76 protein-coding genes and 1 riboswitch are annotated in these 89,590 nt (G+C 60.8%); of the genes, 41 read left to right on the top strand and 35 right to left on the bottom strand.

Annotated features, from left to right (window positions below; translation table 11 throughout):
• The 4 genes from GBM95_RS01475 to ppsA all read right to left on the bottom strand — a co-directional run.
• Nucleotides 1–395: helix-turn-helix domain-containing protein (locus GBM95_RS01475; RefSeq protein WP_152157469.1), on the bottom strand; the 395-nt coding region annotated here is incomplete at its 3' end.
• A gap of 341 nt (nt 396–736) precedes the next feature.
• Entirely contained in the window at nt 737–1,702 is a 966-nt protein-coding gene (locus tag GBM95_RS01470; RefSeq protein WP_193222535.1) for an SPFH domain-containing protein, read from the bottom strand.
• Nucleotides 1,703–1,770: 68 nt separating this feature from the next.
• A complete protein-coding gene (locus GBM95_RS01465) occupies nt 1,771–2,211 on the bottom strand; it encodes an NfeD family protein (protein ID WP_152157468.1) in 441 nt (146 codons plus the stop codon).
• Between the two features lie 259 nt (nt 2,212–2,470).
• Entirely contained in the window at nt 2,471–4,846 is a 2,376-nt protein-coding gene (ppsA, locus tag GBM95_RS01460) for a phosphoenolpyruvate synthase (RefSeq protein ID WP_152157467.1), read from the bottom strand.
• 274 nt (nt 4,847–5,120) lie between these two features.
• Between ppsA and ppsR the strand changes: the two genes are divergently transcribed.
• Nucleotides 5,121–5,981 (top strand): posphoenolpyruvate synthetase regulatory kinase/phosphorylase PpsR, encoded by an 861-nt coding sequence (gene ppsR, locus GBM95_RS01455; RefSeq protein ID WP_152157466.1) that lies wholly within the window; start codon nt 5,121–5,123, stop codon nt 5,979–5,981.
• Nucleotides 5,982–6,075: 94 nt separating this feature from the next.
• Here ppsR and GBM95_RS01450 read toward each other — a convergent pair whose 3' ends face one another.
• Both GBM95_RS01450 and slmA read right to left on the bottom strand, forming a co-directional pair.
• Nucleotides 6,076–6,696, bottom strand: coding sequence for a LysE family translocator (locus GBM95_RS01450; protein WP_152157465.1), 621 nt, complete (start codon nt 6,694–6,696; stop codon nt 6,076–6,078).
• 24 nt (nt 6,697–6,720) lie between these two features.
• On the bottom strand, nt 6,721–7,374 hold the full coding sequence (slmA, locus tag GBM95_RS01445; protein ID WP_152157464.1) for a nucleoid occlusion factor SlmA: 654 nt from the start codon (nt 7,372–7,374) through the stop codon (nt 6,721–6,723).
• Between the two features lie 292 nt (nt 7,375–7,666).
• Between slmA and GBM95_RS01440 the strand changes: the two genes are divergently transcribed.
• Together GBM95_RS01440 and GBM95_RS01435 are read left to right on the top strand one after the other, a co-directional pair.
• Nucleotides 7,667–8,749 carry an MFS transporter gene (locus tag GBM95_RS01440; RefSeq protein ID WP_226963107.1) on the top strand — a complete coding sequence of 361 codons (1,083 nt, stop codon included), beginning with the start codon at nt 7,667–7,669 and terminating at the stop codon, nt 8,747–8,749.
• A gap of 75 nt (nt 8,750–8,824) precedes the next feature.
• Nucleotides 8,825–9,790: an AEC family transporter gene (locus GBM95_RS01435; protein WP_152157463.1), complete on the top strand. Its 966-nt coding sequence runs from the start codon at nt 8,825–8,827 to the stop codon at nt 9,788–9,790.
• Here GBM95_RS01435 and GBM95_RS01430 read toward each other — a convergent pair.
• Nucleotides 9,774–10,391, bottom strand: coding sequence for a hypothetical protein (locus GBM95_RS01430; protein WP_152157462.1), 618 nt, complete (start codon nt 10,389–10,391; stop codon nt 9,774–9,776). The two genes, GBM95_RS01435 and GBM95_RS01430, sit on opposite strands and share 17 nt — an antisense overlap.
• Before the next feature lie 98 nt (nt 10,392–10,489).
• Between GBM95_RS01430 and GBM95_RS01425 the strand changes: the two genes are divergently transcribed.
• Nucleotides 10,490–10,693: a hypothetical protein gene (locus GBM95_RS01425; protein WP_152157461.1), complete on the top strand. Its 204-nt coding sequence runs from the start codon at nt 10,490–10,492 to the stop codon at nt 10,691–10,693.
• 76 nt (nt 10,694–10,769) lie between these two features.
• Here the strand turns inward: GBM95_RS01425 and GBM95_RS01420 are convergent, their stop codons facing one another.
• Nucleotides 10,770–14,252: a DEAD/DEAH box helicase gene (locus GBM95_RS01420; RefSeq protein WP_152157460.1), complete on the bottom strand. Its 3,483-nt coding sequence runs from the start codon at nt 14,250–14,252 to the stop codon at nt 10,770–10,772.
• 6 nt (nt 14,253–14,258) lie between these two features.
• Nucleotides 14,259–16,217: a tRNA lysidine(34) synthetase TilS gene (gene tilS / locus GBM95_RS01415; RefSeq protein ID WP_152157459.1), complete on the bottom strand. Its 1,959-nt coding sequence runs from the start codon at nt 16,215–16,217 to the stop codon at nt 14,259–14,261.
• Between the two features lie 228 nt (nt 16,218–16,445).
• On the opposite strand from tilS, the gene GBM95_RS01410 reads away from it, so the two are divergent.
• From GBM95_RS01410 to GBM95_RS01390, 5 genes are all read left to right on the top strand, one after another.
• Nucleotides 16,446–17,327 (top strand): inositol monophosphatase family protein, encoded by an 882-nt coding sequence (locus tag GBM95_RS01410; protein ID WP_152157458.1) that lies wholly within the window; start codon nt 16,446–16,448, stop codon nt 17,325–17,327.
• A gap of 123 nt (nt 17,328–17,450) precedes the next feature.
• Complete coding sequence (gene mutS / locus GBM95_RS01405; protein WP_152157457.1) at nt 17,451–20,129, top strand: DNA mismatch repair protein MutS; 2,679 nt, start codon at nt 17,451–17,453, stop codon at nt 20,127–20,129.
• 150 nt (nt 20,130–20,279) lie between these two features.
• Nucleotides 20,280–20,969: a FadR/GntR family transcriptional regulator gene (locus GBM95_RS01400; RefSeq protein ID WP_152157456.1), complete on the top strand. Its 690-nt coding sequence runs from the start codon at nt 20,280–20,282 to the stop codon at nt 20,967–20,969.
• A gap of 15 nt (nt 20,970–20,984) precedes the next feature.
• Complete coding sequence (locus GBM95_RS01395) at nt 20,985–21,452, top strand: 4'-phosphopantetheinyl transferase family protein (RefSeq protein ID WP_152157455.1); 468 nt, start codon at nt 20,985–20,987, stop codon at nt 21,450–21,452.
• 49 nt (nt 21,453–21,501) lie between these two features.
• Nucleotides 21,502–21,717 carry a hypothetical protein gene (locus GBM95_RS01390; protein ID WP_152157454.1) on the top strand — a complete coding sequence of 72 codons (216 nt, stop codon included), beginning with the start codon at nt 21,502–21,504 and terminating at the stop codon, nt 21,715–21,717.
• Here GBM95_RS01390 and GBM95_RS12245 read toward each other — a convergent pair.
• Nucleotides 21,708–21,869 carry a hypothetical protein gene (locus GBM95_RS12245; RefSeq protein WP_193222534.1) on the bottom strand — a complete coding sequence of 54 codons (162 nt, stop codon included), beginning with the start codon at nt 21,867–21,869 and terminating at the stop codon, nt 21,708–21,710. The genes GBM95_RS01390 and GBM95_RS12245 overlap by 10 nt on opposite strands.
• A 94-nt stretch (nt 21,870–21,963) precedes the next feature.
• Between GBM95_RS12245 and GBM95_RS01385 the strand changes: the two genes are divergently transcribed.
• The 7 genes from GBM95_RS01385 (at nt 21,964) to GBM95_RS01360 (ending at nt 27,213) form a co-directional block, all read left to right on the top strand.
• A complete protein-coding gene (locus GBM95_RS01385) occupies nt 21,964–22,563 on the top strand; it encodes an ISAs1 family transposase (protein ID WP_152157453.1) in 600 nt (199 codons plus the stop codon).
• A 106-nt stretch (nt 22,564–22,669) separates the two neighbouring features.
• The gene (locus tag GBM95_RS01380) at nt 22,670–22,921 is read left to right on the top strand and encodes a hypothetical protein (protein WP_152157452.1); all 252 of its coding nucleotides are present in this window, start codon (nt 22,670–22,672) and stop codon (nt 22,919–22,921) included.
• 80 nt (nt 22,922–23,001) lie between these two features.
• Nucleotides 23,002–23,136: a hypothetical protein gene (locus GBM95_RS12905; RefSeq protein ID WP_264298058.1), complete on the top strand. Its 135-nt coding sequence runs from the start codon at nt 23,002–23,004 to the stop codon at nt 23,134–23,136.
• Entirely contained in the window at nt 23,136–23,666 is a 531-nt protein-coding gene (locus tag GBM95_RS01375) for a hypothetical protein (protein ID WP_152157451.1), read from the top strand. Before GBM95_RS12905 ends, GBM95_RS01375 begins: the two co-directional genes overlap by 1 nt.
• Before the next feature lie 225 nt (nt 23,667–23,891).
• The gene (locus GBM95_RS01370) at nt 23,892–25,442 is read left to right on the top strand and encodes an FAD-dependent oxidoreductase (protein ID WP_152157450.1); all 1,551 of its coding nucleotides are present in this window, start codon (nt 23,892–23,894) and stop codon (nt 25,440–25,442) included.
• A 262-nt stretch (nt 25,443–25,704) separates the two neighbouring features.
• Entirely contained in the window at nt 25,705–26,055 is a 351-nt protein-coding gene (locus tag GBM95_RS01365) for a cytochrome c3 family protein (protein WP_152157449.1), read from the top strand.
• A gap of 222 nt (nt 26,056–26,277) precedes the next feature.
• Nucleotides 26,278–27,213 (top strand): DMT family transporter, encoded by a 936-nt coding sequence (locus tag GBM95_RS01360; RefSeq protein ID WP_152157448.1) that lies wholly within the window; start codon nt 26,278–26,280, stop codon nt 27,211–27,213.
• Between the two features lie 2 nt (nt 27,214–27,215).
• Here the strand turns inward: GBM95_RS01360 and GBM95_RS01355 are convergent, their stop codons facing one another.
• Nucleotides 27,216–28,052 (bottom strand): DNA-processing protein DprA, encoded by an 837-nt coding sequence (locus tag GBM95_RS01355; RefSeq protein WP_152157447.1) that lies wholly within the window; start codon nt 28,050–28,052, stop codon nt 27,216–27,218.
• A gap of 330 nt (nt 28,053–28,382) precedes the next feature.
• Here GBM95_RS01355 and GBM95_RS01350 point away from each other — a divergent pair, with 330 nt between their 5' ends.
• Together GBM95_RS01350 and serB are read left to right on the top strand one after the other, a co-directional pair.
• Nucleotides 28,383–29,801 (top strand): flavocytochrome c, encoded by a 1,419-nt coding sequence (locus GBM95_RS01350; RefSeq protein ID WP_152157446.1) that lies wholly within the window; start codon nt 28,383–28,385, stop codon nt 29,799–29,801.
• A gap of 229 nt (nt 29,802–30,030) precedes the next feature.
• Nucleotides 30,031–30,915, top strand: coding sequence for a phosphoserine phosphatase SerB (serB, locus tag GBM95_RS01345; RefSeq protein ID WP_152157445.1), 885 nt, complete (start codon nt 30,031–30,033; stop codon nt 30,913–30,915).
• Nucleotides 30,916–30,997: 82 nt separating this feature from the next.
• Here serB and GBM95_RS01340 read toward each other — a convergent pair whose 3' ends face one another.
• The 4 genes from GBM95_RS01340 to GBM95_RS01325 form a co-directional block, all read right to left on the bottom strand.
• Complete coding sequence (locus GBM95_RS01340) at nt 30,998–32,698, bottom strand: restriction endonuclease subunit S domain-containing protein (protein WP_152157444.1); 1,701 nt, start codon at nt 32,696–32,698, stop codon at nt 30,998–31,000.
• A gap of 192 nt (nt 32,699–32,890) precedes the next feature.
• On the bottom strand, nt 32,891–33,316 hold the full coding sequence (locus GBM95_RS01335) for a GNAT family N-acetyltransferase (RefSeq protein ID WP_152157443.1): 426 nt from the start codon (nt 33,314–33,316) through the stop codon (nt 32,891–32,893).
• A gap of 85 nt (nt 33,317–33,401) precedes the next feature.
• Nucleotides 33,402–33,962, bottom strand: coding sequence for an NAD(P)H-dependent oxidoreductase (locus tag GBM95_RS01330; RefSeq protein ID WP_152157442.1), 561 nt, complete (start codon nt 33,960–33,962; stop codon nt 33,402–33,404).
• A gap of 126 nt (nt 33,963–34,088) precedes the next feature.
• Nucleotides 34,089–36,845 (bottom strand): M16 family metallopeptidase, encoded by a 2,757-nt coding sequence (locus tag GBM95_RS01325; protein WP_152157441.1) that lies wholly within the window; start codon nt 36,843–36,845, stop codon nt 34,089–34,091.
• Nucleotides 36,846–37,085: 240 nt separating this feature from the next.
• Here GBM95_RS01325 and GBM95_RS01320 point away from each other — a divergent pair, with 240 nt between their 5' ends.
• The 3 genes from GBM95_RS01320 (at nt 37,086) to GBM95_RS12495 (ending at nt 38,565) form a co-directional block, all read left to right on the top strand.
• Nucleotides 37,086–37,691: a septation protein A gene (locus tag GBM95_RS01320; protein ID WP_152157440.1), complete on the top strand. Its 606-nt coding sequence runs from the start codon at nt 37,086–37,088 to the stop codon at nt 37,689–37,691.
• Nucleotides 37,692–37,783: 92 nt separating this feature from the next.
• Nucleotides 37,784–38,200 carry a SurA N-terminal domain-containing protein gene (locus GBM95_RS12500; RefSeq protein ID WP_226963106.1) on the top strand — a complete coding sequence of 139 codons (417 nt, stop codon included), beginning with the start codon at nt 37,784–37,786 and terminating at the stop codon, nt 38,198–38,200.
• The gene (locus tag GBM95_RS12495) at nt 38,197–38,565 is read left to right on the top strand and encodes a peptidylprolyl isomerase (protein WP_264298057.1); all 369 of its coding nucleotides are present in this window, start codon (nt 38,197–38,199) and stop codon (nt 38,563–38,565) included. The genes GBM95_RS12500 and GBM95_RS12495 overlap by 4 nt, the downstream gene beginning before the upstream one ends.
• A gap of 183 nt (nt 38,566–38,748) precedes the next feature.
• On the opposite strand, the gene GBM95_RS01310 is transcribed toward GBM95_RS12495, so the two are convergent.
• The 7 genes from GBM95_RS01310 to GBM95_RS01280 all read right to left on the bottom strand — a co-directional run bounded on the left by GBM95_RS01310 (nt 38,749) and on the right by GBM95_RS01280 (nt 45,429).
• Nucleotides 38,749–39,513, bottom strand: a complete 765-nt coding sequence (locus tag GBM95_RS01310) for a tetratricopeptide repeat protein (RefSeq protein ID WP_226963105.1) — start codon at nt 39,511–39,513, stop codon at nt 38,749–38,751.
• 112 nt (nt 39,514–39,625) lie between these two features.
• Nucleotides 39,626–40,918, bottom strand: coding sequence for a YihY family inner membrane protein (locus tag GBM95_RS01305; protein WP_152157439.1), 1,293 nt, complete (start codon nt 40,916–40,918; stop codon nt 39,626–39,628).
• A gap of 149 nt (nt 40,919–41,067) precedes the next feature.
• On the bottom strand, nt 41,068–42,603 hold the full coding sequence (gene dsbI, locus GBM95_RS01300; protein ID WP_152157438.1) for a disulfide bond formation protein DsbI: 1,536 nt from the start codon (nt 42,601–42,603) through the stop codon (nt 41,068–41,070).
• 15 nt (nt 42,604–42,618) lie between these two features.
• Nucleotides 42,619–42,786, bottom strand: coding sequence for a disulfide bond formation protein Dba (gene dba, locus GBM95_RS01295; protein ID WP_152157437.1), 168 nt, complete (start codon nt 42,784–42,786; stop codon nt 42,619–42,621).
• A 277-nt stretch (nt 42,787–43,063) separates the two neighbouring features.
• Nucleotides 43,064–44,212, bottom strand: coding sequence for a beta-aspartyl-peptidase (gene iadA / locus GBM95_RS01290; RefSeq protein WP_152157436.1), 1,149 nt, complete (start codon nt 44,210–44,212; stop codon nt 43,064–43,066).
• A 129-nt stretch (nt 44,213–44,341) separates the two neighbouring features.
• A complete protein-coding gene (locus tag GBM95_RS01285) occupies nt 44,342–44,911 on the bottom strand; it encodes a hypothetical protein (RefSeq protein WP_193222533.1) in 570 nt (189 codons plus the stop codon).
• 8 nt (nt 44,912–44,919) lie between these two features.
• Nucleotides 44,920–45,429, bottom strand: coding sequence for a MerR family transcriptional regulator (locus tag GBM95_RS01280; RefSeq protein WP_152157435.1), 510 nt, complete (start codon nt 45,427–45,429; stop codon nt 44,920–44,922).
• 242 nt (nt 45,430–45,671) lie between these two features.
• Here GBM95_RS01280 and GBM95_RS01275 point away from each other — a divergent pair, with 242 nt between their 5' ends.
• From GBM95_RS01275 to GBM95_RS01260, 4 genes are all read left to right on the top strand, one after another.
• Nucleotides 45,672–48,479, top strand: a complete 2,808-nt coding sequence (locus GBM95_RS01275) for a heavy metal translocating P-type ATPase (protein ID WP_152157434.1) — start codon at nt 45,672–45,674, stop codon at nt 48,477–48,479.
• Nucleotides 48,480–48,642: 163 nt separating this feature from the next.
• Entirely contained in the window at nt 48,643–49,140 is a 498-nt protein-coding gene (locus GBM95_RS01270; protein WP_152157433.1) for a hypothetical protein, read from the top strand.
• Nucleotides 49,141–49,258: 118 nt separating this feature from the next.
• Nucleotides 49,259–49,440, top strand: a riboswitch (Lysine riboswitch).
• A gap of 284 nt (nt 49,441–49,724) precedes the next feature.
• Nucleotides 49,725–51,122: an APC family permease gene (locus GBM95_RS01265; protein ID WP_152157432.1), complete on the top strand. Its 1,398-nt coding sequence runs from the start codon at nt 49,725–49,727 to the stop codon at nt 51,120–51,122.
• A 103-nt stretch (nt 51,123–51,225) separates the two neighbouring features.
• Nucleotides 51,226–52,842, top strand: a complete 1,617-nt coding sequence (locus GBM95_RS01260; RefSeq protein WP_152157431.1) for an amidohydrolase — start codon at nt 51,226–51,228, stop codon at nt 52,840–52,842.
• 80 nt (nt 52,843–52,922) lie between these two features.
• On the opposite strand, the gene GBM95_RS01255 is transcribed toward GBM95_RS01260, so the two are convergent.
• Nucleotides 52,923–54,089 carry a hypothetical protein gene (locus GBM95_RS01255; RefSeq protein ID WP_152157430.1) on the bottom strand — a complete coding sequence of 389 codons (1,167 nt, stop codon included), beginning with the start codon at nt 54,087–54,089 and terminating at the stop codon, nt 52,923–52,925.
• A 264-nt stretch (nt 54,090–54,353) separates the two neighbouring features.
• Between GBM95_RS01255 and GBM95_RS01250 the strand changes: the two genes are divergently transcribed.
• Nucleotides 54,354–55,229 carry an aldo/keto reductase gene (locus tag GBM95_RS01250; protein ID WP_226963104.1) on the top strand — a complete coding sequence of 292 codons (876 nt, stop codon included), beginning with the start codon at nt 54,354–54,356 and terminating at the stop codon, nt 55,227–55,229.
• Nucleotides 55,230–55,371: 142 nt separating this feature from the next.
• Here the strand turns inward: GBM95_RS01250 and GBM95_RS01245 are convergent, their stop codons facing one another.
• The 4 genes from GBM95_RS01245 to GBM95_RS01230 form a co-directional block, all read right to left on the bottom strand.
• Nucleotides 55,372–56,208 carry a MetQ/NlpA family ABC transporter substrate-binding protein gene (locus tag GBM95_RS01245; RefSeq protein ID WP_152157429.1) on the bottom strand — a complete coding sequence of 279 codons (837 nt, stop codon included), beginning with the start codon at nt 56,206–56,208 and terminating at the stop codon, nt 55,372–55,374.
• 294 nt (nt 56,209–56,502) lie between these two features.
• Nucleotides 56,503–58,149 (bottom strand): phosphomethylpyrimidine synthase ThiC, encoded by a 1,647-nt coding sequence (gene thiC / locus GBM95_RS01240; protein ID WP_152157428.1) that lies wholly within the window; start codon nt 58,147–58,149, stop codon nt 56,503–56,505.
• Between the two features lie 236 nt (nt 58,150–58,385).
• On the bottom strand, nt 58,386–58,922 hold the full coding sequence (locus GBM95_RS01235; RefSeq protein ID WP_193222532.1) for a hypothetical protein: 537 nt from the start codon (nt 58,920–58,922) through the stop codon (nt 58,386–58,388).
• Between the two features lie 92 nt (nt 58,923–59,014).
• Entirely contained in the window at nt 59,015–59,569 is a 555-nt protein-coding gene (locus tag GBM95_RS01230) for a pyridoxamine 5'-phosphate oxidase family protein (RefSeq protein WP_152157427.1), read from the bottom strand.
• A 194-nt stretch (nt 59,570–59,763) separates the two neighbouring features.
• On the opposite strand from GBM95_RS01230, the gene GBM95_RS01225 reads away from it, so the two are divergent.
• Together GBM95_RS01225 and GBM95_RS01220 are read left to right on the top strand one after the other, a co-directional pair.
• Nucleotides 59,764–60,390 (top strand): response regulator transcription factor, encoded by a 627-nt coding sequence (locus GBM95_RS01225; protein WP_226960285.1) that lies wholly within the window; start codon nt 59,764–59,766, stop codon nt 60,388–60,390.
• Between the two features lie 224 nt (nt 60,391–60,614).
• Nucleotides 60,615–62,258, top strand: coding sequence for a formate--tetrahydrofolate ligase (locus tag GBM95_RS01220; RefSeq protein WP_152157426.1), 1,644 nt, complete (start codon nt 60,615–60,617; stop codon nt 62,256–62,258).
• Between the two features lie 104 nt (nt 62,259–62,362).
• Here the strand turns inward: GBM95_RS01220 and GBM95_RS01215 are convergent, their stop codons facing one another.
• Nucleotides 62,363–62,827: a hypothetical protein gene (locus GBM95_RS01215; RefSeq protein ID WP_152157425.1), complete on the bottom strand. Its 465-nt coding sequence runs from the start codon at nt 62,825–62,827 to the stop codon at nt 62,363–62,365.
• An 848-nt stretch (nt 62,828–63,675) separates the two neighbouring features.
• Between GBM95_RS01215 and hmpA the strand changes: the two genes are divergently transcribed.
• Complete coding sequence (gene hmpA, locus GBM95_RS01210; protein WP_152157424.1) at nt 63,676–64,881, top strand: NO-inducible flavohemoprotein; 1,206 nt, start codon at nt 63,676–63,678, stop codon at nt 64,879–64,881.
• Nucleotides 64,882–65,029: 148 nt separating this feature from the next.
• On the opposite strand, the gene GBM95_RS01205 is transcribed toward hmpA, so the two are convergent.
• The gene (locus GBM95_RS01205; RefSeq protein ID WP_152157423.1) at nt 65,030–65,398 is read right to left on the bottom strand and encodes a helix-turn-helix domain-containing protein; all 369 of its coding nucleotides are present in this window, start codon (nt 65,396–65,398) and stop codon (nt 65,030–65,032) included.
• An 89-nt stretch (nt 65,399–65,487) separates the two neighbouring features.
• Between GBM95_RS01205 and GBM95_RS01200 the strand changes: the two genes are divergently transcribed.
• Complete coding sequence (locus tag GBM95_RS01200; protein WP_152157422.1) at nt 65,488–66,270, top strand: nitroreductase family protein; 783 nt, start codon at nt 65,488–65,490, stop codon at nt 66,268–66,270.
• Between the two features lie 93 nt (nt 66,271–66,363).
• Here GBM95_RS01200 and GBM95_RS01195 read toward each other — a convergent pair whose 3' ends face one another.
• Entirely contained in the window at nt 66,364–66,789 is a 426-nt protein-coding gene (locus GBM95_RS01195; RefSeq protein ID WP_152157421.1) for a hypothetical protein, read from the bottom strand.
• 182 nt (nt 66,790–66,971) lie between these two features.
• Between GBM95_RS01195 and GBM95_RS01190 the strand changes: the two genes are divergently transcribed.
• The gene (locus tag GBM95_RS01190) at nt 66,972–68,219 is read left to right on the top strand and encodes a sugar transporter (RefSeq protein ID WP_152157420.1); all 1,248 of its coding nucleotides are present in this window, start codon (nt 66,972–66,974) and stop codon (nt 68,217–68,219) included.
• A gap of 100 nt (nt 68,220–68,319) precedes the next feature.
• Here GBM95_RS01190 and GBM95_RS01185 read toward each other — a convergent pair whose 3' ends face one another.
• From GBM95_RS01185 to GBM95_RS01170, 4 genes are all read right to left on the bottom strand, one after another.
• Nucleotides 68,320–69,729 (bottom strand): dihydroorotase, encoded by a 1,410-nt coding sequence (locus tag GBM95_RS01185; RefSeq protein ID WP_152157419.1) that lies wholly within the window; start codon nt 69,727–69,729, stop codon nt 68,320–68,322.
• Nucleotides 69,730–69,825: 96 nt separating this feature from the next.
• Nucleotides 69,826–72,216: a DEAD/DEAH box helicase gene (locus GBM95_RS01180; protein ID WP_152157418.1), complete on the bottom strand. Its 2,391-nt coding sequence runs from the start codon at nt 72,214–72,216 to the stop codon at nt 69,826–69,828.
• Between the two features lie 16 nt (nt 72,217–72,232).
• Complete coding sequence (locus tag GBM95_RS01175; protein ID WP_152157417.1) at nt 72,233–73,558, bottom strand: ATP-binding protein; 1,326 nt, start codon at nt 73,556–73,558, stop codon at nt 72,233–72,235.
• A 53-nt stretch (nt 73,559–73,611) separates the two neighbouring features.
• The gene (locus GBM95_RS01170) at nt 73,612–75,189 is read right to left on the bottom strand and encodes a TerB N-terminal domain-containing protein (RefSeq protein ID WP_152157416.1); all 1,578 of its coding nucleotides are present in this window, start codon (nt 75,187–75,189) and stop codon (nt 73,612–73,614) included.
• A gap of 125 nt (nt 75,190–75,314) precedes the next feature.
• Between GBM95_RS01170 and GBM95_RS01165 the strand changes: the two genes are divergently transcribed.
• The 4 genes from GBM95_RS01165 (at nt 75,315) to GBM95_RS01150 (ending at nt 80,217) form a co-directional block, all read left to right on the top strand.
• Nucleotides 75,315–76,271, top strand: a complete 957-nt coding sequence (locus GBM95_RS01165; protein WP_152157415.1) for a LysR family transcriptional regulator — start codon at nt 75,315–75,317, stop codon at nt 76,269–76,271.
• A 110-nt stretch (nt 76,272–76,381) separates the two neighbouring features.
• A complete protein-coding gene (locus tag GBM95_RS01160; RefSeq protein WP_152157414.1) occupies nt 76,382–76,840 on the top strand; it encodes a hypothetical protein in 459 nt (152 codons plus the stop codon).
• A gap of 503 nt (nt 76,841–77,343) precedes the next feature.
• Nucleotides 77,344–78,732: a C4-dicarboxylate transporter DcuC gene (gene dcuC / locus GBM95_RS01155; RefSeq protein ID WP_152157413.1), complete on the top strand. Its 1,389-nt coding sequence runs from the start codon at nt 77,344–77,346 to the stop codon at nt 78,730–78,732.
• 171 nt (nt 78,733–78,903) lie between these two features.
• On the top strand, nt 78,904–80,217 hold the full coding sequence (locus tag GBM95_RS01150; protein WP_152157412.1) for a CapA family protein: 1,314 nt from the start codon (nt 78,904–78,906) through the stop codon (nt 80,215–80,217).
• A gap of 113 nt (nt 80,218–80,330) precedes the next feature.
• Here the strand turns inward: GBM95_RS01150 and GBM95_RS01145 are convergent, their stop codons facing one another.
• The gene (locus GBM95_RS01145) at nt 80,331–82,124 is read right to left on the bottom strand and encodes an AAA family ATPase (RefSeq protein WP_152157411.1); all 1,794 of its coding nucleotides are present in this window, start codon (nt 82,122–82,124) and stop codon (nt 80,331–80,333) included.
• A 552-nt stretch (nt 82,125–82,676) separates the two neighbouring features.
• Here GBM95_RS01145 and GBM95_RS01140 point away from each other — a divergent pair.
• The 6 genes from GBM95_RS01140 to GBM95_RS01115 form a co-directional block, all read left to right on the top strand.
• The gene (locus tag GBM95_RS01140) at nt 82,677–85,352 is read left to right on the top strand and encodes a molybdopterin-containing oxidoreductase family protein (RefSeq protein WP_152157410.1); all 2,676 of its coding nucleotides are present in this window, start codon (nt 82,677–82,679) and stop codon (nt 85,350–85,352) included.
• Nucleotides 85,353–85,366: 14 nt separating this feature from the next.
• A complete protein-coding gene (locus tag GBM95_RS01135; RefSeq protein WP_139688890.1) occupies nt 85,367–85,960 on the top strand; it encodes a 4Fe-4S dicluster domain-containing protein in 594 nt (197 codons plus the stop codon).
• A gap of 15 nt (nt 85,961–85,975) precedes the next feature.
• Complete coding sequence (locus tag GBM95_RS01130) at nt 85,976–86,860, top strand: polysulfide reductase NrfD family protein (protein ID WP_152157409.1); 885 nt, start codon at nt 85,976–85,978, stop codon at nt 86,858–86,860.
• Nucleotides 86,845–87,579 (top strand): TorD/DmsD family molecular chaperone, encoded by a 735-nt coding sequence (locus tag GBM95_RS01125; protein ID WP_226963103.1) that lies wholly within the window; start codon nt 86,845–86,847, stop codon nt 87,577–87,579. The genes GBM95_RS01130 and GBM95_RS01125 overlap by 16 nt, the downstream gene beginning before the upstream one ends.
• Before the next feature lie 26 nt (nt 87,580–87,605).
• Nucleotides 87,606–88,238 carry a 4Fe-4S dicluster domain-containing protein gene (locus tag GBM95_RS01120; RefSeq protein WP_152157408.1) on the top strand — a complete coding sequence of 211 codons (633 nt, stop codon included), beginning with the start codon at nt 87,606–87,608 and terminating at the stop codon, nt 88,236–88,238.
• Nucleotides 88,235–89,590, top strand: a 1,356-nt coding sequence (locus tag GBM95_RS01115; RefSeq protein ID WP_152157407.1) for a 4Fe-4S binding protein, incomplete at its 3' end; no start/stop codon positions are given. The genes GBM95_RS01120 and GBM95_RS01115, both read left to right, overlap by 4 nt.

Here is an 89,590-nt window from a genome sequence, read left to right as displayed (position 1 = left end):
AGGTCGAGCTGTCTGCCGAACTCTCTGTAGATGAGCTGACGCACTGCCTTGGCCGTCCACAAGGCAAAGTCGAACTTCAGCTGCGCGGGATTCTTATCGCCAATCCAGTTGGCGACCTTCTTTTCTTCTTCCCGGCTGAGCCGACGCTTTTCTGATGCCGCGGCCTCATTCAGGCCGCGCTTCTTGCCGGCAACGGCGCTGTCAAAGCCTTCAGTCTGGTATATCTTGATGATCTTGGTAACCCATTGACGGCTCAATCCGAGTCTGCGTGCAATTTCGGCGCGCTTTACTCCATCACGGAAGTAAACAATGCAGCGGCGGCGAAGCTCGAGCTGGGCTTCAGGAGTGGCCTTGCGGCCGTCGAGGGTTGTGGTGGTTTTATCTTCATAACTCATTTATCAATTATAACATAACCGTAGCCGCTTGTCAACTATTTTGTGCCTATGTTAATAAAAGACACCGCCGCTTTCGAAAGCACGGGAACCGGCGGAAGTTTTTCCATGGAGGCTTTCTCCCGACTGCCTGGCCTTCGTGAGGCCCTCAACGGCGCCCGAGCGCTCTCGGCCTGGCCTCAAGGGCGAACGCAGCTTCCGCTTCGGATTTTCTTTCCGGGCTCCCCAGGCCTGATGCCGAATGCCCTGAATGAGCCCTGAATCAGCGCTGCGCATTAAAAGACACCGCCGGTTGCGGAAGCCCGAAACCGGCGGCGTCTTTTATCCTGCAGAGCGCCTCCCGGCTACTTTGCCTTCGTGATCGCCTGAGCGGCGCCGCGGGAGCTGTCGACGATCTTCATGGCGGACGCGATGAGCGTGCTCATGTCGGACATGTTCCCCGGCACGATGAGCGTGTTGTTCGTGCGGGCAAGTTCGCTGAAGGCCGCAACGTACTTTTCAGCCACCTGAAGGTTGACTGCCGTGAGGCCGCCCTCTTTCTGGGTCGCTGCGGCAATGCGTTCGAGCGCCTCGGCCGTAGCGTTGGCAAGCGCAATCGTGGCGGCAGCCTGGCCTTCGGCCTTGTTGATCTCGGCCTGCTTTTCGCCCTCGGACTGCGCAATGGCCGCTTCTCTTGCGCCCGTTGCCAGATTGATCTGTTCGAGCTTGCGGCCTTCGGAAGCCGCGACCACGGCGCGCTTTTCGCGCTCAGCCGTGATCTGCTGCTGCATGGCCTGAAGGATTACCGCGGGCGGCGTCAGATCCTTGATTTCATAACGGAGCACCTTAACGCCCCAGTTGAGGGCCGCCTCATCGATGGAGGAGACAACGGACTTGTTGATGAGGTCGCGCTCCTCAAAAGTCTTGTCGAGCTCCATCTTGCCGATCACGCTGCGAAGCGTCGTCTGCGCAAGCTGCGTGATGGCGATGATGTAGTTGGAGGTGCCGTAGCTCGCGCGCTGGGGATCCGTCACCTGAAAGAAGAGCACGCCGTCGACCGTGAGCTGAGTGTTGTCGCGCGTAATGCAGACCTGACTCGGCGTATCGAGCGGGATTTCCTTGAGGGAGTGGCGGTATGCGACCCGATCGACGAACGGGATGATGAAGTTGAGGCCGGGCGAGAGCACGGCGTGGAACTTGCCTAGACGCTCGACCACCCAGGCGGTCTGCTGAGGCACAACCTTGATGCCCTGACTGGCAAAGAGAATGGCAAGAATGACGAGGACCAGCGTAAAGATGAAGAAGCCGCTCACAGGAAAGTCGATCAGCATGGTGGCAAACGTGGAAGTAAGGAAGCTGGGAATAGAAAGGGTTCTGACAAAGCATCAGCCGGCGCCGGTCAGCTGCCGCGCCGTTCTCCGAGAACGAGCTGCGTGCCGTCGACGCTCTCGATCGTCCAGACGCCGGGCGTCAGATTGGAAGCCGACCCGGGACGGGCAATCCACGTGGCGCCCCGATAGGTAACGACGGCGAGCCCGTCGGAGCCGACGGAGTCGACCCGCACGAGCCGACCCTCATCGAGGTTCTGCAGCCGCATGGAATCATCCTTTCTGCCGGAGAATTTCTTTTTGTAGATGAGAACAGCCACGCAGCCGAGCGCTACGGCTGCGGCGCAGGCGAGAATCTGTCCGGAAAAGCCGAATCCTGCCCAAGCGGCTATTGCGCCTGCGGCAAGTCCAAAGCTCACGGCGAGCAGATACGCCGTCGTGAGAAAGAGCTCCAGAGCGAGCACCAGCGCTGCCGCGATGAACCAGGCAATCGTTGGAGAAATCGTAATCAATGAGGACTCCTTGATTCCGCTTCGGGAGGAAGAAAAAGATCTCCCGGGAACCTTCAATTTGATTCAGTCTATCACGCGCCGGAGCGCTCCTCCCCCTAAGCCGCGGCCGAAGCACCGGGTTAAGTTGCAAGCAAATTTAAGAGGCCCGCGCGCACGCGGAGCGCAAAAAAACCTCCCCGGACAAAGCGCCCGAAGAGGTTTTTTCAGAGTGCCGGAGCCCCGGAGCTTCTACTTTAAGGAGAAGCTCCGGAAAGCTTCATCAGCAGCGGCCGGAAGCGAGACGGCGCCAGGTGTCGACGACCGTATCGGGGTTGAGCGAAATCGACTCAATGCCCTCATCCATCAGCCACTTGGCGAGGTCGGCGTGGTCGGAAGGACCCTGACCGCAGATGCCGACGTACTTGCCCTTGGCGCGGCAGGCGCGGATCGCCATCGAGAGGAGCGCCTTCACGGCGTCGTTGCGTTCATCGAACGTGGCGGCAACGAGACCGGAGTCGCGGTCGAGGCCGAGCGCGAGCTGCGTCATGTCGTTCGAACCGATCGAGAAGCCGTCGAAGTATTCGAGGAACTGGTCGGCAAGAAGCGCATTGCTCGGGATTTCGCACATCATGTTGAGGCGAAGGCCGTTCACGCCGCGCTTGAGGCCGTGGCTTTCCATGATTTCCGTCACGCGGCGGGCTTCATCAACCGTACGCACGAAAGGAATCATGAGTTCGACGTTCGTGAGGCCCATTTCATCGCGCACGAACTTCATCGCGCGGCATTCCATCGCGAAGCATTCGGCAAACTGGTTGGCGATGTAGCGCGAGGCGCCGCGGAAGCCGAGCATCGGATTTTCTTCCACGGGTTCGTAGTTGACGCCGCCGATGAGCTTGCGGTATTCGTTGCTCTTGAAGTCGGAGAGACGAACGATGACCTTCTTCGGATAGAAGGCGGCGGCAATGGTCGCCACGCCTTCGGCGATCTTGCGTTCGTAGAAGGCCTTGGCGGAGGGATAGCCCGCGGAGAGGCGTTCAACGGCGTCGCGGAGTTCGCCCGGAACGTTCGGGTACTCGAGCACGACCTTCGGATGGATGCCGATGTTGTTGTTGATGATGAACTCAAGACGGGCAAGACCCACGCCCTTGTTCGGGATCGACTGGAAGTCGAAGGCGAGCTGCGGGTTGCCGACATTCATCATGATCTTGACGGGGATCTCGGGGAGCGCGCCGCGGGTGACTTCCTCGGTATTGATCTGGAGAAGTCCCTCGTAGATGTTGCCGGTGTCGCCTTCAGCGCAGGAGACCGTGACCTTGTCGCCTTCCATGATGCGTTCGGTCGCGTCGCCGCAGCCGACAACAGCCGGAATGCCGAGTTCGCGCGCAATGATGGCGGCGTGGCAGGTGCGGCCGCCGCGGTTCGTGACGATGGCGCTCGCGCGCTTCATCACCGGCTCCCAGTTGGGGTCGGTCATGTCGGTGACGAGCACGTCGCCCGGCTGCACGCGGTCCATTTCAGCAGCGCTCTGAACGACGCGGACTTCGCCCTGGCCGATCTTCTGGCCGATGGCGCGGCCCTGCGCAAGGAGGCGGCCCTTGGAGCCGAGCGAGTACTTGACCTGGACCTCAACGCTCTTCTGCTGCGACTTCACCGTTTCAGGACGGGCCTGAAGGATGTAGATCTTGCCGTCGGTGCCGTCCTTGCCCCATTCGATGTCCATCGGGCGGCCGTAGTGCTTCTCGATGATGCGGGCGAACTTAGCGAGCTCGATCACGTCGTCGTCGGTGATCGCGAACTTGCGGCGGTCTTCCGGAGAAACATCGACCGTACGGACCGTGCGGCCCGTCGAGGCGTCGGTTTCGAATTCCATGCGGATCAGCTTCGAGCCGAGCGACTTGCGGATGATCGGGAACTTGCCTTCGTCGAGGGTGGGCTTGAAGACGTAGAACTCGTCGGGGTTCACCGCGCCCTGCACGACCGTCTCGCCGAGGCCGTAGGAAGCGGTGATGAAGACCACCTTGTCGAAGCCCGATTCCGTATCGAGCGTGAACATCACGCCGGCAGCGCCCTTGTCGGAGCGGCACATGCGCTGAACGCCCGCGGAAAGCGCGACCTCAGCGTGCGTGAAGCCCTTGTGGACGCGGTACGAAATGGCACGGTCGTTGTAGAGGGAAGCAAAGACTTCCTTCATGTGGCTGAGAACGGCGTCGATGCCGTTCACGTTGAGCACGGTTTCCTGCTGACCGGCGAAGGATGCATCCGGAAGGTCCTCGGCGGTAGCCGAAGAACGCACGGCGACGGAAATGTCGCGGCCGTCGCGAAGCCATTCGTAGAACTCGCGGATTTCCTTTTCGAGCTCAGCCGGGAAAGGCGCCTTTTCGATCCAGCCGCGGATTTCCGCACCGGCAGCGGCAAGCGCCTTCACATCATCAACATTGAGCGTCTTGAGGCGTTCATGAATGCGGTCCTCAAGTCCGCCTTCGCGCAGGAAGAGACGGAAGGCCTCAGCCGTCGTGGCGAAGCCGTCGGGAACACGGATGCCGGCGCTCGTAAGCTGGCTGAGCAGCTCGCCGAGCGAGGCGTTCTTGCCGCCGACGCGATCAACGTCCGTCATGCGAAGCTGGCTGAAGGGGAAAACGTAGCGACCCTGTACCATTTTTATCCTCTGGATGGTCCCGCCCATGGGCTTCAGGGCGGGGTCGAGTTTGGAAAAACAGGCGCATTCTAACCGCTTTAAGTGCTTTTCCATACCCGGAATTCCCTATAGACGTACAGAGAGGCGCGTAAAGGCAGATTTTCTGACGCCTCTGCAACAAAAACAGCCCCCGGCGGAAGCGTCTAAAATTCTCTTTTTTCCAATTCACCAACGCTGCGCCGCCTCAATCCTTCGGGCGGCCGCGCCTTTTCCTAAAGTGCCAGGAGCTTTCCACATGACAGATCAGGAACTCGATCCGCAGAAAGCCGAGAAGACCCGTCAGGTATTCATCGTGAGCGACGGAACGGCCATTACCGCCGAAACGCTTGCGCATTCGATCCTCACGCAGTTCCCTGATCTGCACTATCACCAGACGCGCATTCCCTTCGTCGACACGATGGAGAAAGCCATTGATACGGCGCGCCGCATCAATGCCGTTGAGAAAGAGGACGGTCTGAGGCCCATCATCTTCACGACCTTCGTTGAGCCCGAAATCATGAGAAGCTTCAACGAAATAGTTTCCGGCCACATCATCGACCTCTTCCGCAAGTTCGTGGGTCCCCTTGAAACCGAGCTCGGCATGAAGAGCGCCCACAGCATCGGCCTGACCCACCGCATCCGCGACGACGAAAAGTATCAGCGCCGAATTGCCGCCATCGACTACACCCTGCAGCACGACGACGGCCAGACGAACCGCGGACTCGACGATGCCGACGTGATTTTGGTCGGCGTGTCGCGTTCCGGCAAAACTCCGACCTCGCTATTCCTCGCGATGCAGTTCGGCATCAAGGTCGCCAACTATCCGCTTATTCCGGAAGACTTCGACCGCGGGTCGCTCCCCGAAGCGCTGCTTCCGCTCAGAAACAAGCTCTTCGGCCTCTCCATCGCTCCTGAAAGGCTCTCGGAAATCCGCAACGAACGCCGCCCGGGAAGCCGCTACGCGAGCATCGAAAACTGCCGCATGGAAATCCGCGATGCCGAGGAGCTGATGCACCGCGAAGGCATCCGCTGGCTCAACTCCACGACGAAGTCGATTGAGGAAATTTCCGCGACGATCATGTCCGAGCTCGGACTCGACCGACAGCGGAAGGCCTGATCCGCTTTCACCGCATTCCAAAAGAACAAAGCCCGCCTGGATTCAGACGGGCTTTGTTCTTTTGAGAGCATCCGGACTGCCGGCGCCGAAGCGGTCAGGGAATCAGGGTGAAGACCGCAAGACCAAGGAAGATCACCGCAGAAATGCGGTTGAGCGCCTCCTGAAACCGGGGGCTTCTCAGCCGGTCGGCAAGCGTTCCCGCACCCCAGGCGATGCCGCAGAAAACGATGAGGGTTGCTGCAATGAAGGTGGCGCCCTGAATCACCATCTGAATGACGAGCGGCATGCCCGTTACGCCTGCCGGCACGAACTGCGGGAAGAAGGCGAGGAAGAAGATGAGCACCTTCGGGTTCGTGATGTTCATGATGACGCCGCGGCGCCAGAGGGCGAAGGGCGAGAGGGAAACCGCACCCCGTCCTTCAGCGCCGTCCTTTGCGTGCGTCCAGGCCATGAAGGCAAGGTAGAGAAGATACGCGGCGCCGAGGCACTTGATGGCCCAGAAAAGAGCCGGAGCGGCCGCCACCACCGCGGCGAGGCCGAGCGCCGCGGCAATCGTCTGCAGAATCAGCCCCGTGCAGAGTCCGAGCACGACGATGACGCCCGCGCGCACGCCGTGAACGGCCGACTGCGTGAGCACGAAGAGGTTGTCCGGTCCCGGAGCAATCGCGAGCAGGAAGCTCGCGCCCGTAAAGGCAAGCCAGATCGAAAAAGGCATCTTCTGCGGCTCCCGGAGAAAACGTCAGATGAAGAAGGGCGCCATGGCGACCGGACTCACGCCGTTGGGGCGAACCTTAAAGCCCGTCATCACGAACCTCAGCCACCGTCCGAGCACCCAGTTGATGACGAGATTTGCGTGCGCATCAGCGTTGAAGTCTGCCGGGAGCTCGCGCGCCATCACGGCGTCGCGGTAGGTCTGCCTCAGGCCCATTTCAAGCTTGTCGACGAGGTGCGTCATGCGCTCGATGAGCTTCGGGTCCTCCTTCATGAGCACCTGTCCGGTCATGACGCGCGCGAGTCCGCGGTTCGCGTCCGCGAAGTCGAGGAGCACCGTCACCATCACCTGGATGCGGCCGGTAGCCTTGAGCGACTGGTCTTCGCGAATGCGCCCGAAGAGTTCGAGAAGGCTCGTCTCGCAGAATTCAATGAGCGCATCAAACATGGCGCCCTTCGAGGGAAAGCTGCGGTAGAGCGCGGCTTCGGAAAGGTCGAGCTTCTTTGCAATCTGAGCCGTGGTGATGCGGTCGCAGTGCGGGTCCTCAAGAAGCTGCGCGAGCGTCTGCAGAATGTCGGCGCGGCGGTTCTTCTTCGCGCGTCCGGATCTCGGCACGCGCACCGTCGGACGGTCGGCATTGCCGGGGGGCGGATTGGAAGCAGCATCAAAGATCGTGGTCATTGTTTGTAAGCGGTAACTATCAGAGGAACTGAACTCTAATCCAAGAATCCGTTTGCGGCAAACTTTCAGATGCCGGAAAGCAAAGAGAAAAACTTTTTAGAATCCCGTTTTCCCGTTTTGGGAATCCATTTCCAGCCGCTCAGTGCCGTCTTCGATGCCAGAACAACAGAACAGCCGCATTTTTCTCCTCATTTTCCTTGCTGCCCTCGCAGCTTTCGGTCCTTTCGTCACCGATTTCTATCTCCCGACATTCCCGGAGCAGACGCGCGACTTCGGCGCCTAGCCCTCTGCCGTGCAGCTCGGCCTCTCGACAACCATGTGGGGGCTTGCCGTCGGGCAGCTTCTCGTGGGACCGCTTTCCGACCAGTCCGGGAGAAAGAAGCCGCTAGCCGGGTGCCTTCTCATTTTTGCCGTCTCCACGGCCTTCGCTGCTGCGGCGCCCTCGATTGAGCTCTTTCTCGTCATGCGCTTTCTCGAAGGGCTCGGCGCTTCGGGCGCCATCGTCATGTCGCGATCCATTGCCGCGGACCGCTACACGGGACGCGAGCTCGGAAGCTTCATGGGCGTCATGGGCTCGATCCAGGGCATTGCGCCCGTGACGGCGCCGCTCCTCGGCGCACTCATTGCGGACTTCGCAGGCTGGCGCGGCATTTTCTGGCTCATGTTCGCGGCGGGCATCGTGCTTCTTGCGCTTACGGTCTTTGCGCTCAGGGAAACGCTCCCGCGCGCGCAAAGCCGCAAAACGAAAGCCCGTACGCCGGAAACCGTCCGCAAAAGCGCATCGATTCTCTTTTCCGATCCGATCTTCATCGCGATCGTCCTGCAGCAGTTTCTTGCCTCCTGCGTCCTCTTCGGCCACATTTCCTCCTCGCCCTTCATTTTCCGGGGACATTTCGGCCTCTCCTCCGAACTTTACGGCCTCACCTTCGGCGGCATGGCGCTTGCCATTACGCTGGGCGCCGCAGTCTCGGGCCGTCTCGCAAGTCCTCTGAAGGCGATTCATCTGGGCGCGGCCGGGATGCTTGCCTCAAGTCTCCTTCTCGCGCTCGTCTTTGCGTTCGACGTTTCCCTCTTCCTGACACTCATCTGCTACGTTCTTGTCCTCACCTCGCTCGGCCTCACGCTTCCGGCGGCCATGACCGCCGCGCTCACGCTTCATCGCGCCCGCGCCGGCTTTGCCGCTGCGATTCTCGGCTCCGTCACCTTCATCGGCGGGGGCGTCATTGCGCCCTTTACCGCCATGGGCGACGCGAGGCTATGCGTCTCCATCATCTTTCTTGCATCGAGCTTCCTTCTCGTTCTCGTCTCTTTCTGGCTCAGCCGCCGCATGAAGCTTGAGGATGCTCAAGGGACCGCCATCCCGCTTAAGGATTAGCTTCGCGCTCCCTTTTCCGAGGCCCGGCGGAGCATAAAATTTAAAGATTCTTCCTTGTTTATTAAGTGCCCGCTCATGCTTGAAGCATTTCTCAAATCCATCAACTGCGTCATCATCATGGGACTCCTCGCAGGAGCGGGGTACTGGACGGCCTCAAAGGGCTGGTACGACCAGACGGCGACGCAGCTGATTGCCCGGCTCGTCACGTTTCTGTCGCTGCCCTGCTACCTTTTTGCAAGCGTCTCCGAGCGGCTCACGCACGACGAGCTGATCGCGCTCGCGGGCCCCATGGTGATTCCCTTCATCTCGATGTGGCTCGTCTTCTTCACGAGCCGCATCATCATCCGGCTCGGGCATGTAACGACCACGCACTCCGGGATCTTTTCCTCGGCCTATACCGCCTCGAACAACATGTTCATCGGGCTCCCGGTCTCGATCGCGCTCTTCGGCGAGGAAGCCGTCATTCCGACGCTTCTCTACTTCTTCGCCAACACGACGTTCTTCTGGACCATGGGGAACTATCTCGAAGCCATGGACGGCGTGAAGAGCGAACACCGGGAAGCGCCGAAGGTGCTCTCGCTCACGACCGTGAAGCGCGTCTTTTCGCCGCCCCTCTGCGGATTCCTGCTCGCCATCATTCTGCTCCTCCTCGACCTCAAGTTCCCCGAGCCCGTGATGGCAGCGGCGAAGTACATGGGCGGAATCACGACGCCTCTCGCGCTCATCTTCATCGGCCTCATGATCCATACGATCGGGATCCGCAACATCAAATTCTCGAAGGATCTGATGCTCGTCCTCTTCGGGCGCTTCCTCGTGAGCCCTCTGGTATGCCTCGGCCTCACGATGGTTCTGCCCGTGCCGGAGCTTTTCGCCAAGGTGTACGTGATCCAGGCGGCGCTCCCCTGCATCACGCAGATCGCCGTGCTTGCGCGCTACCACCACGCGGACGTGGAATTCGCGACGACGTCGGTTGCCTCAACGACGCTTCTCGCCTCGATTGCGCTTCCCATCTGGATGATCATCCTTACGGCGATTCATTAATGCCGCGCTCTTCGTCGAGCCGCTTCTGAAGCTTCCGCCAGGCGTCGAAGCGCTTCGAAACCCGGGCGAAGCGCTCGTCGAGCGCCTGCTTGTGCGCCCGGAGCTCGGCAACATCCTCCGGGTCGGCTTCGATCTCCTCGAGAAACTCCGCTTCGCGCGCCGCATCGTCGCGCGCCCGGACAAGACTTTCCAGCGTCTTCTCGAATTCGCGTTCGGTGAGCGACTCGAGCGGGGCATCGAGCACCCTCAGCGCGGGCCCGGCGTCCTTCCCGCCGCTCTTTTCAGGCACGAGGTTCTCAGCGGGAGAGAGAAAGGGCAGCTCCGTCTCCGGACCGCTCCCGGGCGCAGGCCGGCGGAAGCGCTCGAGTGCTTCTGCTATTTCATCGTGCACGCCCTCCGGCAGGACGCCAGAGTTCTGCGCCGGCGCCTCCGGCTCCCGACGCTCTTTCCCATCAAAAGGCTTCAGGTCGAGCGAAAAGGAGAAGTTGGCGCTCCCGAGACAGAGCGGGCCGTTCGCGGCGGAAAGCCGGAGCTCAGCTCCGGTAGCGCGGTCGCGCAGAATGACATGACCTTCAGGGAGAATGACGTCGTAGGTGGGCATAACGAAAGCAGTAAGACGGGGTTAATTGGGAAAGACTAACATTCTCCGAAACAACCCGAAATTTCCCGCCAGCTCTTTTCAAGTCAGGTGAATTCAGAATGTTTACCTTCATTACGATTGTTCTCGCCCTGATCTGGGCGATTGCGTCCTTCATTCTTCTCTTCAAGGTCTGGGACAACATCGGACCCGCCGTTCTCTCCATGTCGGGCGGCAGCCATGCCGTTCAGCTCCTTGCCATGGCGATCGTCTTTCTCGCCATCTGGGGCATCCCGGGCTGGATCTACATGAAGATTTTCGGGTGATTCTTCACATTGCCCGAAGAAGGCCGTCCGGCGGGAATAGAAATTCCCCGGGCGGCTTTTCTTTTTCATGCCGTCTTCAGGCCTTTGCCGGCGTCTCTGAACCAAAGAGCCTGCCGGCGAGCGCCGCTCTCATCGCCTCCGCGTCCGCATTGAATGCGTAATCACCGGGCTCCAGGTACTGCACTTTTCTCGGAAGCGCTCCGGCAAGGATGCCGACAGCAGGCTCGAGCGTCCACTCGCCCCAGTCGCCGATCACGATGAGATCGCGCCTCGCGCGCGTGACGGCCACATTGAGAAGGTTGGCGGGCATCGAGGCCCAGCGTCGCTGCCGCCTTCCCTTCGATCCCGGAATCGAGCCGAGAACCAGAATGACGACGTCCGCTTCCTGACCCTGGAAGGTATGCACCGTGCCCGCACGGGCATTGAAATCCCTGAGGCCGAGCTCGCGGATGATCCGGCCCGCGCCTTCGGCAACCGCTCTGAAGGGCGACAGAACAAAGACGCTCAGTCCGCGATTGAGGCGGTCGGCATGGAATTCCACGAGGAGCTTTCTGAGCCACGCCATCTCCTCGCGGATCATCTTGGGGTCGCCTCCGGCGCCCTGCGTCCTTCTGCCCTTTTTCGACACCCTGACGGGCGGCACGTAGGACTTTCCGACGATGTCGTACCAGCAGCTCTGCGCGGGCCGTCCGTCATCCACGCGGGGCGTCATCTGCACCATCTGCCCGGCATAGGAAAGGGCATTGGCGATCTCGAACATGGGCGAGAGGCAGCGCCGGTGCGTGCGAAGCGGAAGCCCCGTCCACACATCCTCATGGGAGACGCTGTCGCGGATGCTCGTTCCCGCCTCCATTGAGGCATCCGCGAGAGACTGGAGCGAACTCTTCATGGGCGACCAGACTTCATCTACGAGCGGGTGGCGGCCGCGCAGAAATTCGGCGAGGGGCTCCGGCATGGTGACGACCGGCATCAGCTGCCTCAGGTCGCCTAAGACCACTGCCCGGCGGGCGCGGTTGAGAATGCCGACGGCGGCCTGGGGCGACGCCTGACTCGCCTCGTCGATGAAGACCCAGGGGAGTTCCGAAGGCCCGACCTGCGCGAAAAGCCGGCCGGCACTCGCGAGCGTCGTGGAAATGACCGGAATGAGAAAGGAGAGGAACTCGAAGACCTGGCGCGCCGAGCCCGACTCAAAATGAGGCATGCCGGCGAGCAGATAGCCGGCCGCTGCCCGAAGCCCCTTCTTTGCGGCATCGGCCTGCGCCACGAGCGTCGCCGCATGGAGATCCATCGCCGCTTCAAAGAGTTCCGAGCGCAGGCGCTCGAATTCCTCGTCCACCCAGAGGGTGAGCTTATGCTGCGAGGGATCTTCGGCCAGAGGCGTCGAAAAGACCTGCGGCACCACGCGGTGCGTGCGGCATCTTTCAGCCATCCGCTCCCGGCGGACCCGGACCTTTTCATCAAGCTCGCGAAAGCGCTTCCGGGCGCTCAGCCAGTCTTCCTCCGGGAGGCGCCGCATGAGGTCGAGCTGATCGAGCACGTCGTCGATCTGCTGCTGAATTGTGGAGCCGAAGGGATTGGTCATGCCGATCCCCATGACGGCCTGAACGAACCGGCCGCAGTTGCGGCGGCTCCCGAGGGTCGCCGAGGAGAGTCCCCAGACTTCCTCAGGCGACTTCACGCGCTTGAGGAGCGTCTCGCGGAGCATCTGCCTGCGCTTTGCCGCAGGAAGCTTCTGCCACTCCTCCCGCGAAAGGTCCGGGAGGCCGGCATTTCCGTCCTCGAAAGAGAGGTTCGGGTCGTCGTCTTCTGATGCGCCTCCATGGCCCTTCGGCGCCGAACGCCCCTTTTTTCCGGTGCGCGCGAGAGGCTTCATTTCGACGGCGAGCGCCATCATCCCGAGCGCGCAGTCGCGCCAGTAGGAAAAGGCGGGCCTCGTGCCGCCCGTCGAGGGGTCGGGCCTGGGATCCCTCAGGCCGTAGCTCCGGGGGAGCGAGTCCGTAATGTTGCGGATCGCAGCATTGTTGTTGGAGGCCACCACCATGAGCGAATCCTCCGCAATGCCGGGCTGCACGGGCGTGAGCGAATCGGTGCGGTTGGCGGAAAGCTCCCAGACGACGGGATGCTCCCAGTCGAAAACATCCCTTGACGAATTCTTCTCTGCAATCCGTCTCGCGCGCCGCGTCACGATCTCGGCAATGATGTCTCTCAGGAGCCAGCTTTTGCCCGTGCCCGGAGGGCCGTTCACGGAAACGAGAGGCCCGAAGCCCTCGCCCGCCCGGAGGATGCCCGAGACGGCCGCCTGCTGGGCGAGGTAGAGATGGTGCGAGGGGTCTGCGGGCCATCGCCCTGAAGGGAGCCCCTCGGGCTTCAGAAGGTCCGCGAGCGCCGCGGGGGACTTGAGGAGATCCGTGCGGCTGACGTCCTTCCCGCTTCCGAGCGCAAGGAGTCTCGCGAGCGGGCCGCTCACGGGCTGAAGGAGATCGAGGTCTTCCGGAGAAAGCTGATCGGCGGCATTCACCGGTACTTCCTCCTGGAGCACTTCCTTGGGAGCGTCTCCGGCTTCGGGCGCCGCCCTCGAATCGAGTCCGCGGAGTCTTTCCATATCGGGAGCAAGAATGGAACGGCCGCCTGCATGCATGAGCGCAACGCGCGCCGCCCGGATGTCCGCAAGGTAGAAGCTCCTTAACGGCCCGGGTTCCGGAGCCTTTCTCCGCAGAGGCCGCGAAAGCGTCGTCTTGACGACGCAGGAAAGCCCCTCGGGGAGCCCCGCACCGCGCGCAAGCTGGTCGGAGAGTTCGCAGATGAAGCCTTCGGCCACAGGCTCCGCGTCTTCCATGGGGTCCGTGAGGCGAATCATCACGGGGTCGCCGTCAATCTGTTCGGCCTTGACCGCAAGGCCCGAGCCGGCGTCCGCAGACTGACCGCAGACGCGGGCAACCTCAGCCTCCATCCAGCGCGCCATGCGTTCGCACCTGAGAAGCGCCCCTTCCACGAGCCTCAGATCCTCCGCCTCCCTGAGACGCGCCTTTTCGGCGCGCAGATACCTCAGCGCGCCGCAGAAGCCCGCCGCCTCAAAGCTTTCGTCAATGTACTTTCCCCAGGGATTGAGCTGAAAGCGCGCGAGATAGGTTTGCCCTCTCAGATCGGAGCCTGCAATGGAGGATGAGCTCATTTCGCCCCAGATCGAATCCATGCTTCCCGCAAAGGCAGGGTGATCGAGGGCCCTTTCCGGGCTCTCCTTTCCCTCAATCCCGCTGAATTCCCTGAGAAGCTGCCGATAAACGAGGCGCTTTTCAATGACGCCGAGGTACACCGTAAAGAAGGGAAGATCCGCCTCGAGGAGGCTCCGCGGGGCCTTGGCCGGGTATTCGTAAGCCTCATGGAGCCGCATCGACTGCCAGCGCTCGACGGCCTCAGCCTCGTTTCCGGAAAAGCGTCCGGGGCGCCACTCGCTCCAGAACGTGCCTTCCGCATCCTTTTTGCGGAAATCCTCCGGCGTGAGAAGCTCTATTTCTTCCCAGAACCGCAGAATCTCCAGCTGAGCAGCCCGGCTTTCCACGAAGCGCTACTCCTTTTTCGCGCCGAGGCGCTTCTGCGCTTCGCGCACGCGCTCCTCGCGAAGAAGGCGCTCGGCCTGCGGAAGCTCTGCGTAATTGGGCACCGCCCGGTCGTCCCAGAGGGAGTGATCGGGGTGCCAGCGAAGCTTCACGCGATCGGGGAATTTTTCCGGATCATCCTGCATCCGCACGTCCATGCCGAGGCCGGCAGCAAAAAGGAGTTCGCCGTTGAGCCAGAGCCGGGGCAGGTCGACGCGGGCATATGCAGGAATCCCCGCCTGGCTGTAGAGGTCCTTCAGGGGCTTCGCGGGACGGAGCATCCAGAGGCGAAGCTTCGTCTGGCCGCTGCTCGAACGCGCTTCGAGCCGCGCCGTGCGGTCCATGAGCCTCGAGCGCGCGATGCCGGGCTCTCCGGGCTGGCAGGGAATGACTTCAATGACGCCGCCCCAGTCGGGGAGCGCAATGTCGCCCGCCTGGGTTCTCACGACAGCGCTCGAGTCGGCGGCGAGCCGCTTCGTGACGACATTGCGGATGACGAGATCCGGCCCCCAGCGTCGGATTTCCTTCCCCTGAAGGCGGATGGCAAAGGACGCATCGGAATGAGTCTCCCGAACCTGCCGCAGCATGTCCTCGAGCCTTGCCTTCGAAATGGGCCTCAGGCCTTCCGCTGAAAGCCATGCGCGCAGGCACCAGGCCTGACGGGCCGGAATGAGTTCAAGAAGGCGGAAGATCGAGAGGCCCTTCGGGCGCTCTTCCGACCGGCAGCGTTCTAGGTCGGAGCGGGCAACGCTCTTCAGGACCTCAAGGGCTTCAGCGACAAGCGACACCGAGCGCGCCGCCGTGCTTCTGAATCCGGGGCGGATTTTCTCGAGGAGCGGAATCACCTCGTGCCGCACGCGGTTCCTCGCGAACCGGGGATTGTCGTTATCCGGATCATCCACGTAACCGATCCGGCGATTGCGCACATAGCGCTCGATTTCCTTTCTCGGCAGCGCCGCCCAGGGCCTCAGCAGAAAAACGAGGCGTCCTTCCTGAACGGCGGGCGCATCCTCAGCCGACGGGGGCGTAAGCTCGCGCACCTCCGGGAAGGCCGCAAGACCGTCGAGACCCGCTCCGCGCATCCACTGAAGCAGAAATGTTTCAATCCGGTCGTCCTCGTGGTGCGCCGTAACGACGACGTCAAAGCCTTCCTTCAGGGCATGACGGGCGAGGGCCTTGTAGCGCGCCTCGCGCGCTGCGGCCTCGACGCCCTCGCCTTTTTCGGAAACGCGCACATGAATGCACTCAAACTCAACCGAGCGCTTTTCGCATTCCGATCGGCAGAGGTCCTCCCACTTGTCGGCATCGGCTTCAAGCCCGTGATGGACGTAGACCGCCCGCATGCCGGCAATCAGGGCCTGACGCTTTTCGTGAAGGAGCTTCGCGGCGACGTCGAGGAGCGCCATCGAGTCGCGTCCGCCCGAAATCGCGATGATGACGCGGACCGGGTTGAGGGGAACAAGCGCGAACTCGGGGCTCGAGCGCCCTAAAAGATGGTCGGCCGCTTCCTGAAGCGAATTTCTGAGAAGTTCTGAAAGCTTCTGGCGCAGGAGCGTTCCGCTCGAAACGCTCTTTTTTTCGGCAGACGTCTTCCGTCTTGCCTTCTTGTCGCGCGCCTGCGCTTCCGCCTTTTCAATGAGCGCAAGGTCGGGAAGCTTCGCAGGACCCGTGCGCGGCGCATTCGGATCCTTCTCTGCATCGATCGGCAGAACGGGGAACGCTTCCTCGAATTCAACCGCCTGGACTTTTCCTTCCGGCGTCAGCTGACTCGCCTGAGCCTCTGCGTGCGCCTTTTCGCGCACGAGCGCCTCGGCATTGATGCCGCTGCGGCGCCTGCGGGGCTTCACGGCAGCAGATTTCCGCGCGGGCTTCGTTTTTGTCGCAGAAGCACTCTTCTTCGGGGCGGCGGAAGCCTTTTTCTCAGTCATAACGCTAAAGATTGGGGAATGAGGAAAATATTTCAAGCAGTTAAACTCTAATTCTAGCGGCCCCGATAAAGCGCCGAACCGCTTCCCCGGCGATCTCCCGTGCGGGCAGGAGAAGCCGCCTTTTGTTAGAATCACGCCCCGTTCATGAAAGGGGCTCCTGAGCCCTCGCTTTTTCGGTTCTCCGGACCTTCCTTTCGTCCCCGTTTTCAATCTATCGAGCTCAAACAAATGCCCACGCCCACGTCGTCGCTTCAGGCTTTCGTTGCCACCGCCACCAAGGCCGCGCGCATGGCCGCGCGCGAAATCAACCGCGCCGCCGAAGACCGCGATCTGCTGGAAATCTCCGATAAAGCCGCAAACGACTTCGTCACCTCGGCGGACAAGGCGGCAGAAGCCGTCATCATCCGCGAGCTCATGTCGGCCTATCCGCACCATGCCGTGCTCTCTGAAGAAGCCGGCCGCACCGGCGACTCGAAGAGCGACTACCTCTGGATCATCGACCCGATCGACGGCACGACGAACTTCATTCACGGGCTTCCGCAGTACTGCGTTTCGATCGCGCTCACCTTCCGCGGCGAACCGATCGTCGCCGTCATCTACGACGTCGCGAAGAACGAGCTCTTCACCGCCGCCAAGGGCCAGGGCGCGAAGCTCGACGACCGCCGCATCCGCGTCTCCGAAACGGATGAAATGAGGCGCTCCCTCATCGGCACGGGCTTCCCCTTCCGCCGCGGCTGCGACTTCGACGGCTACCTCGCGGGCTTCCGCCGCGTTGCCGAACGCTCGGCCGGCATCCGCCGCCCCGGTTCGGCCGCGCTCGACCTCGCCTGGGTTGCCTGCGGCCGCTACGACGGCTTCTGGGAACTCAAGCTCAATCCGTGGGACATCTGCGCCGGCGGCCTGCTCGTTCTTGAAGCGGGCGGCCTCATCACCGACCTCGAGGGCGGCGAAAACTGGCTCGAGTCCGGCAACGTCTGCGCGGGCAACCCCAAGATCTTCGCGCAGCTCCTCCCGCTCGTGGGCACCATCAAGACCGAGCCCGAGGAAAATGCCGCCAAGCCCGAAGCGAAGGCTCCGCGCCGCACGCTCTCGACCAAAAAGAGCGAATAAATTTCTTTTCAGGCGCCGGGACTCGTCCCGGCAATGACCGTCCGCCTCCGACCGGCCCTCAGGCACTTTCTGCGCGAGCGGGTTCTGAGGCCGGACGGTTTTTTGTAAGCGAAACAATCCCCCATGGCAGAAGAAGCTTCCGTTCAGCCCGATTTCAGCAATCCTGAACTCTTCACCCCCTCAATGCGGCAGTTCGTTGAGGTGAAGAACCGCTACCCGAAAACGCTCGTGCTCTTTCGGATGGGAGACTTCTACGAAACTTTCTTCGACGATGCCGTCCGCGCCAACCGCCTGATCGGCATCACGCTCACGAAGCGCGGCAAGCTCACCGACGGAACGCCCATTCCGATGGCGGGAATCCCTTTTGTTTCGCTCGACACCTACATTGCGAAGCTCGTGAGGCTCGGCGAAAGCGTCGTCATCGTCGAACAGATGGGAACGCCGGGCAAAGGCATGATCGAGCGCAAGGTGTCGCGCATCGTGACGCCGGGAACCCTCACGGAAACGTCGCTCCTGCCTGAGAAATCCGATTCGACGCTTCTCGCGATCGACTGGCCCAGGAAGAAAGCAGAACCCTTCGGCTTCGTCTGGCTCACGCTCTCGAACGGCGACTTCCGTGCCGAAGAAGTCTCTGCCGACGCCTTTGCGAGCGCCATTTCGCGCATCCACCCCTCGGAAGTGCTCGTTGCCGAATCCCGCCGTCAGGCGCTTCGCGAGGCGCACCCCGAACTCGTCGTTTCCTCGCTTCCCAACTGGCACTTCGACGGCAGGCGCGGGGCGGAAATGCTCTGCAGCACCTTCGGGCTCGCGAACCTCGATGCCTGGGGCGTTTCGGGCAAAAACACCATCCTCGCCGCGGCCAACGCGCTTCTCGACTACACGGCGGAAACGCAGGTCGACCTCATGCCCTTCATTGAGCCCCTGAAGCTCGTGAAGGAAAGCGAATTCGTCGTCCTCGACCCGTCGACCAGGCGCAATCTTGAAATCGATCAGAGCCTCTCGCCTTTGGGCGACGGGCCGACACTCTTTTCGGTGCTCGACCACTGCGCCACCGCGATGGGAAGCCGGGAACTGCGCCGCTGGCTCAACCAGCCCGTGCGCGACAAAAAGCTCGCCGAGATTCGTCAGGAAGCCATTGAGAGCATCCTCTCAACGGAAAGGCTCCTCGAAAACCTCCGCACCGGCCTCAATACGCTCCCCGACGTCGAGCGCATTTCGAGCCGCATTGCGCTCGGAACCGTCCGTCCGCGCGAGCTCGCGTCGCTGAGGGACGCTCTGCCCCGCATCGACTCGCTCGAAAAATGGCTTTCCGCTCAGCCGCTCGAATTCTTTGCGGCCTTAGGCGAAAGCCTCAGGCTTCCCGCCATGATCGGGGAGCTCCTCAACAAAGCGCTCCTTCCCGAACCTGCGGTGCTCCTGCGCGACGGCGACGTGATCGCCTCGAGCTACAGCCCGGAGCTTGCGGAACTGAGGCACTTCAGAGACGACACGAGCCGCATTCTCCTCGAGATGGAGGAGCGCGAGCGGGCCGCGACGAAGCTTCAGACCCTTCGCGTGCAGTACAACAAGGTGTCGGGCTTCTACATCGAAGTCTCAAAGACCGCCGCGGACCGCGTGCCCGCCCGCTATCAGAGAAAGCAGACCCTTAAGAACAGCGAACGCTTCATCACGCCCGAACTCAAGGAGCTCGAGGACCGCATTCTCTCCGCGCGCGAACGCGCGCAGACGCTCGAAAAGGCGCTCTACGACGATCTCGTCGCGAAGCTCGGGGAACGGGCGGCGGAGCTCCTTGCCGCGGCCAAAGCCATTGCCGAGCTTGATGCCGTGACGGGACTTGCCGAACACGCCGACTCGCACCGCTGGGTGCGCCCCGTTCTCACCGACCATCCCGGAATCCGCATTGAAAAGGGAAGGCATCCGGTCGTCGAAACGACGCTCGAAAGCTTCGTTCCCAACAGCTGCCGCCTCGAGGACGGCCGCCGCATGCTCATCATTACCGGCCCCAACATGGGCGGCAAGTCGACCTACATGAGGAGCGTCGCACTCATTGTTCTCCTTGCCTGGGCAGGAAGCTTCGTGCCGGCGGAAGCAGCCGAAATCGGCCCTGTCGACCGCATCCACACCCGCATCGGCGCCTCGGACGACCTCGCCCGCGGCCGCTCCACCTTCATGGTGGAGATGACGGAGGCCGCAGCGATTCTTTCGCAGGCTACCGACAAAAGCCTCGTGCTCATGGACGAAATCGGCCGCGGCACCTCGACCTTCGACGGCTTGTCGCTTGCCGCCGCGATCGCTCAGGAGCTCGTGCAGAAAACGAGAAGCTTCACGCTTTTCGCCACGCACTACTTCGAGCTTACGACGCTCGCTCAGGAACTGCGCGAAGTGGCGAACGTCCATGTTTCCGCCTCGCAGACCCGCTCCGGCATCGTCTTCATGCATGAAATCTCCGAGGGCGCGGCATCGAAAAGCTACGGCATTGCCGTTGCCCAGCTCGCGGGCATCCCCGCCCATGTCGTGCGCCGCGCCAAGGGTTTTCTCGCGAAGCTCGAGGAGCGCGCCAATACGGTCGATTCGCCTCTGCCGAATCTCTTCGGCGAAAGCCTCCTCATGCCGCCCGAACCGGAACCCGAGGCCGCGGAAGCGCCCTCTGCAGCACCGGTCGATCCGGCAATCCTCGCCCTCATCGAACGGATCGGTAGCGCCGACATCGACAGTCTTTCGCCTCGCGATGCACTGAAGCTCCTCTATGAGCTTCAGAACGAAGCCCGCGCGCTCGAAATGCCCGCTGCGGCGACGCTCTGAAAACGGCGCTCCCGGGCTTTCTGACGACTGCGAGGAATTGACGCCAAAAAGCCCTGAGGCCGCGTAGAATGCATTAATTGACTCTGGTCGACAAATCTCCGCGCGCCTCCCGGCCGCTCCCCTCAATATTTCCCTGAAGAGGTTACTGCTTTGGAACAGAACTATTTGTCCGACGCCCCCGTTGACGAGGACACGCTTTTCCGCGCCATCCATAAGCACATTCTTCGCCAGGCGAAAGCGGGCGGACGCATTGATACCGAGGCGGAAATCGCCGAACGCTTCAACGTTACGCGCTACAAGGTAAGAAAAGCCCTTGCGGTGCTCTCCCAGATGGGCATTGTCGATCGGGCGCCGAAGCGCGGCATGACGGTGAACGCCATGGGGCCGAAGCATCTCTCCTCGCAGATTCAGGTGCAGATGGACATTGCGAACTTCGACATCCGCGAATTCATCGAAGCGCGCCTCCTGATTGAGGTCAACATCATTCCGCTCTGCGTGCGCCGCATGACGCCGGCCCTTCTCGGCCGTCTCGACGACGCCATCTGCCGCATTGAATTGAATGCCGGCAATACGCACGAAGCCGACCGCTGGGACCGTGAATTCCATCTCATCCTGCTTGAGTCCTGCGGCAACCGCGTGCTCCAGGTCTTCTCGGCCGCGCTCATCACGTACTTTGAAAAGACGACGCCGAGGCTTCCGCAGAATGACCCGGCCTTCTTCATGAACATCGCCCGTCAGGAGCGCGAGTTGCTGCGCGCCATTCAGCACGGCGACGAAGAGGAAGCCCGCGCGCTTCTCTCTAAGCACCTGCGCGAGCAGGTGGATCTCCTTTCGGCCTGATTCCTCAAGGGTTTCATGCCGGGAGAGATTCCCCCTGCGGCCTTCACGCTTGAGTGGCGGTTCGTGTCCGACGACTCCCGCGGCCGCTTCGGCGTCTCTGAATCCGCTTCCGGCATTCAGGAACCCGACTACAGCCGTCTTCCCGCAGGATTCCGGAAGGAAAACGAAGGCTATCAGCTCCTCTCCGACCGCATCCGGCGGGCTCAGGCGCGCGAATGCCAGCGCACGCTCCTCATGCATTCGGGGACCTTTACGCCGGAAGGCTGGAACCACTGGCAGTCGGGTACTTACGGAAAGCCCTCAATTCCCGATGCGGGGGATTTCTCCCTCACCCATGCCGCCGGATTTGCGCAGCGCTCCTGGCTCCTAAGCCGGAAGAAGGCGCTTGCCGCGTGCTCGCGGGACTTGATGCTGAATCCCTTGCGCCCGCATCAAACGAGAGCGAAAGGGATGAGGCGGCACGCGAGCTTCACAACCTCATGAGCGTCATGACGGCGGCTGGGGGCTGCGCGACGAAATTGCGGATCTGGATGTGCTCGCTTCGCCGCTTCACTTTCTCGGACGCCGCTGGCACTGGGAAACGCTGCTCCTGAAAACCGGGAGTGAAAGCATCTCCGACGCCCGGGAAAGCGCCCGCGAAGCGCTCTCGAGCCGGAAGCCCGACGAGACGATTGAGAGCGTGGTCAGGCTCACGGCCGCCTCGGACCGTCCCTTCACGCTCTCGCGTCCGGCTGAGCTTTATTCGTAATTGAGCGCTTCAGCGTAGTAGCCCGGGGGGTGCTTCTTTGCCGGGTCATATTGACGACTGATGACGTAGAGAATGTACGTACCGCTTTTGGTCTTTTGACGACTGATTTTGCCGGCAGCAACCGGAACTGGGACGGTGTACTTGAAGAACATTTGCGGGCTTCTTTCGAGAGTATCGTAATACTCTCGATTATAAAGAAAAAGCGCACGAAGCGCAAGTCATTTTTGTGGTTATTTCAGGCAACCGTTGCCGTTTTTAAGCTACCTCTGGGTAGGGAGTAGAAAAACGCTGGAAGTTGACGCCCGGATAAGGGAGCAAGATCGCCTTCTGCACGAGCGCGGAGAACAGCATCAGTTCCTGAGCTTCTACAGCACGGAAGCCGGCATTGCCTTCGCCCAGGTGCTCATCGACAAAAAGTCCAATGAAATTCCTGCTGCTCTCAAGTTCGCGCAATTGCTTGACTTGCAGGGAACTATCGTCACGGGAGATGCGATGCACTGCCAACGTAAGTTCGTGACGATGCTGATGAACGAAGCGAGGGCTGATTATTGTCTTGCCGTGAAGCAAAACCAAGGGAAGCTATGCAAGGAGATTGAGCTTTGCTTTTCGCAGACACCGGTGGAGCATCACCATGAAACCAAAGAAGTTGGACACGGTCGTAAAGAACGGCGCCTCATTGAGGTGCTCCCCGGAGAGCTTCTGCCGAAAGAGCTTCTCAAGGTTTGGCTCGGGCTGAAAGAGGGGTGTATCGTGCGGCAGACAAGTTGGCGGACGGAGATTCGAGCCGGCGGTAAAGAAGAGGAGACTACGGAGAAGGTTCGCTATTTCATCCTTGAGCCCAACTGAGCCCGAGATTGCAAAGCAACTTCTACGTGCAGTTCGAAATCATTGGCAGATCGAAAACCACCTCCACTACATTCTGGATGTGGATTTTGGGCAGGATCGCTCTCAGATGAAGAACACCAACTTAATCGAGAACATCGCTCAGATCAACAAGTTGGCTATGGCCATTCTGGAACTGATTCGTCGTCTGAAAAACCGCGAACAGAGAAGTGCTCGAGTCATCTCCTTCAATGAGATTCGCCGCGGCGTTCAGAATGATCCCGTGCAAGCCATTGAGTATGTCGAGACCTTCCTGCTCCACAGCACCGTTGGGAAAAGGAATCACGAAGCGGAGCCGCTCACCACGACGGGAGCGTTCTGATAGAGGATCTCGTCCCGAATTGAGCCTCATGGGCGCAAGGGGGGCGGTTTAGTGAAAATTCACGAATCCGCCCTACCTACGTGTCGCCCGACTGTGCGGGCGCCATGGCCTACCTCCAGTACTCGTTCGAAACGAATTCGAGCGCCGGCCTTGAGGGCAATGCGGACGCCGAACGCTCGTCACGATCGACCGCGGACCGCTGCAGTCGATCGTGATGGCCGACACCATCATGCGCTCGAGCACGGCCGACCCGCGTCTCGGAGACGCCTACTCGGTCGGCTTCGGCGCCAACTACAAGATCGGCGACGTCACGCCCTACCTCGGCTTCCAGCTCGGCCGCAATGAAACGGTCTGGAGCTGGGTGGGGGCGTCAAGCTTCCTCTCGGGTAGCTACCTCGCGAAGCACAACGTCAGCGGGGTCGTCGGGCAGTTTGACGGCTGGAGCACCACGGTCGGGGCGCTCTTTGAAAATATGCCCGGAACGCCCGGCGCCAACATTCAGGCCGCAGTCTTCTACGGCAAGGCCGGCGGCGAAATCTTCAACGCCGACAAGGCGACGGAAAAAGCCGCATTCGAAGAGGATCTCGAAAAATACGGCTTCATCGCGATGTACATCTTTCCGCTCAGCAAGAAGGCGCTCGTCTATGCGGGCGACGCCTACACGGCGGAAAGGATGGAGCGAAGCGACGCCGGCATCGATCACGACACCTGGCATACTGCCGCCGGCATGGCGCTCGCCTTCTGAAGAAAGCCTCCAGACGCTGGACATTGCTTCAGAGCCCGTACGGATCAGGCCCGTACGGGCTTTTTTTCATTCTGCTTTCCTATCCGCCTATACCAAGGTATAGCCGCACGTTTTCAGAGATCCTTCAGAATTACTTCCATCACGGATGCGGATTTGACCTCTCCGTAAGCGGATCCGGAAGACGCCGGGTACGGCAGCTTCCATCAACCTTCAAAGGAAAACACAATGTCCGAACTGAATCTCGCTCGCCGCAGCCTCCTCAAGACCGGCGCTGCCATGGCCGCCACTCTGATGGCGAGCGCTGCCGCCAATGCCGGCATTCCTGCTGCTCAGGTGAAGAAGTTTGACGCCGAGTACGACGTCGTCATCATCGGCTCCGGCTTCGCCGGCATGGCCTGCGCCCTCAAGGCTGCCCGCGGCGGCAAGAAGGTTCTCATGATTGAGAAGATGCCGGTCGTCGGCGGCAACTCCGCCATCTGCGGCGGCAACGTCGCCTGCCCGGTCAACCCCGTGCAGAAAGCCCAGGGCATCAAGGACAGCAAGGAGCTCTTCATTGAAGACTGCCTGAAGGACGGTCTCGGCCTCAACTACACGAACCTCCTCGGCGTCATCGCCGACCGCTGCAACGACACGATCAAGTTCGTTGAGGAAACCGGCGCTGAATTCGTTCCCAACAAGATGCTGTTCGAAGCCGGCCACTCGGTTCCGCGCTCCTATGAGATTAAGGCCGGTACGGGCTCTGGCTACATCCACCCGATGTACGAAGCCATCAAGAAGGAAAAGAACGTCACGGTTCTTACCCGCGCCAAGTTCGACGACTTCGTGATGGACGGCGACGCTGTTGTCGGCATCACCTACCGCGAAGGCTATCGCTTCAACCAGAAGCTCCAGTCCGACGACCTCGAGAACAAAACCGGCAAGCAGAAGGTTGTCCGCGCCAAGCTCGGCGTCATGCTCGCCGCCGGCGGCTTCTCCCGCGACATCTGGTTCCGTCAGGTCCAGGATCCGCGCGTTGTTCCGACCACGGACTCCACGAACCAGCCTGGCGCCACGGCCGGCGTTCTCGTGAAGGCCCTCGGCATCGGCGCTGCTCCGGTTCAGCTCTGCTGGCTGCAGTTCCTCCCCTACACCAACCCGCGTGAAAAAGGCTTCGGCGTTTCCGTCAACTTCACGAACCACGCCTGCATGGACTACGGCATCGTCGTCGACCGCAAGACGGGCCTGCGCTTCATGGACGAACACGCCGGCCGCAAGATCAAGTCCGACGCCCTCTTCAAGGTCATCGGCGCTGATGAAAACTACCCGATCGCCATCGCCGACGATGCGATCGTCAAGTCGATCAACCCGAACTTCGTCAAGCTCCCGCTCGAAATGGGCACGGTGAAGAAGTTCAACACGCTCGACGAGCTCGCCGACTACTTCAAAATCAACAAGAAGCCGTTCCTTGAACAGGTTGCCCGCTACAACGAGTTCATCAAGAAAGGCGAGGATCCGGAATTCCACCGCAACCTCAAGTTCAGCAACGGTCTTGATGTTTCGAAGGCTCCGTTCTACGGCATTGAAGTCGCTCCGAAGATCCACCACACGATGGGCGGCGTCATGATCAACGAAAAGGCTCAGGTCATTTCCGCGACGACGCACCAGCCGATCAAGGGCCTCTTCGCCGGCGGCGAAGTGACGGGCGGCGTGCACGGCGCCTCGCGCCTCGGCACGGTGGCCGTGATCGATGCTCTCACCTTCGGCATGATCGCCGGTGAAGAGTTCGCCAAGATGTAATTGAGCCCTTCCTTTGAAGTCCTGCCCGGAGAGCTGAGCACTCTCCGCTTCTCCGGGTAGTTGCTCTTCAGAAGTACCGGCTGAATCACCTTGCGAGCCGAGGCCCTTCCCGGGCGCCCGGTTTTCTTATTCCCTGACGAAACCCTCGGTTCGTTAGCGAAACTCCTTAAAAATCATTTTGTTCGGAAGAACTCCTGCCAGGGATCTGCGCTTCAAGGCCGCTTTCCCCGATTTCCGAACGACCTTCCCATCAGGCCCCAGAATGTTCCGCTCTCTCTTTACTGCCGTTGCCGCCACGGCCATCCTGCTCGGCAGCGCCGCTTCCGTCCAGGCGGGTGAAAAGCTCGCCGAACAGCACATCAAAGCCGGCCTTCAGTGCCAGACCTGCCACGGTCAGGACATGAAGAATCCCGAGATGCCGACGATCGAAACCTGCACGGGCTGCCATAACACCAAGCAGCTCGTCGCGAAGACGAAGAACGTCAAGCCCACCAATCCGCACGTCTCGCCACACTACGGCGACACGCTCGAATGCACGAACTGCCACCTGATGCATCAGGAAAGCGAAAACTACTGCAATCAGTGCCACGAATTCAACTTCAAGGTGAAGTAACCCGCGCAAAACCCAATCTCTTCTTCTCTCCTTTCTCTTGCTCCCGCCGGCGCGAACCGCTTCGGCGTTTTTTTTTCGCATTCTTTCCATTAACCTGGAGCCGCGGAAAAGCACTCAGTCAGACTTCATTCAACCGTCAAAAGACGTCCCGAAACAAGGCCTGCTTCTGCCCGAGGCGTATAGTTGCGCTCTTTACCCTCAATATTCTGCCTGCCTTCCGTCATGGCTCTTCCCACAGCTCCCGTCCGCCGTCCCATCGACCTACGCGCCTTTGTCATCTGCGTCCTCCTTTCCATGACCTGGGGCATGCAGCAGACTGCCATCAAGGCAGCCGGCACGGACATCAGTCCGATGCTGCAGGTCGGACTGCGCTCCGCAGCGGCGGCGATTCTGCTCCTCATCGCCAACCGCTTCTTCCTTCATGAGAAATGGAACTGGAACGTCAGGTTCCGCGACGTAGCTCTGGTGGGGCTCGGCTTTGTGGGCGAATTCTTCTTCGTTGCCGAAGGCCTCCGCTTCACGACGGCGTCCCACATGTCGGTGCTCCTCTATACGGCGCCTTTCTTTGCGGCGGTAGGGCTCTCCATCCGCCTTCCCGAGGAGCGCCTTTCCCTCATTCAGTGGGCGGGACTCTTTGTTGCCTTTGCGGGCATCGTGACGGCCTTCTTCGTGCCGGCATTCCTCGCGGGAACCTCAGCCGGGAGCGACCTCTGGATCCTCGGCGACTTTCTCGGCCTCCTCTCGGGCGTGTCCTGGGGCCTCACCACCGTCTTCCTGAGAGCGACGACGATGAACAACGCCGCCCCCACGCAGATGCTCTTCTCCCAGCTCATCTTCGCGGCTGCGACACTCACGCCCATTGCGCTTCTCACCGGCCAGTCGACCTTCATCGGGACGCCCGTCGCCTGGGCGAGCCTGCTCTTTCAGATCTTCATCGTCTCCTTTGCGTCCTACCTGGTCTGGTGCCAGATGCTCAAGGTCTATCTCGCGGCGCGCCTCGGCGTCCTCGTCTTCATGACGCCCTTCTTCGGCGTTCTCTTTTCCGTTCTTCTTCTCGGCGAATCAATCGGGCCGGCATTCATCGCAGGGTCGCTCCTGATGCTCGCCGGCCTTCTCATGGTGCAGGTGCGGCACCTGCCGCGCCTCGGGAAGCACTAACCTCAAAGCCACCAGACCCGGCTCCAGGGCGAGAGGATTTCCTCCGCTTCCACCGCATCCCGTGCGACCGCAACAAGCGCCCGGCCGTCGCCGTCCCTGAGATCGCGGGCAAGGAGTTCCTTCGCCCAGGGTTCATTCGCGCACTCGTACCAGAGGATGACTGGACGGCCGAGACCGAGCGCATAGTCGACCTCAATGAGGGTGCTCGAGCCCGAAGCCGCCGCCATGACGAGCGTTCCGGTGCCGAGCGCGGCAACGATGCGGTTCCTGCGCTTGAGGGACCTCATCCGCTCATTTGGGTCGAAGCGCCGGCCTTCGGCCTGCGGCACTTCGGAAAGCGCGAGCCCTGTCGAGACGATTTCCTCATAGAGCTTTGCGTTCTCAGGGGGCCAGGGGAAGGAGAGCGGCGTGCCGAGCACAGCCGCAGTGCGGCCGCGCCGGGATTCATTCGTCCACGCGGCAAGCGCCCCTTCGTGGGCGGCGCGGTCGATCCCGGCAGCAAGCCCCGAAACAATGACGGCGCCTCGTGCAGCGAGATCAGACGCAATGAAGGAAGCGGCTTCGCACCGCTCAGCCGCTGCGTTTCTTGATCCCACGATCGAAACAAGAAGCTGCCGGTCGAGGAGCGTCAGGTCTCCCAGAGCACAGAGCACCTTCGGCGGATCCGCGAGGGCGTCGAGCGCCTGCGGATAGTCTTCCGACCCGCGCGTGAGAACGCGCGCCCCCTGAGGGAAGGTGAGCGAGAGCTCTTTTCTGAGCTCCGCGACGCCCAGACCCGATCCGGCTTCGCGCTCCAGTGCATAAAGCGCCTGAAAATCCTCCCGGCTCAGTGACGGCATGTTTCGATTCCTCCGAAAAAAGAACTAACGGTTCGGGCAGAAATGCCCACTGCGGATAAGCGGGTTTATACGCATTTTCAAGGAAGAGAAGTAATGCATTCCTCAAAAAAACTCATTGTTAAGGGATGGTTTCTCTTTTGCAGGCATCAAAGTCTCTTCAATTTCCGATTCAGTAATACCCATAAAGAGATAGCAACGTCGTCTCACTTCTCGTCATCCTTTTTTTTTCAGGTTAACATTCTGCCGAAGGTTGAGTCCTACGGGATTCATACTCCATTGGGCGCTGTGCTCATTTCAGGCGCAGTCCCGCACCTTAAAAGGAAAGAAAAAATGAAGAAGATTCTGGTTGCCGCTGCCGTCATGGCCTGCTTCGGAACTGCCGGTGCCGCTGAAGACATCAATGTCGACATCGCGGTTATCGGCGCGGGCGGCGCCGGCCTTTCGGCTGCTGTTCAGGCCAACGAACTCGGCGCCAAGGTTGTCGTCATTGAAAAGATGGCGATGGTCGGCGGCAACACCGTCCGCGCCGCTGGCGGCCTGAACGCCACGGAAACGGCTCTGCAGAAGGCTAAGGGCACGAAGGACTCCGTCGAAATCATGTATTTCGACACGATGAAGGGCGGCCACTGGCTCAACGACCCGGCGCTCGTGCGCACGCTCGCCGAGAAGTCCGCCTCCTCCGTTGACTGGCTCCTCGCCCACGGCGGCGATTTTCGCGACGTCGGCCTGATGGCCGGCGCCACCTTCCCGCGCACGCACCGTCCGACCGGCGGCGCGCTCGTCGGCCCGGAAGTTGTCCGCACCCTCTACACGGCTGCCAAGGCTGAGAAGATCGACATCCGCACCAACACCCAGGCCACCAAGATCCTCACGGACAAGACCGGCCGCGTGACAGGCATCCAGGTGAAGGATAAGAACGGCACCTACACGATTCACTCTAAGGCGGTCGTGAACGCTGCCGGCGGCTTCGGCGCCAACAACGAACTCGTTTCGAAGTATGTGCCGCGCCTCAAGGGCTTTGCCACGACGAACCATCCGGGCGCCACGGGCGATGGTCTCCTCCTTGCCGAGAAGATCGGCGCCAACCTGATCCAGATGGACCAGATTCAGACGCACCCGACCGTTGTGCCTAAGGTTGGCGAAATGATCACCGAAGCCGTCCGCGGCAACGGCGCCATCCTCGTCAATAAGGAAGGCAAGCGCTTCTTCAACGAACTTCAGACGCGCGACGCGGTTTCCGCCGCCATCCTGAAGCAGAAGGACGGCATCGCCTACCTCTTCTTCGACTCCGACATGCAGAAGTCCCTCAAGGCGACGAACGGCTACATCAAGCAGCCCTATTGCCTCACGGGCGCTACGCTCGACGAGATCGCCGGCAAGATGGGCGTTCCCGCTGCTGACCTCAAGGCCACGATGGACGCCTGGAAGGCCGGCAAGGCTGCCAACAAGGATGCCTTCGGCCGCGCCGACATGCCGCGCAACCTCGACAAGGGCCCCTTCTACGCGATCGCCGTTACCCCGGCTGTCCACCACACGATGGGCGGCATCAAGATTGACCCGCTCACCCAGGTCTACAACGTGAAGGGCCAGGTTATTCCGGGCTTCTTCGCTGCCGGTGAAGTCACGGGCGGCGTCCATGGCGGCAACCGCCTCGGCGGCAACGCTCAGGCCGACATCGTGACCTTCGGCCGCATCGCCGGCCAGCAGGCCTTCATCTTCGCCCGTCAGCTCGACGCTCAGAAGAAGTAATGACTGCCCGGCGGGAATTGCCTTCCCTCGCATGAAGAGGATGCACGGCCTCTGAAAGCTCAAGAAAGCAAAGCCCGCACGGTCGCTTGCGATCACAAAAGCCCGCGAGTTCATTTCGGAACCGCGGGCTTTTCATTTCCGTCGATTGCAGAGCGACTGCGCTAGACTCCTCAGACATCCCGCGCGGAGACGACTGGCCGCGCATTGAGAAATTCAAAAGGAATCCCCCATGCTCGACATTGTGATCACCGGCGCAGAGCTGGAGCACGATCTGCTCCTCGACCTCACGCATGAAGTGCACCCCGCACGCACGCTTTATCGTCCGTCCGAACCGTCGCTTCGTCTTGAGGATGTCCCCGACGATGCCGACCTCACGCACCTTGAGGCGGAAGCCGCCCGGCACAATGCCGACTTCTTCGTCCTTCCGGCAGGACTCAGCATCAAGTCCTTCAAGGCATTCTTCTTCGACATGGACAGCACCCTGATCGAAAACGAATGCATCGACGACATGGCCTTTGCCGCAGGCTGCCTCGACGAAGTGCGCCAGATGACGAAGGAGGCCATGGAAGGAAAATGGCCCTTTGCGGAGAACCTTCAGCGCCGCGTGAAGCTCCTCGCGGGCGCGCCGGTGAGCGTCGTCGACCATTCAGTGGAAGCCGCGCGCTTCTCCGTCGGCGCGGAAGTCCTCATGAAGTTTGCGCGCCGCAACGGCCTCGCGCTCTACGTCGTTTCCGGCGGCTTCACGCTCATCACGCGCCCCATTGCCAAAAAGCTCGGCATGACGGGGGCCGTGAGCAACGAGCTCGTCATTGAAAACGGGCTTCTCACCGGCGACGTTGTGGGCCCTGCCGGCGGCAGAATCCTTGACGCCAGGGGCAAGCGCCGCGCGGTTGAAGTGCTCTCGCAGCTCCACGGCGCTTCCCTGAGTGAAGTCCTCTGCTGCGGCGACGGCGCAAACGACGTTGAAATGATCCGTTCGGCCGGCCTTGGCGTCGCCTTCCATGCGAAGCCCGTCGTGCAGCAGCTTGCGCGCTACCGCATCAATCATTCGGGACTTGACGCCATCATGCTCTTCTTCCGCGAATCCTGGAGGGATGCGCTTCCCTTCGCTTAATTTGCCGGGGCATTCAGGCGTTCCATTCGGCGGATATGATTCGGGCGGGAGATCTCTTCACGAAGTCTTCCGCCCGTCTTCATCAGAGCGTGACGCTCTTGATCAGCTTTTCGGCCCTGGCCCGCAGATCCTCGATTTCCTTCGAATAGCGCTTCAGCTTGCGGACGGCTTCCTCAGCCTCCTCAACGCCGCTCTCGCGACCAGGAAGCGGAATCAGAAGATTATCGAGATCTTCGGAGCGCACCTGCGGCACCGCCGTATTGCTCGACATGCGCTCATACCGTCCGCGGATCGGCGCGCACTGAAGGCAGCGCAGGATGTATGCAGGAGACTCTACCGGGCTGTCCGCACGCAGCCTCAGAATCACGAAGAGCTGGCCGGCCACCCAGCGCTCCTTCTTCGGGACGGCGTCGACGAGCGCAATTGAACCGATGCGTCCGCGCTGCGTAAAGATGATGTCGCCCGGCATGATTGCCTGCTTCTCAAGGCGGCGCGCCTGCGTATGATCCTCCGGATCAATCCTGATGCGCTTCCGCGGACGGCGCAGAATTCCGCACTCATTGATGTCGTTCGGGATCGCTTCGTACACGACGTCCTTCTCGTCCGCCGAGTCGCAGTCCGGTCCCACGGAATGGCAGCGGATGATGTGGACGAACGTGGAAAGCGGACGCGAGCCCCGCTCCTCAAGGAGGCGGTCGATGACCTCGTCTCCCGGCGTTTCCACGCGGCTTGTCGTCAAGAGAATGCAGCGGTCGTTGAGAAGCGTGAGGTTCGTCGTCCTCACGACGTTGACCCCCTCAGCATCCATCCCCCGCATGGCAAGCGAAATGTTCCTGCGGAAATCGTCGGGCCAGGGACGCCGCGTATAGCGAAGCCTCGGCACTGAGATGAGATCCACCACGCCGCTTTCAAACCCCTGCTTCTCGCAGAGCAGAAGTCCGAGCGTTTCAACGCCGGCCTCCACGCCCGTCGCCGAAGGGAAGGAGAAAACGCGCGTGAGGCGTCCCGACCTCAGATACATGGTCTTGAGCTTCTCATCCTCGCCCTGCATTCGATAGAGCATGCCGCCCGAAACAACCGCAGCGACCCGCGACGGATTTTTGATGAGCGCGTCGGCGTAGTTGAGTTCGTCGATCGTATATTTACCGACCGGCGGATGGTCCCCCTCGGTATTGGGTTCGGGAATAGTGACGACAGGCCCATCAAGCGTCGAGAGATCAATGGCGCCGGGCTTGAGGACTGCTGCGCCGGCATCCAGCCCATAGGCCTTCAGCACGGTGAAGAGGAGCGCAAGGTGCTCGGAAATCGTCGCAAAGCGGACGGCACGGCCCGAAAGGAGACTCCGGGCGCCGGAGAGGAAGGAGCGCTCCTCACCCACGATCCAGTAGGGCGCCTGAGGCGTCTCTTCCAGAAGCCATTCGGCAATCTCGTCGACGAGTTCCGGACGGAGCGAAAATCTTTTGATGTAGCTTCGTTCATTAAGGCGCAGGAAGGCTTCCAGCGTTTTCGCCGGATTCTTCACGAGATCCCTTGGAAGCCGCCAGGAAATTTCCGCATCAGGAACCGCAATCGACCAGACAAACTGCTTCAGTTCCGGGACGGCGCTGCAGGCGAGGCTGCTGAATTCCGTCGTCCCGCGGAAAGTAATTTCGGGAGCCTCGCCGTTCCTTGCACGAACATAGAGAATTGCCGTCAAAACGAGCTGAACTTCGGGGTCAAGCCGCGTCTGCTTGGATAAAGTCTGCCAATAGATTTCTGCCGCACCAGCTTTTTTGATTACCATGTTCCGCTCTTCGCTCTTTATGACCGGGAGAAATGCTTCCGGCGCCGGGGAGCACGATTTGCTCCTCTCCGGACTGCCGGACGAACCATCACTAGGGTTAATCCTCCCTACCCTGAGTGATCGAAATAATACTAAATAGCTTCCTCTAACGATAGTACCGGAAAAAAGTATCCGAAGGCCTTCCCAGGCGCATTAGCCGAGGCGAAGCCGCATCTGAATATGGTCGATGCCGCATTCGTCGAAAACGGCGCCTTCCGCCTTGAAGCCGTACTTCTCGTAAAACCCGCGGGCGTGGACCTGCGCATGGAGCGTCACCTCCCTGAGGCCGCTCGCGCGTGCGCATTCGAGCACTGCTTCGAGGAGCTTCGCGCCGACGCCTCGTCCCCGGAAAGGCTTCAGAACGGCTAGGCGCCCGATCCGGCCGTCAGGCGTCAATCGCGCCGTACCGACAACCATATGGCGCGAATCCCGCGCAACAAAATGCGTGCTCACAGGATCGAGCGCGTCGATCTCCTCTTCCTTCGGCACTTTCTGCTCGGCCACGAAAACCATGAGCCGCACGGCCGATGCCGGATGCTCAAGCGTCTTCCAGGAGCCTTTTTCGATTGAAATATCCATGGACTGCTCTCAAATTTGAAAAAACGGACGGGCGGGCGCGATTGAATTGAAGCCGGTCCGCCCGGCGAAAGAAAAGAATCTCTGATCAGAGCGTCTTCAGCAGATTCGCAAGTCTTTCCGCATGATCCTTCGCTCTTGCTTCAACCTTAGCGAGATCCTCATCCGTGCTCACGCCCGGAATGAAGAGCATTCCGGCGGAGTAGACCGGCTCGGCATTCTTCATGGAACAGTAGGTCGCCGTCGAGAAAAGCGGCGCGAGAAGATCCTTCACGGTGTAGCCGAGCGCTGCGTCGCGCCGATAGGCATCGTCCGGAGCGCCCAACGTAAGCGAGAAGACGGCAGTCTTTCCCTTGAGTGCTGTCCCGCCCGTGCCATAGGCAAACCCGTGCGTGAGAACCTCATCGAACCATTCCTTGAGAAGCGCCGGAACGGAGAACCAGTAAAAGGGATAGTCGAACACCACGATATCCGCTTCTCTCAGAAGCTTCTGCTCCTCGGGAACATTGAAGCCGTTTTCGCCTCTGGCTCCGGCGAGTGCATGCACTTTGACGGAAGGAAGAAGCCTCGCGAGCTCAGCAAGAATCGCCCGGTTGGCAAACGACCCCTTGAAGTTGGGATGACCGTTGATGACGAGAATCTTTTTCATAAGGACACCTCTCAATTCATGTTTCCCCAAAAAGAATTCCCGGCGGTTTGAAGTGCCGGGAATGTCTTTCAGGGAAAGCTTTCGGGAGGCGGAACTTTTGTCAAAAAGTTCCGCCCGGAATCCAGCTTACTGCTTGGAAAAATCCTTCCCGGCGGCCTGAGCCTTCTTCAGGTCGCCCGCGAGCGCGAAGGTCAGCTTCTCGGGATCGCAGAAGCGGCGCAGAGCCTTGTTGACGTCTTCAACCGTCAGCTTCATCACGGCCTCTTCGGTAGCCTTCGAGAACTGCCAGGTCTTGCCGAGCTCAAGGTTGTTGACCCAGTTGGAGGCAATGAGGCCGTCCTGCGCGCGATTGACCGCACGGGACTGAATGATGCCGCGCTTCGCCTCGGCGAGCTCTTCCTCCGTGATGCCGTCGCGATAGGCGCGGGCGAGCTCATCGCGAAGCGACTTTTCGGCCTGAGCGAGGTTCTGGGGCGCCACGATGGCGCCGACCGACCACTTCGCGCGGTTGCCGAAGGAAGGCAGCGTAATGCCCGAACCCGCGCCGTAGGAAAGGCCTTCCTTCTGGCGCAGACGGTTGACGATGCGGTTGGAGAGCCCGTCCGAGCCGCCGATGATCCAGTCGGCGGTAATAAGCGCCGGCATGTCGCTGTCGGTAAGGGACGCAGGCAGGTCGACGCGCGCGAAGAGCATCGCGTTTTCCTTGTCGGGCGTATCGATCACGAAGCGCGCAGGTCCGACGGGACGGTATTCAGCAACGACGCGCTCGAAGGGAACCTCGGCCGACTTCTGGTCGACGATGTCCGCTTCAAGCTCCTTCGCCACGGCCTGCGGATCGAAGTCGCCCACAACGGCGATGTAGCCCTTCCCGAGACCGAAGACGCGGTCGTAGTAGCCCTTCACGTCGGCGAGCGTCACTTTTTCAAGGTCTGCCGTCACTTCGGTGGACAGCTGCACGTGGCGCGCATCGCCCTCGGGATACGTATTGAAGTGGGCCGTAAGGGCGTCGCGACCCTTCGTCGCCGGTTCGTCAGAACGCGCCTTCATGCCGGCGATCGTCTGCTGGCGGAGCGTTTCGAATTCCTTTTCCGGATAGGTCGACTCGGTAAAGAGCTTGCCGACGAGCTTAAGCGCGTCGCCCAGGTGCTCGCGGTCGGTCGTGAAGCTGAAGGGCGAGCCTTCCATCTTGAGATTCGTGAAGGCGTCCTCAATCTCCTCGCGCGTCATCGTCTTCGTGCCGCGCGTGATCATGGAGGATGCGAGCATCGGCACGGCGCTCCGAGCGAGCTCCTTGTTGTTGCCGACATTGAAGCGCATCTTCACCACGACGGTTTCGCCGCGGGTCTTCTTCGGCAGAAGCGCAACCTTCACGCCCTTCATGTCGACGATCTGCGTGCGCGCATCAATGTTGTCCTGCGAGGGGTCGAAAGCCTCAACCTCGGCTCCCTTTTCGGAGAACTTGTAGCGGCTGATGAGTTCCTCGGCCGTGGGCGCAGGTCCGATGTCGGCGCGCTTCGGATCATCGGTCGGAACGAAAAGTCCCACGACGCGGTTGTCGCGCACGAAGTACTTCGCGGCGGCTTTGTTGATGTCCTCTGCCGTAACGGCCTTCACCTGTTCGCGGTCGGCGAAGAAGAGCCTCCAGTCGCCCAGAGCGATGTAGTCGGAAATGTCGACGCCGAATTCCTCAGGATCCGCGAGCGTGCGCTCGAACATCGTCTCCTGATCGGCCTTCTGGCGGCCGAGCTCCTCGGCGGTGACGCCGGCTTCGCGGAAGGCATTTTCAATAAGCTCGACGAGCTTCGTCTTCACAGCCTGGATGTCGCCTTCCTTCTTCACCATGGCGCCGAACATTACGAAGCCCGGCTTCTGAGCCGCGACCGGCCAGCCGAAGACCTGGGAGGCCATGCCGGTTTCAACGAGAGCCTTGTAGAGCCGTCCGCTCGGCGCATCGGCGAGAATGTCCGCCGCCATAGCGGTGGGTTCATAGTCGTCGGAGAGCGCCGACGGAATGCGGTAGCCGACGGCGACGAGCTGCGACTCGCCCTTTCTGCGGATGTAGAACTCGCGTTCGCCGTCCGCCTGAGGCTCAACGGTCCATTCCTTCGGAAGAACGCGTTCGGGCTTCGGGATGGGTCCGAAGAATTCATTGATCCAGCCGAGGACCGTCTTCACGTCGAACTTGCCCGACACGGTGAGAACGGCGTTGTCCGGCTGATAGTAGAGGTGGTAGAAGGCCTGCAGATTGGCGATCTCAACGTTTTCAATGTCGCTTCTCGCGCCGATCGTCGAGCGGCCGTAGCTCTGCCAGTCGAACATCACGCTCTGCATGCGCTTCATCATCACGGAAATGGGCTTGTTTTCGCCCATTTCGTATTCGTTTCTCACCACCGTCATTTCGGTGTCGAGATCCTTCTGCGCGATGAAGGAATTGACCATGGCGTCGGCCTGCCAGCCGAGCGCCCATTTCATGTTGTCGTCCGTGGCCGTGAAGCTCACGAAGTAGTTCGTGCGGTCGAGCCAGGTCGAACCGTTCATGCGGAAGCCCCGGCGGGTGAATTCCGCGGTCGGATTGGGATAGTTCTTCGACCCCTTGAACATCAGGTGCTCAAGGAGGTGCGCCATGCCGGTTTCGCCGTAGTTTTCCTGCCGCGAGCCGACAAGGTAGGTCATGTTGACCGTGGCCGTGGGCTTGGCGGCATCCGGATAAAGCACCACCCTCAGGCCGTTGGCGAGGCGGTACTCCGTAATGCCCTCAACCGTGACGTAAGGCGTCGGGAGTTCATTCATTTTGTTCTTGTCCTCTTGGGCGAGCGCGCTCGCGCTCCCTGCCGCCGCGGATGCGAAAAGCGCGGCGCACAGAATATTTCTGAAAATCTGCATCTTCGAACCTTATTCAGAGAGATGCGCAAACCTTAGCTGAGGAGAATATTCTCCTCCAGCCATTTCGGTGCCGAGATGTTACCAACAGCCTGCGCATCAAGCGACACACTGATGCACATCCGAACTGGCGGCAGCGCGCTCAGGCATAGGCGCTTTGGGCTATCCTTAGCGGCCTTGATTTCCTAAAAAATCGCTCAATGCACCCGAAGGTCCTTTTCAGGGCGCATCGAGCCCGCAAGCATGAAATTTCTGTTCGACATCTTCCCCGTCATCCTCTTCTTTGCCGCCTTCAAGGGCGCGGAGCACTTCCCCGCTGAAGCGATCGACCTCGCGGGAAGCCTGATCGGAGACGGCGTGACCGCAACCACCGCCCCGGTATTTCTCGCCACCGTCACCGCCATCGTCGCGACCTTCCTGCAGATCGGCTGGCTGAAGCTGAAGGGCCGCAGGATCGAACCGATGCTCTGGATCAGTCTTGCCGTCATCGTCGTCTTCGGCGGACTGACCCTCTGGCTCAAGAATGAAATGTTCATCAAGTGGAAGCCCACGATTCTTTACTGGATCTTCAGCGGCATTCTCCTTTTCGGAAGCTTCACGGGCCGCAACTTCATCCGCACGCTCATGAAGAACGCCATCGACATGCCAGATGCCGCCTGGGGAAAGCTCCAGTGGATGTGGATCGGCTTCTTCATCGTGGTCGGCATCCTCAACCTCATCGTCGCCTATTCCTTCCCGACTGAAATCTGGGTCGACTTCAAGCTCTTCGGCCTAATCGGGTTGACATTGATTTTTACAATTGCCGCTGCGGTGTGGATGACAAGACAAGCATCCGAACGGCAGAATTGACCGAAAATTTCTCCGGCTACTCCTCTGGCGCGAGCGCCCCTCCGGCGCATCCTGCACAGCAGAGTCCTTTCAAGTACTCAAATTCAAAAGCTATGGATAAGAAAGTAATTGCTCTCGGCGCTGCCGCTCTTCTCATCGCCGGAGCCGCCAACGCGGAACTCAAGGCCTTCAAGGTGAACGGCGAAACCGTCACCGTTGCTGAGCAGAAGGCCATTTACGACCGTGCCGTTCAGGCCGGCCAGCCCGCGGGCGAAGGTCTCGAGCGTCAGGTGAAGAACCTTCTCATCCAGCAGACGGTTCTCCTTCAGGAAGCCAACAAGGCGAAGATCGCCAACAAGCCCGACGTGAAGCGCGCCATTGAAAATTCCCGCGATCAGATCCTCATCCAGGGTCTCGCTCAGGACTGGGCTCAGAAGAACCCGGTTTCTGAAGCCGACCTCAAGAAGGCCTATGATCAGGACAAGGCGCCTACGGCGACACGGAATATCAGGTCCGCCACATCCTCGTGAAGACCGAGGACCAGGCGAAGAACCTGATTTCGCGCCTCAACAAGGGCGCCGACTTCGGCAAGCTCGCTCAGGAGTTCTCTGAAGATACCGGCAACAAGGGCCAGGGCGGCCTCCTCGGCTGGGTTGTTCCGCGCTCCTTCGTTCCGGCCTTCGGCGCTTCCTTCACCGCCCTGAAGCCCGGCGAAATCGCCCAGTCTCCGATCCGCACGCAGTTCGGCTTCCATGTCGTGAAGCTTGAGGCGAAGCGCAAGGCCGAGCTCTATCCCTCCTACGAGAGCCAGAAGCCGGTGATCCGCAATGCGCTCGCCAACCAGAAGGTGCAGATGCACTTCCAAGATCTCATCAAGAAGGCCAACGTTCAGTAATCGAACGCTCTTCTGAGCATCCGGCAAAAACGCCTGGGACGCTTTCCGTCTTCAGGCGTTTTTTCTTGATTGGAGCGTTCCCGGATCCTCGAAAAGAAAAAACGGACGATGTTCATTCACCGTCCGTTTTTTCTTGAGTGCCTTTCGCAGGGAAATAAGCAGAAGCGCTCTGCGTCCCGCGCGTTATTTTTTGCTGCTCTCTTCGCTCAGCTTCTTCAGGCTTTCGAGGCTATCGAGCACATCCTCAACGGAAAGCTTCTTCGCGCGCTCAAGGTCCGCCGCTGAAAGCTTGTGTCCGAGAATGCGGGCATCGGCCGCGGCATTTCTTTCCGCCTCAAAATTCTTCACGGGCTTTGAAGCGGCTTCGTAAAGCACATAGGCGGCAACCGGATTCTTTTCAATGCCTTCGCCGTCGCGCAGAAGATTGGCGAGCGCAACGTAGGCAGCCGGGAAGCCGCCCTTCGAGGAAAGGTAGTACCACTTGGCGGCTTCCTTCTCGTCGATTTCCACGCCGTTCCCAGTAGCGAAGTAGTCGCCGAGGTTCTTGTATGCAATGATGGAGCCGTTCTTCGCGGCTTCACGGTCCCAGATCAGCGCCTGACGAGGATCCATCTTCACGCCGATGCCGTTGCGGTAGGCGTGAGAGAGCGCGATCTGGCACTTTTCGTTCCCGAGATAGGCGCCCTTTTCCCACCAGATGGTGGCTTCCAGCGGTGCCGCCTTCTGACCGAGCCCGTTGCGGAGCATGTCGCCGATGTAGTACATCGCGTCGCCGTTGTCCTTCGCCGCCTCCTTCTTAAAGGTGCGCATCGCATCGGCGTACTTTTCGTTCTGGATCTGAGCGACGCCGTCGGCAACGCTTGCCGAAGCCGGCGCGGCGCTGAGGGTCATGAGCCCGGCACCCATCACGGCGCCGAGGGCTGTCCGAAGGAAAAGCGACTTGATCATCAGGGGTCTCCAAAGAATATTCGCGCTTGGGGGAAGTCATGAGCAAACTGAAAGCTCATGCACTCCTGTCCGTTATAAAGAAGAACTTTAGCCGTCAATCCTTAAGCGAAGCTCAAGCCTTCGGAAGTTCCTTCACCCGGCCGCTGCGGGCGAGTTCCGAAAGGGTCTCCTCGATGAAGGAGTCGTCCTCAAACGTTGAGAACCACTCGGCAAGGGGCCCCGCAGGCTTCTTGCCGTCCGCCCGCGCACTCTGCAGGAGCCCGTTTCTCGGATCCACGAGGAGCGCGAAGACCGCATCGCGAAGCGTCTTTTCCTTCGGATCGCAGAGAAGCGCCCAGGCAGTCAGATGCCTTCTTTCATTTTCGAGAATAGGCGCGCAGTAGTCGTATTCGGAAAGCCGGATGAGGATGCGCTCGATCGCCTGAGGATAGCTGTCGACAGCCCGCGCAAGATCCTCTTCCGCCACGATGGGGCGTCCCGCCTCGCGCGCGAGCGTGAGTTCCTTCAGAAGCGCAACGCCCGTGAGGAAGTCGTTTCCGAGCATGTAGGTGTCGGCAAAGCGCCCGGAGGTGAGCTGCGGAATGGCGGCCGTCACCGCGGCGCCTGCGAAAACAAGGATCCAGGCGATGTAGAGCCAGAGGAGAAAGACGGGGAACGCCACGAAGGCCCCGTAGATCGAGGAAAGCGTGCCGGCAGTGATGTAGATCTCAAACCCTTCCTTCACGATCTGCCCCGTGATCGCGACGAAGAGCCCGCCGATCAGCGCATGCGCAAAAGGCACCTTGCAGTTGGGAACGAGCTTGAAGAGCACCGCATACGCAAAGGTCTGGAGAAAGATCTGAAAGAAGACGAAAACCCAGCCGGGGAGGCTCACCTCGGTTGAGCCCGCAGCGATGCGGATCGCCTGAGTTGTGAGCGTGATCGAAAGCGCAATGCCGACGGGCCCGAGCGTGAGGAGCGCCCAGTAGATCATCGCGCGCTGCGTCCAGGGGCGCATGCGGCGGACCTTGAAGATCCGGTTTACCGTCACGAAGAACTTGTCGATCATGAGGAGCGCCGTGAGGGACAAGCCTGCAAGACCAAAGGCCCCGAGCCCTGAAGCATGATCGCTGAAGAGCTTCAGGTACTTCATGATCACTTCGCTGTACTGAATCGGCAGGAAGCTGTTGAAAACGGCGTCCTCAAGCGCCTTTCGCGTATCCGCGAAGCTCGGGAAGGCCGCAAAGACGGCGAGCGACACCGCGAGGAGCGGCACGAGCGACAAAAGCGTCGTCAGCGTCATCGAGGAGGCAACCTCCTGAAGATGGGCTTCCCGCATGCGCGCCACGGCAAAGCTCATGAGAGAGCGCAGGGTTTCGAAGAGACGATGACTGCGGACGGCTTCAATGAATAACGACTTCTGCATGGACGCGGATCCTTCGGGGTGATGCCTAAATTATGAAGGAGCGCGGTCCGTAAGCAAAAGACCCGGAATGCGCAAAAGAAGCACATCTCCGGGTCTTTGCTTTGGCCGACAGCCTTCGGCGCCGCTCAGGGCGGGCTGAAAGCCCGGGCTTACTTCGTGAGCGTCACGATGCGGTTCGCATCGAGCACTTCAAACGTGTCGCCCTTCTTCACGAGGCCGCGGATGTCGGTAAGGCCGGCGGGGAGGCCCAGCACGGACTCAACCGATTCGTTAGCCACGTCGATCGTGATGAGAACGTTCCAGTTCTTCGAAACGGCATAGAGCTTGCCGTCTTCCCAGACCATGCCCGTCACGTAGAGTTCGCCGAGCGAACGGTCCTTCTTCAGCATCGGAGCGGCAGGCGTGAATTCGCCCGAGAGCACCCAGTCGGACTGAAGCGCCTTCGAGATCACGAAGGTCTTCTTGTTCTTGTTGTCGGGAACGGTGGCCGTATAGATGTAGCGGCCGTCCGTCGCGCTCGAGTGGATGTAGAACATCTTCGCGCGTTCCGTGCCGATGCGCGCGCGCCCAAAGCCGCCGACAGCCTCAACATGGTCGCGGCCGGCCGTAAAGTTGGCCCAGCCCTTCACGTCGTCGGCCTGCGGGTTCTGGCGAATGCGCAGAATCGACTTGTTGGAGCCCATGAGCACATAGGCGTCGTCGTTGAGAGGCGTCACGCCGACCAGATCAAGGACGTTTGCCGAGAACCAGGGATCCATGGCGGCATGGAACTTGGTCGTGAGATCGGGATTGAGGAACCAGAAGTCGTACTTCGAGGCAACCACGTACTCGCCGCGGATGAAGGCGACGGTATTGAGCTTCGCGGTGATGCCGGGAACGGCCTTTTCGCCCGCAACCTTGAGTTCTCCCGTAAGTTCCAGAGGCGCATTCTTCGCGTCATGCTCGAACGTGATGCCGAGCTTCGCCGCATTGGGCGCGTAGGCAAAGTCCGGATCCTTCACGTCGCGGCGGCCGAGGAAGTTGATGCCGTCCCACATGCCGTGCCAGCTCGCGTCGGACCAGTAGATGTACTTGGGATTCCAGGAGAAGCGCCAGGGATCGCCCTGCCCCCAGTTGGGCGGAAGACCCGTGGTCCAGGCGGCCTGGAAGGCGTTCGAGGCGATGATGAAGCCCACGATGCCGAAGGCGATCTTCATGAAGCCCGTCATCGGACGCCAGGACTTGCCGCGAAGCTCCGCGATAAGCGCATCAAAGCGCGGGGCAAGGAAGCAGGCAAGGCCGAAGAGCATCACGACGCACCAGAAGACGATCTCAGCCCACATCTGGGTGTGGATGCCGAAGATGTCGAGGCCGAAGCCCTGGCCCACGTCACGGGCCGCATGGTTGCCGAGATGGCGGAAGGACGAGTAGAGGCCCATGGCCGCCATGACGAGCATCGTGGCGAGATACTTGGGCTTGAAGCCGTAGCGCACCATGAAGAGCGCCACAACGCCGATGAAGGCCATCTGTTCGCGCTGCCCCCAGCAGAGCGTGCAGGGCGAGTCGCCCATCAGGTAGCCGAGGATCAGGTTTGCGATGCCAACCGGCAGGAGGACGATGAGAAGCCCGCCCCAGCAGACGATGTCGTACCAGGTCTTGGCTTTGGCGAGGTCCTTATCCGTAATCGGAGTCGAATAATCCGTCATTCTGTTTTTCTCCGATTAAAGATTTATGTTGCCGAGGATGGCGGTGGAAACGTGGCCGACGTACATGAAGACGACGGAGAACCACGCGACGATGGTGAGGCACCAGGCAAGCTTTTCATTGGCGGGTCTGAACCAAATCAGCATCACGGCAACGAAAAGCATCAAGAGCTGAAGAAACTCCATTGATATTTTTCCTTTGATGGTTTTCGAATCGGGAGAGTCTTCTCCCGAAAGGTCCGCGAATTCTGAAGGAGAGCCTTTAGGGTTTACAACAATATTTACATTTAGTAACGATGATTTTACCTAAGGACAATCGTCTACAAGCCCATCCTGAAACGGCAGTCAAAGGTTTCGTCAGGGTTTTGAGGGAAGTTCCCGGCTGCAAAAAGGCCGGGACATGCCCGGCCTTTTTCTGCAATGCGCCGCCTCAGAGCCGGCGGCGCTTCAGGCTTTGGAAGGCTTATTCCTCGAAGGCGCCCTTCACGACGACCCTGCCTGCCGCCATGACCTGACGGCCCTTCATGAAGACTTCCTCGAGCGAGAGCTCCTTGCCGAAGATAAGGAGATCGGCATCGGCGCCGACCTCGACGCGGCCCTTGCCCTTGAGGCCCAGAGCATTGGCGATCGTGGTCGTCATGGGCTTCAGGGCCTTTTCGAGTCCGAGCTTGTCGGCGAGGAGGCGAATAGCCTCGAGGTCGCAGTTGATCGACCCGACACCGAAGCCCACCATTTCGCCCGCTTCGTTGAAGCGCGGCATCGAGCCCTGGCCGTCCGACGAGAAGGTGATCCGCTCAAGCGGCACATCCTTTTCGAGTGCGGCGAAGAGCGCATCGGCCGCCGTTCCCTGGTAGCAGCCGCCGCCCGTCGTGATGTCGATGTAGCCGCCCGCACGCGCAAAGGCGCAGGCGCGGTCGAAGACGTGCGGATGGCGCGCGACGTGCGTGGGACGCATGTGCTTGGCGGGAATGCCGCGCTTGATCGCGTATTCGATCGGATCGAAGATGTCGTCGCCCCAGTCGCCGCAGTGAATATGAAGGAACCCGGTCTTCCCGGTCAGCATGCCGGCCACGCGGATTTCCGCGAGGAGCTTGAGCACCTCATCAGGCGTCGGGAAGGACGCGCGGTGGTCGCCCAGGGCGATCTTGACGCCGAGGCATTCCGGAATCGTGAAGATGTCCATCTTCGCGCTTCCCGTGATCGTCGTCGCGGGATAGGCGTAGTTGCTCGTCCACATCCAGCCCGAAGCGCCTTCGACCGTGAGGCCGCGCACCTTGGCAAGGAGATTCTCGATCGAGCGCGACATGCTGTCGGTGCCCGAGACGCCCAAGAAGCTCGTAACGCCGCCCTTCACGAGGGAGGAGAAGTTGAGTTCCGGGCAGCGGCTCGCCCAGCCGCCTTCGCCGCCGCCGCCGGTAACGTGGATGTGCTGGTCGATGAGACCCGGCGTTACGGCGCGTCCGGCAGCGTCAATCGTTTCCATGCCGGGAATGTTCGGGTCGAGGCGGTCATCGACGGCGATGATTTTTCCCCCGGCAACAAGAATGTCGCGATGGCCGACATGTTCAGGAGCGTAAAGATCCGCGTTGCGGATGAGAGTTGCAATGCTCATTGTGGGGTCTCCGAAAAAATGAGGAGGCTCATCGAGGAGCCTCCGGACTGCGCCCAAAGCAGAAAAAGAATATTTTAGTTGCCGCAGAGGACGCGCTGCGGCTTGCTTCCGGGAGAAGCCGCTTCTTTCTCACCGCAGGGTTCTGAAGCGCCTGGCGCTTCCGATCCCATACGTATAGGCGCTTCTCACCGAAAAGAGAAGGTAGACCGTCACGAGAATCGTGAAGAACGAAATGCCGGCGAGCCCCTGCGTGAAGTTGAAGGGAATCCCGAGAATCAGCATCTTCAGAAGATCGTCCGCGGGACCCGCCACCCAGATGGCGATGAGCGCCGTCCAGAAGGTCCCCGGGGTGCGCCCGAGCGTGAGAAGCACGAGCGCGAGGATGATGCTCACGGCATTGATGACAGCCGGAAGCGTGCTTTTAATGGCAGGCCACGCGTACTGCGCGTCCATGCTGATCACGCGCGCGGCCTCCCCGGCCTGGCGCCCGAGGTCGAAGAGCGAAACCGCAGCCTTGGCCGACAGAATTAAGAGGACCACGAGAAGAAGCCCCCCGATGCCCGCGCGGATGCCTTCTCCGGCGACCGCCGGCGGAACCGAGCGGCCGACGAGCCAGAGAAAGAAGGCTATCAGGCAGGGAGCAATGGCGGCGAGCAGAAGCCCCATGCCGGTGAAATGAATGGTTGTGGTTTCGATCATGATGAAATTCAGGATTTATTGAGTTCCCTCGCGCGCTCGTCTGCGCGGCGCTGCGCTTCCGCCACGGCGCGGAGCACTTCCTCGGCATTCGCCGGATCCTTCAGAACAGGTGCGGACTGCCCCGGGGCATTGAGTTCGCGAAGTATGCCGCAGGGCTCCTTCCCGTCGTGAACGCCTCTGCAGTGCGCCTCGAGATCCATCAGATGCCCGCGGAGCTCCTGCAGATCCGCAATGCGCTCATCGACCTGCTTCAGGTGCTGATGAATCAGCCGGTGAGCCAGATCAGCCCCCTCGGGGCAGCCGGAATCGAGCGCGCCGAGAAGCGCCCGGATTTCCGAAAGTCCGATATCAAGATTGCGGCAGTGACGGATGAAGTCGAGGCGGTTGACGTGAATCGCGCCGTACTGACGGTAATTATTGGCCTCCCGGACCGGAGGCGGAAGAAGTCCGATTTTTTCGTAGTAGCGAATGGTTTCCGGAGTATTGCCGGTGAGCTGCGAGAGATCTCGAATGCGCATTCCTCGTGCCTTTGGCACCGCCCTTCAGGCGATGCGAGAGAATTGAATGATTGGGCTCGAATCGTCAGGCCGCCCTATCGGGATGGCGGCAGCTTCTGGCCGGATTGTCTGGTTGTTTTTTGCAGACGGGGAAAACGGCGCTTGACATTGTAACGGCTTCAGAGTGTCAAATGACATGCATCGGAATTTTTCGATGCGTGCAGTCATTCGCGCGCAACACCTGATACAGAGATAAAAGAACAATGAAGACTCTGACGCTCAATTTCCCGGACATGTGCTGTCCGGCTGAATTCTCGCCCTTTGAAGCGGCGGTCCTGAAGGCCGATGAGCGGTTCCGCCTCATCCCCGACTACGGCGCCCGCACGGTGCGCATTCTCTTCCCCGAGAATGCAAAACTCGATGAAGCCGCCGTCCTCCAGACGGCCGAAAAGCTCGGCCTCGCCTTCAAGCGCATTGACGAAGTCGTGACCGAAACGGTCCGCATCCGCATTCCGGAAATGGACTGCCCCGTTGAAGCGGGCGAAATCGAGCGCGAACTCAAGAAAGCCGGGCTCGAGGGCTACGCCTTCGACATCATGAACCGCGAGCTCATTCTCCCTGCCGACCATGAGATCGTTCTCAAGTCGATCGAAGCCGTGAAGGCTGCGGGCTACGAACCCGACCTCGGCGCCGAGGCGGCGCCCTCCGGGAACGTCCGTCTTTCCGTTCCGGAAATGGACTGCCCGGTTGAGGAAGGCGAAATCGACCGGGAATTCAAGAAGGCGGGCCTCTCAGACTACTCCTTCGACGTCATGAACCGGACGGTGACGGTGAAGGCCGCCGACCTCGAAAAGGCGGAGAGCGCCATCAAGGCCGCGGGCTTTGAATCCTCGCGCCTCGACGACATGAAGGTAAGCGGCCCGAAGACGCTCCTTTCGGTGCCCGAGATGGACTGCCCCGTCGAGGCGGGCGAAATCGAGCGCGAATTCAGAAAAGCCGGCATCTCCGGGTACGAGCTCAACATCATGAACCGCACGATTGCGGTTCCGTCTGCCCTCGCCGACGCCGCGAAAAAGGCGATTGAAGCGGCGGGCTACGAATCGACCGTGATGGTTCAGCGTCGGCGCGAAGCGGACTTCGAGGACAAAACGCCCTGGAAGCGCTACTTCCTTGCGCTCGCCATTGCAATCGGCTGCGAATTCTTTGAAATTGCCGCCGACTGGGGCGTCATTCACCTCCCGGAAGCCATCGTCTCCGGCGCGACCCTCGTCCTCGCCGTCATTGCGATTGCGTTGGTCGGCCTCACCACCTTCAGAAAGGGCATTCAGTCCGCAATGAAGGGCACCCTCAACATGAATACGCTGATGGCGGTGGCCGTCACCGGGGGCGTCCTGATCGGCGCCTGGCCTGAAGCGGCAATGGTCCTCGTTCTCTTCGAGATTTCTGAAGCGATCGAGCAGCTCTCGATGGCGAAGGCCCGCCGCTCCATCCGCGACCTGATGAGCGTGGCGCCTGAAAAAGCGCTCGTTCGTCAGGAAAACGGCTCGTACGTGGAAATGCGCGTTGAGGAAGTGGGCCCCGGCGCTGAGGTGCGCATTGCCCCGGGCGACCGCGTGCCGCTTGACGGCAAAATCATCGAGGGTTCCTCCACGTTCGACCAGTCCATGGTGACGGGCGAATCGATGCCGGCCGAAAAAGGCCCGGGCGCTACGGTCTGGGCGGGCACGGTGAACCTCTCTTCGACCATCGTCATCACCGTGACGGCGCCTGCCTCGCAGAGCCTTACGGCGCGGATCATTGAGTCGGTTGAGAATGCTCAGGCCTCGAAATCCCCCGTGCAGCGCTTCGTCGACCGCTTCGCCGCGGTCTACACGCCCCTTGTTTTCGTCTTTGCCCTTGCGGTCGCCATCCTCCCGCCGCTTTTCGTCGGCGACTGGCTTGGCTGGCTCTACAAGGCCCTCTGCCTTCTCGTCATCGCCTGCCCGTGCGCCCTCGTGATTTCAACCCCCGTGACGATCGTCTCGGCGCTCGCCACGGCCACCCGCTGCGGCCTTCTCATCAAGGGCGGGCTCTTCCTTGAGGAAGCAAGGAAATTGAAGAACGTCGGCCTCGACAAAACGGGCACGCTCACGAAGGGCGAGCCCCAGGTTGAGAAAATCGAACTCTTCTCCGGCACGACCCGCGAAAAAGCGCTTGAACTCGCCGCAAGCCTCGGCGCCATGAACAAGCACCCGCTTTCGGTCGCCATTGTTGAAGAGGTGAGAAAGGAAGGCGTGAAGCTCCATGAGGTGAAGGAATTCACGGCGCTTCCCGGTGCGGGCGTCAGGGGCCGCGTCGGAAGCGGCATGCTCTCGCTCCTCAACTTCGCTTCCGTTCAAAAGGCCGGCCTCTCGACCGATGAAGTCGAAAAGGCCTTCCATGAAGCCATGGAAAGCGGACGCTCGAGCGTGGCGCTCGCTGATGCCTTCGGCGTCCTCGCTGTCTTTGAGCTTGCCGACGAAATCAAGGAAGATACCCGCGTGGGCCTGAGACAGCTTGCTGCTGAAGGCGTGACGCCCTGGCTGCTCACGGGCGACAACGAACGCGCGGCGAGAGCGCTTGCGGGCGAACTTGGTCTTGAGAACGTCTCTTCGGACCTCCTTCCTGAAGCGAAGCTCTCGCGGATCCGCGAGCTTCAGAAGACGGGCCTCACGGCAATGGTGGGCGACGGCATCAATGATGCGCCTGCGCTTGCTCAGGCCGACATCGGCATTGCGATGGGCGTTCGCGGCACCGACAGCGCCATTGAGGCGGCCGACATCGCCGTGATGGATGACCGGATCTCGTCGGTTGCAACGCTCGTCAGACTCTCGCGGATGACGCATTCGGTGCTCGTTCAGAACATCGCCTTCGCGCTCGGCATCAAGGTGATCTTCACGATCCTTGCACTCTGCGGCATGGCGACGATGTGGATGGCTGTCTTTGCCGATACGGGCACCTGCCTCATCGTGGTGGCGAACGGCATGCGCATGATGCGCGCGAAGCCGAAGCTCGACCGCATGGCGACAGCCGTTGAGGCGCAGGCCCGTTAAAGCCGGTCAAGCGCTCAACAATCCGTTTCGAAATATTCCTTCCTGAACGCCTGCGGAACCGTCTCCGCAGGCGTTTTTTCATCTTTCTTTTGGGCTATTCTTTTCCTTAGAGTTTTCTTCCGGCGCTTCCCCGCAAGAGCCTTTTCTCTTTCTCAGCTCCCCGATGACCGATCCGCTCAATCTTGAACCGCCCGACGGCGACTACGTCCGCTACATTGAGTCTCTGCAGAAGCGGGGAACCGGCTCGCTGAAGCCTCTTGAACCCGAGGACTTCATGGGCGGAACGGAAGTGCCGGAAAAGTCAGCGCCCTCGCTCAAAAGCCTCCTCAAAACCCTTCATATTCCCGGGACTTCCGGAGAGGATGAGAGCCGCAGGAAGGCGCTCGCGCGCATGGAGGAGGCGAGCCGCGGCGCCACTCAATCACCTGCGGCGCTTCCGGCAAGAAAGGCAAAGGTCGACCCCGCGCTCAAGTTTGTGTCCACCGCCTTTGCGATGTTCGGCCTCATCGGGATCGTCGCCGGCGCGGATTCTGGAGACGAGGCGCCCATCATCTTCGGCGTCTTCGCCATTCTCATTTCAGCGTTCCTCCAGCTCAACGGCCGCTTCGGAACGACATCGCGCACGACCGGCACGAGAAGGCCCCGCGGCGACCGGCGCTGAGGCGCCCCTCGCTAATCACTTTCGCCTATTTCCTCCGCCGAATCCGCAAGAGAAGCGCTTTTTCCCGGGCCGCTCATTGGACAGCCCGGGCGAAGGCGTGTCAAAGTTCGCTTCACCACAGTCGAATAGAGGCGCAGCGCGGATGATGGCCGCTCAATGGGGGCACCCGTTTGAGAGCGATCCGGAGGCCAAGCTGCCGAAACCAGCAGACAGGCATGTCTGCTTCAGGTTGGGCGCCGGCGGAAAACGCCGGCGACTCCTGGAAGACCCTTCAGGCCTTCCGGAGGCGCTATCGGCGGCGATGCTTTGACATTTTTCGTCACTTCGAGCTTCTCCTCCTTTTCAAGCGCTCTTCACTTTCCGATCGTGAGCGCATTCCCGCAGGGAAGGAGACGTCCCCAAAGAAGCGCATCCCGCACGTGAGGCAAGACTGAAGAGGCGCCGGAAAGAGGGTCGCGGAGAGGCCCCCAGCGCACATCAACGAAATTTTCTCGGAGCTGCACCCGCTGAATGCATGAGCGGTGCGGCTCTTTTCGTTTGCGCGCTTTCTCCCCCAAATTTCCCTTCAGTTCTCAAGAATAAAAATGACTACACCAACACCTGCTCCGGAATCCGCATCCACTTCTCAGCAGGTCGGCATGAAGCGCGAAGTCGGCCTTTTCGGCGGCATATCCGTTCTTGCCGGCATCATGGTCGGCTCCGGCATCTTCTACATCGGCGGCATCGTGCTTCAGCGCGCCGGCGACAATCTCGGCCTTGCGCTCCTCGTCTGGGCAATCGGCGGCCTCATCACGCTCCTTTCGGGCATCTGCTTTGCCGAACTCGGCGCCATGATGCCGAAGGCCGGCGGCTACTACGTGTACCTGCGCGAAGCCTACGGCGAGCGCGTCGCCTTCATGTGCGGCATCACGAACTTCTTCCTCTCGTCCTCGGGCTCCATTTCCGCGCTCGCGCTCGCCTTTGCAGCGGCGATTTCGAGCATGTATCCGCTCGACGACATGGTGCAGAAGGCGATCGCCCTCGTGTCGATCGTGGTGCTCTCCCTCGTCAACATGCGCGGCATCAAGCTGGGCTCCATGGTGCAAAACGTCTTCATGGTTCTGAAGCTCCTGCCGATTCTCCTCATCATCGGCTGCGGCCTCTTCATGGGTCAGGAGTCGCCCGACCTCTTCCACTTCCCGGCTGAAGCCCCGTCCCTCTCGTCGATCCTCTCGATGATGGCCTTCGCCGTCCTCGCGACCCTCTGGGCCTATGAAGGGTGGACGAACCTCAACACCGTCGCCGAGGAAATGAAGAACCCGAAGAGAAACCTCCCGCTCGCCCTCATTCTTTCGATCGTGGGCGTCGCCGTTCTCTATGTGGTCTTCAACTACTCCGTCTACCGCGTGCTTCCCTACGACACCATTCTTGAAATGGTGAAGAACGGCAACTTCTACCTCGGCACGGCTGCCGCCGAGACGCTCTTCGGCGTCACCGGCATGGCGATCGTCGGCACGGCGATGATGCTCGCCATCTTCAATTCGCTCAACGGCTGCATCATGGTCTTCCCGCGCATGTACTACGCGATGGCCCGCGACGGCGCGCTCTTCAAGAGCCTCGCCAAGCTCCACCCGACCTACCGCACGCCGATCAACGCGCAGCTCGCCTCCATGGTGATGGCGATGATCCTCGTCTGCTCGCGCTCGCTCTCCGAACTCACGAGCCTCGTAGCGATCTGCGGCCTCATCTTCCACGGCATGACCTTCCTCTCCGTGATCGTGCTGCGCCGCAAGTACCCGACGATGGAGCGCCCCTACAAGGTCTGGCTCTATCCGTTCTCGATCATCCTCGTGCTGATCTTCATGCTCGCGCTCATCATCAACACCATCTGGCAGGATCCGGTGACGGCCGCCCTCGGTCTGATCGTTCCGATCCTCGGCCTCGGCATCTACGAAATTCTTTTCCGCAGAAGCCACGAAGCAGCGACGGGCAAAAAGGATTAAAACCTCTCTTACACCTTCAGAGCGCAGGATCCCCGGCGCTCTGAAGCTTTCCGGCACAAGAAACCGTTTCCCTTAAAAAATCCCCTGAAGGATTTCCGAAATCATGTCTTCAATGCTTATCCGCAACGCGCACGCCTACGTGAGGCGCGGTCATTTTGAAGAGGCTCTCCTCATCGAGGACGGCATCATCCGCGCCGTCGGGAGCGAAGCTGCTCTGAGAGAAGAGGCCCCCGCCGACGTCAAGGTCTGGGATGCCCAGGGCAAAACCATCGTTCCGGGCTTCATCGATTCGCACCAGCACCTCCTCAACACGGGCGTGATGCTCTCCGACGTGCGCCTGCAGAACGCGAAGAGCATTGCCGACGTGAAGCGCATCACGCGCGAATACATCGAGGAAAGGAAGCCCGCTCCCGGCACCGTTCTTCACGGCATGGGCTGGAACCAGGACTACTTCACGGACGAGCCGAGAATGCTCACGAGGGACGACCTCGACGCCATCACGACGGAATATCCGCTCGTTTTCGAGCGCGCCTGCGGTCATATGCTTACGGCTAATTCCGCCGCGCTCGCGCGCGCCGGCGTCGACGAATCGATCGTTGCGCCCGAAGGCGGCTCGATCGAGCGCGACGCGAACGGACGCCTCAACGGCATCTTCACGGAAAACGCCAGAACGCCTCTTCTCATGCTCTTCAGAAACCGCACGGCCGATGAAGACGTGGCGCTCATCCGCACGGCCATGCGCCATGCAGCCGAATGCGGCGTCACATCGGTTCACACCTGCGACGTCCGCGGCGGCACCTGGGAAACGGTGATTGAAGCCTACAACCGCGTGATGGCGGATCACCCGCTCGTGCGCGTCTGGCATCAGTCGAGCTTCCAGTCGAGCATGGAGGACTACAAGCGCTTCCTCGCCGCCGGCCACGTCATGGGTTCGGGCAACGCCTTCCACCGCTTCGGCCCCCTGAAGCTCTTCGTCGACGGAAGCCTCGGCGCCCGCACGGCCTTCATGCGCAGGCCCTATCACGACGATCCCTCGACGGTCGGCATCCCGACGATGACGCCCGAAGAGATCAGCGAATTCGTGAATGTGGCTGCCGACCACAACTGCGGCGTCGTGACGCACGCGATCGGCGACGGCGCGATTGAAAGAATCCTTGACGCCTACGACGCGACGCTCTCGGGTGAAAATCCCCTCCGCCACGGCGTCATTCACATCCAGATCACCGACCGGCCGCTCCTCGAGCGCTTCACGAAGAACGACATCCTCGCCCTCGTGCAGCCGATCTTCCTTCACTACGACACGAAGATCGTCGAGGACCGCGTCGGGAAGGATCTCGCCGCCACGTCCTACGCCTTCGGAACGCTGAAGAAGCTCGGCGTTCACATGTCCTTCGGCACGGACTCCCCGATCGAAGACATGAACCCGATCGACAACCTCTACTGCGCCGTCAACCGCCGCCGCCTCGACGGAACTCCCGAAGGAGGCTTCCATCCTGAAGAATGCGTCGACATCTACGACGCCGTCGACGCCTACACGATTGAAGGCGCCTACGCGAGCTTCGAGGAAAAGGTGAAGGGCCGTCTTCTCCCCGGCTACTACGCCGACCTCGTGGTGCTCTCGAAGAACATCTTTGAGATGGATCCCCTGAAGCTCCGCGAGACGAAGGTCGACGCCACCATGATGAACGGCGAATTCGTTTTTGAGCGCCAGGGCGCCTGATAAAACGAACGCCTCTTTATGAAAAACCCGCAGGGGACGCAAATCCTCGTGCGGGTTTTCTTTTTTCCGAGTTTTTCGGTTCAGACGCAGCCGAATGCAATCCTGCCGTCGTCGGAAACCCGCACGAGCGTTCTCGGCTTCCGGCCGGCTGCGAGCACGCGCTCGTCGATGAGCGCTTCGGCGCGCCTCAGATTCGAGAGAAGCGCTTCTGTCCGGGAGGACGATGCCTTTCTCGCTTCCCAGAGAACGGCGCGGCGGACCGCCTCGGCGGAGGCGCGCATGCCCGGGAGATAGTCGCCCGAGTGAATCGTGCGCGTGAGAAGAAGCATCAAAAGAAGATGGTCGAGAATCAGAGCGCGCGCGGCCTGCCGATCATCCGTCGATTCAGCCTTTTCGCCAGCCAGCGCCCTGTCGCTCTCTTCAACCGCCTCGCGCACGTCATGAAGGACGGCATCGAGCGTACGGGAAGAATCTCTCCAGCCCCCGGGCGAGATCGACGGGACTGCCGCAAGGAGCTGAAGAAGCTTTTCATCCTCAGCGCCTTCGCTTTCCCCGCATTTGCGCGCATCAAGAAGTTCCTGAAGCAGTTCCGCTTCTTCCTTCAGGAGCTTCTGAAGGGAAGCGACGCCTGCGTCCTCCCTGGGGAGAAGGCTCTTCAATTCCTGAGCAAACGCTTCTGCCGAGAGGTCTCTGATCGGCGCTGCCCCGCCCATCGGGCATCCCTTTTCGTCGAACGCGAGCAGCTTCAGATTCCCCGCTGCAGCATCCTTTTTGCCGGAATTCTCAGCAGGAACTGCGATCATCCAGGTGCGGTCTGCAAGTTCGTCATCGGGTTCGTGCGCAAGAGCGCCGAGCCGGTCCTTGATCAGAAGAAGCGCTTTTCCCTCTGGCTTCACTTCCGCTCCCTCGAACGAGGTCATGTCGTCAAACCGATCGGCTCTCTGGAGGAGAGCAACGGGCTTCTCAGAACCTTCAGCGCAGAAGGCAAAAAGCGTGGGCCGTCCGGGACCCAGGATTTCAGGCTTCTGAGGCGGAGGCGGGACCTCCACTTTCGGGAGCCCCCGACTCTCCCGGCGGGACGAAATGCGCTCCCGCCGCGGCGAGGCTTCGGAAGGAGCGCCTTCCGAACGGCGCTTCCCCGGAAGATCCTTTTTCGAGAAGACCCTGTGGAGAGCCAGAACGCCGAAAGCCGCTCCGGCAAAGGCAATGAAGAGCCAGGTAATGATTTCAGAATCAAGTTGGGTCATGTGTCCCTGAAGGCTTAGCCATGCTGACGAATTGGAAGGACTTCGTCGATTCTACCGGCGGGAATCGAATCCTGAAATGACAATCACAACTTCCCACTCTTTGTCTATGGCCAACCGCAGTCTGATCGCTAAATTTTTTATCGGCGCTTCTCTTAAATCAAATAAAATCCGTGGTTCCTCGGGTACCATTCATTCAGACATTACCCCACAAGCGCTTTCGCCCGGCCTGCCGGTGCCTCCCGCCCCATTGAGACAAAGAACATCGTGACGACAAAAAAGAAAACAGTCATTGAACCTCTGAAGCAGACCGTGAAGCTTGCCAACGGCGTAGAAATGCCTACGATCGGTTTCGGCACGTGGCAGATCCCCATCAACGAGCACTTCCAGAGCACCATTCAGACGGCGATCCAGCTCGGCTACCGCCACTTTGATACGGCGCAGATCTACAACAACGCCGCGCTGATCGGCGACGTCATCCGCGAATCCGGCATTCCCCGCTCGGAATTCTTCCTGACGAGCAAGATCTGGGCGTCGCACCGCTCCTTCGAGAGCGCGGAGGATGCCTACGCGATGATTCTCGAGCAGCTTCAGGTCGACTACCTCGATCTGCTCCTCATTCACTGGCCGGCCGCCCAGGGCGAGCCCATGGTCTGGCAGGCGCAGAACGCAGGCACCTGGCGCGCTTTTGAAAAGATCTACAAGGCGGGAGCCGTCCGCGCCATCGGCGTCTCCAACTTCCTCCCGCACCACCTCGTGCCGCTTCTCGCCCGCGCGAAGGTGAAGCCCATGGTGAATCAGCTTGAAATTCACCCCGGCTATCCGCAGCGCGCGGCGCTGCGCTTCTGCATGGATCACGGCATCCTTGTTCAGGCCTGGAGCCCGCTCGGCCGCGGCACGCTCCTGCGTCACCCGACGCTCGAGAAAATTGCCGCCGCCCACGGCGTCACGCCTGCGCAGGTTGCGCTTCGCTGGTGCCTCGAGCTCGGCATTGCCCCGATTCCGAAGGCCACGGACTTCCACCACCAGAAGGAAGATCTCGACATTTTCGGATTCCAGCTCACGCCTGAAGAGCGCGATGAACTCACGCTCATGCCTCAGACGGCCTTCTCGGGACTTCACCCCGATACCGTGACCTTCTGATCGCGCATCCCTGAGAGGCGCATAAGAAAAAACCGGCGGTTCCCGATCAGGAATCAGCCGGTTTTTTCATGATATTTCCCCAACCTGACGCTTGAGATGCGTTTTCGCTTCTCAAGCATCAGCGGACTTCACTTCGCGTTGATCAGAAGGCCGGAACCACAGCGCCCTGATACTTGTCCTCGAGGAACTTCTTGAGTTCAGGCGTGGCAAGAACGGCCTTGAGCTTCTGAAGCTCGGGGCGGTTCTCGTCGCCCGCGCGGATCGCAACGATGTTGGCGTAGGGCGAATCCTTCGCTTCGATCGCGATCGCATCCTTCACGGGATTGAGGTTCGCAGAAAGCGCGAAGTTGGAATTGATGACGGCAAGCGCAACGTCGTCGAGCGCGCGCGGGAGCTGCGCGGCTTCAACTTCAACGAAGTCGAGCTTCTTCGGATTATCGGTGATGTCGTTCTTCGTGGCGAGCACGCCCGCTTCCGGACGAACCTTGATGAGGCCCGCGGATTCAAGCACCTTCAGCGCGCGGCCGCCGTTCGTCGGATCGTTCGGAATGCCGACCTTGGCGCCTTCGGGCGTATCGGCAATGTTCTTCACGGTCTTCGAATAAACGCCCATCGGTTCAATGTGCACCGCGCAGAGAACGGCGAGCGAAAGCTTATGCTCCTTCGCGAACGTGTCGAGGTAGGGCTTGTGCTGGAAGAAGTTGGCGTCGAGCTCCTTCTCGGCAAGCGCGAGATTCGGCTGCACGTAGTCGTTGAACTCGATCACCTTCACCTTGACGCCTTCCTTTTCAAGCTGAGGCGCGACAAAGTTGATGATGTCGGCGTGCGGAACCGGAGAAACGCCCACCTTGAGCGTAACCGTCTGCGGAGCAGCGTCCGCCTTCGTCTGGGCGGGAGCGCCCTTGTCGCCGCAGCCGGCAAGACCGACAGCGATGCCGGCGGAAAGAGCGAGGGAAGCAAAAAGCCTGGTGAACTGCATGGGAAAATCCTTTTGGTCTGGCATGCCTGCTTCGCGCGCCGCTCAGGGCGCCGGAAGCAAGCTTTCTTGAATCTTGGAAAGCGATTTCGAACCGCGTCGGAAAGAGGGTTTCCAACTTGTTTCCGGACAGAAGATGAGGAGCTCCGCGAGCTCAGACGGGAAACATCCGGAAGGATTCGATTGTGAGATACGCCCCCTCGGGGCCTGCGATGGATTGAAGTTTACCCGGGAGCGAAAAAAGACCGCCGGGTAATACCTCAAAACTGCGGGAAACCTCTAAGCGAAGCCCGGCTCTCAATCAAAAAGATCGCGGGCGAGCTTCATCGGGCAGAACTGCGGTCCGCACATGCTGCAGAAATGCGCTTCACGCGCGCCGCTCCCGGAGAGCGTTTCATCGTGAAATGCCGCGGCTCTCGCAGGATCCACCGACAGCGCAAACTGGTCGTTCCAGCGGAATTCAAAGCGCGCGGAGCTCATGGCGAGGTCCCTCAGGTCTGCTCCGGGAATGCCGCGGGCGAGGTCCGCGGCATGGGCGGCAATGCGGAAGGCGGCCATGCCTTCGCGGACGTCCGCCGCATCGGGGAGTCCGAGATGCTCCTTCGGAGTCACGTAGCAGAGCATGGCCGAGCCGGCCGCTCCGATCAGCGCGCCGCCGATTGCCGCCGTGATGTGGTCGTACCCGGCGCCCATGTCGGTTACGAGGGGCCCGAGCGTATAAAAAGGCGCCCGGCTGCACCACTCATCCTCAAGCTTCTGATTGAGCTCCACCTTCGGGAGAACGATGTGCCCCGGCCCCTCGATCATCACCTGCACGCCCGCTTCCGCGGCCCGGCGGTTGAGTTCGCCGAGGGTCTTCAATTCCGCAAACTGCGCCTTGTCGCAGCCGTCATGCACGGACCCGGAACGCAGACCGTCGCCCAGGGAGAGCGTCACGTCGTAACGGCGGGCAATCTCGAGAATTTCGTCGAAATGGACGTAGAGGAAGTTCTCCTCCTTTTTCGCATGCATCCACGCGGCAAGAAGGCCGCCCCCGCGGGAGACGATGCCGGTAAGACGCTCCTTCGTGAGCGCCACATGGTCCTTCAGCACCCCCGCATGGATCGTCATGTAGTCGACGCCCTGCTTCGCCTGGGCTTCCATGACGTCGCGGAAATGCTCCCAGGAGAGGTCTTCGGGCTTGCCGGCGCGCTCGAGCGCCTCGTAGATCGGCACCGTGCCCACAGGAACCGGGGAGCTCCTCAGGAGCGCCTCGCGGGTTTCCACAATGTGCGCGCCGGTCGAAAGATCCATCACCGTGTCCGCGCCGCAGAAGAGCGCCTCGCGGAGCTTCTCGATTTCCTCGTGCCAGTCCTTCGAGATCGAGGACGTGCCGATGTTGGCGTTCACCTTCGTGGCAAAGGCCCGGCCGATCGCCATGGGTTCGGCTTCCGGGTGACAGAAGTTGAGCGGAATGACGGCTTCCCTCGCGGCGACGAGCGCCCTCACGTCTTCGGGCGTGAAGCGCTTTGCCTTTGCAGAGCGCTCGTAGAGCGCCTTCGCCTTTGGGTTCCCGAGCGACTCGAGCTCCTCTTCGAGCGCATCGCGCCGAAGATTCTCGCGCTCGGCGACAAAGGACATCTCGGGCGTAATGACGCCCGCCTTCGCCGCTTCGTACTGGGTCGGAGCGCCCGGAGCCGGCCGCGCGCGCCTCAGGGGCGCGTCCGTCCCGTCGCCTTCGCCGAAGGGACCCGTCACGTCGGCGAGATGAATCGAGGGCTGCCGGCCGCCTCCGAAGGCTGCCGGCGTGGGCGCAAGATCAATCCGCCTGAAGGGCACGGGTTCGCCCGCCTGAGACTTTCCGTAGACTCGGACCCCGGGGAGCCTCCCCGCAAAAAGACGATCGCAGGGGGATGCGTCCCGCTGCGGGACAACTCTCGGAATCTGCTGCTTGGAATTCGTCACAGCGCTTCTCCATGAAGAAAAGGTTGAAAAGCACTGTGCCGGAGGGAATGCAGAAGATCCCGATGAACTTCTGCATTGCTGAAAGCGCTTCTCGCCGCAGGTATGAACCTGATCCGATGTTGGGAGTGTCTCTCAACCGCGGCTTCGCTTCCCGATGGGAGAAAAGCCGTGGTACCTCCAGCGCACTGCTCGTAAACAATTTTAAGCGTTCGGACTGCCGTCCGCCCGCGAATGCTTTATTTGCCGGAATCCGGGGCCTGCCACGAAGGGACGCTGCGGAAGGTTTTCGCGGCCGCGGGCGGCGTGACGGAAGCCGAAGGGACGTTCTCGTCCGCTGCCGGGCGATTGCGGTGAGCGAGCTTCGAGAAAAGCTCCTGCACGTAGGCCTCGACGGCATTCACCGTGAGGGCGCGCCCGGCGGGCGCACGGCCCGCGGCGTCGACGCGCGGAATGCCGTGCTCGAAGGTCTGGAAGCGGACGACGCTCACAAGCCCGTCCTCGGAAGGAACGTCGTACGTGAGGACGAAGGGACAGGTCATGGGACCAGCTCCGGAGGGGAGCCGCGTCACCTCGACCCCCGCCTTCCTGAGCCCCGACTCAATCGCATCCGGAAGCTTCGGGCTCTTCACAGCGTCGTTCTCGAGGAGGCAGACCGAGCGGTAGGAAACGGGAGCAAAATCGGCCGTCTCATCGACGCGCCCGGTTGTTCCGGACGCGCAGCCGACAAGTGACGCTGCAAGAACCGCTGCCGGAATTGCCTTCGAAAAAAGCACTGTGAAACCTCTGGGATTTGGAACAAAAAAGGATTGCCGGCACTGGAGGCAAAGAGAGCCTGCCGCGCCCGTGTTCGAAAGAATACCGTTTTTCAGCGGGCGAGCCCGGTAGAAATGCGGTCCCAGCCGCGGGACTTTCCGGTAGCGCTCTCAATATCGACGCGCCAGATCGTGATGGCGCGGCCGCCCTCTGCGTAATAGGCCTCAGCCTTTTCCTTTCCGGCCTCAAGCGCATGGCGGGCGCAGATGAGAAGCGCCGCATGACGGCGCTCCTCCTCGTCCATGACGAGGCAGGCCCGTCCCGCGACGACGGCGCTCGCGTAGTCGACCGTGAATTCAAGGGGGAGCGTCTTTTGGGAAGCAACAAAGCAGAGCGACACCTTCGGATTCTCGAGCATGTTGTCGGCCTTTCTGCTCAGGGCGCGCGTCGAATGAAAGTAAAGGTGCTTCTCGCCCTCGAGCACCGGGCTCACCGGAACGCCGTAGGGGTATCCGGCCTCATCCACGGTTGAGAGAACGGCATAGTCGGCATTCCTGATGACGCGAAGCGTGTCGGTAAAGGAAAGCTCGCGGTCGCGCCGGCGCATGGGGCGCTCCGTGCGGCCGTCTTCCTCGAGAAATTCTGAAGCGTGTTCTTCCTGCAGCATCTTTTATCCCAATCAGATGAGAGTCGGTACTCACAAAGTATCTAAATCGTATATTTGAGTCTGTTGCCGGCCTCTGCGGCACACATAGCCCGTTACAATACTCTCTGTTTTTTACGATTCGCACCCAGATTGAAGTTCTTTCTGCCATTTACCCCTGATGGCGGATCCGAAAGCGCTTCAGCGAGACGAATGAAATGATGGACAGCAAATTCAATAAGCCCCTCATCCGCATCATCGACGACGACAGCGCCGTGCGCTCGTCGTGGTCGTTCCTCCTCTCGGGCGAAAACTACGAGTGCGCGGAATACAGCGACGCCGGCACGTTCCTAGCCTCTGCCGACTTCCGCCGTCCGGGCTGCATTCTGCTCGACGTGCGCATGCCTTCCATGTCGGGTCTGGAGCTCCAGAACAAGCTCAAGGACATCGGCTGCGACCTCCCGATCGTCTTCGTCTCCGGTCACGGCGACATCGACATGGCCGTCAATGCCGTGAAGAACGGCGCTTTCGACTTCATTGAGAAGCCGCCGAAGGAATCGCGCCTCATCGATACGATCGAAGCCGCCGTTGCGCGCAACAAAGCCATGCGGCGCGATCAGGCTGAGGTTGCCGACTTCAAGTCGCGCCTCGAGCAGCTCACCCAGCGCGAGCGCGAAGTGATCCGCATGGTCGCCCAGGGCTATTCCAACAAGGAAGTGGCCGCCGAATTCGGCATCTCGGAAAAAACCGTGCAGGTTCACCGCGGCAGCGCCTACAGGAAGCTCGACCTCCACAACGCCGCAGAAATTGCGCGTCTCCTGCTTCTTTCGGGCGACCCGCTCTAACGCCGGTCCATCCTCATCTGAAAGCGCTGCTCTTCCTTAGCGAACTGCGGCGCTTCGCATTTTCTGCTCCCGGAATGCGCCATCGCGCGCCAGATTTCGCGCATACTCCGAATGAGTGAAGAGGCTCTTTCCGGGAGCCGCTCCCCAAGCGGCTCCGTTCCTCCGAGAACAACAAAAGTCCGCATCAGAGACCGATTTCCCTTTTTGTTAATTTAGGAGTCCTCATGAAGACCGACATCGAAATCGCCCAGGAACACAAACTCATTCCGATCGATGAGCTTGCGCATTCCGCGGGCCTCACCGACGCCGAATTCGAACCCTACGGCCGCGACAAGGCCAAGGTTCAGCTTGACCCGTCCCGCAAGGAAAAAGGCAAGCTCATTCTGGTGACGGCCACTTCCGGCATGCCCGCGGGCTCGGGCAAAACCACCACCTCGATCGCGCTCGCGCAGGGTCTGAAGCGCATCGGCCGGAGCGCCGCGCTCGCGCTTCGCGAACCCTCCCTCGGCCCGGTCTTCGGCATGAAGGGCGGCGCTGCGGGCGGCGGCTACAGCCAGGTGCTCCCGATGGAGGCGATCAACCTCCACTTTACGGGCGACCTCCACGCCATCACGGCCGCCAACAATCTTCTCGCCGCGCTTCTCGACAACGCCCGTCATCAGGGTCAGGTCGTTCTGAAGGAAATCTTCTGGCGCCGCGTCATGGACGTGAACGAGCGCATGCTGCGCAACATCATCACGGGTCTCGGGGGCCCGGCCAACGGCATCCCGACTGAAGCGGGCTTCGACATCACGGCCGCTTCCGAACTCATGGCCGTTCTCTGCCTCGCGAACGACATGGAAGACCTGCGCGCTCGCATCGACCGCATCGTTCTCGGCCTGCGCCCCGACGGCACGCCCTTTACCTGCGCCGAGCTCGGCGCCACGGGCGCGCTCCTCGCGCTCCTTCTCGAAGCCTTCAAGCCCAACCTCGTTCAGTCGATCGAAGGCAACATTGCCTTCGTTCACGGCGGCCCCTTCGCCAACATCGCCCACGGCTGCAACTCGGTGGCCGCCACCCGCGCCGCGCTGAAGCTTGCCGACTACGCCGTTACGGAAGCGGGCTTCGGCTCGGACCTCGGCGCTGAAAAGTTCTTCAACATCAAGTGCCGCGCCGCCGGCTTCAAGCCCGCCGCGGTCGTTCTCGTCACGTCCACGCGCGCCCTCAAGTGGCACGGCGGCGTGCCGCTCCCCGAGATCGGCGCCCCCAACCTCGAAGCGGTCGAGCGCGGTCTCGTCAACCTCGACGCCCACATCGCCAACCTGCGCCACTTCGGCCCCAACATCGTCGTTTCGCTCAACCACTTCCACACCGATACGGATGAGGAAGTCGAAGCCATCCGCATGCGCTGCGCTGCGCTCGGCGTCCGCTTTGCGGTCTGCGACGGCTTCGCCAGGGGCGGCGAAGGCGCGATGGAGCTCGCCCGCGAAGTGGTCGAGGCGGCCGACGATCCGCATCCGCTCGTCAACACCTATGCGGAAGACGCTCCGGTGGTCGACAAGATCGAAGCCATCGTCACGCAGGTGTACGGGGGCGCAGGCGTCAAGCTTTCCGCCGCTGCCATGAAGGATCTGAAGCGCTTGTCCGACCTCGGCTACGACAGGCTCCCGGTCTGCATCGCGAAGACGCCGTTCTCGCTTACGGCCGACCCGAAGGCGCTCGGCGCTCCGAAGGGCTTCGTCCTTCCGGTTGAACGCCTCATCCTCAATGCGGGTTCGGGCTTTGTCGTTGCGATGGCCGGCTCCATCATGCGCATGCCGGGGCTTCCGAAGCGCCCCGCCGCGATGGGCATCGACGTCGTCAACGGCCGCATCACGGGCCTCGCCTAAGAACGGCGCTCGCGCATCACTCGGGAAGACCTCCGGGTCTTCCCGGCTGAGATTTGAAAAAAGGCTCCGGGAGCAGTTCCGGAGCCTTTTCCTTTGTCGATGATTCAATCGCCCACCAGCGGCCGGCCGGGAAATAGCCGGTCGAGCGTTCTCGCCCAGTAGCGGGAGCTCCTCACAAACTTGACGTGCGGAGAAATGGGATTCCTCGACGGATCGAAGCTCGCATTCGCCGTCTTTTCGCCGCCGAGATAGAAGTCGAACGCGACCGGATACTGCTTCACGAGCGCCGGCACGTAGTACTGCTCGAGTCCCCAGCGGTAGACGAGCGTCTGCCGGCAGGCCGAAGGCGGCGTATGAGCGGGGAGTTCGCGAACGTCGAAGCGCTTCTCGCGCAGAAGCTTCAGAAGGAGCGCGTGCATCCCGGGCTCCTTCCCCTCGGGCGGAACGACGCAGAGGTCGTTGTCCGCCGTACTGACGGTGCCGTTCACATTGACGACGCTGCAGCCGCTCAAGAGAAGCGCCGCCGTCAGAAGGCTGCCGAGACCCAGGGATAGCCTGCCCGCAATCATGGAAAAATCCTCAGAATGAACGAATCAAAGTTCGTTCAAAAGATAGCAGGAAGCCGCGGCGGACAAAAGCCGAGGGGCGTAAAGTAGAAAACGCAGATAGAGAAACGGCGGCCCGGAAAAGGAGAAAACCGGGCCGCCGCAAAAGGGCTGCGCATTTGCGTCGGAAGATGGCGGGGAGCCGATCCCTGACGTCTGCGCTGACTTTTGACTGCAGCCTTTGCCGTTCACGGAAAAGTCCTGCAGTCGATGTCGCAGGCTCCGCCTGTCGCTGAATTTCTTCAGAAGCGCCTGCCGGGGACCAGCCGATCTAAGCGCGCGGAAACCTTATCAACCACAAAAAGGAGAAAAAAGCACACTGAAGTGCAGCCATGAAAGGAGTTTCCTCCGACGTCATGGCGCGTCAATCTGTTCGAAATACCGAAACGATTTTTAGCAATCGATCGAACCAACCGAACATATGTGCAGTATACATGAACGAATTTTGATTCGCCGTTCTGCCAGCCTGAATGCAAAATAATAAATGTAACAAATTGTATTGTTTATTATAAATCCATATATATCATCATACAAATATAGAATCAGTGCTGGATTCAACGCTGAAAACGGACAACAAACGACAGTGCATTCGGGTTACCCATCATTGCTTTTTAGGATGTGAAAATAGCAATTTCAATTGAACGGCATTCTGCACGTATTGAACTTAAGTCTTCGGTCGTAGGTATTTCTTTGATTTCCGACACTTCTCAAATGTTTTTGAGGTGTATTATCAAATCAAGATGAAGCGATTTATCCGATCTCCGAGACCGGACTCCTTCCGGGCTCGATCCAATATTGGCAAGGAGTTGTCTATGCTTACGTCCTCTCAGATCGCCCTTATCAAATCCTCGGAACCTGCCATCAGGGCGCATGGTCTTGAGATTACGAAGCTCATGTACAGCCGCATGCTGGCTGAACACCCTGAGCTCTGCAATATCTTCAATCTTTCGCATCAGACTGCCGGCACGCAGCAAAAGACGCTCGCGGCCGCCCTCGCTCTCTACGCGGCAAACATCGATGCCCTTCAGAATCTCAGCGGCGCCGTCAAAGTCATTGCGGAGCGCCATGCCGCGCTCTGCGTGAAGCCCGAGCACTATCAGATCGTCGGAAAGTGCCTTCTCGCCGCTGCCGAGAAAGTGCTCGGCGATGCCGCAACCCCTGAACTGATCGCCGCCTGGGCGGCCGCCTACCAGCAGCTCGCCGACATCCTGATTGCGGCTGAAGCGGGCATCTACAAGGAAAAGGCTCAGATGGAAGGCGGCTGGAGCGGATGGCGCACCTTCGACTGCGTCAACCGGGTTGAGGAATGCCCGGGGGTCGTCTCCTTCTACTTCCTTCCTGCCGACGGCGGACAGGTTCCCGCTTACAGGGCCGGCCAGTACGTGACGCTGCGCGTCTACGTCCCCGGTCTCCAGGTCCTGCAGCCGCGCCATTACACGCTCTCGCAGGCAAAGGGCTCCGGCATGCTCCGCATTACCGTGAAGGCCATTCGCGCGAAGGAGGGCGCCCCTGCCGGCATCGTTTCCAACCAGCTCGTCAATACGCTCAAGGTCGGCAATCAGGTCGAGCTCACGGCTCCGACGGGAACCTTCGTCATCGACGACGTGAAGGACGATCATCCTCTCGTTCTCATTGCCGCCGGCATCGGCATCACGCCGATGGTGGCGATGCTCGAGGAGCTCTCGACCGAAAATCCGCTCCGCTCGGTGCACTTCCTCTATTCGACGCAGAATAAGGCCGCCTATCCCCTCAGGGAAACGGTCGACGCCGTGATGAAGGGGCTCCCGAAGGGCGCCAAGGCGGTCTTCTTCACGAAGCCCGGCCCCGACGACCATCTCGGACAGGACTTCGACGCGTCCGGCCGCATCACGCCCGCCAACATCCGCAACTTCTGTCAGGACCCGGATGCAGACTTCTATATCTGCGGGCCCACCTCCTTCATGACGGACATCACGTCTGCGCTGCGGCAGATCGGCGTGATTGAGCCGCGCATCCACACGGAAAGCTTCGGCGCGTAATGGAGGCAGCCTTCCGGAGAGACCGCAGGGTCTTCCTCCGGAAGAGGCTTCACGGGTCCGCAGGATTGCGGACCCGAATGCAGAAAGGCCGGTCAAGTCCGCTTCCCATGCGGACGCCGGCCTTTTTCATGGAGTATGGAGCCCGCTTTCAGCGGACTTCAAAATCTCCCGGTTCAACCCCGAAGCGGCGGGCGAAGATGACCGCGATCTCATGCGGAATCGTGCGGACGCCGCACTCGAAGTCGGAAATCCGGGTCTGCGTGGTTCCCGCAATTGCCGCCGCTTCCTTCTGCGTCATGCGGCATTCCGTGCGCAGGCGCTTCAGGAGCTTTCCCGGCAGTTCGCGGGCTGCGTTGTCTTCCGGCGACGCTTTGCGAAGAGGCGGACGCGAGCCGTTCGCGAGCCCGACGAGCGCAGCGAGCGCGGTCTCCCATGCGTCGGCATCGCTCTCCCCGACAGCGATGCGGAATTCCGTTCTGCCGTCTTCGTTGTCGATTCGCTCGAGCCGGATTGTCATCTCATGGACCTCTTGTTTACACTCGCGGCAGAACGCCGCCCGAGGTATTTTAACAGTCTCACGCCACTCTTCCTTTAAGTCACACTCTCATGTCCATCCGCAAAACACTCAACAACAAGCTTCACGACATCAGGACCGGAATCGGCGACCAGATTGAAGAGCTCAAGGCCGAAATCGACCGCCGCTTCGGGAGCCTCGGCCGGAAGTCCGGCGACGAGATCCTGCGCGCGCTTCCAGAACCCAACGGCATGACGATGCCGCTCATGGAGGCGCTCGAGGAGCGCGAGTCCGAACGGAGCTTCAGCAACGAGCCCCTTCCCGACCAGCTCGTGAGCAACCTTCTTTTCGCGGCCGACGGCATCAACCGCAAGGGCGGGAAGAGAACGACGCCGACGGCCCTCAACTGGCGCGAAACGGATATTTATCTTCTGAAGGCCAACGGCATCTGGCGCTGGGTTCCGGAGCGCCGCGCGCTCCTTTTCTGCGCGCTCCACGACATCCGCGAGGAGTCCTACCTCCTCAACTCTCAGTTCACGCTGCCGCCCCTTGAACTCGTCTACGTCACGAACTATTCGCGCACGAGAAGCTTCATCACGGACGCTGTTGAAACGATTGCGCCGAAGATCCGCAGCGCCGCTTTCAGCGAAGAGGCGATCCGGGAGCTCCGCATCCGCTCGACCAACATCGACGTGGGCGCAAAGATTCAGTCGGTCTACCTCGCGGCGGCAGCCATGGGCTTAAGCTGCGTCGCCCGCACGGGCTTCTCGGCCGAGAAGCTCGCCGCGAAGCTTCACCTCAAGCCCGACGAGGAAGTGGTGGCCGCCCAGTCGGTGGGCTACCCCGCGAAGTCGATTCTCGACCACATCAAGTAGTCCGGAGTCTCCCGGTTTCCTGCTGCTCCATTTATCCATCGCCGCAGAGCTTCTCCCGCCTGCGGCGATTTTCTTTTCCCGGTCCGGGCTTTCCTACTGGCCGACGCGTCCCGTTACGCGGCCCTTTTCGTCGTACTGCCTGCCGGTCCGGGGGTCCGTGCGGCCTTCGTAGCGCCCTTTGGAGTCGTAGCGCCTGCCGTCCTCCGTCACGCGCCCGGTGCTGCGGCCTTTTTCATCGTACATGCGGCCGGAACTGTCGATGCGTCCCTGGTAGCGGCCCTTTGAGTCGTAGAGGCGCCCGTCCTCCGTGCGCCGCCCCTCGTAGCGCCCGCGCGCATCGTACTGCTCTCCGTTCTCTTTAACCCGTCCCTGATAGCGCCCTTTCTCGTCGTAGATTCTCCCGGGCGGGTCCGTGAGCGAAAGCGCCTCAGCGGTCGTCGCGGGGAGGATCGCGAGAGAAAGAAGCAAGCCGCCCGCGGCGGCGAGAAGCGTTCGTCTCGTGGTCTTCTGCTCATCCATTTCTGCATTCTCCTTTTCCTTGCTGGACGTTTTTTTATTCTGCATCAGGCAACGCCAATTAATGACGCAGGGACACTCAATTCGGAGATACACCTCAGAAAACCGCGGGATTTCCCTCATTCCGGCGTGCTACGATGCGCACCGAAGAAATCCATTCTTTTCTCTCTTTCCATTTCCCCTTTATGACTGCCCCGCAGCGCGCACGCTCAGGCTTTCGCGCCTGGCTTCCCGTCATCGGCCTCGCCTTTGCCGCCTTCGTCTTCAATACGTCGGAATTCCTGCCTGTCGGCCTCCTTCCCGACATGGCGAAGAGCCTCAATGAAACCGTCTCCTTCATGGGACTCGTGATCACGGGCTACGCGTGGGTGGTGTCGATCATGTCGCTCCCGCTTGCGCTTGCGACCGCGAAGTTCGAGCGCAGAAAGCTCCTCCTCTTTCTCCTCGTCGTCTTCGCCTGCTGCCACTTTGCCGTCATCTTCGTCGACAGTTTTGCGACGCTCTATGCAACGCGCGTGGGCGTCGCCCTCACGCACTCCGTCTTCTGGTCGATCATGACGCCGCTTGCGGCCCGCATGGCGCCCGCGGGGAAGCGCGCCGTGGGGCTTGCGGCCGTCATGGGCGGCACCATTGTCGCGACCGTGCTGGGCGTCCCGATCGGCACCAAGCTCGGGCACCTTTTCGGCTGGGCCGAATCCTTCTTCATCATCGGGCTCGGCGCCGCAGTCTGCTTTGCGCTCCTCTGGATGGTGCTCCCCGAATGCCCGAGCACCAAGGCGGGATCCGTGAAGAGCCTCCCCGTCATTCTGAAGCGCCCTGCGCTCCTGCAGCTCTATGCTCTCACGGCGATCACGGTGCTCGGCCAGTTCACGGCCTATTCCTACATCAGCCCGATTCTGCAGCATGAGGGCGGCATGCTTGAGAACGACGTCGTCAACGTGCTTCTCATCTACGGGCTCGCGGGCATCATCGGAACCGTCATCAGCTCGAAGACGGTCGACCGCTTCCCCTCGGGGTCTCTCACCGTTCCGCTCGTCCTCCTTGCGCTTTCGCTCTATCTCCTTGTTCCGCTCTGCTCCTCCTGGGGCACGCTCCTGCCGCTCATTCTCGTCTGGGGCGCCGCGCAGACGGCGATCTGCATGGCATTCCAGACCGTAGTGCTTAATGTGGCTTCGGACGCGGCCGACGTCGCCACGTCGCTCTATTCCGGGATCTTCAATATCGGCATCGGCGGGGGCGCCTTCGTGGGAAGCCTCGTGTCGCAGCACTTCGGCTTTGCGCCCGTAAGCTTTGTGGGCGGCGGCTTCATCACGGTCTCGGCCGTCTTCTGCCTCGTGCTTCTCGCGAAGACGGGCTCTGCAATCCTGCCGCACGAGGACCTCTCGCGCGAACCCGGCACGGCCGTTCCGGAAGCAACCCGGAAAAAGGCCTGATCAGACCGACATCCGCGTTTGATCTGAGGAACCATAAAAACGGGCGGAAGCTTCAGCAGAAAGCGCCGCCCGTTTTCCTTTCGTCAGAGGAAACGAATCATCAGATGCGGATGCGTTCCGGCTCCGCGTCGTCAAAGCGCGTCTCGATCACGCGGAAGCCCTGGGATTCGAGGGACGCCCGGCCGTGCTTCGTCGTGATGAGCGATGCGCCCCTGCCCGTCAGCTCGCCCTTCTTCATGACGGTTCTGCCGCCCACGATCGTTTCCACGACCTCCTGGGTTTCAAGCCGGAAGAGCGTCATGTCGGCCGCGGCTTCGCCGGGGGTCAGATGCCCGCGGTCGAAGAGCCTCAGATGGCGCGCGGGATTGAGCGACGTCTTCTGCACGAATTCAGCGAGCGTGAGGGCGCCGAACTTAACGAGTGAAAGACCGATCGAAATCTGCACGTTTCTCGGGATGCAGCCGCCGTCGGTCGAGATTGCGTCGACCACGAAGGTCCCGTCAGGGCGCTTTGCCTCTGCAATCATCAGGCGCGAGAGCGCGGGATTGACGGGGAAGCTCCCTGCGGTCTTCGTGCCCGCAGCCTCCCAGAGGCGAATCGCCTCCTCGCCTCCGGCAAGGTCGGAAATGATTCCGGTATCGCGCACGACGAAGAGAACGCCCTTTCTGATGGCGCCGCGGATGCCGTCCGCCGTAATCGGGAAGCCGTAGGTTTTGAGGCACGTGCGCGTCACGTGGTCGATCACCTCGCCCTTCTCGTCGCAGGTAAGGATCGTGCCGTTCATCGGGCTTACGTACCCTTCGGACCAGATGTTGGGATTGTCGACAAGGAGCCGGATCGCTTCGGCCGCTTCCTCTTCAACCGGATTGATGCGGCCGCGGCAGTAGGCGTTGATGTGGGCGAGGTGAAGCTTCAGGCCCTTCACGGCGTCGATCACCTCGCGCATGCCTTCAATGTTGGAGCCCGCAGTGGTCGACCCGGCATGCCAGGCAACGTAGACGCCCATTTCGTTCGCGATCTCAACCACGTTGCGGCAGGTTTCGAGCGGCAGCGGCCAGTGGCCGCCCATGAGCTTCACGCCGACGGAACCCGCTTCAACGGTCTTTTCAAGCCAGGAGCGGATCTCTCCCCGCGAGGGCGTGAGCGTCCCGAAAACGGCGTCGGGCGAAAAGCCTTCAATGGAGGCGACGTTGATGCCGGCGCCCGCATAGGGAATAGTTCCGAGAATGTCGGTAAAGGGACCGGCCATGTCGAGGCAGGTGGTGACGCCCGCGAGCGCCGCCATGCGCTGACCGTAGGCCGAGCCGAAAACGCTCCCGAGGTGAAGGTGCGAATCAATGAGGCCCGGCATCAGCACGAGGCCGTCGGCTTCCTCATCGAGCTTTGCCCGGCCGGCGAGCGACGTCGCCACGGCGGCGACGCGTCCGTCCTCGACCGCGACGTCCGCGATGCCGTCAAAGCCGTTCTTCGGATCCACGACGCGGGCGCCGCGAATAATTCGATCCCACATGCTTGCTCTCCTTTCTTGTTACGGACGAGCCTTGCCGCCTCACTTCCTGAGACGTTTTTCCGGGGAACGAATGCCCGTCCTTTTGATTTGCGGGAGTCAGGGTCTGATTCCCGCCGAATCCTTTAATGATGCTCCCAAAATGCCGCTCTCAGGAAGATCTTCCTCAATCGAGGCGGCGGGATTTGCAATCGCCTGCGTTTTGCCGGCGTAGATGCCCGCCCAGCCGCGCACTCTCGCCTTCATCTCAGCGACGCCGAGGACCCCCATGGCAAACCCCTTCCGCACGAGTTCCCCGGGCACGAATTCATCGTACTTCTCAAAGACCGGAATCTCTCCGGGATAGAGGAGCTCGAGCGGATCGTGGAGGTTTTCGGCCGCCTCGTAGATTGCGCGGAAGAATTCCGCCGCACCCGCCTTCATCCTGAGAAGAATGAAGTAAGGGCGCGAGGCGTCGAAGCTCTTCAATCCGATCCTTCGGGCCGCATGGAGGCGAATGAGGCGCTCGAGCGCAAGGAAGGGATAAGTCCCGAGCCAGGGCATCAGGCACCAGAGGCCTTCCCCCAGGGGGATGAGCGGCGTCTCCGTCGCCCGGGCCCGGAAGGCCGCGAGTCTTCCCTCGTGAAGGCGCTCGCGCGCGCCCTTCATGAGGTAGGGATAGTCGGCGTCGGAGCGGAGCACCGCGCACATCTTTTCCAGAATGTACGTATTGATGTCGCCCGGGCAGAGCCCGAAAAAGGCGGGAACGGTGCCCTCAACCCGCGAGCACCAGACGACGTGGCGCTTCAGGTCCACGTCCTCGACGCGCCAGACATGCCCCGCGATGGCGATTTTTTCCCCGGCAGGTGGCGGCCGCACGATGGTGCCGAGCTCTTCGGATTCGCAGCGCACGGAAAACTCTTCATTTTCCTGAAAGACCGCGTAAAAACGGAAGCTCGCGAGCTGCCGCTCGCCCTGAAGCCCCACGATGAGGCCGCCCGTCTCGGTGCGCTCGATCTGGTCGCTCGCAAGCAGCCCCCGCAGGAGGACCTTGTAGTCGTCGGGCGAAATCCTGCGGAAAGCCGAGAGCGTCAGCACGCGGCCGGCGAGTTCGGCGGGCTTCATTTCGCCTTCGGACGCGAGCGTCATCATCGTCTGGTGGTAGAGAAGGCTGTAGGGAAGGCGGTCGAGCTTCGGCGGCTCCACCCAGCGGTCCTCGCGGTAGCACTCCACAACGGCAATCGCCTGCAGAAGCTTCCAGGGAATCGTTTCCGGAAGCATCGCCCGGGGTTCGGGTTCGTCCTCGCGGATCACGAACCACATTTCGGGCGGCTCGCCTCTGCGGCCCGTGCGGCCGAGGCGCTGCAGGAACCCCGAAACCGTAAAGGGCGCATCGATCTGAAAGGCGCGCTCGAGGCGCCCCACATCGATCCCGAGCTCGAGCGTTGCCGTCGTGCAGGTGGTGACGCGCTTCTCCTCATCCTTCATGAGCGCCTCGGCGTCCGACCGGATCGCAGTCGAGAGGTTCCCGTGGTGAATGGCGAAGCGGTCGGGCTCGTGCCGAAGCTCGCAGTACTTGTGCAGGGTCGAGGTCACGAACTCGCACTCTTCCCGGGAATTCGAGAAGACGAGGCACTTTCGCCCGCGCGTATGCTCGAAGATGTAGCCGATGCCGGGGTCCGCGCCGCCGGGCGCGAGGTCTGATGCGCGCGAGAGCTCTTCCTTTTCCGCCGTGCCGGGATGCGCCACGGCGCGGGCGTCGGAGGACACCTCCGTGACCGATGCGTCGGGCGCGCGCTTTTCTTCGCCCCCAGCCCAGAAATGCTCCATAGAGAGCCGCCAGCGCACCGGAGGCGAATCCACCTTCGGCACAATGGCGGGGCGCTTTGAGCCGCTCCGGAGAAACTCCGCCGCAAGCGTCGTGTTGCCGATCGTGGCCGAGAGACCGATGCGGCGGGGCTCCGTTCCTGCGAGGCGCGAGAGGCGCTCGATGAGGCACATGGTCTGAAGCCCCCGGTCGCTTCGCATGTGAGAGTGAATTTCATCGATCACGATGAAGCGGAGGTCGCCGAAAAGCGTCGGGATCATCGCGTGCTTTCTCAGAAGCATTGCTTCAAGCGACTCGGGCGTGATCTGCAGCACCCCCGAAGGGTGCTCGAGGAGCTTCTTCTTTCTGGACTGCGCGACGTCTCCGTGCCAGGACCAGACGGGAATGCCGCCTTCGGCGCAGAGGTCGGTCAGGCGCTCAAACTGGTCGTTGATGAGGGCCTTCAAAGGTGCGATGTAGAGCGCTCCCACGGAAGCGGAGGGATTCTCTGAAAGAAGCGTGAGGATCGGGAAAAAGGCGGCCTCGGTCTTCCCGGAAGCGGTTGATGCCGTGAGGAGCACGTGCGCATCGGTATTGAAGACCGCATCCCCGGCCGCCACCTGGATTCCGCGCAGGCGCTCCCAGCCGTTCCTGTAGATGAAGTCCTGCACGAAGGGCGCATAGCGGCTGAAGATGGACGGCATGACGTTTCCCTCTTACTCAGATGTCGAATTCCGCGAAGAGTTTTTCCTTATCCCTGTCCGCTTCCGCCTTCTCCGCGGGAGCGAATTCGCCGCTCTTAAAGAGCGTCTCCACCGTGAGGTCCGGATGCTGCATGAAGAGGTTGAGGGCCTCAATGAAGTCGCGGATGATTTCGCGGGGCGTGAGGTGGCTCGACGCTCCCTCGCGGTCGTATTCGATCTCGAGGAACCGCGCGAAATCCTTTTCGCCGAGCCTGCAGGGGTAGCCGTAAAGCCCGGCATGCATGTGCGCGAGCTTTTCTATGAGAACGAGCAGCTCCTCGGTCGTGAGGGGCTCGAGCCGGATGACGGGGGACATCAGATCCTGACGGCCTTCCTCGCTGAAGCGCCCGGAAGCGAGGCGCGAGCGGAGCGCCTCGTAGCTGAAGAGCCCCCTGCGCTGATCCTCGACCGCCTGGGGCGTTCCGCCCATCAGGATGCCGAGATAGCGCGCGCGGCCCTGCAGCGCGTCGTTGTAGATCGTGAGGACCTTTTCGTAGTTGTACTGGCGCGAAATGCTGTTGGGGATCTTGTAGAGGTTGACGAGCTCGTCGATGAGAACGAGAAGCCCCGAATAGCCCGCACCCCGCAGAAAGAGCGCGAAGATCTTCACGAAGTCGTACCAGTTGTCGTCCGTGACGATGAGATTGACGCCGAGGTCGCGCTTCGCGTCGGCGCGCGTCGCGTATTCGCCGCGCAGCCACTTGACGATATTGGCGCGCACCTCGTCCTCGCCCGCGGTCATCGCGCGGAAATAGCGGACGAGGAGTGCCGAGAATTCATAGCCGTGCACGACTTCGCCGAGCTTTGCGATCTGCGCGAGGATGCGGCTCTCGCCCTGCGCGAGATAGGCGGGATTGCCGGGGGGAATGTTCTCTTCAGCGAGCCCGGCGCGGATCGCGCTCATCCAGCGCTCGAGAATGAGGGTGAGCGCCCCGCCCTCCGGCATCGTCTTCGTGGCGAGGTTCTGCATGAGCTCCTTATAGGTCGCGAGCCCCTGCCCCTTCGTCCCCTGAAGGCGGCGTTCGGGCGAGAGATCGGCGTCGGCCACCACGAACCCGCGGTCCATCGCATAGGCCCGTATCGTCTGGAGGAGAAAGCTCTTCCCGCTCCCGTAGCGGCCGGTAATGAAGCGCACCGAGGCGCCCCCTTCGCTCACGATCTCGATGTCGGACAAAAGCGCATCGATTTCCTTCTTGCGGCCTACGGCAATGTAGGGGAGTCCGATGCGCGGCACAACGCCGCCCTTCAGGGCATTCAATACCGTGCGGGCAATGCGTTTCGGAACTTTCTGCTCTTGAGCCATGTTTTCTTTGAAATGTTGATTTTGACTTCTAAAAAACGCCTTTAAAGCCGCCGTCAGGAGCTCTGAAGCAGCTCCCGCAGATCCTCAGCATAGTCTTCAATGAGGGAGAGCTTCCCGCCGACAACCTCAAGGAATGCGTCGCCGAACGCATCGTAGAGCTTTTCGTTGAGGCGGTCGGCCGTCATTTCGGGAGAAAGCCCGCCGGGGAGATCCGAAGGGAGGCTTCCCGCGAGAAAGCTCTCGAGAAGCGCCCGGTCCCCGGGAGAGAGCGCATCCGGACCCTCCGAAGACGCCTGAGGAACTTCCTTGGGCTCATCGGCTGAAGGCGTGCCTTCGCGAGTATCGCCCATCGATGCGCCGGCTTTTGTCGCAGCGAATGCGCTTTTTTCGGGTTCGTCGACGCCTCCGGACGCGGCCGCCTCCGGCAAAGCGGTTTCCACCCCGGGAAGCGCTTCTTCGGAAGGCTCCTCAACAATCAGCTTTTCCTGCGTTTCAAGCGCATCCGCACGAATGCCGGCCAGCCGCCCGAAATCAAGCTGCCGCACGGGGTTGGCGGCCTTCCGCCTCGCCTCATCCCAGTCGCCCAGCACCTCGCGCACGGCGCGGGTGAGTTCGCCCGTCGGATCGGAAACGGAGAGCTTTCTCCGACACCCAAGGGCGCTGCGGAGCTCCGCATCCGCCGTCTTCAGAAAAGCGCTGATCTCCGGCAGCGTCGCGCGCTCGGGGAAAAGCTCCTCAAGCCGCCAGGATCCCTTTTCGCAAATCCAGCGCTTGAAGGGCGAAATCGTATAGATGCGATCTTCCGGGCGGCGCGAAAAATCAAAAACGGCGGAAGCGAAAAGCTCTGCATTTCTTATATAGCGCGTGCCGAACCAGCGGTTGGTGCCGAAGACGCGGCGGTCCTTCAGCTTTCTGAAGCTTTCGAGCACGAGCCGCTTCAGTTCGCTTTCGTGCCCCGGCCAGAAGGAGGATTTTTCAAGCTTGTAGGATGATCGCGCGCAGAGAAGCTCGAAAGTTTGTTCCGCAAATTCCGGATCGGCATCAAAGTTGACGCCGGTCTCGAGCTTCGCCACAACGTCGGCGGTCGTGCGGTCCGCTATCGGCACGTATTCGCGCCGCATGAGACTCTGGTCGAGCCCCTCGTAGACCACCAGGTCGTCGAGCCACTGCGGAACATAGCGGTCGAGCGTGAAGTCGAGTTTGCGGTATTCCTCCCAGAAGGCGGAAAGCTTTTCAAAAGCATCCAGAGGCCCCGAGGCGCCCGCGCCGTTCAAAAGCTCGTAGACGTGGACAAAAGCAAAGGAGACCGGAGCTCCCATCTTTCGCTCGCCCGCCTTCCAGCGCGTGCGCCAGGAAAAATAGGAAAGAAGCTGAGGCCCGGACATGCGGGCGTAAGTCGGGTAGTAGGCCGAAAACCACGACCGATGGAGATCCGGGAAATCCCAGTCCGCCATGAATTCCGCCTGAAGCCTGAAGACCCGCTCCTCGCCCTGGCCGTTCGCCTCCGCCCGGGCGCCGAGCTCAAGCATTTTCCGGATGCGCTCCGGAAGGGCTCCTTCCTCAGCCCGCTTAGCCTCGAGCCGCTCCTCGTGCCTCGGAATGATTTCATCGGTAAAAATGCGGTCTTCCATCCTCAAATCTCTCTTCCTCTTTTAAGACGAAAAGAATACCCGCGAATGCGTGCTATCGCTCCGCGCGTAAACCTCCCGGCTTCCGCTACGATGTATTGATCAGGACTTTGCGCGAGGAAAAGAAAATGGAAATGCTCGATAAGGCCCAGCCGGACCTCAGTCTCGACGAATTAAGGTTTCTCGTTACGCTTTTTGAAACGCAGAGCCTCACCCAGGCGGCAAGCAGCCGCGGCCTCAGCATGGGAGCGGCCTCGCGGCGCCTCTCATCGCTTCGCGCAGCCTTTCAGGACGAACTCTTCGTGCGTGCGGGCCTGCAGATGCTCCCGACGGCGCGCATGAGGGCGATGCTTCCGAAAGTTCTGAATCTCCTCTCCCTCACCCAGTCGCTCTTCAGCAGCGACGCCTTCGACCTCGCCAACACCCGACGCACCGTCAGAATTCTCGGCGTCGACAATGCCGTCATGACGATTCTCCGGGAAGCCATCGGACGGTTCGCGAAGGACGCCCCCAACGCGACGATTGAAATCAAGGCCATTGATCCGCAGATGCTCGAACTCCTGCGCACAGGACGGGCGGACATTGCGATCTACCCCCTCAAAACCGTGCCGAAGGACTTCCATGTGGTCGAGCTCTACCACTCCCGCCGCGGCATCCTTGTGAGAAAGGGCCACCCGCTGATTGACCTCTACAACAAGAAAGGGCACCTCAACCCCGAGGATCTCCGTCCCTACCGCAAGGTGGAAATGAATAATGCGGGAGCCCCCGACTTCGGGCCGTCCCTTGATGCGCAGCAGGAGGTCGGGCTCGCCATGCCCTACTATCTCGCCGTTCCCTATGCGCTCATGGAGACGGACTTCACCTACATTGCGCCCGTCCTTACGCTCCTCAACTTCCTTCGCGACGACCGCTACGAACTGCGCATGCTCCCGGCGCCTCAGCAGATGAGCGCCTTTACGCCCTCCGTCGTCTGGCATAAGGGCACGCACTCCGACCCCTTCCTGCAGTGGGTGCGCGGCGTCATCGTCGGCAGCGCCAGAGCTGAAGCAAGGCGCCTCGGCGTTGTCGAGGAGCCCGACCGTTAAGCCGTTGCCTCTGCTTGCATATTTTGCAAAGCGCGGGTTTCTTCGGGATGCATGCTTTCTCAGAGGCGATTGCCTTCAATTCGCCCTCATTTTTCTGCGGAGCATTCTTCATGCGCTCACTTCTCTTCACGGGCACGGTTCTCGCGCTCACGCTGCTTTCTGGCTGCACGACCTACGTGCAGGTATCGAGCGACCCGGAAGGCGCCATGATTTCGAGTGCAGAGGGCTCGACCACCTACGGCAGAGCCCCCGTCAGCATTCCCTTCGACAAGGATGCGTTGGAAGCCTCGGGCGGCCGGATCCCCGGATTCATCGCGACGTGGCCTTCCGGCGCCCGTGCGGAATCCGAAAACCCCTACACCGTGATGGACTTCCGCTACGGCGCTCAGATTGAACTCAAGCGCCCGGAAAATGCGCCGGGGCTCGATGAAGACCTGAAGTTTGCGCTCGGCCGGGCTCAGGAGCGCGCCCGGGCGGCAGAGGCCGAAAGAGACCGCATGCGCCTCTACATGGACAACACCTGGTTCTGGGGGCCGCGCTTCGTGCCGGGCTTTTACTACTGGCCGTGATCATCCTCCCGGCGGCAGGTCCGGCGGGGCCTCAGGAATTCCGCCTCGAAGGCTCAAGCCACACGCACGTCCTGAGGAAGACGCTGCCGACCTTCGCGCTGCCGCGAGCCCTCAAAATTTAAATAAGCCTCAAGCTTATTAAAGAAATGAGCCGATTTCTTTAATAAGAGATCCTCTTCCCGGTCGTTATTAAATTTAGGGGAAGCCTGAAGAGAGGCATTCTGAAGAAAATAGGCCGGCGCGCAGGAATCAAGCGTCTGTTCTCACGCCTCCTGCGCACCCTGAAAAATCCTGCAGACTAGGTTGTTTGGCGTAGCTTTCTTCCTTTTCAATAGGAAAGCGAGCGAAAGAAGCATGCTGCTGGCGAAATGTAAATAAACTTTTCGCAACACGCCCGTTCCGTCTGAACACTCCCGACGATTGAGCCGGTTCGGCGCTTCTCTCCCTTCCGATGCTTCCACCAGGCATCGCGATCACGCCAATCAAGCATTCAAGAGGAAGCCATGGCCGGCTGCATACTCTCGCTCCTCGTGACCATCTTTATGGTCCGCTACCTCCTCAAGCACTTCAAGCCTCAGTTCGTTCTCTTTGCGGGCGGCCTGATTCTGCTCTTCGCCGCCATCATTTTTTCGAAGTTTGGTCTCATTGACGGCGCGCTGAAGCTCCTTCCCAACAAGGTCGCGTCCACGGGCTTCGAGCTCTTCGACCCCTTCAAGTGCATCACCGCCATCATGAGTTCGCGCGTTGCCGGACTCGGCCTCATCATCATGGCGGCAGCCGGTTACGCCAGATACATGTCCCTGATCGGCGCCTCCGCCCGCATGGCGGACTACCTCTCGAAGCCGCTCTCCAGGCTCAATTCGCCTTATCTCGTTCTCGCCTTGAGCTATTTCGTCGGTCAGTTCATGAACGTCTTCATCCCGAGCGCCTCGGGCCTCGCGATGCTTCTCCTCGTCACGATGTACCCGGTGCTCGTGCGCCTCGGCATCTCTCCCTTGTCGGCGGCAGCGCTCATTGCAACCTCCGGGTGCCTTGATCTCGGTCCGGCATCGGGGAACGCCAACCTCGCGGCGAAGTACGCCGGGCTCGACACGATGAGCTACTTCATTTCCTACCAGATCCCGGTGTCTCTCCTCGTGGCGCCCACCATCGCCATCCTGCACTTCTTCGTGCAGCGTCATTACGACAAGGTCGACGGCGACTCCGCCTGGGTGACGACGGACGGCATCGAAACCAAGGAGCTCGACTTCAAGGGCGCGCCGGGCTTCTACGCCATTCTTCCCGTTATTCCGCTGGTTCTCCTTTTCATCTTCAGCCGATACGTCTTCTCCGGCATCAAGCTCGATGTGCCGACCGCCATGTTCATGTCCTTCATGATCGCCTTGGTCTGCGAATGCCTGCGCCATCCGCCCAAGGAAGTCTTCCATAAGGCGATGGAATTCTTCGACGCCATGGGCAAGCAGTTCGCGCGCGTCGTGACGCTGATTGTGGCGGGCGAAATCTTCGCGCAGGGCCTGATGGCGACGGGCACGATCCAGTACCTGATCGAAGCCACGAAGGGTCTCGGCCTCACGGGCATCGCCGTCATGGTGGTGCTCACGATCTTCATCACGATTACGGCGATCGTGATGGGAAGCGGCAATGCGCCCTTCTTTGCCTTCTCGCCTCTCGTTCCCGACTTCGCGCGCGAATTCGGCGTGTCGAGCCTTCTTCTTATCCTACCCATGCAGTTTGCAACGAGCCTCGGCCGCACGATCAGCCCGATCACGAGCGTCATCATTGCGGTCTCGGGCGGCGTCGGCATTTCGCCCTTTGCCATCGTCAAACGCACGATGATCCCGATGGTCGGCGCACTCATCGTCACCATGATTGCTTCCGCGATCTTCTGCTGAAGCGTCTGACGGCGGCCCAAGCGTGATGCCCTGATGCGTCAATCGGCCAGGGCGGTCTTGCGCCGCCCATCACGGCCTCATTCGAAATGCTGCGGGTCGCCCGATCCGCAGCCTTTCCTTTGAATTTCTTCCGCCGTCAATCTCTTATCTGATCCTTCGAGGAGTCCGATTATGAAAACCTCTTTTATTGCCACCGGCGACAGCTTCATCACGCGCCACATTGCGGCCGACGGCTACGAAGGCTTTGACGACCTCAGGGCGCTCATCGAAGAGCACGACGTGAAGTTTGCCAACCTCGAAATGACCTTCCATCGACAGGAAGGCTGGCCGGCCGCGGCATCGGGCGGCACATGGGCGATGACCGATCCTTCGATGCTCGACGACATGCTGCGCTTCGGCTTCAACCTTTTCAACACGGCGAACAACCATTCGGGCGACTTCGGGCAGGAGGGCGTGAGCGCCACGATCAGGCACCTCAACGAGAGAGGCATGACGTTTGCCGGCACCGGCAATACGCTTCAGGAAGCGTCTAGCGCGTGCTTTCTCGAAACCCGGGAAGCCCGCGTAGCACTGATCGGCATCACCGCGACCTTTGATCCCGCAGCCGCTGCCGGAGGCCAGAGCGGCACCATGCGCGGCCGTCCGGGCCTCAATCCGCTCCGCTTCAGAACCATCCACCATGTCAATCCGGAACACTTTGAAATGGCGAAAACGCTCGCCGCCGTTTCTCAGATCAACGCCAAGGCGGAATTGAGCATCAGGAACGGCTACCGGCCTCCGTTCCCGGAAGGCACGCTTCCTCTCGGAAGCATGTTCTTCGCGCTGACGGACAAAGAGGAATACAACGAAACGGTTCCGAACGAGAAGGATCTCGCCCGCACGATCGATGAAATCCGCAGCGCCCGCGCTCAGGCCGACATTGTTCTCGTGAGCCTTCACGCGCACGAAATGCGAGGCTCCGACTCGACCGTCGCCGCAGAATTTCTGGAAACGTTCTCCCGCGCCTGCATTGATGCGGGCGCAAGCGTCGTCATCGGGCACGGTCCGCACGAACTCCGCGGCATCGAGGCTTACAAGAACGGCCTGATTTTCTACAGCATCGGGAACTTCATCTTTGAAACCGAAACCGTGGCGCTCCAGCCCTTCGACGCCTTCAGCTCGAAGGGGCTTCCCATCGACATGAAGATCGGCGACTACATGGACCACCGTTCGAAGAACGGCACCTGTGGCTACATCGTGCAGGAGAACATCTGGCGCGCTGTCATGCCGAGCTGGACGATCGAGGATGGAAGAATCAGGGACGTGCGTCTCTATCCGATCGATCTCGCCCAGCACGGAACGAGATCCCGGCGGGGCATTCCGACGCTCTCCCATTCGAATGCCGCGCTCGAGCACCTCCGGAAGCTCTCAGAACGCTACGGTACCGACATTGAAATCCGCGATGGCGTCGGCTGTCTGAAGCTCAATCAGGATGCGGCGCCTTAAAGCCGGCTGACGATCAAGCGCAGCCGGAACTTCTTCAAGTTCCGGCTGGAAATTCTCCTCTCTCAGAATGAGAAAGGAGGAAAAATTGGAGGACGCCGCCCGGCGACCAGGCATCAGCGACTCGAGCCGATCATCCGAAGCGTGCCGCCTCCGACAAGGCAGTTTTTCCCACGGAAGACGAGCCCATAGGCGTAGTACTTCGCGCAGCCCATATGGTCGAAGATTTCGCCGTATCTTTTCTCTTCGATCTGCGCCAGAGCCGAATTGAGAACGCTCGTCATATTTTCATCGCGCCCGGCGCGCTTGATTTCCAGGACAACGCCCGTCTTTTCCGAACCGGCTCCCGAATCGAAGACAATGTCGGCATAGCCGTCGCCCGCTTCGATATTCGACTTGAAATTCTGTATTTGATCGCCTGCGGAAGCCAGAAGCGCAGAGAGAAACCCGTGATAGTAGTTCTCAGCCGGAGCTCTGGATTGAGCGTCGCGCACCGAAACGTAAGTTCTGAGGAGCGGTGCGAGCACCGATGCCATCCCATCCACATCGCCGGAAAATGCGGATTGCACAAGCCTCGAACCGTGGCGAGCAAAGGAGCGATTTTCTGCCGAGTACCGAGCAAGAACACGTTCCTTGAAAGTCTGACGAATTTCCTCATTGGGGATTCTCAGGAGAAAGCGCTTCGGACCCAGCCGTTCTGCAACGGTTAAGTAGCCCGTAAAGAGAAGAAGCGTCCAAAAGTCTTCCGACTTGTGAAAAGCCATGTCCGCGTAAGTGAGCTGCTCATTAATCTCGACTTCAATGACGCCGCCGTCAACCAGCATTTGCATTCTGTCGGCATCAGCATCGGACAAAAACCCAAGAAATTCATCAATAACGATGTTCCCGCTTGTCGCCGTCCAGTAATTTTCCGGCACTCGGGCCGCCGGATCTGAAGTTTTAGCGGCTTTGCTGCAGAAGCTGATCAGATCCCAGGGCGAATAAATTTCCTGCCTTCCGAAACGGTATCCGTCGTACCAGTGCTTCACTACATCACTAACCGACCCGAGGTCGTAGTACCGGAGCATTTCGTTCACTTCATCCGGCGTGAATCCCATGGCAGCTGCCAGCGCCGGGTCATTCTCCGTGCAGACAGTGTTGGCCGTGAAATTGTTGACGCCCGTGAAGATGCTCTCCTTGCTGACGCGCAGACACCCGGTGAAGACGGCTTTTTTCAATACAGGACGACCATTGACGATCGGCCCGGTTTCCGGCTTCACCGGGTCAAGGAAAGCTTTCAGAAGATCGCACATTTCGGAAAAGTATCCGCGCTCAGCAGCCCTCGCGAGCGGAACATCGTACTCATCAACGAGGAGCACCACCTGCTTTTCATAATGCTTTGCGAGCATCGCGATCATATCGCCAAGGAAGCTCTCAGCTAAATCAAGATTCGACAACTCGCGCATGAACATCTGTGAGGAGTAGTTCCGCAGCATCGTCTTTTCTTCATCGCTTAGACGAGGGCTCTCGAGCAAGTACTCATGCCTTTTTGCCTCCGTGACAAGCTTGCGGGAGAAGCTCCGATATGCCCATTGGAAATTCTGTCCCTCAACTCCTTTCAAAGAAAGAAAAATGACGGGAAACTGTCCAAGGAACTTTTCGCAGAAAGGCTTGTCCTCGGCAATCTTCAGGCCCTTAAACCATGCCTGCTGCCTTGTTTTACCGCCCGAAGTCTCGGGATTCATCGTGAGAAAGGCATTGAGTGTATCCATGAAAAGCGTCTTGCCGAAACGGCGCGGCCGGGTAATGAGATCCACGAAATGGCCCGACTCCATCACCGCCTTAATGAAGGCCGTTTTATCGACATAGTAGTTTTCATCCTCGATCAGAGTAACGAAGGACGAATTGCCGACTACGAGCGTTTTTTTCATAGCGAGTTTCAAATGCTGCAACAGGTGATTTTGAGTCTATCACGAGCCTTTTTGCACCCGACCGTCCCTCGCGTTCGCTGCCGCCGCATGCTCCATAACTTTCGAACGCAGTCCCGAAGCAATCGCATTCATACTCTTTTAGAGGTACTAAATCAAGCTTTGATTCAGCGTTCCATGCCGCACGGTTTCCCCTCAAATCCAACCTGCGCGAGCAGCACTCATATCGCTCCCGAACGCTGTCTCAGGGTTATTCCTCCTGTTTCCCTGCCGTCGGATGACGGCATCAAAAAGAACGTTATTTCTTGTTTTATATGGCATTTTATGTAAATAAGAATCATTCTCAAAATATTCTTGCGAAAACAACAACTTAGCTTTCAAATTCTGTATGGCGCAATCATCGGGAGATTAAGAAACTAAGCCGAAAGACGTAGAGAAGCGGCTTCTAAAAGATCAGAACAACAGAGAGCCGCACCTGCTTCCGTCTCAACGGGTTGCCTCATTCCTCACGCGAAGGCAGACCGCAAGCGTTTCCCGTCACCCAGGAGTCCAGCCATGGAATTCCCCAAAATCTCCCGCCGAAGCTTCCTTGAAGCAGCTGCCGCCACAGGCGCCGCCGCGACGCTTTCCGGAACGATCTCGGAAGGTCTTGTGCCTGCCGCAAAGGCTGCCGTACCCGGCGCCGCTCAGGAAGGCGAAACCAAAATCGTCAAGACCTGCTGCCGCGCCTGCATTCACAACTGCGGCGTTCTCGCGCATGTGCGCAACGGCCGCGTCGTGAAGCTCGAAGGCAACCCCGAATACCCGATGTCGAAGGGCTCGCTCTGCGCCAAGGCGCTTGCGGGCGTAAGCGCCCTCTACCACCCGAACCGCAACAAGTACCCGCTCATGCGCGTGGGCAAGCGCGGCGAAAACAAGTGGAAGCGCATCTCCTGGAAGGAAGCGGTCGACATCATCGCCAACAAGCTCGAGGAAGTCCGCCGGCAGTACGGCGCTGAATCCGTTCTCGTGACGACGGGCGGCGGCGGCAACCCCGCCTTCCGCGGCATTCCGCGCTTCTGCAACGCCTTCGGCACCCCCAACTGGTACGAGCCCGGGTGCGCGCAGTGCTATCTCCCGCGCACGCTCGCCTACGACCTCATGTACGGCGGTCCCTCGACCTCAATCGCCGACGAATCGGCCCGAGAAATCTACAACCCCAATACGGAAATCAAGACGCTCGTCCTCTGGGGCACGGACGCCTCCTACAGCTGCACCGCGGGCGGCGGCCGCGCCCTCGTCGAACTTCGCGCCAAGGGCGTGAAGACCATTTCGATCGACCCGCGCTTCCAGCCCGATGCCGCGAAGTCCGACATCTGGCTCCCGATCCGTCCGGGCACCGACGTTGCGCTCATGCTCTGCTGGACGCGCTACCTGATCGAAAAAAAACTCTATGATCATGAGTTCGTGCTCAGGTGGACGAACCTTCCCTACCTCGTCAACGCGGAAACGAAGCGCCTCGTGCGCGCCAATGAGCTCGATCCGGCAGCAGACGCGAAAACCTTCGTCGTCTGGGATGCCAGGACGAAGAGCCCGAAGGCGATCCGCTATCCGTGGGATGACGCGCTCGAACCCGTGCTCGACGGCGAATTTGAATTCCAGGGCGTGAAGTACAAGACGGGCTTCCGCTGCCTCCGTGAACGCGCCGAGCCCTGGACGCTCGAGAAGGGCGCTGAAGTCTGCTGGCTCGATGCCAAGAAGATTGAGGAAGCGATCCTCATGTACGCCGACGGCCCTGCGGGCATCGCGCTCGGCGTTGCGACCGACCAGACGCCCAACTCCGTCCAGGCCGCCATGGGCTCCGTCATCCTCAACGCCCTCATGGGGAACGTGGAGCGCCCGGGCGCCCTCATGCAGAGAAATCCCTCGAGCAATGTGGTACCTGCCGGTAGTCTCGCCACGCGCTGCTCCTACCTCCTTCCCGAAGGCCAGCTCACGAAGCGCCTCGGCTCCAACGAACATAAGGGCCTTCTCCAGTGGGACGCCGGCCAGCCTTCGGCCATCCTCAACGCGATCCTCACCGAAAAGCCCTATCCGCTCAAGGTGTGGCTCGAACGCTCGGGCAACAAGTTCGGCGTCAACGGCAATGCCGCCTCCTGGGTTCCCGCACTCGAGAAGATGGACCTCGTCGTTCACATGTACATGTATCCGACATCCTTCTCGAAGTTCGCCGACATCTTGCTCCCGGCGCGCGAATGGCTTGAGACCAACATGCTCGTCGAATGCATGAACATGGTCTTCGCCCGCCAGGCCGTGGCGCACGTCTGGGAGACCGAGGACGAAACGCTCTTCTGGTCGAAGCTCATCAAGCGCTGCGCCGAACTCGGCAACGAAAACTGCAAGCGCGCCTGCGATCCCGCCTTCATGAAGGACGACCTTGCCTACTGGGATTCGATGGAGGAGCTCCTCAACGGGAGACTCAGGCGCATCAACATGACCTGGAAGGAGCTCCTCGAGCACAATCCGGTCACGTACATGCCCTACGAGAAGTGGAATTCCTACTACGTCTACAAGAAGACGGATCCGAAGACGGGGCTCCCCCAGGGCTTCAGAACGCCCACGAAGAAGCTCGAGCTCTACGGCGACGTCTTCATCGAACTCGGCCGCACCGGCAAGCCCTATGCGCTCCAGAAGCTCCCGCCCGTCGAGAAGGACTACGACCCGCTGCCCTACTACCTTGAGCCGGCGGAAAGCCCCTCGGGCGAGATTGCGAAGAAGTATCCGCTCGTCCTCACGAACGGGCGTCTCCCGATGTACCACCACGGGACGCTGCGCAACATTCCGTACCTGCGCGAAATCTACCCGGTGCCCGAAATCTGGGTGAACCCGGAAACGGCAAAGAGCTATGCCGTGACGACGGGCGACTGGGTCTGGGTGGAGTCCCTGCGCGGCCGCATCCGCGGGAAGGTCCGCCTCACCGAAGGCATTCCGCCCCGGATCGTCTACATGGAGCGCTTCTGGTTCCCGGAAACGCTCGACACGAAGACGGGCGGCTGGCAGGAAGCAAACGTCAATGTTCTCTCGAAGAACGACGCCCCTTTCAACGACATGGTCGGCACCTACACGCTGCGCGGCTTCCAGGTGCAGATCTCGAAGGCGCCCGGCGCTCCGGAAGGCATCTGGCAGAAGCCCGAGGACTTCAAGCCCTGGCTCCCGCAGCCCACCGACACGACCCCTGACGCGAAGTTCTGACGGAGACAACGATCATGACCCAGAAAACAATGGTTATCGACCTCGACCGCTGCATCGGATGCTTTGCGTGCGAAGTCGCCTGCAAGCAGGAAAACAACGTAGCCCTCGGCGTGCACTACAACAAGGTGCTCTCGATCGGTCCGATGGGAAAGTTCCCTGAGATCAAGCAGTACTTTCTCCCCTCCATCTGCCAGGGCTGCAAGGACGCCCCGTGCGTGAAGGTCTGCCCGACGGGCGCGACCTACAAGACCGAGGACGGCCAGATCCTGGTGGACAAGGAAAAGTGCATCGGCTGCAAGATGTGCATGGCGGCCTGCCCATACGGCGCCCGCTCCTACAACCCGGAAACGAACGTGGTTGAAAAATGCACGCTCTGCCAGCATCTTCAGGCCGTTGGCGAACAGCCTGCGTGCGTGAAGGTCTGCTGCGCCAAGGCGCGCTTCTTCGGCGACATTGATGATCCGGAAAGCGATGTGTCGAAGGTCATTGCCGCGGCCGGTCCCGAAAACGTGCATTCGATGCCGGATTCGGGGAACCACCCGACCGTGCGTTACATCCTGCACAAGAAGACGGGCGACTGGCAGGCCAACCCGCCGAAGATGCTCTAAGCGGGGATTGCCGGCATGACGAACGCGCTCTCGCTCTTCACGCTCCTCTTCTGCGCCACGCTCGGCGCCGGAGCCGCACTTGCGCTCGCCCTAGGCGAATGCATGGGAGTGAGAGCGCGCGCTGTAAAAAGAACGGCGCTCGCGGCGCTCTTTCTCTTCATTCTCGGAGGCTCGGCCGCGGCCTTCTCCTTCGGGCGGCCCGAACTCATCTTCGGCGTCCTCAGGAACCCCGGCACCGGGCTTTTCCGGGAATTTGCGAGCCTCGGCGGCGCCCTCGTTCTTCTTCTCCTCTACCTCGTCCTAACCGGCCGCGGAGCGCTTGAGCGAACGACAAAGCCCGCTGCAGCCCTCTCCGGCATCGCCGGCACGCTTGCCGCAGTCTTTGCCGCGCTCTCCCTCTACATGCCCTGGCGCGCGGGCTGGCACACGCTCGCCATGGGGCTTCCCGCTTTGGGGTGGAGCATCTCGGCCGGCGCCGCCATTTTTCTTCTCATCGCCGACCTTGAGGCCCGGCGGGAGGATTTTGAGGAGGAAGGGAAGAACACGCTCCGCGAGGGCGCGCTTCGGATGATTACCTTCGCGCCGCTTCTTCCCGCATTCGGCCTTCTCATTTTTCTCGCGAGGCTCGGGTGGGGTGAAGCGCCCTCCGATGCGCCGACGGCCGGGAGGTTTCTCACGGGCGACCTCGCGCTCCCCTTCTGGATGGGCGCGCTCCTCTCGGGCATTATTTGCCCCGCACTCATCGCCCGGGCGATTCGAAGGAGCGTTCAATCGAAGGCAGGAAAAGTTAGAGGGATTGCCGCACCTGCGCTCCTTCTCACGGTTCTCGCCGCCCTCGGCTCCGCAGCCTTCAGCTGGAGCGTCCTCAAGCTCGGCGTCCCTGAGTGGCGCTTCTTCTGACCATCCATTCCAACCGACTTCACTTCAAAATGAAAGAGCTTCTTCCCTTCTTCCAGAGCCGCTGCGGCCTCTACGTCTTTCTTTCCCGCGTCTTTGAGACGGAAATCGACGGAACCTTCCTCGAGAAGATCCGCTCGATGGACTTCACGGCCGACTATCCGAGCGAAGCGATGAAGGAAGGCGCCGCGAAGCTCGGCGACTGGCTCAAAAACCCGGGCGGCGACCCGCTCACGGACCTCGCCGTCGACTATGCCCGCATCTTCATCGGCGCCGGCGTCACGGGCGGAAAGGCCGCCTATCCGTACGAGTCCGTCTATACGAGCCCTCAGGGCCTCGTCATGCAGGAAGCCTGGGAGAAGGTCTGCGCAATCTACCGCCGCCACGGCCTCGCACGGAAGGAGCACTCCGACATTCACGAAGACCACATTGCGCTCGAACTCGACTTCATGGCGCAGCTCTGCCGCGACGCGATGAAGTTCGCTGCCCGCGGGGATTCGGAAGCCGTGACTGCAAGTCTTGAAGCGCAGGCCTCCTTCCTCGAGGACCATCTCCTTAACTGGACGAAGGGCTTCGCCCGCGACGTTGAACGCTATGCCGAAAAGCCCTTCTACCCGGCCGTTGCTCAGTTCATGCGAGGGTTCCTGATCGTGGACGGAGCGCTTCTGAAGGACCTCCTTCAGGAACTCAAAAACGACGGAATGCCGCAGGCAGAAGCCTGACCGGCAATAAGAAGAAGGACCCCGACATGCCGGCCGAAAGCCAGAAAAAATCTCCCCAGAAATTCGATCGCCGCGGACTTCTCGCAGGGTCCGCCGGCGCGGCCGGCCTTCTTCTCCTCGGCACCTGGGGAAGCGCCGAAGGGGAACCCCATCTTGTTCGTCCGCCCGGATCCGTTTCGCCCGAAGGCTTCCTCGCCCGGTGCCTCAGATGCGACCGCTGCCGCAGCGTCTGCCACACCAATGTGATCGGCGCAGGGAAGCTTTCCGACGGGATCCTCGCGCTTCGCACGCCCGTCATGGATTTCAGGCTCGGGTTCTGCGACTTCTGCGAGAAATGCGCGGAAGTCTGCCCGACAGGCGCCATTGCCGCGTTCGACCCGGAAACGGCAAAAATCGGACTTGCGGAAGTCACCGACTCCTGCATTGCGCTCAGAACCGGCGCCTGCACCAAATGCCATGAAGCCTGCCCCTATGAGGCGATCGACCTCGATCCACGGAACCGCCCGATCGTGAACGCAGAGAAGTGCAACGGCTGCGGAAAGTGCGAGCTCATCTGCCCCTCGCACGTCTACCAGTCCTGGCGCGGAGAAGCGGAGCGCGGCATCGTCGTGAGGCCGCTTTCAGCAGCATCGTCGAATGAAGAGGGAGGCAGCAAATGAAAATTTCATCCAAAGTACTCCGCTCCCTCACGGCGATTCTTTTTCTCCTTCTCACTGCCGCGGGGCTTCTCTGGCATACCGGCTGGGGAACGCTCTCGAGCTTCGGCTGGAAGGACATTGCGCTCATCTGCCCGCTCGGCGCCATAGAAGTCATGCTTGCCGAGAAGACCTTCATTCCGCAGGCCTTCTTCGGACTCGCTGCCGTTTTCCTCATCTGCACGATCTTCGGGCGCATCTTCTGCGGCTGGGTGTGTCCCGTGCCGCTCCTGAAGCGCCTTTTCAGGAAGCGCGACGAAGTCCGGATTGATGAGCAGAAGACCAGGGAAGCGCCAGGCGCTCCGCATGAAGAAAAGACTGAGGGATCCGCCGCCGTTCCTCTTGCTTGCGCGCAGTCCTCTCCGGCGAACTGCGCCATGGAAGCTGAGCCCGCTTGCAGCGCCTGCGCTTCAGTCAGGAAAGCGCACGCTGAAACCGAAAAGTCTTCCCGTTCCTCGGGCGCCCGGAATGCCGGTCCTCTCGCCGTTCTCGCGGGCGCGCTCGCATCGTCCGCAGTCTTCGGCTTTCCCGTTTTCTGCCTCATCTGTCCGGTAGGCCTCACCTTTGCGCTTCTCATCGCGCTCTGGCGGCTTTTCGAGGTGAACGACCTCTCCTGGTCGATCGCGATCTTTGCGGGCTTTCTTTTCCTTGAAATCTTCGTTCTTCGCCGCTGGTGCGGGAACTTCTGCCCGCTCGGCGCCCTGATGACGCTCCTCTCGCGCTTCAACCGGACGCTTCGTCCGACGGTGAGCCGGGCCTGCCTCAGAGAGTCGAAAGGCCTCAACTGCCGCGTCTGCGCCACGGCCTGTCCCGAAGGGATCCGGCTTACGGAGCCTGACGGAGGCTCAAGCCATGCGCACTGCACGAAATGCCGGCGCTGCGCCGAAAGCTGCCCGGAAGGCGCCATCACCTTTCCTCTGATTCCGGGGAAAGTGGAGCTTTCAGACGCTCAGAATCCGCGATCACAGCGCCGGACGGGCGCGGCGCTTGAGCTCGAAAAGCGCCGCACGACATTCCTTCCCGCCGTCGGCACCCTGACGCTCTCCGAAATGCGCGAACAAAGCGCACGCTGCATCGAATGCGGCGCGTGCGTCAGGGCCTGCCCGCAGCACCCCGACATTCCGGCCTGGATGGCGCTCCTTCGCGAAGAACGCGTGCGCGACGCCGCGCTCCTGATGCTTGAGAAAGGGCGGCTGCCGGAAATCTGCGGCCGCGTCTGCCCGTCGGAGCGCCTCTGCGAATCAGCCTGCCCCGTCGCAGGAGGCGCCGTCCCGATTGCCTCGCTCGAGCGCGCCGCGGTTGAGCGCGTCCTTGCG

The organism is Sutterella seckii (genome assembly GCF_009183815.1).
GTDB lineage: Bacteria > Pseudomonadota > Gammaproteobacteria > Burkholderiales > Burkholderiaceae_F > Sutterella > Sutterella seckii.
The sequence above is the reverse complement of the archived record's forward strand: the minus strand, read 5'-3'. Positions and strand labels throughout refer to the sequence as shown.

Bases quoted from the DNA above. Each gene is read 5' to 3' on its own strand.
- GBM95_RS01145 (WP_152157411.1), bottom strand. From the start codon at position 82,124: ATGAAAAAAACGCTCGTAGTCGGCAATTCGTCCTTCGTTACTCTGATC.
- GBM95_RS01120 (WP_152157408.1), top strand. From the start codon at position 87,606: ATGCCGGCCGAAAGCCAGAAAAAATCTCCCCAGAAATTCGATCGCCGC.
- GBM95_RS01330 (WP_152157442.1), bottom strand. From the start codon at position 33,962: ATGAAAAAGATTCTCGTCATCAACGGTCATCCCAACTTCAAGGGGTCG.
- GBM95_RS01205 (WP_152157423.1), bottom strand. From the start codon at position 65,398: ATGACAATCCGGCTCGAGCGAATCGACAACGAAGACGGCAGAACGGAA.
- GBM95_RS01430 (WP_152157462.1), bottom strand. From the start codon at position 10,391: ATGCCCACCTACGACGTCATTCTCCCTGAAGGTCATGTCATTCTGCGC.
- GBM95_RS01270 (WP_152157433.1), top strand. From the start codon at position 48,643: ATGACCGATCCGCTCAATCTTGAACCGCCCGACGGCGACTACGTCCGC.
- GBM95_RS01340 (WP_152157444.1), bottom strand. From the start codon at position 32,698: ATGGTAATCAAAAAAGCTGGTGCGGCAGAAATCTATTGGCAGACTTTA.
- GBM95_RS01450 (WP_152157465.1), bottom strand. From the start codon at position 6,696: ATGCCTTTTTCGATCTGGCTTGCCTTTACGGGCGCGAGCTTCCTGCTC.
- GBM95_RS01265 (WP_152157432.1), top strand. From the start codon at position 49,725: ATGACTACACCAACACCTGCTCCGGAATCCGCATCCACTTCTCAGCAG.
- mutS (WP_152157457.1), top strand. From the start codon at position 17,451: ATGGCAGAAGAAGCTTCCGTTCAGCCCGATTTCAGCAATCCTGAACTC.
- GBM95_RS01135 (WP_139688890.1), top strand. From the start codon at position 85,367: ATGACCCAGAAAACAATGGTTATCGACCTCGACCGCTGCATCGGATGC.
- GBM95_RS01275 (WP_152157434.1), top strand. From the start codon at position 45,672: ATGAAGACTCTGACGCTCAATTTCCCGGACATGTGCTGTCCGGCTGAA.
- GBM95_RS01225 (WP_226960285.1), top strand. From the start codon at position 59,764: ATGATGGACAGCAAATTCAATAAGCCCCTCATCCGCATCATCGACGAC.
- GBM95_RS01350 (WP_152157446.1), top strand. From the start codon at position 28,383: ATGAAGAAGATTCTGGTTGCCGCTGCCGTCATGGCCTGCTTCGGAACT.
- GBM95_RS01305 (WP_152157439.1), bottom strand. From the start codon at position 40,918: ATGCAGAAGTCGTTATTCATTGAAGCCGTCCGCAGTCATCGTCTCTTC.
- tilS (WP_152157459.1), bottom strand. From the start codon at position 16,217: ATGACTGAGAAAAAGGCTTCCGCCGCCCCGAAGAAGAGTGCTTCTGCG.
- GBM95_RS01150 (WP_152157412.1), top strand. From the start codon at position 78,904: ATGAAAACCTCTTTTATTGCCACCGGCGACAGCTTCATCACGCGCCAC.
- GBM95_RS01160 (WP_152157414.1), top strand. From the start codon at position 76,382: ATGCGCTCACTTCTCTTCACGGGCACGGTTCTCGCGCTCACGCTGCTT.
- GBM95_RS01195 (WP_152157421.1), bottom strand. From the start codon at position 66,789: ATGGATGAGCAGAAGACCACGAGACGAACGCTTCTCGCCGCCGCGGGC.
- GBM95_RS01370 (WP_152157450.1), top strand. From the start codon at position 23,892: ATGTCCGAACTGAATCTCGCTCGCCGCAGCCTCCTCAAGACCGGCGCT.
- GBM95_RS01165 (WP_152157415.1), top strand. From the start codon at position 75,315: ATGGAAATGCTCGATAAGGCCCAGCCGGACCTCAGTCTCGACGAATTA.
- dsbI (WP_152157438.1), bottom strand. From the start codon at position 42,603: ATGACGGATTATTCGACTCCGATTACGGATAAGGACCTCGCCAAAGCC.
- GBM95_RS01310 (WP_226963105.1), bottom strand. From the start codon at position 39,513: ATGATCAAGTCGCTTTTCCTTCGGACAGCCCTCGGCGCCGTGATGGGT.
- GBM95_RS01140 (WP_152157410.1), top strand. From the start codon at position 82,677: ATGGAATTCCCCAAAATCTCCCGCCGAAGCTTCCTTGAAGCAGCTGCC.
- GBM95_RS01185 (WP_152157419.1), bottom strand. From the start codon at position 69,729: ATGTGGGATCGAATTATTCGCGGCGCCCGCGTCGTGGATCCGAAGAAC.
- GBM95_RS01220 (WP_152157426.1), top strand. From the start codon at position 60,615: ATGAAGACCGACATCGAAATCGCCCAGGAACACAAACTCATTCCGATC.
- GBM95_RS01285 (WP_193222533.1), bottom strand. From the start codon at position 44,911: ATGATCGAAACCACAACCATTCATTTCACCGGCATGGGGCTTCTGCTC.
- GBM95_RS01380 (WP_152157452.1), top strand. From the start codon at position 22,670: ATGAAGAACACCAACTTAATCGAGAACATCGCTCAGATCAACAAGTTG.
- GBM95_RS01435 (WP_152157463.1), top strand. From the start codon at position 8,825: ATGCTTGAAGCATTTCTCAAATCCATCAACTGCGTCATCATCATGGGA.
- hmpA (WP_152157424.1), top strand. From the start codon at position 63,676: ATGCTTACGTCCTCTCAGATCGCCCTTATCAAATCCTCGGAACCTGCC.
- GBM95_RS01245 (WP_152157429.1), bottom strand. From the start codon at position 56,208: ATGCAGTTCACCAGGCTTTTTGCTTCCCTCGCTCTTTCCGCCGGCATC.
- GBM95_RS01355 (WP_152157447.1), bottom strand. From the start codon at position 28,052: ATGCCGTCACTGAGCCGGGAGGATTTTCAGGCGCTTTATGCACTGGAG.
- GBM95_RS01320 (WP_152157440.1), top strand. From the start codon at position 37,086: ATGAAATTTCTGTTCGACATCTTCCCCGTCATCCTCTTCTTTGCCGCC.
- GBM95_RS12500 (WP_226963106.1), top strand. From the start codon at position 37,784: ATGGATAAGAAAGTAATTGCTCTCGGCGCTGCCGCTCTTCTCATCGCC.
- GBM95_RS01130 (WP_152157409.1), top strand. From the start codon at position 85,976: ATGACGAACGCGCTCTCGCTCTTCACGCTCCTCTTCTGCGCCACGCTC.
- GBM95_RS01200 (WP_152157422.1), top strand. From the start codon at position 65,488: ATGTCCATCCGCAAAACACTCAACAACAAGCTTCACGACATCAGGACC.
- GBM95_RS01375 (WP_152157451.1), top strand. From the start codon at position 23,136: ATGGCCGACACCATCATGCGCTCGAGCACGGCCGACCCGCGTCTCGGA.
- GBM95_RS01325 (WP_152157441.1), bottom strand. From the start codon at position 36,845: ATGCAGATTTTCAGAAATATTCTGTGCGCCGCGCTTTTCGCATCCGCG.
- GBM95_RS01395 (WP_152157455.1), top strand. From the start codon at position 20,985: ATGCCGGGAGAGATTCCCCCTGCGGCCTTCACGCTTGAGTGGCGGTTC.
- GBM95_RS12245 (WP_193222534.1), bottom strand. From the start codon at position 21,869: ATGTTCTTCAAGTACACCGTCCCAGTTCCGGTTGCTGCCGGCAAAATC.
- GBM95_RS01190 (WP_152157420.1), top strand. From the start codon at position 66,972: ATGACTGCCCCGCAGCGCGCACGCTCAGGCTTTCGCGCCTGGCTTCCC.
- GBM95_RS01335 (WP_152157443.1), bottom strand. From the start codon at position 33,316: ATGGATATTTCAATCGAAAAAGGCTCCTGGAAGACGCTTGAGCATCCG.
- GBM95_RS01360 (WP_152157448.1), top strand. From the start codon at position 26,278: ATGGCTCTTCCCACAGCTCCCGTCCGCCGTCCCATCGACCTACGCGCC.
- GBM95_RS01215 (WP_152157425.1), bottom strand. From the start codon at position 62,827: ATGATTGCGGGCAGGCTATCCCTGGGTCTCGGCAGCCTTCTGACGGCG.
- dba (WP_152157437.1), bottom strand. From the start codon at position 42,786: ATGGAGTTTCTTCAGCTCTTGATGCTTTTCGTTGCCGTGATGCTGATT.
- GBM95_RS01230 (WP_152157427.1), bottom strand. From the start codon at position 59,569: ATGCTGCAGGAAGAACACGCTTCAGAATTTCTCGAGGAAGACGGCCGC.
- GBM95_RS01260 (WP_152157431.1), top strand. From the start codon at position 51,226: ATGTCTTCAATGCTTATCCGCAACGCGCACGCCTACGTGAGGCGCGGT.
- GBM95_RS01365 (WP_152157449.1), top strand. From the start codon at position 25,705: ATGTTCCGCTCTCTCTTTACTGCCGTTGCCGCCACGGCCATCCTGCTC.
- GBM95_RS01175 (WP_152157417.1), bottom strand. From the start codon at position 73,558: ATGGCTCAAGAGCAGAAAGTTCCGAAACGCATTGCCCGCACGGTATTG.
- ppsR (WP_152157466.1), top strand. From the start codon at position 5,121: ATGACAGATCAGGAACTCGATCCGCAGAAAGCCGAGAAGACCCGTCAG.
- ppsA (WP_152157467.1), bottom strand. From the start codon at position 4,846: ATGGTACAGGGTCGCTACGTTTTCCCCTTCAGCCAGCTTCGCATGACG.
- GBM95_RS01280 (WP_152157435.1), bottom strand. From the start codon at position 45,429: ATGCGCATTCGAGATCTCTCGCAGCTCACCGGCAATACTCCGGAAACC.
- GBM95_RS01410 (WP_152157458.1), top strand. From the start codon at position 16,446: ATGCCCACGCCCACGTCGTCGCTTCAGGCTTTCGTTGCCACCGCCACC.
- GBM95_RS01255 (WP_152157430.1), bottom strand. From the start codon at position 54,089: ATGACCCAACTTGATTCTGAAATCATTACCTGGCTCTTCATTGCCTTT.
- serB (WP_152157445.1), top strand. From the start codon at position 30,031: ATGCTCGACATTGTGATCACCGGCGCAGAGCTGGAGCACGATCTGCTC.
- iadA (WP_152157436.1), bottom strand. From the start codon at position 44,212: ATGAGCATTGCAACTCTCATCCGCAACGCGGATCTTTACGCTCCTGAA.
- slmA (WP_152157464.1), bottom strand. From the start codon at position 7,374: ATGACCACGATCTTTGATGCTGCTTCCAATCCGCCCCCCGGCAATGCC.
- dcuC (WP_152157413.1), top strand. From the start codon at position 77,344: ATGGCCGGCTGCATACTCTCGCTCCTCGTGACCATCTTTATGGTCCGC.
- GBM95_RS01425 (WP_152157461.1), top strand. From the start codon at position 10,490: ATGTTTACCTTCATTACGATTGTTCTCGCCCTGATCTGGGCGATTGCG.
- GBM95_RS01170 (WP_152157416.1), bottom strand. From the start codon at position 75,189: ATGGAAGACCGCATTTTTACCGATGAAATCATTCCGAGGCACGAGGAG.
- GBM95_RS01470 (WP_193222535.1), bottom strand. From the start codon at position 1,702: ATGCTGATCGACTTTCCTGTGAGCGGCTTCTTCATCTTTACGCTGGTC.
- GBM95_RS01180 (WP_152157418.1), bottom strand. From the start codon at position 72,216: ATGCCGTCCATCTTCAGCCGCTATGCGCCCTTCGTGCAGGACTTCATC.